This window comes from Streptomyces griseomycini, from assembly GCF_014203535.1.
In the GTDB taxonomy this organism is placed as follows: Bacteria; Actinomycetota; Actinomycetes; order Streptomycetales; family Streptomycetaceae; genus Streptomyces; species Streptomyces griseomycini.
Genome location: NZ_JACHJI010000004.1, coordinates 516,065 through 628,629 on the forward strand (window position 1 = coordinate 516,065; position 112,565 = coordinate 628,629).

At 74.6% G+C, this 112,565-nt stretch carries 103 protein-coding genes and 3 pseudogenes (1 of these 106 cut by a window edge); 63 read left to right on the forward strand and 43 right to left on the reverse strand.

All coding sequences use genetic code 11. The annotated features are described in order from the left end of the window. The first annotated feature begins 8 nt into the window (after positions 1–8). From FHS37_RS14060 to FHS37_RS14090, 7 genes are all read left to right on the forward strand, one after another. On the forward strand, positions 9–1,331 hold the full coding sequence (locus FHS37_RS14060) for a radical SAM protein (protein ID WP_184820878.1): 1,323 nt from the start codon (positions 9–11) through the stop codon (positions 1,329–1,331). A gap of 231 nt (positions 1,332–1,562) precedes the next feature. Then, on the forward strand, positions 1,563–3,056 hold the full coding sequence (locus FHS37_RS14065; protein WP_184820880.1) for a cellulose-binding domain-containing protein: 1,494 nt from the start codon (positions 1,563–1,565) through the stop codon (positions 3,054–3,056). Positions 3,057–3,332: 276 nt separating this feature from the next. After that, positions 3,333–4,436, forward strand: a complete 1,104-nt coding sequence (gene rsgA, locus FHS37_RS14070; protein ID WP_184820888.1) for a ribosome small subunit-dependent GTPase A — start codon at positions 3,333–3,335, stop codon at positions 4,434–4,436. 64 nt (positions 4,437–4,500) lie between these two features. Next, positions 4,501–5,892, forward strand: coding sequence for a DNA-3-methyladenine glycosylase 2 family protein (locus FHS37_RS14075; RefSeq protein WP_221499825.1), 1,392 nt, complete (start codon positions 4,501–4,503; stop codon positions 5,890–5,892). Further along, positions 5,889–6,401, forward strand: a complete 513-nt coding sequence (locus FHS37_RS14080) for a methylated-DNA--[protein]-cysteine S-methyltransferase (RefSeq protein ID WP_184820890.1) — start codon at positions 5,889–5,891, stop codon at positions 6,399–6,401. Before FHS37_RS14075 ends, FHS37_RS14080 begins: the two co-directional genes overlap by 4 nt. Positions 6,402–6,529: 128 nt before the next feature. Then, positions 6,530–8,056 carry a protein phosphatase 2C domain-containing protein gene (locus FHS37_RS14085; protein WP_184820892.1) on the forward strand — a complete coding sequence of 509 codons (1,527 nt, stop codon included), beginning with the start codon at positions 6,530–6,532 and terminating at the stop codon, positions 8,054–8,056. Positions 8,057–8,122: 66 nt separating this feature from the next. Continuing rightward, positions 8,123–9,868, forward strand: a complete 1,746-nt coding sequence (locus FHS37_RS14090; RefSeq protein ID WP_184820894.1) for a pyruvate dehydrogenase — start codon at positions 8,123–8,125, stop codon at positions 9,866–9,868. Between the two features lie 8 nt (positions 9,869–9,876). On the opposite strand, the gene FHS37_RS14095 is transcribed toward FHS37_RS14090, so the two are convergent. Further along, positions 9,877–11,661 (reverse strand): helix-turn-helix domain-containing protein, encoded by a 1,785-nt coding sequence (locus FHS37_RS14095; protein WP_375372302.1) that lies wholly within the window; start codon positions 11,659–11,661, stop codon positions 9,877–9,879. Positions 11,662–11,930: 269 nt separating this feature from the next. Between FHS37_RS14095 and FHS37_RS14100 the strand changes: the two genes are divergently transcribed. Together FHS37_RS14100 and FHS37_RS14105 are read left to right on the forward strand one after the other, a co-directional pair. Beyond that, the gene (locus tag FHS37_RS14100) at positions 11,931–12,548 is read left to right on the forward strand and encodes a hypothetical protein (RefSeq protein ID WP_184820896.1); all 618 of its coding nucleotides are present in this window, start codon (positions 11,931–11,933) and stop codon (positions 12,546–12,548) included. A gap of 223 nt (positions 12,549–12,771) precedes the next feature. After that, positions 12,772–13,269 carry an ATP-binding protein gene (locus FHS37_RS14105; RefSeq protein WP_373304239.1) on the forward strand — a complete coding sequence of 166 codons (498 nt, stop codon included), beginning with the start codon at positions 12,772–12,774 and terminating at the stop codon, positions 13,267–13,269. Positions 13,270–13,347: 78 nt separating this feature from the next. Here FHS37_RS14105 and FHS37_RS14110 read toward each other — a convergent pair whose 3' ends face one another. Further along, positions 13,348–14,397 carry a DUF2637 domain-containing protein gene (locus FHS37_RS14110; RefSeq protein WP_184820898.1) on the reverse strand — a complete coding sequence of 350 codons (1,050 nt, stop codon included), beginning with the start codon at positions 14,395–14,397 and terminating at the stop codon, positions 13,348–13,350. Positions 14,398–14,582: 185 nt separating this feature from the next. Further along, positions 14,583–15,428, reverse strand: a complete 846-nt coding sequence (locus tag FHS37_RS14115; RefSeq protein ID WP_184820900.1) for a (2Fe-2S)-binding protein — start codon at positions 15,426–15,428, stop codon at positions 14,583–14,585. 190 nt (positions 15,429–15,618) lie between these two features. On the opposite strand from FHS37_RS14115, the gene FHS37_RS14120 reads away from it, so the two are divergent. After that, positions 15,619–16,443 (forward strand): GntR family transcriptional regulator, encoded by an 825-nt coding sequence (locus FHS37_RS14120; RefSeq protein ID WP_184820902.1) that lies wholly within the window; start codon positions 15,619–15,621, stop codon positions 16,441–16,443. 70 nt (positions 16,444–16,513) lie between these two features. Here FHS37_RS14120 and FHS37_RS14125 read toward each other — a convergent pair whose 3' ends face one another. Together FHS37_RS14125 and FHS37_RS14130 are read right to left on the reverse strand one after the other, a co-directional pair. Continuing rightward, entirely contained in the window at positions 16,514–17,281 is a 768-nt protein-coding gene (locus FHS37_RS14125) for a hypothetical protein (RefSeq protein WP_184820904.1), read from the reverse strand. A 246-nt stretch (positions 17,282–17,527) separates the two neighbouring features. Next, positions 17,528–19,231 (reverse strand): PucR family transcriptional regulator, encoded by a 1,704-nt coding sequence (locus FHS37_RS14130; protein ID WP_184820905.1) that lies wholly within the window; start codon positions 19,229–19,231, stop codon positions 17,528–17,530. A 343-nt stretch (positions 19,232–19,574) separates the two neighbouring features. Between FHS37_RS14130 and FHS37_RS14135 the strand changes: the two genes are divergently transcribed. The 4 genes and pseudogenes from FHS37_RS14135 (at position 19,575) to FHS37_RS41285 (ending at position 23,108) form a co-directional block, all read left to right on the forward strand. Next, positions 19,575–20,858 (forward strand): FAD binding domain-containing protein, encoded by a 1,284-nt coding sequence (locus tag FHS37_RS14135; RefSeq protein ID WP_184820907.1) that lies wholly within the window; start codon positions 19,575–19,577, stop codon positions 20,856–20,858. Between the two features lie 269 nt (positions 20,859–21,127). Next, on the forward strand, positions 21,128–22,594 hold the full coding sequence (locus FHS37_RS14140) for an NCS2 family permease (RefSeq protein ID WP_184820909.1): 1,467 nt from the start codon (positions 21,128–21,130) through the stop codon (positions 22,592–22,594). 27 nt (positions 22,595–22,621) lie between these two features. Beyond that, a pseudogene (locus tag FHS37_RS41280) lies at positions 22,622–22,883 on the forward strand (XdhC/CoxI family protein); the annotation flags it as partial. A 24-nt stretch (positions 22,884–22,907) separates the two neighbouring features. Then, positions 22,908–23,108, forward strand: coding sequence for an XdhC family protein (locus tag FHS37_RS41285; protein ID WP_446001695.1), 201 nt, complete (start codon positions 22,908–22,910; stop codon positions 23,106–23,108). Between the two features lie 13 nt (positions 23,109–23,121). Here FHS37_RS41285 and FHS37_RS14150 read toward each other — a convergent pair whose 3' ends face one another. Both FHS37_RS14150 and FHS37_RS14155 read right to left on the reverse strand, forming a co-directional pair. Continuing rightward, on the reverse strand, positions 23,122–23,562 hold the full coding sequence (locus FHS37_RS14150; protein ID WP_184820911.1) for an SRPBCC family protein: 441 nt from the start codon (positions 23,560–23,562) through the stop codon (positions 23,122–23,124). Positions 23,563–23,647: 85 nt separating this feature from the next. Further along, positions 23,648–24,424, reverse strand: coding sequence for a polysaccharide deacetylase family protein (locus tag FHS37_RS14155; RefSeq protein WP_184820912.1), 777 nt, complete (start codon positions 24,422–24,424; stop codon positions 23,648–23,650). Between the two features lie 175 nt (positions 24,425–24,599). Between FHS37_RS14155 and FHS37_RS14160 the strand changes: the two genes are divergently transcribed. The 12 genes from FHS37_RS14160 to FHS37_RS14215 all read left to right on the forward strand — a co-directional run bounded on the left by FHS37_RS14160 (position 24,600) and on the right by FHS37_RS14215 (position 37,469). Then, positions 24,600–25,562, forward strand: coding sequence for an NAD-dependent epimerase/dehydratase family protein (locus FHS37_RS14160; RefSeq protein WP_229889835.1), 963 nt, complete (start codon positions 24,600–24,602; stop codon positions 25,560–25,562). A gap of 170 nt (positions 25,563–25,732) precedes the next feature. Next, on the forward strand, positions 25,733–27,370 hold the full coding sequence (locus FHS37_RS14165; protein ID WP_184820916.1) for a carbamoyltransferase family protein: 1,638 nt from the start codon (positions 25,733–25,735) through the stop codon (positions 27,368–27,370). After that, on the forward strand, positions 27,367–28,392 hold the full coding sequence (locus FHS37_RS14170; protein WP_184820918.1) for a glycosyltransferase family 2 protein: 1,026 nt from the start codon (positions 27,367–27,369) through the stop codon (positions 28,390–28,392). The genes FHS37_RS14165 and FHS37_RS14170 overlap by 4 nt, the downstream gene beginning before the upstream one ends. Continuing rightward, positions 28,389–29,138, forward strand: coding sequence for a D-glycero-alpha-D-manno-heptose-1,7-bisphosphate 7-phosphatase (locus tag FHS37_RS14175; protein WP_229889834.1), 750 nt, complete (start codon positions 28,389–28,391; stop codon positions 29,136–29,138). Before FHS37_RS14170 ends, FHS37_RS14175 begins: the two co-directional genes overlap by 4 nt. Then, entirely contained in the window at positions 29,135–30,133 is a 999-nt protein-coding gene (locus FHS37_RS14180; protein WP_184820920.1) for a glycosyltransferase family 9 protein, read from the forward strand. The genes FHS37_RS14175 and FHS37_RS14180 overlap by 4 nt, the downstream gene beginning before the upstream one ends. Next, positions 30,130–31,080 (forward strand): glycosyltransferase, encoded by a 951-nt coding sequence (locus FHS37_RS14185; RefSeq protein WP_184820922.1) that lies wholly within the window; start codon positions 30,130–30,132, stop codon positions 31,078–31,080. Before FHS37_RS14180 ends, FHS37_RS14185 begins: the two co-directional genes overlap by 4 nt. After that, complete coding sequence (locus FHS37_RS14190) at positions 31,077–32,294, forward strand: glycosyltransferase (protein WP_184820924.1); 1,218 nt, start codon at positions 31,077–31,079, stop codon at positions 32,292–32,294. The genes FHS37_RS14185 and FHS37_RS14190 overlap by 4 nt, the downstream gene beginning before the upstream one ends. Beyond that, a complete protein-coding gene (locus FHS37_RS14195; RefSeq protein ID WP_184820926.1) occupies positions 32,294–32,920 on the forward strand; it encodes a D-sedoheptulose-7-phosphate isomerase in 627 nt (208 codons plus the stop codon). Before FHS37_RS14190 ends, FHS37_RS14195 begins: the two co-directional genes overlap by 1 nt. A gap of 1 nt (position 32,921) precedes the next feature. After that, positions 32,922–34,283, forward strand: a complete 1,362-nt coding sequence (gene rfaE2 / locus FHS37_RS14200; RefSeq protein WP_184820928.1) for a D-glycero-beta-D-manno-heptose 1-phosphate adenylyltransferase — start codon at positions 32,922–32,924, stop codon at positions 34,281–34,283. 413 nt (positions 34,284–34,696) lie between these two features. Continuing rightward, a complete protein-coding gene (locus FHS37_RS14205; protein WP_184820930.1) occupies positions 34,697–35,701 on the forward strand; it encodes a glycosyltransferase family 9 protein in 1,005 nt (334 codons plus the stop codon). Beyond that, the gene (locus FHS37_RS14210; protein ID WP_184820932.1) at positions 35,698–36,576 is read left to right on the forward strand and encodes a glycosyltransferase family 2 protein; all 879 of its coding nucleotides are present in this window, start codon (positions 35,698–35,700) and stop codon (positions 36,574–36,576) included. The genes FHS37_RS14205 and FHS37_RS14210 overlap by 4 nt, the downstream gene beginning before the upstream one ends. Next, positions 36,573–37,469, forward strand: a complete 897-nt coding sequence (locus FHS37_RS14215) for a glycosyltransferase family 2 protein (protein WP_184820934.1) — start codon at positions 36,573–36,575, stop codon at positions 37,467–37,469. The genes FHS37_RS14210 and FHS37_RS14215 overlap by 4 nt, the downstream gene beginning before the upstream one ends. 100 nt (positions 37,470–37,569) lie before the next feature. Here FHS37_RS14215 and FHS37_RS14220 read toward each other — a convergent pair whose 3' ends face one another. Genes FHS37_RS14220 through FHS37_RS14230 form a run of 3 tightly spaced genes read right to left on the reverse strand, consistent with a single transcriptional unit; the run spans position 37,570 to position 39,103 of the window. Then, positions 37,570–37,770 (reverse strand): hypothetical protein, encoded by a 201-nt coding sequence (locus FHS37_RS14220; protein WP_229889833.1) that lies wholly within the window; start codon positions 37,768–37,770, stop codon positions 37,570–37,572. A gap of 52 nt (positions 37,771–37,822) precedes the next feature. After that, positions 37,823–38,143, reverse strand: a complete 321-nt coding sequence (locus FHS37_RS14225; protein WP_184820937.1) for a DUF3040 domain-containing protein — start codon at positions 38,141–38,143, stop codon at positions 37,823–37,825. Between the two features lie 54 nt (positions 38,144–38,197). Further along, positions 38,198–39,103: a polysaccharide pyruvyl transferase family protein gene (locus tag FHS37_RS14230; RefSeq protein WP_184820939.1), complete on the reverse strand. Its 906-nt coding sequence runs from the start codon at positions 39,101–39,103 to the stop codon at positions 38,198–38,200. 309 nt (positions 39,104–39,412) lie between these two features. Here FHS37_RS14230 and FHS37_RS14235 point away from each other — a divergent pair, with 309 nt between their 5' ends. Continuing rightward, a complete protein-coding gene (locus FHS37_RS14235) occupies positions 39,413–40,531 on the forward strand; it encodes a winged helix DNA-binding domain-containing protein (RefSeq protein ID WP_184820941.1) in 1,119 nt (372 codons plus the stop codon). Between the two features lie 92 nt (positions 40,532–40,623). On the opposite strand, the gene FHS37_RS14240 is transcribed toward FHS37_RS14235, so the two are convergent. From FHS37_RS14240 to FHS37_RS14250, 3 genes are all read right to left on the reverse strand, one after another. Further along, the gene (locus tag FHS37_RS14240; protein WP_184820943.1) at positions 40,624–41,409 is read right to left on the reverse strand and encodes a S1 family peptidase; all 786 of its coding nucleotides are present in this window, start codon (positions 41,407–41,409) and stop codon (positions 40,624–40,626) included. 208 nt (positions 41,410–41,617) lie between these two features. Continuing rightward, positions 41,618–44,428 carry an AAA family ATPase gene (locus FHS37_RS14245; protein ID WP_184820945.1) on the reverse strand — a complete coding sequence of 937 codons (2,811 nt, stop codon included), beginning with the start codon at positions 44,426–44,428 and terminating at the stop codon, positions 41,618–41,620. Positions 44,429–44,582: 154 nt separating this feature from the next. Then, positions 44,583–45,422, reverse strand: coding sequence for a helix-turn-helix transcriptional regulator (locus FHS37_RS14250; RefSeq protein ID WP_229889855.1), 840 nt, complete (start codon positions 45,420–45,422; stop codon positions 44,583–44,585). Positions 45,423–45,566: 144 nt separating this feature from the next. On the opposite strand from FHS37_RS14250, the gene FHS37_RS14255 reads away from it, so the two are divergent. Beyond that, positions 45,567–47,240 (forward strand): AMP-binding protein, encoded by a 1,674-nt coding sequence (locus FHS37_RS14255; RefSeq protein ID WP_184820947.1) that lies wholly within the window; start codon positions 45,567–45,569, stop codon positions 47,238–47,240. After that, a complete protein-coding gene (locus tag FHS37_RS14260) occupies positions 47,237–48,847 on the forward strand; it encodes an AMP-binding protein (RefSeq protein WP_184820949.1) in 1,611 nt (536 codons plus the stop codon). Before FHS37_RS14255 ends, FHS37_RS14260 begins: the two co-directional genes overlap by 4 nt. 70 nt (positions 48,848–48,917) lie before the next feature. Here the strand turns inward: FHS37_RS14260 and FHS37_RS14265 are convergent, their stop codons facing one another. The 3 genes from FHS37_RS14265 to FHS37_RS14275 all read right to left on the reverse strand — a co-directional run bounded on the left by FHS37_RS14265 (position 48,918) and on the right by FHS37_RS14275 (position 50,708). Next, the gene (locus FHS37_RS14265) at positions 48,918–49,382 is read right to left on the reverse strand and encodes a GNAT family N-acetyltransferase (protein ID WP_184820951.1); all 465 of its coding nucleotides are present in this window, start codon (positions 49,380–49,382) and stop codon (positions 48,918–48,920) included. Further along, entirely contained in the window at positions 49,379–49,921 is a 543-nt protein-coding gene (locus FHS37_RS14270) for a GNAT family N-acetyltransferase (protein ID WP_184820953.1), read from the reverse strand. The genes FHS37_RS14265 and FHS37_RS14270 overlap by 4 nt, the downstream gene beginning before the upstream one ends. Before the next feature lie 94 nt (positions 49,922–50,015). After that, positions 50,016–50,708: a hypothetical protein gene (locus FHS37_RS14275; protein ID WP_184820955.1), complete on the reverse strand. Its 693-nt coding sequence runs from the start codon at positions 50,706–50,708 to the stop codon at positions 50,016–50,018. Between the two features lie 211 nt (positions 50,709–50,919). On the opposite strand from FHS37_RS14275, the gene gcl reads away from it, so the two are divergent. Next, a complete protein-coding gene (gene gcl / locus FHS37_RS14280; RefSeq protein WP_184820957.1) occupies positions 50,920–52,704 on the forward strand; it encodes a glyoxylate carboligase in 1,785 nt (594 codons plus the stop codon). A 285-nt stretch (positions 52,705–52,989) separates the two neighbouring features. On the opposite strand, the gene FHS37_RS14285 is transcribed toward gcl, so the two are convergent. The 4 genes from FHS37_RS14285 to FHS37_RS14300 all read right to left on the reverse strand — a co-directional run bounded on the left by FHS37_RS14285 (position 52,990) and on the right by FHS37_RS14300 (position 57,035). Then, positions 52,990–53,226, reverse strand: a complete 237-nt coding sequence (locus FHS37_RS14285; RefSeq protein ID WP_184820959.1) for a hypothetical protein — start codon at positions 53,224–53,226, stop codon at positions 52,990–52,992. Positions 53,227–53,618: 392 nt separating this feature from the next. After that, complete coding sequence (locus tag FHS37_RS14290) at positions 53,619–55,082, reverse strand: catalase (RefSeq protein WP_184820961.1); 1,464 nt, start codon at positions 55,080–55,082, stop codon at positions 53,619–53,621. Between the two features lie 187 nt (positions 55,083–55,269). Then, the gene (locus FHS37_RS14295) at positions 55,270–56,163 is read right to left on the reverse strand and encodes a 2-hydroxy-3-oxopropionate reductase (protein WP_184820963.1); all 894 of its coding nucleotides are present in this window, start codon (positions 56,161–56,163) and stop codon (positions 55,270–55,272) included. A 32-nt stretch (positions 56,164–56,195) separates the two neighbouring features. Beyond that, positions 56,196–57,035, reverse strand: coding sequence for a TIM barrel protein (locus tag FHS37_RS14300; protein ID WP_184820965.1), 840 nt, complete (start codon positions 57,033–57,035; stop codon positions 56,196–56,198). A gap of 173 nt (positions 57,036–57,208) precedes the next feature. Here FHS37_RS14300 and FHS37_RS14305 point away from each other — a divergent pair, with 173 nt between their 5' ends. The 8 genes from FHS37_RS14305 to FHS37_RS14340 all read left to right on the forward strand — a co-directional run bounded on the left by FHS37_RS14305 (position 57,209) and on the right by FHS37_RS14340 (position 64,423). Further along, positions 57,209–57,460 (forward strand): YkoF family thiamine-binding protein, encoded by a 252-nt coding sequence (locus FHS37_RS14305; RefSeq protein WP_184820967.1) that lies wholly within the window; start codon positions 57,209–57,211, stop codon positions 57,458–57,460. Continuing rightward, positions 57,457–57,825, forward strand: a complete 369-nt coding sequence (locus FHS37_RS14310) for a helix-turn-helix domain-containing protein (RefSeq protein ID WP_184820969.1) — start codon at positions 57,457–57,459, stop codon at positions 57,823–57,825. Before FHS37_RS14305 ends, FHS37_RS14310 begins: the two co-directional genes overlap by 4 nt. A 208-nt stretch (positions 57,826–58,033) precedes the next feature. After that, positions 58,034–58,543: a 2-oxo-4-hydroxy-4-carboxy-5-ureidoimidazoline decarboxylase gene (uraD, locus tag FHS37_RS14315; protein WP_184820971.1), complete on the forward strand. Its 510-nt coding sequence runs from the start codon at positions 58,034–58,036 to the stop codon at positions 58,541–58,543. A 2-nt stretch (positions 58,544–58,545) separates the two neighbouring features. Continuing rightward, positions 58,546–58,947, forward strand: coding sequence for a hydroxyisourate hydrolase (uraH, locus tag FHS37_RS14320; protein WP_184820973.1), 402 nt, complete (start codon positions 58,546–58,548; stop codon positions 58,945–58,947). 7 nt (positions 58,948–58,954) lie between these two features. Continuing rightward, positions 58,955–59,890, forward strand: coding sequence for a factor-independent urate hydroxylase (gene pucL, locus FHS37_RS14325; RefSeq protein ID WP_184820975.1), 936 nt, complete (start codon positions 58,955–58,957; stop codon positions 59,888–59,890). A gap of 63 nt (positions 59,891–59,953) precedes the next feature. Next, positions 59,954–61,366 carry a nucleobase:cation symporter-2 family protein gene (locus FHS37_RS14330; RefSeq protein WP_184820976.1) on the forward strand — a complete coding sequence of 471 codons (1,413 nt, stop codon included), beginning with the start codon at positions 59,954–59,956 and terminating at the stop codon, positions 61,364–61,366. A 69-nt stretch (positions 61,367–61,435) separates the two neighbouring features. Further along, on the forward strand, positions 61,436–62,821 hold the full coding sequence (locus FHS37_RS14335; protein ID WP_184820978.1) for an 8-oxoguanine deaminase: 1,386 nt from the start codon (positions 61,436–61,438) through the stop codon (positions 62,819–62,821). 219 nt (positions 62,822–63,040) lie between these two features. After that, positions 63,041–64,423 carry a nucleobase:cation symporter-2 family protein gene (locus FHS37_RS14340; protein WP_184820980.1) on the forward strand — a complete coding sequence of 461 codons (1,383 nt, stop codon included), beginning with the start codon at positions 63,041–63,043 and terminating at the stop codon, positions 64,421–64,423. On the opposite strand, the gene FHS37_RS14345 is transcribed toward FHS37_RS14340, so the two are convergent. The 7 genes from FHS37_RS14345 to FHS37_RS14375 all read right to left on the reverse strand — a co-directional run bounded on the left by FHS37_RS14345 (position 64,392) and on the right by FHS37_RS14375 (position 69,120). Then, the gene (locus FHS37_RS14345) at positions 64,392–64,997 is read right to left on the reverse strand and encodes a 3'-5' exonuclease (RefSeq protein WP_184820982.1); all 606 of its coding nucleotides are present in this window, start codon (positions 64,995–64,997) and stop codon (positions 64,392–64,394) included. The two genes, FHS37_RS14340 and FHS37_RS14345, sit on opposite strands and share 32 nt — an antisense overlap. A 90-nt stretch (positions 64,998–65,087) precedes the next feature. Next, positions 65,088–65,747: a peptidoglycan recognition protein family protein gene (locus FHS37_RS14350; protein WP_184820984.1), complete on the reverse strand. Its 660-nt coding sequence runs from the start codon at positions 65,745–65,747 to the stop codon at positions 65,088–65,090. Positions 65,748–65,851: 104 nt separating this feature from the next. Next, a complete protein-coding gene (locus FHS37_RS14355; protein WP_184820986.1) occupies positions 65,852–66,727 on the reverse strand; it encodes a lysozyme in 876 nt (291 codons plus the stop codon). Between the two features lie 243 nt (positions 66,728–66,970). Then, the gene (locus FHS37_RS14360; RefSeq protein WP_184820988.1) at positions 66,971–67,393 is read right to left on the reverse strand and encodes an acyl-CoA thioesterase; all 423 of its coding nucleotides are present in this window, start codon (positions 67,391–67,393) and stop codon (positions 66,971–66,973) included. A 58-nt stretch (positions 67,394–67,451) separates the two neighbouring features. Continuing rightward, a complete protein-coding gene (locus FHS37_RS14365) occupies positions 67,452–68,087 on the reverse strand; it encodes a hypothetical protein (protein WP_184820990.1) in 636 nt (211 codons plus the stop codon). Then, a complete protein-coding gene (locus tag FHS37_RS14370; protein ID WP_184820992.1) occupies positions 68,084–68,293 on the reverse strand; it encodes a DUF397 domain-containing protein in 210 nt (69 codons plus the stop codon). Before FHS37_RS14370 ends, FHS37_RS14365 begins: the two co-directional genes overlap by 4 nt. Beyond that, on the reverse strand, positions 68,290–69,120 hold the full coding sequence (locus FHS37_RS14375) for a helix-turn-helix domain-containing protein (protein WP_184820994.1): 831 nt from the start codon (positions 69,118–69,120) through the stop codon (positions 68,290–68,292). Before FHS37_RS14375 ends, FHS37_RS14370 begins: the two co-directional genes overlap by 4 nt. Positions 69,121–69,278: 158 nt before the next feature. Here FHS37_RS14375 and FHS37_RS14380 point away from each other — a divergent pair, with 158 nt between their 5' ends. Then, a complete protein-coding gene (locus tag FHS37_RS14380; protein ID WP_184820996.1) occupies positions 69,279–69,734 on the forward strand; it encodes an ATP-binding protein in 456 nt (151 codons plus the stop codon). 477 nt (positions 69,735–70,211) lie between these two features. On the opposite strand, the gene FHS37_RS14385 is transcribed toward FHS37_RS14380, so the two are convergent. Next, the gene (locus tag FHS37_RS14385) at positions 70,212–71,117 is read right to left on the reverse strand and encodes an MBL fold metallo-hydrolase (RefSeq protein ID WP_184820998.1); all 906 of its coding nucleotides are present in this window, start codon (positions 71,115–71,117) and stop codon (positions 70,212–70,214) included. Between the two features lie 153 nt (positions 71,118–71,270). On the opposite strand from FHS37_RS14385, the gene FHS37_RS14390 reads away from it, so the two are divergent. The 3 genes from FHS37_RS14390 (at position 71,271) to FHS37_RS14400 (ending at position 74,416) form a co-directional block, all read left to right on the forward strand. Continuing rightward, complete coding sequence (locus FHS37_RS14390; protein ID WP_184821000.1) at positions 71,271–72,209, forward strand: helix-turn-helix domain-containing protein; 939 nt, start codon at positions 71,271–71,273, stop codon at positions 72,207–72,209. A 362-nt stretch (positions 72,210–72,571) separates the two neighbouring features. Continuing rightward, complete coding sequence (locus tag FHS37_RS14395) at positions 72,572–73,471, forward strand: GNAT family N-acetyltransferase (RefSeq protein ID WP_184821002.1); 900 nt, start codon at positions 72,572–72,574, stop codon at positions 73,469–73,471. 144 nt (positions 73,472–73,615) lie between these two features. Further along, the gene (locus FHS37_RS14400; RefSeq protein ID WP_184821004.1) at positions 73,616–74,416 is read left to right on the forward strand and encodes a GNAT family N-acetyltransferase; all 801 of its coding nucleotides are present in this window, start codon (positions 73,616–73,618) and stop codon (positions 74,414–74,416) included. Positions 74,417–74,438: 22 nt separating this feature from the next. On the opposite strand, the gene FHS37_RS14405 is transcribed toward FHS37_RS14400, so the two are convergent. Further along, the gene (locus FHS37_RS14405; protein WP_184821006.1) at positions 74,439–74,588 is read right to left on the reverse strand and encodes a hypothetical protein; all 150 of its coding nucleotides are present in this window, start codon (positions 74,586–74,588) and stop codon (positions 74,439–74,441) included. Positions 74,589–74,629: 41 nt separating this feature from the next. Beyond that, positions 74,630–75,838, reverse strand: coding sequence for a pyridoxal phosphate-dependent aminotransferase (locus tag FHS37_RS14410; protein ID WP_184821008.1), 1,209 nt, complete (start codon positions 75,836–75,838; stop codon positions 74,630–74,632). A gap of 81 nt (positions 75,839–75,919) precedes the next feature. On the opposite strand from FHS37_RS14410, the gene FHS37_RS14415 reads away from it, so the two are divergent. Next, positions 75,920–76,546 carry a winged helix-turn-helix transcriptional regulator gene (locus FHS37_RS14415; protein WP_184821010.1) on the forward strand — a complete coding sequence of 209 codons (627 nt, stop codon included), beginning with the start codon at positions 75,920–75,922 and terminating at the stop codon, positions 76,544–76,546. Positions 76,547–76,591: 45 nt separating this feature from the next. Here FHS37_RS14415 and FHS37_RS14420 read toward each other — a convergent pair whose 3' ends face one another. The 3 genes from FHS37_RS14420 to FHS37_RS14430 are packed head-to-tail and all read right to left on the reverse strand — an operon-like array spanning position 76,592 to position 80,238. Then, the gene (locus tag FHS37_RS14420; protein WP_184821012.1) at positions 76,592–77,404 is read right to left on the reverse strand and encodes a hypothetical protein; all 813 of its coding nucleotides are present in this window, start codon (positions 77,402–77,404) and stop codon (positions 76,592–76,594) included. Next, positions 77,404–78,681: a VWA domain-containing protein gene (locus FHS37_RS14425; RefSeq protein WP_184821014.1), complete on the reverse strand. Its 1,278-nt coding sequence runs from the start codon at positions 78,679–78,681 to the stop codon at positions 77,404–77,406. The genes FHS37_RS14420 and FHS37_RS14425 overlap by 1 nt, the downstream gene beginning before the upstream one ends. 45 nt (positions 78,682–78,726) lie before the next feature. After that, positions 78,727–80,238: an IucA/IucC family protein gene (locus FHS37_RS14430; RefSeq protein WP_184821016.1), complete on the reverse strand. Its 1,512-nt coding sequence runs from the start codon at positions 80,236–80,238 to the stop codon at positions 78,727–78,729. A 112-nt stretch (positions 80,239–80,350) separates the two neighbouring features. Here FHS37_RS14430 and FHS37_RS14435 point away from each other — a divergent pair, with 112 nt between their 5' ends. Further along, complete coding sequence (locus tag FHS37_RS14435) at positions 80,351–81,982, forward strand: IucA/IucC family protein (RefSeq protein WP_184821152.1); 1,632 nt, start codon at positions 80,351–80,353, stop codon at positions 81,980–81,982. Here the strand turns inward: FHS37_RS14435 and FHS37_RS39320 are convergent. Next, positions 81,963–82,151, reverse strand: a pseudogene (locus tag FHS37_RS39320) (hypothetical protein); the annotation flags it as partial. The gene FHS37_RS14435 and the pseudogene FHS37_RS39320 sit on opposite strands and share 20 nt — an antisense overlap. Before the next feature lie 176 nt (positions 82,152–82,327). Here FHS37_RS39320 and FHS37_RS14445 point away from each other — a divergent pair. Together FHS37_RS14445 and FHS37_RS14450 are read left to right on the forward strand one after the other, a co-directional pair. After that, the gene (locus FHS37_RS14445; protein WP_184821020.1) at positions 82,328–83,353 is read left to right on the forward strand and encodes a DNA topoisomerase IB; all 1,026 of its coding nucleotides are present in this window, start codon (positions 82,328–82,330) and stop codon (positions 83,351–83,353) included. Between the two features lie 116 nt (positions 83,354–83,469). After that, positions 83,470–84,186 carry a type 1 glutamine amidotransferase gene (locus FHS37_RS14450; protein ID WP_184821022.1) on the forward strand — a complete coding sequence of 239 codons (717 nt, stop codon included), beginning with the start codon at positions 83,470–83,472 and terminating at the stop codon, positions 84,184–84,186. Positions 84,187–84,220: 34 nt separating this feature from the next. Here FHS37_RS14450 and FHS37_RS14455 read toward each other — a convergent pair whose 3' ends face one another. After that, positions 84,221–84,667: a nuclear transport factor 2 family protein gene (locus tag FHS37_RS14455; RefSeq protein WP_184821024.1), complete on the reverse strand. Its 447-nt coding sequence runs from the start codon at positions 84,665–84,667 to the stop codon at positions 84,221–84,223. A gap of 453 nt (positions 84,668–85,120) precedes the next feature. Between FHS37_RS14455 and FHS37_RS14460 the strand changes: the two genes are divergently transcribed. Further along, positions 85,121–85,957: an endonuclease/exonuclease/phosphatase family protein gene (locus tag FHS37_RS14460; protein ID WP_184821154.1), complete on the forward strand. Its 837-nt coding sequence runs from the start codon at positions 85,121–85,123 to the stop codon at positions 85,955–85,957. 286 nt (positions 85,958–86,243) lie between these two features. On the opposite strand, the gene FHS37_RS14465 is transcribed toward FHS37_RS14460, so the two are convergent. Continuing rightward, entirely contained in the window at positions 86,244–86,672 is a 429-nt protein-coding gene (locus FHS37_RS14465; RefSeq protein WP_184821026.1) for a VOC family protein, read from the reverse strand. A gap of 592 nt (positions 86,673–87,264) precedes the next feature. Here FHS37_RS14465 and FHS37_RS14470 point away from each other — a divergent pair. Continuing rightward, the gene (locus FHS37_RS14470; protein ID WP_184821028.1) at positions 87,265–88,179 is read left to right on the forward strand and encodes a HipA family kinase; all 915 of its coding nucleotides are present in this window, start codon (positions 87,265–87,267) and stop codon (positions 88,177–88,179) included. A gap of 91 nt (positions 88,180–88,270) precedes the next feature. Here FHS37_RS14470 and aceB read toward each other — a convergent pair whose 3' ends face one another. Together aceB and FHS37_RS14480 are read right to left on the reverse strand one after the other, a co-directional pair. Then, a complete protein-coding gene (aceB, locus tag FHS37_RS14475) occupies positions 88,271–89,896 on the reverse strand; it encodes a malate synthase A (protein ID WP_184821029.1) in 1,626 nt (541 codons plus the stop codon). A 202-nt stretch (positions 89,897–90,098) separates the two neighbouring features. Next, entirely contained in the window at positions 90,099–90,734 is a 636-nt protein-coding gene (locus FHS37_RS14480) for a nucleotidyltransferase family protein (protein ID WP_184821031.1), read from the reverse strand. A gap of 233 nt (positions 90,735–90,967) precedes the next feature. Between FHS37_RS14480 and FHS37_RS14485 the strand changes: the two genes are divergently transcribed. Further along, entirely contained in the window at positions 90,968–91,255 is a 288-nt protein-coding gene (locus tag FHS37_RS14485; RefSeq protein WP_184821033.1) for a DUF5955 family protein, read from the forward strand. A 165-nt stretch (positions 91,256–91,420) separates the two neighbouring features. Here FHS37_RS14485 and FHS37_RS14490 read toward each other — a convergent pair whose 3' ends face one another. Beyond that, positions 91,421–92,227, reverse strand: coding sequence for an IclR family transcriptional regulator (locus tag FHS37_RS14490; protein ID WP_184821035.1), 807 nt, complete (start codon positions 92,225–92,227; stop codon positions 91,421–91,423). A gap of 262 nt (positions 92,228–92,489) precedes the next feature. Here FHS37_RS14490 and allB point away from each other — a divergent pair, with 262 nt between their 5' ends. Both allB and alc read left to right on the forward strand, forming a co-directional pair. Further along, positions 92,490–93,830, forward strand: coding sequence for an allantoinase AllB (gene allB, locus FHS37_RS14495; protein WP_184821037.1), 1,341 nt, complete (start codon positions 92,490–92,492; stop codon positions 93,828–93,830). 38 nt (positions 93,831–93,868) lie between these two features. Next, positions 93,869–95,008: an allantoicase gene (gene alc / locus FHS37_RS14500; protein ID WP_184821040.1), complete on the forward strand. Its 1,140-nt coding sequence runs from the start codon at positions 93,869–93,871 to the stop codon at positions 95,006–95,008. Between the two features lie 316 nt (positions 95,009–95,324). Here the strand turns inward: alc and FHS37_RS14505 are convergent, their stop codons facing one another. Further along, entirely contained in the window at positions 95,325–96,086 is a 762-nt protein-coding gene (locus tag FHS37_RS14505) for an SDR family NAD(P)-dependent oxidoreductase (protein WP_184821042.1), read from the reverse strand. A 141-nt stretch (positions 96,087–96,227) separates the two neighbouring features. On the opposite strand from FHS37_RS14505, the pseudogene FHS37_RS14510 reads away from it, so the two are divergent. After that, positions 96,228–96,706, forward strand: a pseudogene (locus FHS37_RS14510) (dihydrofolate reductase family protein). Between the two features lie 17 nt (positions 96,707–96,723). Here FHS37_RS14510 and FHS37_RS14515 read toward each other — a convergent pair. Beyond that, positions 96,724–96,924 (reverse strand): hypothetical protein, encoded by a 201-nt coding sequence (locus FHS37_RS14515; RefSeq protein ID WP_184821044.1) that lies wholly within the window; start codon positions 96,922–96,924, stop codon positions 96,724–96,726. Positions 96,925–97,103: 179 nt separating this feature from the next. Here FHS37_RS14515 and FHS37_RS14520 point away from each other — a divergent pair, with 179 nt between their 5' ends. Beyond that, entirely contained in the window at positions 97,104–98,390 is a 1,287-nt protein-coding gene (locus tag FHS37_RS14520) for a sensor histidine kinase (protein WP_184821046.1), read from the forward strand. Positions 98,391–98,525: 135 nt separating this feature from the next. Beyond that, a complete protein-coding gene (locus FHS37_RS14525; protein ID WP_184821048.1) occupies positions 98,526–99,200 on the forward strand; it encodes a response regulator in 675 nt (224 codons plus the stop codon). A 310-nt stretch (positions 99,201–99,510) separates the two neighbouring features. Here the strand turns inward: FHS37_RS14525 and FHS37_RS14530 are convergent, their stop codons facing one another. Then, on the reverse strand, positions 99,511–100,533 hold the full coding sequence (locus tag FHS37_RS14530; protein ID WP_184821050.1) for a Gfo/Idh/MocA family protein: 1,023 nt from the start codon (positions 100,531–100,533) through the stop codon (positions 99,511–99,513). A gap of 128 nt (positions 100,534–100,661) precedes the next feature. On the opposite strand from FHS37_RS14530, the gene FHS37_RS14535 reads away from it, so the two are divergent. From FHS37_RS14535 to FHS37_RS14570, 8 genes are all read left to right on the forward strand, one after another. Further along, complete coding sequence (locus tag FHS37_RS14535) at positions 100,662–101,399, forward strand: GntR family transcriptional regulator (protein ID WP_184821156.1); 738 nt, start codon at positions 100,662–100,664, stop codon at positions 101,397–101,399. 181 nt (positions 101,400–101,580) lie between these two features. Beyond that, positions 101,581–102,585 (forward strand): sugar ABC transporter substrate-binding protein, encoded by a 1,005-nt coding sequence (locus tag FHS37_RS14540; RefSeq protein WP_184821052.1) that lies wholly within the window; start codon positions 101,581–101,583, stop codon positions 102,583–102,585. Beyond that, positions 102,582–103,613 (forward strand): ABC transporter permease, encoded by a 1,032-nt coding sequence (locus FHS37_RS14545; RefSeq protein ID WP_184821054.1) that lies wholly within the window; start codon positions 102,582–102,584, stop codon positions 103,611–103,613. The genes FHS37_RS14540 and FHS37_RS14545 overlap by 4 nt, the downstream gene beginning before the upstream one ends. After that, a complete protein-coding gene (locus FHS37_RS14550; protein WP_184821056.1) occupies positions 103,610–104,401 on the forward strand; it encodes an ATP-binding cassette domain-containing protein in 792 nt (263 codons plus the stop codon). The genes FHS37_RS14545 and FHS37_RS14550 overlap by 4 nt, the downstream gene beginning before the upstream one ends. Before the next feature lie 203 nt (positions 104,402–104,604). Next, complete coding sequence (locus FHS37_RS14555) at positions 104,605–105,753, forward strand: ROK family glucokinase (protein WP_184821065.1); 1,149 nt, start codon at positions 104,605–104,607, stop codon at positions 105,751–105,753. Further along, positions 105,750–106,328, forward strand: coding sequence for a sugar kinase (locus tag FHS37_RS14560; protein ID WP_184821067.1), 579 nt, complete (start codon positions 105,750–105,752; stop codon positions 106,326–106,328). The genes FHS37_RS14555 and FHS37_RS14560 overlap by 4 nt, the downstream gene beginning before the upstream one ends. 474 nt (positions 106,329–106,802) lie before the next feature. After that, positions 106,803–109,715, forward strand: coding sequence for an SCO1167/SCO6262 family helicase (locus tag FHS37_RS14565; RefSeq protein WP_184821069.1), 2,913 nt, complete (start codon positions 106,803–106,805; stop codon positions 109,713–109,715). Then, a complete protein-coding gene (locus FHS37_RS14570) occupies positions 109,712–111,766 on the forward strand; it encodes an SWIM zinc finger family protein (protein ID WP_184821071.1) in 2,055 nt (684 codons plus the stop codon). The genes FHS37_RS14565 and FHS37_RS14570 overlap by 4 nt, the downstream gene beginning before the upstream one ends. 60 nt (positions 111,767–111,826) lie before the next feature. Here the strand turns inward: FHS37_RS14570 and FHS37_RS14575 are convergent, their stop codons facing one another. Beyond that, on the reverse strand, positions 111,827–112,288 hold the full coding sequence (locus FHS37_RS14575; protein ID WP_184821073.1) for a hypothetical protein: 462 nt from the start codon (positions 112,286–112,288) through the stop codon (positions 111,827–111,829). 108 nt (positions 112,289–112,396) lie between these two features. Between FHS37_RS14575 and FHS37_RS14580 the strand changes: the two genes are divergently transcribed. Then, positions 112,397–112,565, forward strand: the 5' end (the start) of a protein-coding gene (locus tag FHS37_RS14580; protein ID WP_184821075.1) for an alpha/beta fold hydrolase. It continues 725 nt past the right edge of the window; the window shows 169 of its 894 coding nt (coding positions 1–169); the start codon lies at positions 112,397–112,399; its stop codon lies beyond the right edge, outside the window.

The following is a 112,565-nucleotide window of genomic DNA, read 5'->3' on the forward strand; positions in this document are numbered from 1 at the left end:
GACAGCAGATGGGCAGCCGTACCGCGCTGGTCGAGGATCTGATGGAGCGGTTCCCGCACGTGCCGCGGGAAGCCGTCTTCAAGGAGGACCTGCTCCGGGGCGGCGTGGCCTTCGACCCGTCCGCCCTCAGCGACAACGAGAGCGGCGAGGTCAAGCCGAAGTCGTACTTCATCTTCTCCTTCGACCACGGCACCCTGCCCGAGCTGGGCGAGGCCGCGCTGAGGCGCCCGCCGGAGGAGATCATCCTCACCGGCGGCCCCTACGACCTGCGCCGCACCGTGGTCTCGGTGCGGGTGAACCCCTCCTCGCCGTACCGCGTCGCCGCGAACGAGGAGGGCGTGCTCGGGCTCTACCTCGACGGCAGGCGCATCGCCGACGTCGGGGTGCCGCCGATGCCGGAGTACTACCGGCACACCCTCTCCAACGGGAAGTCGGTCATGGAGGTGGCCCCCACCATCCAGTGGGGCTACCTGATCTACCTGACCGTCTTCCGGGTCTGCCAGTACTTCGGCGCCAAGGAGGAGTGCCAGTACTGCGACATCAACCACAACTGGCGCCAGCACAAGGCGGCCGGCCGCCCCTACACCGGGGTGAAGGACGTCGAGGAGGTCCTCGAGGCCCTGGAGATCATCGACCGCTACGACACGGCGAAGGCCTCCACCGCCTACACCCTCACCGGCGGCGCCATCACCAAGACCGTCTCCGGACGCGACGAGGCCGACTTCTACGGCCACTACGCCAAGGCCATCGAGGAGCGCTTCCCCGGCCGCTGGATCGGCAAGGTCGTCGCCCAGGCGCTGCCCAAGGACGACGTGCAGCGCTTCAAGGACTACGGCGTGCAGATCTACCACCCCAACTACGAGGTGTGGGACGAGTACCTGTTCAAGATGTACTGCCCCGGCAAGGAGCGCTACGTCGGCCGCGACGAGTGGCACCGGCGCATCCTGGACTCCGCCGAGGTCTTCGGCGCGCGCAACGTGATCCCCAACTTCGTGGCCGGCGTGGAGATGGCCGAGCCCTTCGGCTTCAAGACGGTCGACGAGGCCATCGCCTCCACCACCGAGGGCCTGCGCTTCTTCATGTCGCACGGCATCACGCCCCGGTTCACCACCTGGTGCCCGGAGCCGACCACCCCGCTCGGCAAGGCCAACCCGCAGGGCGCGCCGCTGGAGTACCACATCCGGCTGCTCCAGGCGTACCGGCAGACCATGGAGGACTTCGGCCTGTCCTCGCCCCCCGGCTACGGCCCGCCCGGACCCGGCCGCGCCGTGTTCTCCGTCAGCTCCTTCATGGACAGCCTTCCGGCGCAGGAGCCGGTCGAGGCGGTCTGAGGCCCCGGGGGGAGAAGAGAAGGAAGAGAAGACCGGGAAGGCCGGAACCGAGACGTTCCGGCCTTCCTTGCGTATGGTCCACGCGAGGGGTCGCGACGCCGCGACGGAACGTGAGGGCGGCGCTTGTCAGTTGTGGCGAGAACGTGAAAGGCTCGCCCGACTGCCGCGAGGTTTTCCCCAACTCCACCAGTGGTACGGCGAGTTGACCTCGCTCGTGGATGCAGGAGACTCATGCCCGACCTGCCGAGCCCCCAGGACGCCACCGAGGCGGCGCTGTTCTCCGAGTGCTGGGACGCGGTGCTCTCCTACGCCGACCTGTGCACGTCCGGATCCGCCGCCGCCGCACACCTGGCCCGCGAGGCGTTCGCCCGGGGCGTACGGGAGATCCGCGCCGCCGAGGCGGGCACCGTCCGCGGCACCGGCCGCCGCTCGTCCCGGCTGCCCCGGATGCCCCTGCTGCTGACCGCCGTTCGCAGCACGGCGGCGGCCTGGGAGGACGCGGGACAGGGACACCGCCTCGACCCCGACCTGCGGCTGTGGCTCCACTCCGACCAGGCCGCCCGCCACACGGGTCCGCCCCTGGAGCGTCCGGTCGCCCTGCGCGGACTGCGCGATCTGCACCGGACGGACGCCGAACTGCTGTGGCTGGCCGAGGTGGAGGCACTGCCGCTGCCGCTGGTGGCCCGCCGGCTCGGCCTCGACCCCGCCACCGCGGCCGACGAGCTCGCCCGGGTGAGCAGGACGTTCCGGGACCGCTGCCACCGCAACCACCTCGACTCCCCGATGGACGCCGAGTGCCGCAGCTACGCCCGGCTGCTCGACGCGGTCACCCGCTCGCCCGCCGCCGACACCCCCGGCGACCTCTCCCGGCACCTCGCCGCCTGCGTGCCGTGCGCCGAGGCCGCCGCCTGCCTGCGGCCGCACGGCGGGGGACTGCCCGGGGCGCTGGCCGGCGGGGTGATCGGCTGGGGCGGCCTCGCCTACCTGGAACGCCGCCGCCGGGCCGCCGAGGCACGGCTCGGGGCCGGACGCCCGGACGGGGCCGACACGGAGCCCGGCGACCCGGCGGACGGTGCGGCCACGGCACGCGTCGCCCGCACCGGCCTGCTGGTGACCGCCGCCCTGGTCTCCGCGCTCGCGCTCGCGGTCTCGCTGATGCCGTTCGGCGACACCGACGCCGAGAGCGCCGCGCGCCCCGACACCGGCCGGCCGTCGGTGGCCGACCCCGACCTGCCCCCGCCGCCCGCCCCGTCCGAGGCGCCCTCCGCCTCCGCCGACCCGCCCGGACCCCCCTCCGCCTCCCGGACGCCGTCCGCCGGGCGCACACCGGACCGGGACGAGCCCGCACCCGAACCCCAGGGCACCTCCTCCGCCACCGCCACGACCGGGACCACCGGCCCGGGCGGGCCGCCCCCCTGCCGGGTCGTCTACGACCTGGTCAACCAGTGGCCCGACGGCTTCCAGGCCACCGTCACCGTCACCACCCGGGACCCCCTCGACTCCTGGCGGGTCGGGTTCTCCTTCCCGGGCGGCCAGCGGATCCGCCAGACGTGGGACGCCACCGCGAGCCAGGACGGCCCCCGCGTCACCGCCACCGCCGCCGACTACAACGAGGAGGTCGCGGCCGGCGGGAAGCTCGCCTTCGGCTTCCTCGCCTCCTGGCGCGGCACCAACTCCCCGCCCTCCGGCTTCACCCTCAACGGCCGCCCGTGCGCCAGGGCGTGACGCGGGCCCCGGGGAAAACCGGTTGACGGGCCGGGGGCGGGACGGGCTACTGTGCTCGCAGATCACGCGGTGGCCGTGCGCCACCGCGCCGGAGCGTCGTTCCGACGACGCGTGAGGGGAACGAGGAGGTGTCGACCGATGGCTGTCACTGCGCTGGGCGCTGCCCGCATCCGGGAATCCATCAAGTCCACCTCCGTGGCCACCGGCTGACCTCACCTCTTTCCGTTCCGCGTGCGTACGCGGCTGCCGGGGCCACCCTCGTGAAGGGCCATCCCCTTGAGTTCCACCGGTTCCACCGGTTCCACCTCCTCCGCGCTCGCCCCCTACGGCTGGGACGACGCCTGGGCGGACGCCTTCGCCCCGTACGACGCGGAAGGGCTGCTGCCCGGGCGCGTGGTCCGGGTCGACCGCGGCCAGTGCGACGTCGTCACCGCCGACGGGACCCTGCGCGCCGACACCGCCTTCGTCACCCCGCACGATCCCCTGCGGGTCGTGTGCACGGGCGACTGGGTCGCCGTCGAGCCGTCGGGCAACCCGCGCTACGTACGGACGTACCTGCCGCGCCGTACCGCCTTCGTGCGCTCCACCTCCTCCAAGCGGTCCGAGGGGCAGATCCTCGCCGCCAACGTCGACCACGCCGTCGTCGCCGTCTCCCTCGCCGTCGAACTCGACCTGGCCCGGATCGAACGGTTCCTGGCGCTCGCCTGGGAGTCCGGGGCGCAGCCGGTGGTCGTGCTCACCAAGGCCGACCTGGTGCCGGACGCGGTGACCAGGGCGTACCTCGTCCAGGACGTGGAGACCAGCGCGCCGGGCGTGCCGGTGCTCACCGTCAGCGCACAGGACGGGGAGGGGCTCGACGTCCTCGCCGCGATCGTCTCCGGCGGGACGTCGGTGCTGCTCGGCCAGTCCGGGGCGGGCAAGTCCACCCTGGCCAACGCGCTGCTCGGCGAGGACGTGATGGAGGTCCGGGCCACCCGGGACGTCGACGGCAAGGGCCGCCACACCACGACCACCCGCAACCTGCTGGCGCTGCCCGGCGGGGGCGTCCTCATCGACACGCCCGGCCTGCGGGGCGTCGGCCTGTGGGACGCCGGCACCGGCGTCGGCCAGGTGTTCTCCGAGATCGAGGAGCTCGCCGAGGGCTGCCGCTTCCACGACTGCGCCCACGAGAGCGAGCCGGGCTGCGCGGTCCTCGAAGCCATCGAGGCCGGCGCCCTCCCGCAGCGCCGCCTGGACAGCTACCGCAAGCTGCTCCGCGAGAACCAGCGCATCGTCGCCAAGACCGACGCCCGGCTCCGCGCGGAGATCCGCAAGGACTGGAAGCGCAAGGGCGCGATCGGCAAGGCGGCGATGGAGGCCAAGCGGGGCCGTCTGCGGTAGCACCACCTCCATGTCCGATTTCCGCCAGCCGGGACCCCCCGGCCGGCGGAGACTGGACGGCGTGATGGACGAGGACAGCAGGTACGAGGCGGTGCGCAGCCGGGACGCCCGGTTCGACGGGGCGTTCTTCTTCGCCGTGCGGACGACCGGGATCTACTGCCGGCCCAGCTGCCCCGCGGTCACGCCGAACCGGCGCAACGTGCGGTTCTTCGCGACCGCCGCCGCCGCGCAGGGCGCCGGCTTCCGGGCCTGCCGGCGGTGCCGCCCGGACGCCGTCCCCGGCTCCGCCGAGTGGAACGTGCGGGCCGACGTCGTGGGCCGCGCCATGCGGCTGATCGCCGACGGCGTGGTCGACCGCGAGGGCGTCGCCGGACTCGCCGCACGGCTCGGCTACAGCGCCCGCCAGGTGCAGCGGCAGCTCACCGGCGAGCTCGGCGCCGGGCCCGTCGCGCTCGCCCGGGCGCAGCGGGCGCACGCCGCGCGCGTGCTGCTCCAGACCACCGGGCTCCCGGTCACCGAGATCGCCTTCGCCGCCGGATTCGCCAGCGTGCGGCAGTTCAACGACACCGTCCGGGCCGTGTACGCCGCCACGCCCAGCGAACTGCGCGCCGCCGCGCCCCGCGACCGCCGCGCCGGCGCCCCCACCGCCGGGATCCCGCTGCGGCTCGCCCACCGCGGCCCCTACCCGTCCGGCCCCGTCTTCGACCTGCTGGAACGCGAGGCCGTCCCGGGCGTCGAGGACGTGCGCGGCACACCCGGCGCCCGTACCTACCGGCGGACGCTGCGGCTCCCCTACGGCACCGGCATCGCCGCCGTCGACGAGCGCCCCGGCACCGCGCGCACCGGGTCGGGCGCCCATCCCGGCGGCTGGCTCGACGCCCGCGTCCACCTCACCGACCCGCGCGACCTGACCACCGCCGTCCAGCGGCTGCGGCGGCTGTTCGACCTGGACGCCGACCCGTACGCCGTCGACGAACGGCTCGGCGCCGACCCCCGGCTCGCCCCGCTGGTCGCCGCCCGGCCCGGACTGCGCTCGCCGGGGGCCGCCGATCCGGAGGAGCTGGCGGTGCGCGCCCTGGTGGGCCGCGACGAGGCCGCACGGCTGGTGCAGCGGTACGGCAAGCGGCTGGATGCCCCCTGCGCCGGCCTCACCCACCTGTTCCCCGAACCGGGCGTCCTCGCCGAGGCCGAGCCCGGCGGTGCCCTGGGCGCGCTCACCGCCGCCCTCGCCGACGGTGCCGTACGCCTCGGCCCCGGCGCCGACCGGGACGACGCCCAGGACGCCCTGGCCGCCGTCCCCGGCCTGGACGCCCGTACGATCGCCGAGATCCGCACCCGTGCCCTCGGCGACCCGGACGTGGCCCCGCCCGGCCCGGACGTCCCCGACAGCTGGCGCCCCTGGCGCTCGTACGCCCTGAACCACCTGCGCACGGCAGGGGAGTTGGAGTACCGATGACCACCACGACGACCACGACCGCCACCACGACGTACTGGACGAGTGTGGACAGCCCCGTCGGGCCGCTCCTGCTCACCGCCACCCCGGCCGGCGAGCTGACCTCGCTCTCCGTGCCCGGGCAGAAGGGCGGGCGCACGGCGCAGGACGGCCGGCGGGACCCGGGGCCGTTCCGCGCGGCCGAGGAGCAGCTCGCCGCGTACTTCGCCGGCGAGCTGGAGGAGTTCCGGCTGGCCGTGCGCACCGCCGGCACCCCCTTCCGGGAGAAGGTCTGGGCCGCGCTCGACGACGTCCCCTACGGGACCACCGTGTCCTACGGCGAGATCGCGGCGCGGATCGGCGCGCCCCGGGCCGCCGTACGGGCCGTCGGCGGGGCGATCGGCGCGAACCCCCTGCTGATCGTCCGCCCCTGCCACCGGGTGATCGGCGCCGACGGGTCGCTGACCGGGTACGCGGGCGGGCTGGAGCGGAAGGTGCGGCTGCTCGCGCACGAGGGCGCGCTGCGGCCGTGAGCGCGGTGCGGCTCGTGCCGCACAGTCGTCCCACCGTTCACCCGGCAGGTCGTCCCGGACGCGGTGCGGGGCACGGATTTTCCGGTTGCCCCGTTCTCATCCGGCCGGAGCGGTGGACAATTGGGGGCATGAGCCAGCAGGGGGGAAGGCCCGCCGGTCACGAGGACGACTGGTGGGAGGAGTTGTACGGCGACGCCGCCGTCGGTGACACGGGCGCCGCGACCGCGCCCGATTCCCTGGACGACCGCTTCGCCTCGGCGTCCGGAGCGCTGCACGAGGACCCGCCCCCGGCGGACCCGCTCCCGCCGGGACCGCCTCCGGCCGACACGCTCCCGCCGGTCCCGCCCCCGAGGGACGCCGCGCCGCCGGTCCCGCCCTCGCCGGACGCGTCCCCGCCGGGCGTGTCCCCCGTCCCCAGGGTCCCGGCGCCCCGGCCGTTCCCCGACGGGACGGCGGCGGCCCCTCCGCGCCGGCCGGCCTTACCCCCGCAGCGCGCCCCGTGGGAACCACCGTCCGCCGTCCCGGAGGGCCCCGTGACCTTCGCGACGGACGCCGGCCGGCCGGACGGGGCCGCGCCGGACGGCGCCCCGGCCGCACCCCCGCCCCCGCGGGAACCCCCGCCGGCCGTTCCCGCCCCCACCACCGCCGACCCCCGCGCCCCGCGCTTCGAACCGCCCCCGGACCCGCCCCCCTCCCGCGCGCACGTCGGCTCCCGGCCGCCCACCTACGACGCCGAACCCACCGCCCTCCCGGCGGCCGACCCCGACGAGCTGGACGGCCTGGTCCCGGACACCGTGCTGGACGGCGCCCGCTACGGGGCCTGCACCCTGCGGGCCGCCTCCGTGCGCGGGGACTCCGCGCGGTACCGGGGGGAACCGCGCCGCGACGCCCTGCTGGCGGCGCGGTTCGGGACGGGGGAGCGGGCGCTGGTCCTCGTGGCGGTCGCGACCGGGAGCCGGGCCGCGCCCGGGGCGCACCGCGCCGCGGCCGAGGCCTGCCGGTGGATCGGCCGGGCGGTGGGCCGCAGCCACGCCCGCCTCGTCGAGGACATCAGGGCCGCCCGGCGCGGCGACCTCAAGTCCGGTCTGCACCGCCTCACCGACCGCAGCCTCGGCAGGCTCCGCGCCGGCGCGGCCGAGCAGGGCCTCGAACCCGACGCCTACGCGGCCACCCTGCGCTGCCTCCTGCTGCCCGCCGACCCCGACTGCCGCACCCGCGTCTTCTTCGGGGTCGGCCCCGGCGGGCTGTTCCGGCTGCGGGACGGCGCGTGGCAGGACATCGAACCGCAGGCCGCCGAGGTCAAGGGGGAGCCCGTCGTCGGTTTCGGCTCGCCGCCCTCCGAGACCCCCGAGGGCGACCGCCTCACCATGGACCTGGGCATCCCCACGCCCCCGAGCCCGTACGAGCCGGCCCCCGAACCGCCCCGCGAACCCTTCCGCTTCCGCACCTCCGTAGCCCGCCCGGGTGACGTCCTGCTGATGTGCGGCGCCGGGTTCGCCGACCCGCTGCGCGGCGAACCCGGACTCCGCGCCCACCTGGCCGACCGGTGGTCGGATCCCGAACCCCCGGGCCTGGCCGCGTACCTGGCGGACACCCAGGTCCGGGTGAAGGGGTACGCCGACGACCGTACGGCCGTCGGCGTCTGGGAGGCGTGAGCGCGTCCGGTGTGAATTCATGGAATCCGTCAGGCATCTCCGGCACCCGAGGGGCAGACGGAAACCATGGCCAAACAGAACATCGCGGAGCAGTTCGTCGACATCCTCGTCCGCGCGGGAGTCAAACGCCTGTACGGCGTGGTCGGGGACAGCCTCAACCCCGTCGTGGACGCCGTGCGCCGCAACTCCGCCATCGACTGGATCCACGTCCGGCACGAGGAGACCGCCGCCTTCGCGGCCGGTGCCGAGGCCCAGGTCACCGGTCGGCTGGCCGCCTGCGCCGGCTCCTGCGGCCCCGGCAACCTCCACCTCATCAACGGCCTCTACGACGCCCACCGCTCCATGGCCCCGGTCCTCGCCCTCGCCTCCCACATCCCGTCCAGCGAGATCGGTCTCGGCTACTTCCAGGAGACCCACCCCGACCAGCTGTTCCGGGAGTGCAGCCACTACTGCGAGCTGATCTCCAGCCCCCGGCAGATGCCCCGGCTGCTGGACACCGCCATCCAGCACGCGGTCGGCCGCTCCGGCGTCAGCGTCGTCTCCCTGCCCGGTGACCTCGCCGACGAGCCCGCCCCGGACCAGGCCCCCGAGACCGCCCTGGTCACCTCCCGGCCCACGGTCCGCCCCGGCGACGAGGAGATCGACCGCCTCGTCGACATGATCGACCGGGCCGAGAAGGTCACCCTGTTCTGCGGTGCCGGCACCAAGGGCGCGCACACCGAGGTCATGGAGTTCGCCGGGAAGATCAAGTCCCCGGTCGGGCACGCCCTGCGCGGCAAGGAGTGGATCCAGTACGACAATCCCTACGACGTCGGCATGAGCGGACTGCTCGGCTACGGCGCGGCCTACGAGGCCACCCACGAGTGCGACCTGCTGATCCTGCTCGGCACCGACTTCCCGTACAACGCCTTCCTCCCCGGCGACGACGTGAAGATCGTCCAGGTCGACGTGCGGCCCGAGATCCTCGGCCGGCGCTCCAAGCTGGACCTCGCGGTGTGGGGCGACGTGAAGGAGACGCTGCGCTGTCTGACGCCCCGGGTCCGCACCAAGGACAACCGGAAGTTCCTCGACCGAATGCTGAAGAAGCACGCGGACGCGCTGGAGGGGGTGGTGAAGGCGTACACCCGGAAGGTGGAGAAGCACGTGCCGATCCACCCCGAGTACGTGGCGTCCGTGCTGGACGACATGGCGGACGACGACGCCGTCTTCACCGTCGACACGGGCATGTGCAACGTCTGGGCGGCCCGCTACATCTCGCCCAACGGCCGCCGCAGGATCATCGGTTCCTTCTCCCACGGCTCGATGGCCAACGCGCTGCCGATGGCGATCGGGGCACAGTTCACCGACCGGGGCCGGCAGGTCGTGTCGATGTCCGGCGACGGCGGATTCACCATGCTGATGGGGGACTTCCTCACCCTCGTCCAGTACGACCTGCCGGTGAAGGTGATCCTGTTCAACAACTCCTCGCTGAGCATGGTGGAGCTGGAGATGCTGGTCGCGGGCCTGCCCTCGCACGGCACCGCGATGAAGAACCCCGACTTCGCCGCCGTGGCCCGCGCCTGCGGCGCCTACGGGGCGCGGGTGGAGAAGCCGAAGGACCTCGCGGGGGCACTGAAGGCCGCGTTCAAGCACAAGGGTCCGGCCCTCGTCGACGTCGTCACCGATCCCAACGCGCTGTCCATCCCGCCGAAGATCAGCAAGGAGATGGTGACCGGCTTCGCCCTGTCCGCCTCCAAGATCGTGCTGGACGGAGGGGTCGGCCGGATGGTGCAGATGGCCCGGTCGAACCTGCGCAACGTGCCCCGGCCGTAGCGGCGCGGTCACGCCGCGCGGGGTGCCCAGCGCCGGGTGGAGGTGTCGTACGCGTAGCGGGGCAGACCCCCGGTGCCGCTGGTGCGGAACGGGCGGCCGTGGTCGTCGACGCGGACGGTGCCGGTGCGGCCCCGGGAGGACCAGTCCAGCTCCAGGTGCCAGCGGCAGTCGCAGCTGCCGGTCCGGGCGGTGACCAGCAGCACCTCCGGGTCGGTCGCCGACACCCGGTAGGGCAGGCGCACCGCCGGGACCGGCGTCCCGGCGTCGTTCCCGGCGACCGCGCGGGCGAGCGGCCGGTCCTTGTCCAGGTCCACGGCGAAGTGCCGCGGGGTGAGCGCGCCGCCGCAGCCCTGGTCCATGGCGTACGCGTTCCCCGGGGCGGGGGCACCGCGGCCGACCACGCGGACGCGCAGCGCCGTGAGGACGACGGCCGTGTCGGACGTCCCCTGCACCGACAGCGCGACGGTCGTCTCGCCCCCGTGCACGGCCGACTGCGTCGCCGCCCAGGTCCCGGCGTCCTGCGGGGCGGGCGGCGGGGGGACCTGCTCCGGAGGCCTGGCGATGACGTAGTCATGACCGCAGCCGTGCTCCCACACCTGGGAGTCGGCCGTCCAGGTGAGGGGAGGCCCGGCGGGGGCGGAGTCCGCCGGGGCGGCCGGGCCGGCGGCCGGGGCGGAGGGCCTGCGCGGCGCACCGGTGACGGCGGGGCCCTCGTCCGGCGCCGCGGAGGCGGAGGCGGACGGGGCGGGCGACGGGGCGTGGGGGCGGGGCGCCGCGGGGTCCGTCGCCGGGGCGGCGCCCGGGGCGGCGGGGGGGGGGTCCCCCGCCGACGGGGAACGCCGGCCGTCGTCGGGCAGGGCGGAGAGGCTTCCCACGGTGGCGAGCAGCGCGCAGGCGGCCGCCAGCGCGACGGCGACGCGCTCGCGGCGGCGGTACCAGGGCCGGCCGCGCCCGCCGGCGGCCGGGGGACCGCTCACGACGTCCTCCTCGACCACCGGGTCGTCCACGCGCCCGGCTTCCCCGGCCCCGCCGCCGACCCCTCCGGCCGCGCCCGCCGGGACACCCGGTCCGCCCGGGGCCTTCGGTGCGGTGGACTCCCCGTCCGTGCGGCCTGATCCGGTGGCCGTCCGGTTTCCGGCGTCGGGGCGGGGGGCGGGCCTGCCGTCGGTGCGGGGGGCGGGGGCCGTTCCGCCCGGTGTGCCCGGTGCGGTGGCCGGTCGGTTCTCGGCGTCCGGCGCGGTGGCCGGTCCGTTCGGGGCGTCCGCCGGCGCGGCCGTCCCGTCCGGACGGTTCGGGCCGACGGCGGTGGCTCCGAGGAGCCGGGCGTCAGCCGGGTGCGGGCCGTCGGGGACCCCGCACCCGGCGACCGGCTCCTCGACGGTGGCGTGCTCGGCCGCCGGGTCGTGCGCACCGTCCGCCGTTCCGGGCGTTCCACCGCCCGCCCGTCCCCGCGTCGCGGCATCCTGCTCGCCCGAGCCCGAGCCCGAGCCCGGCCCCGCGTCCTCGTCGCCGGCCCCCACCGCCGGGCGCGGCCGCTGCCGCGCCGCCGCCGCGAGGAGCCAGCGGCGGTGGAGCTCCAGGCGTTCCCCACCCGACGCACCGCACAGGGCGGCGAAGCGCTCGACGGGCGCGAAGTCGACGGGGACCGCCTCGCCGGCGCAGTAGCGGTGCAGCGTGGAGGTGTTCATGCTCAGGCGGCGGGCCAACGAACCGTAACTGCGGTCCGTGCGCTCCTTCAGCTCCCGCAGCAGCGCCGCGAACCGCGCCACGTCGTCCTGTGCCGACACCGTCACCCCGCACTCGTCCGGCCCGATCCGGCCCGGGGACCCTGTCCCGCAGGCGTCCCGGGCATCCCAGGCACCTCATGTACCTGCACGTCAAAGGGGCTGGGACGGTTCCACGCCGGTGAATCCGGCGGCGGCGCTTGCGTCCGCCTCCTGAGACGGCCGATGCTCCCGGTACCGCCCCGGAGGCCGCCGGACGGACCGTCCCGGCCGCCTCCCGGCGCACCGTTCCGCGTCTCACCACGCATTCCGCTTCGCACTCCTCACGGGGGACACCCATGCCCAAGCGCACCCGAGCCGCCGCCCTGGCCGCCCTCACCGTCGCAGTCCTCACCGCCGGGACGGCACTGACGGCGCCCGCCGGAGCCGCGCCGAAGGAGGCCGCGCCCAGGTTCCTCGCGGCGTCCGAACTGCCGCCGCACCCGTCGTCCGGCTGGACCGCGGGCCCGGTCACCGACGGCTTCCCGGCGGAGCTCGCCCACTGCCTGGGCGAGGGCGTGCCGGCCTACGACTACCGGCACCGGGTCTTCCGCACCGACCTGGACACCGGCGCCGTGCAGACCACCGTCGTCACGGGCTCCGCCGCCAAGGGCAAGGCGCTGGCCGCCCTGCTGAACGAGGAGATCCGCTCCTGCGCGGACCGGATCGAGCAGTCCGATCCGGAGATCGAGGCCGAGGGCCGGTCCTACGGTTCGCTGCCGGTCGAGGAGGGCGCGCGGGTGCACGGCCTGCACACCACCACGTCCTGGGGCGCCACGGACGTCCACCTGCTGTCCGTGGGACGGGACGGCAGGACGGTGACCGTCGTGGGCTGGGGGCAGATGGGCGACTTCGGCGACGCCCCGGTGGCCGCCTTCAAGAAGACGACGACGAAGGCCGTCGACAAGCTGTACTGACCACCGCAGCCACCGCAGCCACCGCAGCCACCGCGGAAGCCGGGGTCGTCCTCTCGCCACGGGGGTCGGGAGGGCGGCCCCGCGCGGTTGCGTGGCCATCGCACTTCGGCCAACAACCGGTCGTCGACGGTTCGGCACGACTGCCGCGCGGGTGACGGGGCAGGCATTCCCGTGAACGTGTTCGAGCAGCAGGGAACCGACATCGGCACGCGGGCGGGGGACCATGGAGAGGCGGATACGAGGAGGCGGTTCCGTCACGGTCGGAGCCTCCTCGGTGAGGACCGTGGAGGCGGCGGCCGACGACACGACGGCCGACGGCGCGGCGGCGCGGGCGCCGGCGGCCCGGTTGATGCGCCGGCTGGGCCGGGCGGACCTGCGGGCGGTGCCCGAGTCCCGCAGGGCGCTGCGCGAACTGCTCAGACCGTGGGGGAGGCCGGAGCAGTCCGAGATCGCGGAACTGCTCACCAGTGAGCTCGTCACCAACGCGCTCGTCCACACCGACCGGGAGGCGGTCCTGACGGCCACCGTCGGACCCCGGGGACTGCGGGTCGAGGTGCGGGACTTCGTGGCCCGCGAGCCCCGTCCGTGCGTGCCGGACGCCGACGACGGCACGCACGGACGGGGCCTGGTGCTGGTCGAGTCGCTCGCCGACGCGTGGGGGGTCAGGGCGCACGGGGTGGGCAAGGCGGTCTGGTTCGCGCTCGGGGCGGACGCCGCCTGAGGCCCGCCCGGCACACGAACGGGGCGGGGCGCGGCCCGCGCGGATCGCGTCCCGCCCCGTCGTACGCCTTCCGTGCCGTCAGCCGAACTGCTGCTCCAGGTCCTTGAGCTTGCGCTCCAGGGAGTCCAGGCGCGGCAGCGCCTGGGTGTCGTCCTCGGCGGTGAGGTCGACGGTCACCGCGTCAGAGCCGCCGCGCACCGGCTGCAGGGAGGGACGCGCGCGCACGGGCAGGGCCTCCGTCGCCGGTATGGCAGGCTCCGCGGAGACCACGTCGAGGTCGGAGCCGCGCTCCACCGCCGGCGCCTCCAGCCGGCGTCCGCCGCCCCGGCCCGCGAGACCGCGGTGGCCGCGGCTGATCGCCTTCAGCCGCGCCCGCTCCATCCGTTGCTGGTCGCGCCGGCGCTGCCGGGCCTCGTCCTTGCGGACCTTGTCCTCGCGCACCTCCTCGACCGCCTCGTCGAGGCTGCGCACGCCCTCCAGCAGCATCAGCGACCAGGCCCGGTAGGTCTCCCGGGGGGCGCGCAGCCAGCGGACGATGCGGATCTGCGGCAGCGGGCGCGGCACCAGGCCCTGTTCGCGCAGCGCGGCCCGGCGGGTCTGCTTCAGGGCGCGGTCGAACAGCACCGCCGCCGACAGGGACATGCCCGCGAAGAAGTGGGGGGCGCCGTCGTGGCCGACGCCCCGGGGAGCGTGCACCCAGTTGAACCAGGCCGCGGCGAAGGCGAACGTCCACACGAGTATCCGCGAGCCGAGGGCCGCGTCACCGTGGCTGGCCTCGCGCACGGCGAGCACCGAGCAGAACATCGCCGCGCCGTCCAGACCGAACGGGACGAGGTACTGCCAGCCGTCGGACAGGCCGAGGTTCTGTTCGCCGAAGCCGACCAGCCCGTGGAAGGAGAGCGCGGCGGCCACCGCCGCACAGCAGAACAGCAGGAGGTAGGAGACGGTGCCGTAGACGGCCTCCTTGCGCCTGCGGCGCTCCTCGCTGCGCTCCCACGAGTCGTCCGCGCTCGCGTCCTTGACCGAGGAGCGCTTGCCGCGCGCCAGCACCGCCACCGCCGCCAGCATGCCCAGGAGCAGCACGGCGCCCGGAAGCAGCCAGTTCAGCGATATGTCGGTCAGTCTCATCTAGGGGTCCCTCGCATTGGGATGGGGCGTAACGCCCGTCATAGTGGCCCAATCCCACCGGCTCTCAGGGGGATTCGGGGCAAGAGACCGCCAAGGAAGTGTGAGGGTATGCCCAGGGCGGCGTTCCGCTCGAACTGCCGCTTGAATGAAGGGAATCGAGTTCGAATAAATCGACCGGCGCGGGGTCAGCCGGCCTGGGCGACCAGCCGGCCGGACCGCTCCGCGGCGCACGTGCGCGGGCAGGTGGCGCAGACGTCGTCGGGGCGCAGGGTGTAGAACATGCAGCAGCTGACCCGGTCCCGGGTGCGCACCGGCTCCCCGCCGGGCCCGGTCAGCCGGCGGAAGGCCGCCGCGCCGACGTACGGCCTGGTCGCGCCCGGCAGCAGCAGCTCCAGCTCGCGCATGGCCCGCTCCTCCTCGCCGAGCAGCTGGGCGGCGTACCACAGGCTCTCGACGATCTCGTCGGTCGCCATGCCCCACAGGGCCCGGCCGCGCCGCCGCATGCGCGGGCCGAAGCCGGCCAGGACGGGTTCGAGGTGGCCGGCGACCGCGGACCGCACCTCCGCCCGCAGCGCCTCCTCGTCGGGCACCACCCGGGCGCCGGGCAGCGCGGCCGCGGGGTCGCCGGGCAGGCAGGCGAAGCCGTCCGGGCGTACGGCCATCCGGCCCACGGCGAGACCGGGAGCGGCACGGTCGAACGAGACGTGCGTCACGGGGTAGCGGGGCACGCGGCGGTGCAGGAACCACGGCACGGTGATCAGCAGGCAGGCGGGCCAGGCGTACCGGTGCAGGCCGAAGCTCGCGATCACGTCCGGGCGGGCCCGCTGTCCGTAGTCCCGCAGCACCTGGGTGTCGTCCCAGGTCAGGAACGCCTCCAGGCCGGCCCCGCCCTCGGCGAGCGCGGACGCGGCGACCCAGCCGCCGCCCCGGGGGAGCTCCTCGTCGGCGCCGATCTCGGTGACGGCCAGTGCGGGGAAGACCTCCGCCAGGCGGGCGTACGCGTCCGCGACGGCCGAACCGGGCACAGGCATGCGCTTCCCCTTCACGACGGGTGGGGCCACGTCTCGGAGAGCCGGGCCGATAAAGGTAAGGCTCACCTTACCGAAGATTGCCGATATGGGAACTGACGGCCGGTGCGCTTATGGTGCTTGACGGACGAGTACCGACCCGCCCGCATGACCCCACGTACCGACACGTACCGATACGTCCGCAGGAGGACCCGTGAAGCAGGACACGCAGGGCTCCACCGGTGCGGGGGGCGCGGGCGCCGGCCCGGCCGGCGCGGGCCGCTTCCGGGTGCCCGCCCAGCCCCGGACGGGGGGCGCGGACCGGGGGCGCGAGCGTCTGCGGGGCGCCGAGGGCGGGGCCGCGCGCGGCGAGCACACGCACGGCGAACCGGCCCTTCCGGCTCCCCGGCCCGTCGTCCAGCGGTCGTCCGTGCGCGGGCAGGTCCTCGCCGCCCTGCGCACCGCGCTGGTCACGGGCGACCTGCGGCCCGGCGAGGTGTACTCGGCGCCCGTGCTCGCCGAGCGGTTCGGCGTCTCCGCGACGCCCGTGCGGGAGGCCATGCAGCAGCTCACCCTCGAGGGCGCCGTCGAGGTGGTGCCGAACCGGGGGTTCCGGGTCGTCGAGCGGGGCGCGCGGGAGCTGGCCGAGCTCGCCGAGGTCCGGGCGCTGATCGAGGTCCCGGTGATGCTGCGGCTGGCCCGCACCGTGCCCGCCGAGCGCTGGGCCGAGCTGCGCCCCCTCGCCGAGGCCACGGTCCGCGCCGCCTCCTCCGGCTGCCGGGCCACGTACGCCGAGTCCGACCGCGCCTTCCACGGCGCGGTGCTCGCCCTCGCCGGGAACGAGCAGCTGGTCCGGATCGCCGAGGACCTCCACCGCCGCGCCCAGTGGCCCCTGGTCGGCTCCGTTCCCGGGGTCCGCGGCCGGGCGGAACTGGTGGCCGACGCCCACGAACACACGGCCCTGCTGGACGCGTTGATCGCGGGGGACCTCGAGGTGGTGCGTTCCCTGGTGGGGGAGCACTTCACCGGAGCGGCCTGACCGAGGCGGCTCGGGAGGGGCGGTCGTGCGGGTCGGCCGCGCGGGGCGACGGGGCCGTGGCCGTGCGCGGCTACGCCGTCGCCGCTCCCGTGGCCGGCGGGGCCAGGCGGTGGGCCAGCCAGGTGGGGACGCCGCCCAGGAGGCGGAACAGACGGCGGGCCTCCTCGCGCAGGCGGGACGCCTCCGGCTCGGCCTCCGTGTCGGCGAGCGAGACCAGGGCCGGGGCCGTGCCCACGAGGTAACCCAACTCCTCGCGGATCCGCAGGGATTCGGCGAAGCCGTGCCGTGCCTCCGTCAACTCCCCCTCACGCAGCGCGAGTCCGGCGAGGTGACGCCAAGTGCCGGACAGCAGCAGCGGGTCGGCGTGGGAGGTGGCGCCCGCGTGCGCCCGCCGGTACGCCGCACGCGCCGCCTGCGGCGACCGGGTGAGGTTCTCGGCGATCAGCCCGCGCCGGAAGTCCAGCAGCGCCCGCCCCGCCGCCCCCGGAGGGATCAGCGCCGCCGCCCGGCCGAGCGCGGCCCGCGCCTCGTCGGACCGGTCGCGCACACCGAACAGCGTGGCGGCGTAGGCCACGTACCCGCGTTCACAAGCGGCGGCCCCCCGCTCCTCGTCGGTGTGGGCCAGCGCCTCGGCCGTCCGCAGCGCGTCCTCGGCCTCCTCCCACCCCGCCTCGGTGTACAGGCACCGCTCCACCAGCAGCGACGCCCGCTGCAGGGCCGCGGCCGGGGTGTCGGGCACGAGCAGGGCGGCGGCGTCGGCCCAGCAGGCACGGGAGCGCAGCCGCCATACCGCGGTCTGGAGGGGATCGTCACCGGCGGTCGTTCCGTTACCAGACATGGCGGTATGCGCCACGTTGCCCTCCCCGAGCACGCCGTCGAGCTGTTGAGTGGTGGCCGCATCTCAGCACGAACGAGGGGGCCGGGCCAAGAGGACGGGTGAAAGATTTCACAAAGTTGTGGGGTGGCGGGCGCGAACGCCGGACCGGCCGACGGCGCCCGCGCACCACTCCACGGCGCCCGCCGTCACGACGCGCCGTCCACCGGGCGTCCCGCGCCGCGCGGCGCGCCGTGCGCGCCGGGCGCCTCAGCTCATCCGCAGGGCCAGGAAGAAGTCCAGCTTGTCCTCCAGGCGGGACAGGTCACGGCCCGTCAGCTGCTCGATGCGGCCCACCCGGTACCGCAGCGTGTTGACGTGCAGGTGCAGCCGGGAGGCGCACCGGGTCCAGGAGCCGTCGCAGTCGAGGAACGCCTCCAGGGTGGGGATCAGTTCGGCACGGTGGCGCCGGTCGTAGTCGCGCAGGGGGTCCAGGAGGCGGGCGGTGAAGGCGCGGCGCACGTCGTCGGGGACGAAGGGGAGCAGCAGGACGTGCGAGGCCAGCTCCTGGTGGCCGGCCGCGCAGACCCGGCCCTGCCGGGCCGCGGCCACGCGCCGCGCGTGCCGTGCCTCCTCCAGGGCCCCGCGCAGGCCCTCCGCCGAGTGCACGGCCGCGCTGACCCCGAGCGTGACCCGGCCGTCGTCCTCCAGCCCCGCCGTGAGCGGGTCCCGCACGGACTCCAGGAGCGCGTCGGCGAGGATCCCCGTCCCGGAGCCGTCGTGCTCGCCCGTCACCGAGGGCAGCGGGACGAGCGCGATCGCCTCCTCCCCGGTGTGGGCGACCGCGATGCGGTCCGAGTGCTCGGGGCCGGTCGACGCCGGGTCCACCAGGATCTCCTCCAGCAGCGCCTGGGCCACCGGACCGCCGGCCACCTCGCCGCCGTCCCAGTCGACGCGGGCCACGACCACCTGCCAGTGCGGCGCGGTCCCGAGCCCGGGCAGCAGCACCGGGGCCGCCACCCGCAGCCGTGCCGCGATCTCGGCGGGCGCGGCGCCCGTCTGCACCAGCTCCAGCACCTCCTGCGCGAGCCGGCGCCGGACCGTGCGCGCCGCTTCCCGGCGGTCCCGCTCGACCGCGATCAGCTGGGTGACCCCGTGCAGCAGGTCCAGCCGCTCCTCGGCCCAGTCCGCGGCGTCCGCCTCGACGGCCAGCAGCCAGTCCGACAGCACCGTCTCGCGCACGTCCCGCGCGCCCCGGGGGGACGACCCGGGCGGCGGGCCCTGCGGGGCGCGCCCGCCGGCGCGCACCGGGAAGAGGCTGTACGTCGTCTGTCCCACCGTCACCCGGTGCGGTCCGCGCCGTCCGGTGCGGGTGGCCGCCAGGTGCTCCGCCGCGAGCCGCGCGCACACGTCGGCGGGCAGCGCCGGTCCCCCCGCCCCCTTCGGCCCGGCGATCAGCCGGCCCGCGGGCGACAGCACCCAGGCCCGCAGGTCCAGGTCCGAGCCCAGCAGGTCGAGCACCACGTCCGGGCCGCCGCCCGCCGGGCCCGAGGTCATCATCCGACGGTGCCGGTCCACCACGGCCGCGAGGTCCCCGGCGCGCTCGCCGGACACCTGCCGCACGACGTGCTCGGTGACGGTCGCGAAGGCCACCGACTCGTGCACCGCGAACAGCGGCAGCCGGTGCCGCGCACAGGCCGCGACCAGGTCGTCCGGGACCTCGCCCAGTTCCGCCGTACCGGCCGCGACGGCGGCCACCTGGGCCTGCGCCAGGATCCGCACGAACGGCTCCGAGTCCGCGGCGTCCCGGCGCCAGGCCAGGCCCGTGAGCACCAGCTCCCCGCCCGAGAGGTAGCGGCTCGGGTCCCTCAGGTCGGTGGTCATCACCCCGCGCACCGTACGGTCCAGCTCGTCCTCGCCGCCGAGCAGCTTCAGGCCCAGCGCGTCGGTGTCCAGCAGTGCGCGCAGCCGCATTCTCGTCGCCGCCGTTCTTTCGTCTCGATACCTACGATGGAGCGTGGGGAACCTTCCGGTGAGGACCCGTGGGTGGCCGGTCAGCGGTGTCGGCCGGCTCCTGGGCCGTGTCCCCCGTTGCCGGAGGAAGGCGGGGAGGTTCCCGGTGGCCTCCATTCATACGAATCTACAAGATGTCCGCGTTGGCCAGCCAACTCCTTCATGGTTTCGGTGACTGACCCCGGTGGAACACCCGGCGGTGTACTGAGCCCACTCCGAGTGAACCGCACATGAACGAGCCGGGCCCGCAGCACACGGATTGGCTCGATCCGCACGCTCCACGAGACGCAGAAGAGAGTCGGCCATGGACTTCCTTCGCCCCGCCAGCTGGGAGGAGGCGCTCGCCGCGAAGGCCGAGCACCCCACCGCCGTGCCGATCGCGGGCGGCACCGACGTGATGGTCGAGATCAACTTCGACCACCACCGGCCCGAGTACCTCATGGACCTGAACCGCATCGGTGACCTCCACCACTGGGAGGTCGGCGGGGAGAGCGTGCGGCTCGGCGCCTCCGTCCCGTACTCCGGGATCATGGAGCACCTGCGCGCCGAGCTGCCGGGTCTCGCCCTCGCCTCCCGCACGGTCGCCTCCCCGCAGATCCGCAACCGCGGCGGCGTCGGCGGCAATCTCGGCACCGCCTCCCCGGCCGGCGACGCCCACCCGGCGCTGCTCGCCGCGGACGGCCGGCTGACCCACGTCAAGGCGCGCATCGTCCTCGACGGCGGCGCGTACGCCTCCGCCTCCCCGGCCGTGGTCGGCAACGCCTCCTCGCTGGGCGTCGGACCGTACGCCGTGGACGACGTCGAGATCGAGGCGATCGCCCTCTGCACCAACAACCCGCCCTGCGGCGCGATGCGCGGCTTCGGCGCGGTCCAGGCGTGCTTCGCCTACGAGGCGCAGATGGACAAGCCGGCGGCGAGGCTCGGCATGGACCCGGTGGAGCTGAGGCAGCTCAACGCCATGGAGCAGGGCACGGTCACGCCCACCGGGCAGCCGGTCGACTCCCCGGCGCCGGTCGCCGAACTGCTGCGCCGCGTCAAGGCGATGCCCATGCCGCCGGAGCGCCAGTGGGAGTCCAGCGAGGGCGCCGACGTGCGCCTGCTGCCCGGCGGCCTGTCCAACACCACGCACGGCGAGGGCGTCGTCCGCGGCGTCGGCTACGCCGTCGGCATCAGGAACGTCGGCTTCTCCGAGGGCTTCGACGACTACTCCACCGCCCGCGTCCGCGTGGAGGCGGTCGGCGGGGAGCCGGTCGCCACCGTGCACACCGCGATGGCGGAGGTCGGCCAGGGCGGCGTCACCGTCCACGCCCAGATCGCCCGCACCGGGCTCGGCGTCGCCCGGGTGACGATCCACCCCGCCGACACGCAGGTGGGCTCGGCGGGTTCGACCTCGGCGTCCCGGCAGACGTACGTCCCCGTCGACGTGCTCGAACTCGCCGACGACCACGCGCCGTACGGGCTGCGCGGCGTCGGCGAGGCGCCCACCCTGTCATCGACCCCGGCCGTCCTCGCGGCGATCCGCGACACGACGGGCCTGGAGCTGAACAGGACACCGGTCCGCCCGGAACACCTCACGGGCACGGTGTGAGGCACGGGCCCGCCGCGACGGGCGGGCCCGCGCCGGCACCGCCTGCCGTCGCGGTCGGTCGTGCCTCCCCCCGGGGCGGCACGGGTGGGCGCAGCGGCACCCCGACGCCGGGTGACCGTGCAACCGCACGGTCACCCGGGCGCCGGTCCCCACACACAGGTGCAGTACCGGGCCGTCCCCCGGGTCTGGCACCTCCCAAACCCCGGCTCGCGCCGGCACAGCGCCGGCGCAGCGACCGGGTGCCCCTATGAACCTTGGGAGATGGCACCATGACCCAGCAGTCAGTGGAGCCGGCGGCCACCGCCGAGGACGCGGGCGCGGGAACCCGCGTCCCGGCCGGACGGTCCTGGCTCGACCGGTACTTCCACATATCCCGCAGGGGATCCACGGTCGCGCGTGAAGTGCGCGGCGGCGTCACCACCTTCATGGCGATGGCGTACATCCTCCTGCTCAACCCCCTGATCCTGTCCGGCGAGGACGCGGCCGGGAACACCCTCGGCCGCACCGCCCTGATCACCGCGACGGCGTTCGCCGCCGCCCTCACCACGCTGCTGATGGGCTTCGTCGGCAAGGTGCCGCTCGCCCTCGCCGCCGGCCTGTCCGTGTCCGGGGTGCTCGCCTCGCAGGTCGCGCCCGTGATGACCTGGCCGCAGGCCATGGGCATGTGCGTGATGTACGGCGTGGTCATCATGCTGCTGGTCGTCACCGGCCTGCGCGAGATGATCATGAACGCGATCCCGCTCGCGCTGAAGCACGCGATCACCATGGGGATCGGCCTGTTCGTCGCCCTGATCGGCCTGGTGAAGGCCGGCTTCGTGCACGAGAACGCGGCGCCCGGCGGCGGCCCGGTGATCCTCGGACCGGGGGGCGAACTGGCCGGCTGGCCGGTGCTGCTGTTCGCCGTGACCCTCCTGGCGATCTTCATGCTCCAGGCGCGGGGCGTGCCCGGCGCGATCCTGATCGGCATCATCGGCGGCACCGTACTGGCCGTCGCGCTCAACGCGTTCGGGGTCATCGACCCCGAGCAGTGGGCGAGCGGCGCTCCCGAGCTGCACGGCAGCGCGGTCTCCGTGCCCGACTTCTCGGTCTTCGGCGAGGTCGAGTTCGGCGGCTGGGGCGAGGTCGGCGCCATGACGGTCGGCATGATCGTCTTCACCCTGGTGCTGGCCGGCTTCTTCGACGCGATGGCGACCATCATCGGCGTCGGCACGGAGGCGAAGCTCGCCGACGACAAGGGCCGGATGCCGGGCCTGTCCAAGGCGCTGTTCATCGACGGCGCCGGCGGCGCGATCGGCGGCGTCTCCGGGGCCTCCGGCCAGACGGTGTTCGTCGAGTCGGCGACGGGCGTGGGCGAGGGTGCGCGGACGGGGCTGTCCTCCGTCGTCACCGGACTCTTCTTCGCCGCCTGCCTGTTCTTCACCCCGCTGACGGCGATCGTGCCGGGCGAGGTCGCCGCGGCGGCCCTGGTGGTGATCGGCGCCATGATGATGACGAACGCCCGGCACGTGGACTGGGCCGACCGCGCCACCGCGATCCCGGTCTTCCTGACCGTCGTCATCATGCCGTTCACGTACTCCATCACCGCGGGCGTCGCCGCCGGGGTCATCGCCTACGTCGCCATCAGGACCGGCCAGGGCAAGGCCCGGGAGATCGGCGCCTTCATGTGGGGCCTGACGCTGATCTTCCTCGTCCACTTCGCCCTCGCCCCGATCGAGAGCTGGCTGGGCGTGCACTGACCCGGTGCCGCCGCACGTACCCTCCACGCAACCGTCGTCGAGGAGACCGGGAGGTGCCGGACGTCACCCGGCACGGTGGTCGGCCCGGTCTCCGGCGGCTGCGTGGAGGGCGCGGGGTACGGACTCGTGCGAGCAGGCGCCGCGGGACGGCGAAACCGTCCTGGAGCGCTTCGGCCACAGCGGCGGGGACGCCTTCGCCGCCGGTCCGACCTGCGGCGGCGTCATCGACGTCCTGGTCGCCCCGGTGCGGGCGACGGACCCCGCCCGCACCGTGCTCGCCGCCGCGCTGCTGGAGCTCGCCCCGTGCCTCCCGGTGGCGCACGTCGGCGCGTCGGGGGCCCGCCGCGCCCGCCCGGACCGCGACGCGCGCCTGCGCGAAGTCGGCGTGACCGGCCCGGAGCCGGCCCGCCTCGGGCCGCCCCTCGGCCGCGCCCCGGGCGCCCGCACGCCGGAGGGGGCGGCCCTGTCCGTCGCGGCGGAGACCGTCGCGGACCGGGCCGGCCCGGCGGCCTGAGCGCGCGGTGGACTCAGGGCTGCCTCAGGAGCCGGTTCAGCGCCCGTCCGAAGACGAGGCGGCCCGCCCGGCCCACCAGGCCGTCGAACAGGGCGGGCACGGCACGGACGCGGATCTCCTCCCGCCACAGCACGCGCGCCCGGCCGCCCGGCCCCGGCCGCACCTCGATCTCGGCCCACCCCGTGACGACGCGGCCGCGTTTCTCCAGGCGGCACAGGCCGGGGGAGCCGTCCAGCGGGGGCCGCCACACCGTCACCTCCATCGGGTCGGCGAAGGAGAGCGGGCCGAGGCCCGTGCGGGCGACGACCGTCGTGCCCTCGCCGGTCGGCGGGGGAGTGGCCACGGTGATCCGGGTGAGGGGGACCGCATCCCCGTGCCGGGGCCACCGGGTGAGCCGGCGCCATGCCTCGTCGGGGGAGAGGGGTGCCGTGCGCTGGACATGGAAGGTGGCCACGAGGGGATCCTAAGGAATCCCGTCCGCTCGTCGGCCGACCCGGCGGCGTGTCACCCGGTCGGGCCGGTCCCCGGTCCCGCCGCGCTCACCGGTACACCTTCCCCGGCTCCGCCCTGCCCGGCGCGAGGAGCTGAGGGACCGTCACGAAGACGTACCCCCGCTTCTTCAGCGCGTCGATGATGCCGGGCACGGCGGGGACCGTCCCGTCGTAGATGTCGTGGAGCAGGATGATGCCGTCGCGGGAGGACTGGGCGAGGACGCGGCGGGTGATGAGGCCGGAGTCGGTCGTCCTGTAGTCCTTCGCCGTCACGCTCCACAGGACCTCCGCGAGGCCCAGTTCGCGGGAGATCCCGTTCACGGTGCCGTCGGTGCGGCCCTGCGGCGGGCGCATCAGGGTGGGGCGGCGGCCGGTGAGGCGTTCTATCTCCTCGTTGGGGCGCTCCAGTTCCTCGCGTATCTCCTCGGGCTCCAGGTCCGTCAGGATCCGGTGGGTCCAGGTGTGGTTCGCCACCTCGTGACCCTCGTCGGCCATGCGCTCGACGAGCTCGGGGTACGTGTCGATGTGCCGCCTGCCCAGCAGGAAGAACGTCGCCGGGACCTGTTTCTCCTTCAGGATGTCCAGCAGCCGCGCGGAGTGCTCGCTCGGCCCCGCGTCGAAGGTGAGCGCGATGCACTTGACCTCGCGGCAGTCGACGGTGCCGAACCGGGCCTGGACGTCCGCGGACCGGACGGCGCTGGGGGCGGTCGTCTCCACCTGCGTGCAGCCGCTCAGCGCCAGCGTCGCGGCCGTGGCCGCCAGCACGCTCGCCAGGGCCCGGAACGCGGTCCCCGGTCTTTTCATCTTCCTGGTCAGAGAAGGCATGCCGGGACTATACATAGCGTCTATACATGCAATGTATAGTCCGTTTCGCGTGCCCTCGGACGGGGGGCGGGGGGCATGTGAGAGTCGTCACCGGGTCACCCGCGCCGACGTGTGCGGCGTCGATGCGTGCGACGTCTGCGCGTACGGCGTGAACGCGGGGCCGAGGAGGAACCCCGTGAGCGAACACCCCTGGCGCAGGGTCCTGGTGACCGGCGGGGCGGGATTCGTCGGATCCCGCCTGCGCGCGCGGCTGGCCGAGGGCGGCGCCGAAGTCGTGTGCCCGGACGGCCTGTCCACCGGATCCCGGGCCGACGTCGCCGAGCCGGAACGGTATCGCGGCTTCCGTTTCGTTCGCGCCGACGCCACCGACCCCGCAGCCCTCACCGCCCTGCCCGGCCGGTTCGACCTGGTGCTGCACTTCGCCTGCCCCGCCTCGCCCGTCGACTGCCTGCGACTGCCCCTGGAGACCCTCGAGGCCGGCGGCGCCGGTACCCGCAACGCCCTGGAGCGGGCCCGCGCCGACGGCGCGCGTTTCGTCCTCGCCTCCACCTCCGAGGTGTGCGGGGACCCGCTGGAGCACCCACAGCGCGAGACGTACTGGGGCGACGTCAATCCGATCGGTCCGCGCAGCGCCTACGACGAGTCCAAGCGCTTCGCCGAGGCGCTGGTCGCCGCCCACCGCCGGGTGCACGGCACCGACACCGCCATCGTGCGCATCTTCAGCACCCACGGCCCCCGCATGCGCACCGGCGACGGCCGCGCCGTGCCCACCTTCGTCGCGCAGGCCCTGGACGGCGTGCCGCTCACGGTCGCCGGCGACGGCAGCCGGACCCGCTCCCTGTGCCACGTGGACGACACCGTCGCCGGCGTCCTCGCCCTGGCCGGCTCCCGCGAGACCGGGCCGGTGAACATCGGCGGCGGCGAGGAGGTCACCGTGCTGGAGCCGGCCCGCCGCATCGTCGAGCTCACCGGCTCCGCCTCCCGGATCCGGTTCGTGGACCGTCCCGTGGACGACCCCGCCCGGCGCCGCCCCGGCACCCGGCTGGCCCGCGAACGCCTGGGCTGGCGGCCCCGGACCGGCTGGAGCGAGGGCCTGGAGCGCACCGTTGGCTGGTTCTCGCGGTCGACCGCCGTCTGAGTGCGCCGCCCGGTCCGATATGTGCCGTTGTTCCGAGGTGGCAGAGTTCTCATAACTGTGCAAAAAAGGACATATTGATGCGAGTTGTCTCCAAGTGTTTGAGACAACTGCGGTGCGGCACTCGCGTCCCGAGAGCACCACCCGTACCGCAGGGACGGAGTACACGCCTCATGCGCATCCTTGGTATCAACGCCCTGTTCCACGATCCCGCCGCCGCCCTGGTCGTCGACGGCCGGACCGTGGCCGCGGCCGAGGAGGAGCGCTTCAGCCGGCGCAAGCACGGCAAACGGCCCCTGCCGTTCTCCGCCTGGGAGCTGCCCGAGCAGTCCGCGCGCTGGTGTCTGGAGCAGGCGGGCCTCGGCCCCGCCGACCTGGACGCCGTCACCTACTCCTTCGACCCGGCGCTGGCCCGGCCCGCCCGCGACATGGGCCTGGACGACCCCTGGGACCCGCTGCGCCTGGAGTACGCGCGCCGCGCCCCCGAGTTCCTCGCCGAGGCCCTGCCCGGCCTCGACCCCGCCCGGGTCGTCTTCGTCCCCCACCACGTCGCCCACGCGGCCTCCGCCGGACCGGCCTCCCCGCACCCCGACAGCGCCGTCCTCGTCCTGGACGGCCGCGGCGAGGCCGCCTCCCACCTGGCCGGCCGCTACCGCGACGGCAAGCTCGACATCCTCGCCGCCCAGGCGCTGCCCGACTCCCTCGGCCTGGTCTACGAGGAGCTCACCGCCCACCTGGGCTTCCTGCGCAGCAGCGACGAGTACAAGGTGATGGCCCTCGCCTCCTACGGGACCCCGCACCACCTGGCCCGCCTGCGGGAGGACATCCGTCCGACCGGCCACGGCGGCTTCCGCGCCCACGGCGTCGACTGGGCCGCCCTCGCCCCGTCCCGCGCCGAGGACGAGCCCTGGACCCGGGACCACGCCGACCTCGCCGCGAGCGCCCAGGCCGTCCTGGAGGAGGTGCTGCTGGAGCTCGTGCACTGGCTGCACCGCGAGGCCGGCGGCGACGCCCTCACCATGGCCGGCGGCGTCGCCCTGAACTGCGTCGCCAACTCGGTGATCGCCGCGCGCGGCCCGTACCGGCACGTGTGGGTGCAGCCGGCCGCCGGCGACGCCGGCACCGCGCTCGGCGGCGCCCTCCACCTGGCCGCGCAGGAGAGCACCCCGGAGCCCGTGCCCGGCGCCGACCTCGGCCGCGGCTGGAGCGACGACGAACTGCGCGCCTGGCTCGAGCGGGCCGCGATCCCCCACGAGAAGCCCGACGACATCGCCGAGACCGTCGCCGAGGAGCTGGCCCGGGACGGCGTCGTCGCCTGGTTCCAGGGCCGCAGCGAGTACGGGCCGCGCGCCCTCGGGCACCGCTCCCTGCTCGCCCACCCGGGCCGCGCCGGGAACCTGGAACGGCTCAACCACGTCAAGGGCCGCGAGGAGTTCCGGCCCGTCGCCCCCATGGTCCTCGCCGACCGCGCCGCCGAGCTGTTCTCCCGCGGCCCGATCCCCAGCCCGTACATGCTCTTCGTCCACGACGTCGCCCCCGAGTGGCGCGAGCGGATCCCGGCCGTCGTCCACGTCGACGGCACCGCCCGCATCCAGACCGTCGACGAGCGCCGAGAGCCCCTGGTCGCGCGGATGCTGCGCGGCTTCGAACGGCGCACCGGACTGCCCGTGGTCGTCAACACCAGCCTCAACACCGCCGGCCGGCCCATGGTCGACGACCCGCGCGACGCCCTGGAGTGCTTCGGCTCCGCCCCGGTGGACCTGCTGGCGATCGGCCCGTACGCGGTGCGCAGGAGGAGGGTGTTCGGATGACGTCGTACGCCGTCGTGGTCCCCACCCTGGTGCGGGACACCCTCGCCGACTGCCTCGGCGCGCTGGCCGCCGCGCACGGGCCGCGCCCCGACGCGATCGTCCTCGTCGACGACCGGCGGTCCGGGCCCGGTCCCGGCTCCGGACCCGGCCCCGTGGACGAACCGCTGGACCACGCGTTGCGCGTCCTCGGCGACCTGCGCGAGCGCACCACCGTCCTCACCGGCGGGGGCCGCGGCCCCGCCGCCGCCCGCAACGCCGGGCTGCGCACCGTCACCACGCCCTGGGTGGTCTTCCTGGACGACGACGTCCAGGTCGGCCCGCACTGGTGCGCCCAGCTCGTCGAGGACCTCAAGGAGGCGTCCCCCGACACCGCCGGCGTCCAGGGCGTCATCACCGTGCCCCTGCCCGGCGGGCGCCGCCCCACGGACTGGGAACGCGGCACCGCCGGACTCGCCCGGGCCCACTGGATCACCGCCGACATGGCCTACCGCACCGAGGCCCTCGGGCAGGTCGGCGGCTTCGACGAGCGCTTCCCGCGCGCCTTCCGCGAGGACGCCGACCTCGCGCTGCGCCTCCTCGACGCCGGCTGGCGCATCCGCCAGGGCCGGCGCACCACCCTGCACCCCGTGCGCCCCGCCTCCCGCTGGGCGTCGGTGCGGCAGCAGCGCGGCAACGCCGACGACGCCCTGATGCGGCATCTGCACGGACCCGACTGGTGGGACAAGGCGGTCGCGCCGCGCGGCCGGATCCGCCGCCACGCCGCGATCACCGCCGCCGGTGCGGCCGCCTGCGCCCTCGCCGCCACCGGACACCGCCGGGCGGCCGCCGCCTGCGCCCTCGGCTGGGCCGCCGGGACCGCCGAGTTCGCCCGCGCCCGCATCGTCCCCGGGCCGCGCACCCGCGACGAGGTGACGAACATGCTGGCCACCAGCGTGCTCATCCCGCCCGCCGCGACCTGGCACCGGCTGGCCGGGGCCTGGCGCCACCGGCACGCCCCCGCCTGGCAGGAGGCGGTCCGATGAATCCGACGCACCAGGTGAGGGCGGTGCTGTTCGACCGTGACGGCACCCTGGTCCACGACGTCCCCTACAACGCCGACCCCGAGCGGGTGCGCCCCGTCGAGGGCGCCCGCGAGGCGCTCGACGCGCTGCGCGCCCGCGGCGTCCGCACCGGCGTCGTCACCAACCAGTCCGGCGTCGCCCGCGGACTGCTCACCGACGCCGACGTCCGCCGCGTCAACCACCGCGTCGACGAGCTCCTCGGCCCCTTCGACGTGTGGGCGGTCTGCCCGCACGGGCCCGACGACGGCTGCCACTGCCGCAAACCCCGGCCGGGCATGATCCTGTGGGCGGCCGGGCGGATCTGCACGGATCCGGCCGACTGCGTCGTCATCGGCGACATCGGCGCCGACCTCGAGGCCGCGCGCCGGGCCGGCGCCCACGGCATCCTCGTCCCCACTCCGCAGACCCGCCCCGAGGAGACGGCCGCCGCCGCCCACGTGGCACCGGACCTCGCGACCGCCGTGCGAGCGGTGCTGGACGGACTGCCGGACGACCGGGACCCGGGCGCCCCGCCGCCCCCCGCGGACCGCGCGGGGGAGGCGCCGCCGCGGGACGGACGCGCGGGCGTCTCCGCGTCCCGTCCGGGCACGCCGGAGGACGTGCCGCCGTGGGGCGGGGGCGCGGGCGTTCCCACGTCCGACGTGGGGCGTCCCGCGGCGGATCCCGCGTCCGGCGTGGAGGGCCCCGTACCGGGGAGGCGCGCGTGAAGGCACTCGTCACCCGCCTCGACAACTTCGGCGACGTCCTGCTCGCCGGGCCCGCCGTGCGCGCCGTCGCCGCCCGGGCCGACACCGTCACGCTGCTGTGCGGACCGCACGGAGCGCCCGCCGCCCGGCTGCTGCCCGGCGTGGACGAGGTCCTGGTCTGGGACGCCCCCTGGGCCGGGTTCCAGCCGCCCGAGGTCCGCCGCGAGGAGATCGACGCACTCGTCGCCGCCGTCGCCGCCACGGACGCCGACACCGCGCTGGTCCTCACCTCCTTCCACCAGTCCCCGCTGCCCGCCGCCCTGCTGCTGCGCCTGGCCGGGGTCCGCCGCATCGCCGCCGACAGCGAGGACTACCCCGGCTCCCTCCTCGACGTACGCCACCACCGCGCCCCGCACGCCCACGAGGCCGAGGCCGCGCTCGACCTGGCCGAGGCCGCCGGTTTCCCCCGGGTCGACGACGGACGGCTGCGGGTGCTCCCGCCGCCCCCGGTCGACGAACTGACCGGCCCGGCCGGGTACGTCGTCGTCCACCCGGGCGCCAGCGTGCCCGCCCGCGCCTGGAGCCCCGAGCGGTGCGCTCAGGCGGTGCGCGAACTCGCCGCCGCCGGACGCCGGGTCGTGGTCACCGGCGGCGCGAGGGAGCGGGACCTCACCGCGTACGTCGCCGGCGACCGGGGCCTCGACCTCGGCGGCCGCACCGACGCCGCCGAACTCGCCGGAGTGCTCGCCGGGGCCGCCTGCGCCGTCACCGGCAACACCGGGCCCGCGCACCTCGCCGCCGCCGTCGGCACCCCGGTGGTGTCCCTCTTCGCACCGGTCGTCCCGGCCGAACGGTGGCGGCCGTACGGCGTGCCGTACGTGCTGCTCGGCGACCAGCGGGCGCCGTGCGCCGGCACCCGGGCCCGGCAGTGCCCCGTGCCCGGCCACCCGTGCCTGGACGACGTGACCGCGCTCGACGTCGTCGCCGCCGTCGACAAGCTCGTGGAGGTGGCATGAGGATCCTGCTCTGGCACGTGCACGGGTCGTGGACCACGGCCTTCGTGCAGGGCCCGCACACCTACGTCGTCCCCGTCACCCCGGACCGCGGACCCGACGGACTGGGCCGCGCCCGCACCTTCGACTGGCCCGACTCGGTCGTCGAGGTGCCCCCGGAGCGCCTGCGCGAGACGGACATCGACGTCGTCGTCCTGCAACGGCCGCACGAACTCGTCCTCGTCGACCGGTGGCTGGGCCGCCGCCCGCCCCTGGTCTACCTGGAGCACAACGCCCCGCACGGGGACGTGCCCGACACCCGTCACCCGGCCGCGGACATCCCCGGCGTCACCCTCGTCCACGTCACCCACTTCAACCGTCTGATGTGGGACTCCGGTTCCGCCCCGGCCACCGTCGTCGAACACGGCATCGTCGACCCCGGCCCGCTGTGGACCGGCGAACTGCCGCACGCCGCCGTCGTCGTCAACGAGCCGGTGCGGCGCGGCCGCACCACCGGCACCGACCTGCTGCCGCTCTTCGCCGAGGCGGCGCCCCTCGACGTCTTCGGCATGCGGACCGAAGGCCTGGCCGACCACCTCGGCCTCCCGCCCGACCGCTGCCGCGCGCACGAACTGACGCAGGCCGACCTGCACACGGCGATGGCCCGCCGGCGCGTCTACGTCCACCCCGTGCGCTGGACCTCGCTCGGCCTGTCCCTGCTGGAGGCGATGCACCTGGGCATGCCCGTGGTCGCGCTCGCCACCACCGAGGTCACCGAGGCCGTACCGCCCGGCGCCGGGGTGGTCTCCAACCGGATCGACGTACTGACCGAAGCCGTACGCGACTTCGTCGCCGACCCGCTGCGCGCCCGCCTGGCCGGCGAGGGCGCACGGGCGGCGGCGCTGTCCCGCTACGGGCTGTCCCGCTTCCTGGACGACTGGGAGCGGCTGCTCAAGGAGGTGACCCGATGAGGATCGCCATGGTGTCCGAGCACGCGAGTCCGCTCGCCGCGCTCGGCGGCGTCGACGCCGGAGGCCAGAACGTGTACGTGGCGCGGCTCAGCGAGGAGCTGGCCCGGCGCGGCCACCGCGTCACGGTGTACACCCGCCGTGACGCGGCCGACCTGCCCGACCGGGTGGAGCTGCCCGGCGGCGCGGTCGTCGAACACGTGCCCGCCGGCCCGCCCGAGGCCGTCCCCAAGGACGAACTGCTGCCCCACATGCCCGCGTTCGGCGCGTACCTCGACCGGGCCTGGCGGCGGGAGAGGCCGGACGTCGTGCACGCCCACTTCTGGATGTCGGGCCTGGCCGCCCTGACCGGAGCCCGCCCGCACGGCGTCCCGGTGGTGCAGACGTTCCACGCCCTCGGCACCGTCAAGCGCCGCCACCAGGGATGGCGGGACACCAGCCCGCCCGAACGCATCGCCGTCGAGCGGCAGATCGGACGCGACTGCGCACGCGTCCTCGCCACCTGCAGCGACGAGGTGCGCGAACTGGCCGCGATGGGCGTGGACCTGGAGCGGGTGTCGGTGGTGCCCTGCGGCGTCGACGCCGGCCACTTCCACCCCGGCGCCGAGGGCGCGGCCGTACCGCCGCGCCGCGAGCGGCACCGGCTGCTCGCCTGCGGCCGGCTGGTCCGCCGCAAGGGCTACGACCGGGCCATCCGCGCGCTGAGGGCGGTCCCGGACACGGAACTCGTCGTCGCCGGGGGCCCCGCCGCCGGCCGGCTGGGCCGCGACCCCGAGGCCCGGCGGCTGTGGCACCTGGCGCACCGCATCGGGGTGGCCGACCGGGTACGGCTGCTCGGCGCGGTCGCCCCGGCCGACATGCCGGCCCTCATCGGCAGCGCCGACCTGGTGCTGTGCACCCCCGTCTACGAGCCGTTCGGCATCGTGCCGCTGGAGGCGATGGCGTGCGCCGTGCCGGTCGTCGCCACCGACGTCGGCGGCCACCGCGACAGCGTCGCCGACCGCGCCACCGGGCGGCTGGTCCCGCCCGAGGACCCCCTGGCGGTCGCCGCCGCCGTACGCGAACTCCTCGCCGCGGACGGACTGCGCCGCCGCTACGGCGCCGCCGGGCGCGAACGCGTCCTGGCCCGCTACACCTGGAGCCGCGTCGCCGACGGCGTCGAGGACGTCCACCGCCAGGTCCTGGCCGCACGCGCGATCCCGAAGGAGGTGGCCTGATGACCGTGCACCCTCCCGTCACCGGTCACTGCGACGAACTCGAGGACGCCCTGGGGGCGTTCCGCGCCTCCGCCCCCATCACCGCACGGTGGGGCGAGCGGCTCGCCGAGGTGCTCGGCTCCGGGGGCCGGCTGCTGGCCGCGGGCAACGGCGGCAGCGCGGCCCAGGCGCAGCACCTGACCGCGGAACTCGTCGGCCGCTACCGCGACGACCGGCCCGCGTTCTCCGCGATCGCCCTGCACGCCGACACCTCCAGCACCACCGCCATCGCCAACGACTACGGCGTCGACGCGGTGTTCGCCCGCCAGGTCCGCGCCCACGGCCGCCCCGGCGACGTGCTGATGCTGCTGTCCACGTCCGGCGCCAGCGCCAACCTGCTGTCCGCCGCCGACGCGGCGCGCGCGGCCGGCCTGCGGGTGTGGGCCCTGACCGGGCCCGCCCCCAACCCGCTGATGGCGGGCAGCGACGAGTCGCTGTGCGTGGAGGCGCCCACGGCGGCCACCGTCCAGGAACTCCACCTGGTCGCGGTGCACATGGTGTGCGCGGCGTTCGACGCGGCGCTGGAGAACGGGGGGTGGCGCGGCACGGACCCGGGACCCACGGGCGGCCGGAACGGCGGGAGGTGACATGAACGGCAAGGCACCCCTCGTCGTGGTCGGCGACGCCCTGCTGGACCGCGACCTGACCGGCCGCGCCGATCGGCTCGCGCCCGACGCGCCCGTCCCGGTGGTCGACGACTACGGGGAACGGACCCGCCCCGGCGGCGCCGCGCTCACCGCGTACCTCGCCGCACGCGACGGCCGCGAGGTCACCCTCGTCGCCGGCGTGGGCGACGACTCCGCGAGCCGGGAACTGCGGCGGCTCCTGACGCCCTGGGTCACCCTGGTCCCGCTGCCGCTGACCGGGCCGCTCCCGGAGAAGAGCCGCGTCCTGGCCGCGGACCGGCCGGTGGCCCGTCTGGACCGCGGCAGCGGCCGCGCCTGCGAGGCCACCGACCGGGCCCGCGAGGTCGTCCGCGCCGCGCCCGCCGTCCTCGTCTCCGACTACGGCCGGGGCACCGCCGACGTCCTCCGGGACGTCCTGGCCGCCCGCCCGCCGCTGCTCTGGGACCCCCACCCGCGCGGCGGCCCGCCGGTGCCCGGCACCCGGCTGGTCACCCCGGCCGAGAAGGAGGCGCTCGCCCTCGCACCGGACGGCGCGACCCCGCGCCGGGACCTCGCCGCCGCCGCCCGCAGCGCCGCCGCGCTGGTACGGCACTGGAAGGCCGCCGCCGTCGCGGTCACCCTCGGCGCGCGCGGCGCCCTCCTCTCGTACGGCGAGCATCCCCTGCTCGTCCCCGCCTCCGCCGTGCACCACGGCGACAGCTGCGGCGCCGGCGACCGGTTCGCCGCGACGGCGGCCGGGCTGCTCGCCGACGGCGCGCTGGTGGGCGAGGCCGTCGAGGCCGCCGTCGCCGCCGCGACCGACTTCGTCGGCGCGGGCGGCGCGGGCGCCCTGCCCCGGCCGGACGCCGTGCCCCCGCCGGCGGACGGCGACGACCCGTTCGCCCTCGCGGACCGGATCCGCACCGCCCACGGCACCGTCGTCGCGGCGGGCGGCTGCTTCGACCTCCTGCACGCCGGGCACGTCGGCCTGCTCCAGGCCGCCCGGGGGCTCGGCGACTGCCTGGTCGTCTGCGTCAACTCCGACGCCTCGGTGCGCCGCCGCAAGGGCGCGGGCCGCCCGGTCAACCCGCTCGCCGACCGGGTCCGCGTGCTGCGCGCCCTGGCCTGCGTCGACGCCGTGGCCGTCTTCGACGAGGACACCCCCGAACGCCTCCTGGCCGACCTGCGCCCCGACGTGTGGGTCAAGGGCGGCGACTACGCCGCCGCCGACCTCCCCGAGGCGGCGCTGCTGGAGGAGTGGGGCGGCCAGGCGGTCCTCCTGCCGTACCTGGACGGCCGCTCGTCGACGAGGATGCTGGAACGCGCGGCGGAGGGGACGCGATGACCGCACCGCGCGCCCGCGGCGGGAATCCCACGGCCGACGAGCCGAAGCCCTTCCGACGGCAGGAGGCCGCCCCCCACCGGCCCCCCGGGCCGACACCGACCACGCGGGACGAGGCGGCCGCGCCGTCCGACGGCCCCGCGCCGGACGGCGGCCCCGCGCCGGACGGCGGCCCCGCGCCGGACGGCGGTCCCGTGCCGGGCGGTGGTCCCGTGCCGGGTGGAGGCTTCGCGTCGGGCCGTGGGCCGGTGGCTCCCGTGGTGCCGGGCCGGAGTCCGGTCGGTGGTCCGGTGCCGGGGGGCGGGCTGTCGGGCGGCGGTCCCGTGCCGGGGCGGGAGCCGGCGCCGGGCGGGTACGGCGCCGCACCGTCCGGGCGGCACGGCGCAGCCGTTTCACCGCGGACGCACGCCGCCCCGGTGGCGGAGTCCGCCGCCCCGTCCCCCCGCCTCCTGGTCCTGCGCGCCCTCGGCCTCGGTGACCTGCTCGCCGGCGTCCCCGCACTGCGTGCGCTGCGACGGGCGTTCCCGGGGCACGAACTCGTGCTCGCCGCGCCCGCCGGGCTCGCTCCGGTCGCCGGGGCCACGGGGGCCGTGGACCGCGTACTGCCCGCCTCCGCACCCGGGCGCGCGGTCCCCCGCTCGCTCGACTGGACCGGACCGCCCCCGGACGTCGCCGTCGACCTGCATGGCAACGGCCCGCCCAGCCACCGCCTGCTGAGCGACCTCGCCCCCCTGCGGCTGCTCGCGTTCGCGCACCCGGAGACCCCTGAGCTCGAGGGCCCGGCCTGGTACGCGGAGGAGCACGAGCGCGACCGCTGGTGCCGGCTGCTCCGCTGGTACGGCATCGACGCCGACCCCGCCGACCTGCTGCTGCCCCCGCCGCGCACCGCGTCCCCCGCCCCCGGCGCCGTCGTCCTGCACCCCGGCGCGGGCGCCCCCGCCCGCTGCTGGCCCGTCGAGCGGTACGCGGCCGTCGCGACCGCGCTGCGCGCACGCGGGCTGCGGGTCGTGGTCACCGGGGGAGCGGACGAGTCGGACCTGGTGGCGCGGCTCGCCAAGCAGGCCCGCCTGCCCGACACCGACGTCTTCGGCGGCGGCCTCCCCTTCGACCGGCTCTCCGCCCTGGTCGCCGGCGCCCGTGCCGTCGTCAGCGGCGACACCGGCGTCGCCCACCTCGCCGTCGCCCACGCCGCCCCCACCGTGACCCTCTTCGGCCCGGTCCCGCCCCGCCGCTGGGGCCCGCCCGCGCACCCGCGCCACGTCGCCCTGTGGTACGGCCCGGAAGGCGACCCCCACGGCCGCCGACCCGACCCGGCGCTGTCGCGCATCACCCCCGAGGACGTCCTGAACGCCCTCGACCGACTCGACCGATCCGACCGACCGCCCGCCCCCCGACGCCCGGGAGGGGAGAACGCGCCATGACCACCCCGTCCACGAACGGCCGCCTCGGCATCGTCATCGCCACCCGCGACCGCGCCGACCGACTGGCCGTCACCCTGCGCCACCTGCACGCCCTGCCCGAACGGCCGGAGATCCTCGTCGTCGACAACGCCTCCACCGACGACACCCGCACCATGCTCGCCCGCGACTTCCCCGAGGTCCGCGTGCTGGCCCTCCCGGCCAACCACGGCGCCCTCGCCCGCAACCACGGCGTCCGCGTCCTCGACACCCCCTACGTGGCGTTCAGCGACGACGACTCCTGGTGGGCGCCCGGCTCCCTCGCCCGGGCGGTCGAACTGTTCGACGCCCACCCGCGGCTCGGTCTGATCGCCGCCCGCACCCTCGTCGGCCCGGCCGCCGACCCCGACCCGCTCAACGACGTCCTCGCCGACTCCCCGCTCGGCCCGGCCACCGACCTCCCCGGCACCCAGGTGCTCGGCTTCCTCGCCTGCGGCGCCGTCGTCCGCCGCCACGCCCTCCTCGACGCGGGCGGCTTCCACCGGCTGCTGTTCTTCGGCGGTGAGGAGACCCTGCTCGCCTACGACCTGGCCGCCCGCGGCTGGGGCGTCACCCACTGCCCCGAGGTCGTCGCCCACCACCACCCGGCTCCCGTGTCCCGCACCGGCCGCCCCGCGCTCCAGCGCCGCAACGAGCTCCTCACCGCCTGGCTGCGCCGTCCCGTCCCGTACGCCCTCGCCCGCACCGGAGCCCTCGCGGCCGAGGCCCGCGGCGACGACCACGCCCGGAGCGCGCTGCGCGGGGCCCTCGCCCGGCTGCCGGCCGCCCTGCGCGAGCGCAGGCCCCTGCCCCCGCACGTGGAGCGGGCCGCCCGGATCCTGGAGGGGAGGAGCGCGTGACGGACCCCCGCACGACCGTCGTCGTCATCACCCACAACCGGTGCGGCGAACTCCTGCGCACCCTCGACCGCCTCGCCGGACTCCCGGAGAAGCCACCGGTGATCGTCACCGACAACGGCTCCACGGACGGCACCGCCCGGGCCGTCGCCCGCCACCACCCCCGGGTGCGGTTGCTGCGCCCCGGCCGCAACCTCGGCGCCGTCGGCCGCAACCTCGCGGTGCGCGAGGTCCGCACGCCCTACGTCGCCTTCTGCGACGACGATTCCTGGTGGTCGCCCGGCTCCCTGACCGGCGCCGCCGACCTGCTCGACCGGCACCCGGCGCTCGGCTCGGTCACGGCACGGATCATCGTCGAGCCGGACGGCACCGACGACCCGATCGTCCGCGAACTGCGCGACTCGCCCGTGCCCGGTCCGCCCTGGCTGCCCGGACCGGCCCTCGGCTCGTTCCTGGCCGCCGCCACCGTCCTGCGCACCGACGCCTTCCGGACCGCGGGCGGCTTCCACCCGAGGCTGTGGCTCGGCGGCGAGGAGGAACTGCTCGCCGCCGACCTGGCGTCCGACGGCTGGTGGCTGGTCTACGCCGATCACCTGACGATCCACCACCAGGCCTCTCCGGCGCGGGACTCCACGCTGCGCCGGATGCACGGCATCCGCAACACCCTGTGGTTCACCTGGCTGCGCCGTCCGGCCGGACCCGCGCTGCGCCGCACCCTGGACCTCGCCCGCACGGTCCCGCGCGACACCACCTCCCTGCGGGCCTTCGCCGAGGCGGCGGCCGCCCTGCCCTGGGTCCTGCGCGAACGCCGCGTCCTGCCCCACGAGGTCGAGTCCCGGCTGCGCCTGCTGGAACCGGCCCAGCGCACCTCCACGGCCCGCCGTTACACGGGCTGACCCACCACGCGGTGACGGGGCCCGCCCGCCGGCATCGGCGGGCGGGCCCCGTCACCGCGTGCGCGGCACAGCACGGCCGCGGCCCGGTCGTGGCACGGGCTCAGCCGGTGCTCTCCGGGCGCTCGCCCTTGGGGCCGCGTCCCCGCTCGGTGCGCGGGCCGCGGCCGCGCCACCCCTCGCCCTCCTGCAGCTCGTCGTTCGCGGCCGCGTTGGCGTCCTGGTCGGAGACACCGGACCGTTCGGCGTCCTTGCGGTACCTGGCCCGTCGGGTGTCGTACTTCTTGCTTCCGGGTTCGGGCACGACGATCACCTCCTGCCGGGCCGGGTCCCCGCCGCCCCCGGAGGACAAACGCTCAGCCGCCCGACCACCGGCACAGCAGCCGGAAGGCCGCGAACAGCGTCAGCGGCCACACCGCCGCGAACGCCCCGATCACGCCGGGAGCCGAGGTGACCATCCCGGCCACCATCAGCGCGACCGACACCGCGAGGAGCGCGGCCACGGTCCGGCCGCGCGGACGGTACGACGCCGCCCGCCGCAGCAGGCGCGGCACGTCGGGCCCCCGGCGCAACCGCAGCGTGCGCAGCCGCCGGTCGAGCCGGCGGTCACGGCGCAGGGCCCGTTCGATCTCGTCGAGGACGTGCTGTTCGTGATCGGGGAGCCGACCGGTGGACACCGTCCCTCCTCCAGGGCGAGCGGGAGGATCCCGGGTGCCCGGGAGGGCCCCGCGCTAACCGGCGCGGGACGCCAGCGCCTCCACCAGCCGGTCCGCGCCGTCCGGCACCCGGCCCTCCCGGAACGCGTCGCGGACCTGCCGGGCGGCCACCCGGCCCGAGGTGAGGCACCAGTCCCACCACCGCTCCAGCCGGCGCGCGTCCAGCTGCTCGGCGGTCAGCAGCGCGGGCCAGCCGCAGGCGCGGGCCTGCGCGGTCACCTTCGCCCCGCCCGCGACCGGGTCCACGGCCAGCACCGGCGTGCCGACCCGCAGCGCGAGCACCAGGCCGTGCAGCCGGTCGGTGACGACGAGGTCGAGGCGGGCCAGCACCGACTGCACCTGCGCGGGCGTCGCGCTCAGGTGCCAGTCGTGCGTGTCCAGCCGGGTCTCCAGCTCCAGCCGGGCGCAGTCCTTGCCGGCCAGCCAGTGCGTCACCCGGTCCGCGACCTGTCCGTGCCTCCGCTGCTGCCCGTACTCCTGCTGTCCGTGGGTGAGGATCACCCCGACCACGGGCCGGGCGGGCACCGCCGGCGCGCGGGCCGACAGGTCCTCGGACGGCTCGCTGCCGGGGGCGTCCCGCGCCAGCACCCGGTGGAACCCGGTCACGGCCGCGCCGTCGGGGTCGATCACGGAGGTCCCCACGGCGATCCGCACGCAGTGCGCGAAACGCCGGTGCAGTTCCTCGACCTGCGGCCCGTGCAGCGGGCCGCACACGAACACCAGATGGGAGTAGTCGCGGGGCCGTACGTCGTCCAGGTGCCGGGCGTCCGGCAGGAAGCCGGGGCTCCAGACGACGTCGTAGGGGATCCGCGCCCGGCGCAGCACCTCCTCCACCCGGTGCAGCGCCAGCACGTCCCCGGCGGTCGCCTCCCCGTCGCGGAAGCTGAACCACCCGGTCAGCAGGACTCTCTCCGGTCGCATGAGTTCTGTTCCGTGCACAGTGCCACCGAGTGCCCCGCTCCGGGGGAAGGCAATCAGCCCTCCGGGCCGGCCGGACGGCGAGGAGCCGACGGGGAAACGACGGGGAACCGGCGAGGAGCCACCGGGGCGAGGGCCCGGGGCGGGGCGCCGGATGCCCGGCCAGTGCCCGCAGTGCCTCGTGCCGCGTCCGTTCGGTCACCTCGCGTTCCGCCACGACGTCGCCGCGTTCGCGCACCAGGCCCTCGCGGACCGGCAGGTGATCGTCCCTCGCGGACAGGAACTGACCGCGAGCACCGTTAGCGTGGCGGCATGACGAAGACGAAGCGGAGCGCCACTCCGCCGGTCGCCGGTGTGCTCGGCGTCCGGGCCCTGAACCGCGCCACCCTCGCACGGCAGCTCCTGCTGCGCCGCTCGCCGATGTCCGCCGAGGCCGCGGTCGCGCACCTGGTCGGGCTCCAGGCGCAGAACGTCAAGCCGCCCTACTACGCGCTCGCCGCCCGCCTCGACGGCTTCACCCCCGAGGCGCTGTCCCGGCCGATGGCCGACCGCGCGGTGGTCCGCATCGTCACCCTGCGCTCGACCCTCCACACCCACACCGCCCACGACTGCCTCACCCTGCGGCCGCTGGTGCAGCCCGCCCGCGACCGCGAGCTCAACGGCTTCCGCGAGGGCCTCGCCGGCGTCGACCCGGACCGGCTCGCGGCCCTCGCCCGCGAGCTCGTGGAGGAGGAGCCGCGCACCATGGGGCAGCTGCGCGAGGCCCTGCTGAAGGAGTGGCCCGACGCCGACCCGCAGGCCCTCTCCGTCGCCGCCCGCTGCAGGCTCCCCCTCGTCCAGACCACCCCGCGCGGACTGTGGGGCCGCAGCGGTCAGGTCACGCTCACCACCGCCGAGCACTGGCTGGGCCGTCCCGCCGAGCCGGCGCCCGCGCCCGACGCGACCGTGCTGCGCTACCTCGCCGCCTTCGGCCCGGCCTCCGTGAAGGACATGCAGACCTGGGCCGGACTGACCCGGCTGCGCGACGCCTTCGAGCGCCTCCGGCCGCGCCTCGTCACCTTCCGCGACGAGAGCGGCGTCGAGCTCTTCGACCTCCCGGACGCCCCCCGCCCCGACCCGGACACCCCGGCGCCGCCGCGCTTCCTGCCCGAGTTCGACAACCTGCTGCTCTCCCACGCCGACCGCACGCGCGTCGTGCCGCCCGAGTTCCGGGGCCGCGCCTGGCAGGGCAACACCGCCCACCGCACCCTCCTCGTCGACGGATTCCTGGCGGGCCTGTGGCGGCTGGCGGAGGACGCCCTCGTCGTCGAGCCGTTCGGCCGGCTCACCGAGTCGCAGCGGGCGGAGGTCACCGCGGAGGGGGAGCGGATGCTCCGCACCCTGCACCCGGGCACGGCGTACGACATCCGTTTCGGGACGGTGCGGGCGTAGCGGCATGGAGAGGGGGCGTTGCGGGCTGCTCGTGGAAGCCCGCAACGCCCCCTGGCTCGCTCCCTGAGGGGTACTCAGGAAACCTTGCGGATCTATGAGTCGACCTGGGCTGCGACCTGTCCGGAGAACGTGGTCAGCCGGGTGTACACGCCCGGGTAGCCGGCCGCCGCGCAGCCGTCGCCCCAGGAGGTGATCCCCGCGAGGCGGCCCCCGATGAGCAGCGGCCCGCCGCTGTCGCCCTGGCAGGTGTCCACGCCGCCGGCGGAGTACCCGGCGCACACCATGTCGCTCTGCACGAACCGGGAGCCGTACGAGCCGCGGCAGCTCGCGTCGGAGACGGTCGGCACGGTCGCGGTGCGCAGCTGGTCGGAGGAGCTGCCGCCCGAGGAGGTGGTGCCCCAGCCGAGGACGCGGGCGGTGGTGCCGGCCGCGTACACCGAGGTGTCCGAGGACGACACGTACCCCACGGGGGTGTACGGCATCGGCGTCGACAGCGTCAGCACCGCCACGTCGTCACCCCGGGTGACGCGTCTGTAGTCCGGGTGGATCCATATCCCGCTGACCCTGGCGACCGTGCCGTTCGTGCCGCTGAGGTAGGTGCGCCCGCCGACCACGCGCACGCTGCTCGTGGTCTCGCCGACCATGCAGTGCGCGGCCGTGACCACCTTGGTGGGCGACACCAGGGTGCCGCCGCAGAACTGGTCCTGCGAGGCGTCGGTGATCTGCATCATGAACGGGTACGCGGACGTCGTGGTCGTCGTACCGCCGACGACCGGCTGCGGGGCGGCGGCGGCGGAGGGGGCGGCGAGCAGCGCGGCCGCGGCGGCGGCGGTGGCCGCGGCGGCGGCGGCCTTCCTGGCACGGGTGAGCCCGGGCATGGGTCTCCTCACGGGGTTGCCGGTGGGGGATCGCGCGGGGTGGGGGTGGAGCACGAGGGCCTCGGGAACGGCCCCGTGTGCCCGGCGAGCGGCACGGATTCACGCTACGAGCCGGAGCGTGATCCTCCCAATGAGGGACTCCCCTAAGGGAGTTGGGCAGGGAAAACCCTCGGTCGCCCTCACCCGGACCGTGCGGACCGCGGTCCGGTCACGGCGTGCGGCGCCCCGCCGCCAGTCGGACGATGTCGACCCGCGAACGGATCCCCAGCTTGCGGTACACCCGGGTGAGGGTCGCCTCGACGGTCTTCACGCTGATGAACAGCCGGCCGGCGATCTCCCGGTTGGTGGCGCCCTCCATCACCAGCGCGGCCACCTGCCGCTCCATCGCGGCGAGCCCGTCCAGGGCGGCCGGGGTGGCGGCGGGCGCCGTCTCCGCCCGGGCGGGACCGGCGGCCGCGGTCTCGTCCACCCGGCGCAGCCAGGGCAGCGCGCGGCAGCGCCGGAACAGCCGGGCGGCCTCGTCGTACGCGGCCGGCCCCGGACCCCGGGCGCGCAGCCGGGCCAGCGCGAACGCCGCCCGCGCCTCCTCCAGGCCGTGGCCCAGCTTGCCGAGCCGGTCCTGCGCAGACGCCAACTGCGCCTGAGCGGCCTGGTGTTCACCGCGCGCGGCGCGCACCAGTGCCTCGGCGCGGTCCAGCACGGCCAGCACGCTCGCCCGGTCCAGGCGCAGCGCGTGCACCCGGGTGACGTTGATGAGTTCCTGTGCCTCGCCGACCTCGCCGACGCACACCAGCGCCTCGGCGAGGTCGCCGTGCCAGCGGCCCCGCGCCGGGTCGCTGATGCCCATGGCGTGCTCCAGCTCCCGCACCCGGCGCAGCGAGCGGACCGCGGCGGCCGCGTCCCCGGCGACCAACTGGGCGTAGCCGAGGGCGGCCAGGGCGAGGGAGAGGTACAACTGGTCGCCGTCCACCTCCGCGTGGTCCGCGGCCTCCCGGGCCAGGGCCAGCGCCCGGTCCACGTCCCCGCCCGAGGCCTCCGCGAAGGAGGCGAGCATGGCCGAGGCACTCTCGCCGATCCCGGAGTCCCGGGCCAGCCGCAGGCTCTCGCGGGTCAGGTCCAGGGCCCGGCCGCAGTGGCCGGAGCGCAGTTCGGTGTCGGCGAGCATGCGCAGGAAGTGCACCTCGCTCTCGACCATGCCGCGCCGCCGGGCCTCGCGCAGCAGCGCGGTGACGGCCGTACGGGCCTCGGGCAGCCGGTCGCTCATGAGCAGCCAGCGGAACCTGGCCATGGCGGCGCCGTTGTGGTGGCAGGCCACGTCGGGGTCCTGGGGTTCCTGCAGGGCGCGCCTGATGGTGGCGGGAGCGTCCGGATGGCCCATCAGGGTCTCGGTGGAGGCCTGGAAGGCGAGCGCCATCAGCTCGGTGCGCCGGTCCGCGCCGCGTGCGGCGAGGTCCGCCGCGTGCGCGGCCTCCTGGCGGGCCTCGGCGAAGTCGCCGTCCACCACCACTTCGCGCCACGCCAGCTGGTAGTGGACCAGGGCGAGCAGCCGGGGGTCGTCACCGGCGTCGGCCAGCACCTGCGGGAAGACGGCGTCGACCTCGCCGAGCGCCTGCCCGGCGGCCTCGATGACCACCATCCAGGCCCGCACCCGCTCCGTCGGCACCGTGGCCCGGGTCAGCACCTCCCGCGCGATGTCCCGGGCGAGATCGGCCTCTCCGGCGGTGATCGCGTCCTCGGCGGCCCGCAGCCGCCGCTCGTCCGGCCCCGGCACGCTGTCGGCCGGGGTGTGCCGGGCGGCGAGCAGCCCGAGCGAGGCGGCGACCGAGGGCGCCCCGCGGTCCCGGGCCAGTGCGGCGGCCTCGGCGAGCCGGGCCGCCACCTCCGGGTCGGTGCCGGTGGTCGCCAGGGCCAGGTGCCGGGCCCGCTCGATGGGGTCGGAGGCGGCCGTGGACAGCGCGGTGTGCACCGCCCGCCGCTCGTGCGCCGGGGCCTCCGCGTACAGGGCCGCCGAGATCAGCGGGTGCGCGAAGCGCAGCGCCGGCTCCTCCGGGTCCGTCGCCAGCAGCCCCAGGGCGGCGGCCTGCGCGGTCTCCGCCTCGGCGTCGTCCCGGCCGGCCGCGTGCAGCAGCGCCAGGGTGGGACGGGCGCCCGCGCTGGCCACCAGCAGGGTGCGGCGCGCCTCGTCCGACAGCATCTCCAGGCGGCTGAGCACCAGGGCCCGCAGCGAGGTCGGCACCGGCAGCGGCTCGCCCGGGCGGGGACGGGCGGGGCTCTCGGCGAGGGCCCGGCCCAGTTCGAGCGCGAAGAGCGGGTTGCCGCCGCTGGTGCGGTGGATGTCACGGACCGTGGAGCGGGACAGACCGGTGTAGCCGCGGTGGTCCAGCAGCGCCGACACCTGCGTACGGGAGAACGGGCCCAGCCGCACGGCGAGCGTGTCCGGCGGACAGGCGCGCAGGTGGCGGTCGTACTCCTGGCCCTCCGTGCGCACCGCGCACACCAGCTGCACCGGGGTGTCGCCGAGCCGCCGGGCCGCGAAGCCGAGGAGCTCGGCGCTGGCCGAGTCCAGCCACTGCAGATCGTCGGCGACGACGAGGACCGGTCCCTCGGCGGCCAGCGCGCGCAGCGTGGACAGCACCGCCAGGCGCAGCGCGAGCCCGTCCCGCTGGAGGGTGGACTCGCCGCGTCCGGTGAGCGCCGACTCCAGGGCGGTGCGCTGGGCGGCGGGCAGCCGGGGGGAGACCCTGTCGAGGACCAGGCCGAACAGATCGGCCAGCGCCAGGAACGGCAGGTGGGATTCGGACTCCGTGGCCGAGCAGCGCAACACCGTCCGCGGCGCACCGGAGTTTTCCGCCGCAAGTGCCCGCAGCACGGTCGACTTTCCTATTCCGGCGGGCCCGTGGAGCAGCACGCTCCCACCGCGGGCGAGCTGCTCGCGCGCGTCGGAGACCAGCTCCTCCCGGCCGATGACCAGGTCGGGGCGGCACCTGGCAGGCTCCTTGAAGTCCCGTCGCACGGTCACCGCTCCCTCCGTGTGGCGTGTCCCGGCCAATATTAGGCAACGGGCTCTTTAAATTCGGACGGACGGTGTGGTGAGGGAAATAACAGCGGACCGGGCAACGATAAATCCAAAGCCGTACCTGTGGTAATGGCCCGCCAGGGAAAACACCGCAAACCTACGGCAACCACCCCGCCCGGCGGGCCGCGACCACGGCCTGGCCACGGGTCCGCGCCCCCAGCTTCCGCATCGCCGAGCGCAGGTATCCCTTGACGGTCTCGGCCGTCACCCCGAGCCGCTCGGCGGCCACCGCGTTGGTCGCCCCCGCCGCCACACAGACGAGCACGTCCACCTCACGGGGCGCGAGCCGCACCGCCGCCGAAGGCTCTCCGCCGGCCGTGAGCAGGGCACACGCCTCGAGCAGCTCGGCCCGCAGGGCGGGGTCCGCGATGCGCGGGGCGAGCGCCCGCAGGGCCGCGTGCGCCTCCCGCACCTGCTCCCGGACGGCCCTGGACGCCGGGTCCGGACCCGGTTCCGGCCGCGGCGGACGGGCCGCCGCCAGCAGCTCGCCCACCTCCTCGCGCACCACCAGCGCCTGCTCCACGTCCCGCGCCGCCTGCACCGCCACGTCCAGCGTGCGGTCGCCGAGCGGCCGGGCCGAGCGCAGGGCGCCGTAGAGCACACCGCGCACCCGCCGCCGCACCACCACCGGCACGGCGAGCACGGCGCGCAGGCCCTCGGCGGCCACGGGGGCGTCGTACTCGTGGCTGATCTGCCGCGAGACCGAGTAGTCCGTCACCGCGCACGGCCGGGCGAGCGCCACCGCCCTGCCGCCGAGGCCGTTGCCGGAGGTCACCGCGAGCGCGCTCAGCGCGGGCGTCGCGGTGCCGCTCAGCTCGCTGATGCGCACCTGCCGCCGCCCGGGCTCGACCAGGCCGCCGAAGGCGACCGGCAGCCCGGTCGCGCGCCGCAGCCGGGCCAGCGCCCCGCGGATCTCCACCGCGTCGGCCGCCCTCATCGGGTCAGCTGTCACCTGTTCGCCCCTCCGCCGCGACTCCTGTACGGGCGCACCACCCCCGTTCGGGGGTAGTGAGACCTGCATCACGGATTACACGATGGCGGGGAGCCGCCCGGCAATGGTCCGGGAGAGCGAGGAGGACAGATGACGACGGCGACGGACGCGTTCCGCAGGGCCCGGGACTTCCTGCTGGAGCACCGTGAGGACTACGCCACCGCCTACCGGGGCTTCGCCTGGCCCCGGCCCGAGCGGTTCAACTGGGCGCTCGACTGGTTCGACGTGATCGCGGACGGCAACGACCGCACCGCCCTGCACCTCGTCGAGGAGGACGGCGGCGAGACCCGGCTGTCCTTCGCCGCGCTGGCCCGCCGCTCCGACCAGGTCGCCAACTGGCTGCGGCAGCGGGGCGTGGTCGCCGAGGACCGGGTGCTGGTGATGCTGGGCAACCAGGCCGAGCTGTGGGAGACCGCCCTGGCCGCGATGAAGCTGCGCGCCGTGGTCATCCCGGCCACCCCGCTGCTCGGCCCGGCCGACCTGCGCGACCGCGTCGACCGCGGCCGGGTCCGGCACGTGATCGTGCGCGCCGCGGACGCCGCCAAGTTCGACGAGGTGCCCGGCGACTACACCCGCATCGCGGTCGGGGAGGGGGCCGGCGAGAGCTGGCTGCCCTACGCGGACGCGTACGGCGCCGCCGAGCACTTCGCGCCCGACGGCCCCACCCTCGCCGACGACCCGCTGATGCTGTACTTCACCTCGGGCACCACCGCCCGGCCCAAGCTGGTCGAGCACACCCACACGTCGTACCCGATCGGGCACCTGGCCACCATGTACTGGATCGGCCTGAAACCCGGCGACGTGCACCTGAACATCTCCTCGCCCGGCTGGGCCAAGCACGCCTGGTCCAACCTCTTCGCCCCGTGGAACGCCGAGGCGACCGTCTTCCTGCACAACTACACCCGTTTCGACGCCGCCCGGCTGATGACCGAGATGGACCGGGCCGGCGTCACCACCTTCTGCGCCCCGCCGACCGTGTGGCGCATGCTCATCCAGGCCGACCTGACCCAGCTGCGCACCCCGCCCCGCGAGGTCGTCGCCGCCGGCGAGCCCCTCAACCCCGAGGTCATCGAGCAGGTCCGGCGCGCCTGGAACGTGACCATCCGGGACGGCTTCGGACAGACGGAGACCGCCGTGCAGGTCTCCAACAGCCCCGGCCAGGTCCTCAAGACCGGCTCCATGGGCCGCCCCAGCCCCGGCTACCGCGTCGAACTGCTCGACCCCGTCTCCGGCGCGCCCGGCGCCGCCGAGGGCGAGATCGCGCTCGACCTCTCCGACCGCCCGGTCGGCCTGATGACCGGCTACCACGGCGACCCCGACCGCACCGCCGAGGCGATGGCCGGCGGCTACTACCGCACCGGTGACATCGGCTCCCGGGACGAGGACGGATACATCACGTACGTCGGGCGCGCGGACGACGTCTTCAAGGCGAGCGACTACAAGATCAGTCCGTTCGAGCTGGAGAGCGCCCTGCTGGAGCACGAGGCCGTCGCCGAGGCGGCCGTCGTGCCCGCCCCGGACGAGCTGCGCCTGGCCGTGCCCAAGGCGTACGTCGTGCTCGCGGAGGGCTGGGAGCCCGGCCCCGACACCGCGAAGGTGCTCTTCGAGCACTCCCGCGAGGCGCTCGCCCCGTACAAGCGGATCCGCCGCCTGGAGTTCGGCGAACTCCCCAAGACCGTCTCCGGCAAGATCCGCCGCATCGAACTGCGGGAGGCCACGGCCGCCGGCTCCACCGCCGAGTACCGCGAGGAGGACTTCCGGTGACCGAGCTCTCCTACGCGCACGGGACCAGCGGGACCCCGCTGCTCGGCGACACCATCGGTGCCAACCTGGACCGGGCGATCGCCGCGTGGCCCGACCGCGAGGCCCTGGTCGACGTCCCCTCCGGACGGCGCTGGACCTACGCCGAGTTCGGCGCCGCCGTCGACGAGGTGGCCCGCGGACTGCTGGCGAAGGGCGTCGCGAAGGGCGACCGGGTCGGCATCTGGGCGGTCAACTGCCCCGAGTGGGTCCTCGTGCAGTACGCCACGGCCCGCATCGGCGTCGTCATGGTCAACATCAACCCGGCCTACCGCGCGCACGAGTTGGAGTACGTGCTCAGGCAGGCCGGGATCTCCGTGCTGATCTCCTCGCTCGCCCACAAGGGTAGCGACTACCGCGCGCTGGTCGACCAAGTGCGCGGGAAGTGCCCCGAGCTGCGGGACACCGTCTACATCGGCGACCCGTCCTGGGACGCGCTGACCGAGGGCGCGTCCGCCGTACCACCGGAGCGGCTCGACGAGGTCGCCGCCGGGCTGAGCTGCGACGACCCGGTCAACATCCAGTACACCTCGGGCACCACCGGCTTCCCCAAGGGCGCCACGCTCTCCCACCACAACATCCTCAACAACGGCTACTGGGTGGGCCGCACCATCGGCTACACCGAACAGGACCGGGTCTGCCTGCCGGTGCCCTTCTACCACTGCTTCGGCATGGTGATGGGGAACCTGGGCGCCACCTCCCACGGCGCCTGCATCGTCATCCCGGCCCCCTCCTTCGAGCCGGAGGCCACCCTGGAGGCCGTCCAGCGGGAGCGCTGCACCTCGCTCTACGGCGTGCCCACCATGTTCATCGCCGAGCTGAACCTCCCCGGCTTCGCGGACTACGACCTCACCTCCCTGCGCACCGGCATCATGGCGGGCTCGCCCTGTCCGGTGGAGGTGATGAAGCGGGTCGTCACCGAGATGCACATGGAACAGGTCTCCATCTGCTACGGCATGACCGAGACGTCCCCCGTGTCGCTGCAGACGCGGATGGACGACGACCTGGAGCACCGCACCGGCACCGTCGGCCGGGTCCTGCCGCACATCGAGGTCAAGGTCGTCGACCCGGCCACCGGCGTGACCCGGCCGCGCGGCACCGCCGGGGAGTTGTGCACCCGCGGCTACAGCGTGATGCTCGGCTACTGGAACGAGCCCGGGAAGACCGCCGAGGCGATCGACCCGGGCCGCTGGATGCACACCGGGGACCTCGCGGTGATGCGCGAGGACGGGTACGTGGAGATCGTCGGCCGCATCAAGGACATGATCATCCGGGGCGGGGAGAACATCTACCCGCGCGAGATCGAGGAGTTCCTCTACGCCCACCCCAAGATCGCGGACGTCCAGGTCGTCGGCGTCCCGCACGAGCGCTACGGCGAGGAGGTCCTCGCCTGCGTCGTCCCGCGCGACCCGGCCGATCCGCCCACACTGGAGGACCTGCGGGCCTTCTGCCGGGACCGGCTGGCCCACTACAAGGTCCCGAGCAGGCTCCAGCTCCTGGACGCCTTCCCGATGACGGTGTCCGGAAAGGTGCGCAAGGTGGAACTGCGGGAGCGGTACGCGGCCGGCTGATCCCGCTCCAGGGGCCGCCGGCCTGCCCGCCCCGGGGCCGCCGGCTCCCGCCGGGCCGGCGCCGTACGGGTCAGGCGACGGCCCGGCGGAAGACCTGCCGGGAGCCGCCCTCCGGGCCCGGGCCGGCGGCCTCCGCCGGAGTGAAGCCGAGCCGCTCGTAGAAGACGCGGGCGCCGCTGTCCACGGCGCCGGGGTGGTCGGCCCCGAAGGTGACGACCTCGATGTGCCCCGGACCCCGCACCCACCTGCGCACCGCGTCCGCCACCAACGCCCTGCCGACGCCCGTGCCCCGCGCCTCGCGCGAGACGACGAGCCAGTGCACGCGGTACACCGGCGCCTCGCCCCCGAACAGCAGTCCGCCGAGGGGGTCCGGTCCCGGCGAGGCGGCGACGAGCGCCGTGGAGCGGGAGACGTGCTCGCGCACGGCGTCGTGGAAGCCGGCCTCCTCGACCATGGGGCCGAACCACTGCTCGACCTGGGCCGCCAGGGAGAGGAAGCCGGGGAGGTCCTGCTCGTGCGCGAGTCTGATCGTCATCCGGGCAGTCTGGCAGACGCCGCCCCGCTCCACGGGAGGTCGATGCGCATGCACACCCGCGGCCACCGGTCGAGGCCGTGCCCGGACTCCTCGGCGCGGATCCGGCGCAGGCCGGGCGTGAGGTCGGGGCCGGCCAGCGTCCGGAAGCCGAGGCGGGCGTAGTACGGGGCGTTCCACGGGACCTCGGCGAAGGTGGTCAGCGTCAGCGCGGTCAGTCCCTCCTCGCGGGCGCACCGGGCCGCGTGGGCGAGCAGGGCCCGGCCCACGCCCCGGCGGGCGGCGCGCGGGTGGACCGACACCTGCTCGACGTGGAGCGCGCCGTCCACCGGCTCGGCGATCAGGTACCCGGCGGGCCGGTCCCGCTCGTCGGCCGCGACCCAGCAGCGGCCGGCCCGCCGGTGGCGTTCCAGGATGTCGAGCGCGGGCGGTTCGTCGTCGGCGATCTCCGGCATGCCGAGGTCGCGGAACGGGGCGCCGGCGGCCCGTTCGACGTCCTGGAGGGCGGGCAGTTCGCCGGGGGCGGCGGGACGGATGCGCATCCGCCGAGTATCGGACGGCCGCGGCGGGCGCGTCGCCGGGTTTTTCGGACCCGTCCTCGGGTCCCGTCCCCAGGCTCCGTCCTCGGGCCCGCCTTCAGGCCCCGCCGTCGGGCCCGAGGGCGTCCAGCGCGTCGGCGGGGCCGTTCACCGGCTGCGGGACGCCGGCGAGGTCGAGCAGGAACAGGGGGACGCCCAGGGCGTCGGCGCGGGCCCGTGCGTCCTCGGCGTATCCGGCGAGGGAGAAGTACAGGCACCGGGCGGACTCCGTCATCGCCGTCAGCCACAGGCACTCCACGTCCCGCAGCGTCGCCGGGCGCGCCGACGGGTCGACCTGGGCGAGCACGCCCCGGCCGGCCAGCCCGATGCCGGCCGGAGGGTGCCGGTCGGCGCGGTGGATGTCCTCGTGACCGAGCCGGCGCAGGTACAGCACGGCGGCCGTGACCGCGTCCCGCACGGTGCGGATCGGCACGGAGCGGAAGGCGGGGCGCCCCGGCGGCGCGGCGGGGGCGGCCGGGGCGGAGGTCCGCGGACCGGTCACCGGGATCCGCAGCACCGTCCCGCACGGGCATCCCAGCTCCGGCCGCGGCCACTCGCCGTCGCACCCGCAGCGACCGCACCGCACGGTGACCCACTCCTCCCGCCAGGCGCGGTGGCCGACGGGGACGGGCACCGCGTCCGGGTCCAGCGGCGGGGTGACCGGCGCGCCGCACGCGCAGGGGTACGACGGTGCCGTGTAGCGGTGCGCGCGGCGACAGGCCGGGCAGCGCACCGGGACGCTCTCGGGCATGGCCCACTCCCGGACGGCGGCATCTCTGGGCAGCGCCCCCATCGTCCTCCACGAGCCCCCCGCGTGTCCGGCACTTGCCCGCTCTCTTGACGGCTCCGGTCACCCGGCATAGATTCCTTTCAGATCGTAGAAAACATTTTCCACATTACGGAAGAGCTCACCGCGGGGCGCGACGGGAGCGCGAATCCGACAGTCGAAGCAGGAGTACTCGATGGCTCGCATGACCGCTGCCCGCGCGGCAGTCGAAATCCTCAAGCGCGAGGGCGTCACCGACGCGTTCGGTGTCCCGGGCGCGGCGATCAACCCCTTCTACGCGGCGCTCAAGGCCTCCGGCGGGATCACCCACACCCTCGCCCGCCATGTGGAGGGCGCCTCGCACATGGCCGAGGGCTACACCCGGACCCGCCCCGGCAACATCGGCGTCTGCATCGGCACCTCCGGTCCGGCCGGCACCGACATGATCACCGGCCTGTACTCCGCGACCGGCGACTCCGTCCCGATCCTGTGCATCACCGGCCAGGCCCCGACCGCGGTGATCCACAAGGAGGACTTCCAGGCCGTCGACATCGCCTCCATCGCCAAGCCGGTCACCAAGATGGCGGTGACCGTCCTGGAGGCCGCGCAGGTCCCAGGCGTCTTCCAGCAGGCCTTCCACCTGATGCGCTCCGGCCGGCCCGGTCCGGTCCTGGTCGACCTGCCGATCGACGTGCAGATGACGGAGATCGAGTTCGACCCGGACACCTACGAGCCGCTCCCGGTCTACAAGCCCGCCGCCTCCCGCGCCCAGATCGAGAAGGCGATCGGCATGCTGAACGCCGCCGAGCGCCCCCTGATCGTCGCCGGCGGAGGCGTCATCAACGCCGACGCGGCCGAACTGCTCGTTCAGTTCGCCGAGTTGACCGGCACACCGGTCGTGCCGACCCTGATGGGCTGGGGCGTCATCCCCGACGACCACGAGCTCAACGCCGGCATGGTGGGCCTGCAGACCTCGCACCGCTACGGCAACGCGACCTTCCTGGAGTCCGACTTCGTCCTCGGCATCGGCAACCGCTGGGCCAACCGCCACACCGGCAGGCTCGACGTCTACACGGCCGGGCGGACCTTCGTCCACGTCGACGTCGAACCCACCCAGATCGGCAAGATCTTCGCCCCCGACTACGGCATCGCCTCCGACGCGCGCGCCGCGCTGGAGCTGTTCGTCGAGGTGGCGCGGGAGCTGAAGGCCGAGGGCGGGCTGCCCGACCGCTCCGCGTGGGCCGCCACCGCGCAGGAGAGGAAGGCGACCCTGCTGCGCCGTACCCACTTCGACAACGTTCCGATCAAGCCGCAGCGGGTCTACGAGGAGATGAACAAGGCCTTCGGCCCCGAGACCCGGTACGTCTCCACCATCGGCCTCTCCCAGATCGCCGGCGCCCAGATGCTGCACGTCTACAAGCCGCGCCACTGGATCAACTGCGGCCAGGCCGGCCCCCTCGGCTGGACCGTCCCCGCCGCGCTCGGCGTGGCCAAGGCCGACCCGGACGCGCAGGTCGTCGCCCTGTCCGGCGACTACGACTTCCAGTTCATGATCGAGGAACTGGCCGTCGGCGCGCAGCACAAGATCCCCTACGTCCACGTCCTGGTCAACAACTCCTACCTGGGCCTGATCCGCCAGGCGCAGCGGGCGTTCGACATCGACTTCCAGGTCAAGCTGGAGTTCGAGAACATCAACTCGCCGGAGCTGGGCGTCTACGGCGTCGACCACGTCAAGGTGGCCGAGGGCCTGGGCTGCAAGGCGATCCGGGTGACCGACCCGAACGAGCTGGGCGCGGCCCTCGAGCAGGCGAAGAAGCTCGCGGCCGAGTTCCGGGTGCCGGTCGTCGTCGAGGCGATCCTGGAGCGCGTCACCAACATCTCCATGTCGACGACCAACGACATCGGCAACGTCGTCGAGTTCGAGGAGCTCGCGACCGAGCCGGGGCACGCCCCGACGTCGATCAGGACGCTGAAGGCCTGACGCGCACGGACGTGCGAGAGGGCGGTCCCGGAACGGGACCGCCCTTTCCCGTGCGCCCGGTTCCCGCCGCCTCCGCCGCCGTGCTGGAAGGAGGAGCCGCCACCGCCGCGGGTGCTCCCGCACGCGGGGCCCGTCGCCCCCGTGCCGGCGGGCCCCGCGTGCGGGAAGTGTGCCCGTCGGCCGGGGCGGTCGAAGCCCCTGGGGCCCGGTTCAGAGCTTGATCCGAGGGTGCCGCAGCCGCCCTGCGGCCGACGCCGTGGACGTGCCCGGGCGCCGTGGACGCGTTCAGGCGTCGTGGTGCTCCGACAGGCCCGGCCAGTCGTCGGGACCACCGCCCTGCCACTCGATGACGTCGGTCCCCTCGACGTCCGTGACGTACAGGTCGGCCAGCCGCAGGATCTCGCCCACGTCGTCGACGTGCGTGGCGATGCCCAGCGTCTCGTCGCCGGAGGTGACCCGCCGCGAGCCGTCCAGGGCCGGGGCGTGCACCACGATGTGCGGATGTTCCGTGGGATGTGCCATGCCCCCAGGCTGCTGCGCACCGGGCCGATCCGCACCCCGGGCACCGGAAAGCGCCCGGATGCGGGACCGTCCGCATCCGGGCGCGGCCCGGAGGGTGGGGTGTTCGGCTGTGGCCGTCCGGCGGGGCGAGACCGGGCGCGACAGGACGTTCGCGCCGCCGGACGGGGTTCCGGGGGACCGGGACCGCGGCGGGTGCGACGGCGCCGGGGACTCCTCCCCTCAGGTCGAAGGAAGAGACCCCGTGCCTTCACCACCGCACTGGCTCGCACGCCGCCGCGGTCCTCGCCCTGCCCGCCGTGCCGGTCGACCACCCCTCATCCGGGTCGCCGGTACGGCGGGTCCGCGCGTCCGGTGCCCGACCTCCCCGCCGGGCCCCGGACGCAGTCCGTGGGTCAGTCCTCGCGCAGGGCGCGGACCGCCTCCTCCACACGCTTGCCGTACTCGGGGTCGGCGGCGTGGAAGTGCGCGAGGTTCTTCTCGATCACGTCGTTGCGGGAGACCTGGGACAGGCCGCCGGCGATGTTGGCGACCAGCCGGGACCTCTCCTCCCCGGACATCAGCCGGTACAGCTCGCCCGCCTGGAAGAAGTCGTCGTCCTTGGTGTGCAGCGGCGCCTCGTGGGTGCCGGTGTGGCCGCTCACCGCGAGCGGCGCCGACAGCGGGCGGCCGGTCTCGACCGGGCCGTCGTAGGAGTTCGGCTCGTAGTTCTTGGCGGCGCGGCCCTGGGCGTTGGACGCCATGAAGCCGTCCCGGCCGTAGTTGGCCGCGCCGCCGGGCACGGCCTTGGGGGCGTTCACCGCGAGCTGGGTGTGGTTGACGCCCAGGCGGTAGCGGTGCGCGTCGGCGTAGGCGAACAGACGGCCCTGGAGCATCTTGTCGGGGGAGGGGCCGATGCCGGGCACGAAGTTGTTCGGGGAGAACGCGGCCTGCTCGACCTCGGCGAAGACGTTGTCCGGGTTGCGGTCCAGCACCAGGCGGCCGACCCGCCGCAGCGGGTAGTCCCTGTGCGGCCACACCTTGGTGAGGTCGAAGGGGTTGAAGCGGTAGTCGGCGGCCTCGGCGGCCGGCATCAGCTGGACGTAGAGGGTCCAGGAGGGGTGCACCCCGCGCTCGATGGCCTGCAGCAGGTCCGTCTGGTGGGAGTTGGGGTCCTGGCCCGCGATCTCCTGCGCCTGCTCGGTGGACAGGCAGCGGATGCCCTGGTCCGTCTTGAAGTGGTACTTGACGAAGAAGGCCTCGCCCTCGCCGTTCGTCCACTGGTAGGTGTGCGAGCCGTAGCCGTTCATGTGCCGGTACGACGCCGGGATGCCGCGGTCGCCCATCAGCCAGGTCACCTGGTGCGTGGCCTCGGGGGAGTGCGCCCAGAAGTCCCAGACGTTGTCCGGCTCCTGACGGCCCGTGAACGGGTCGCGCTTCTGCGAGTGGATGAAGTCCGGGAACTTGATCGGGTCCTTGATGAAGAACACCGGGGTGTTGTTCCCGACGAGGTCGTAGTTGCCCTCGCGGGTGTAGAACTTGACCGCGAAACCGCGCGGGTCGCGGACCGCGTCCGCACCGCCGAGCGAGTCGGCCACGGTGGAGAAGCGCACGAACACCTCGGTGCGCTTGCCGACGGTGTCCAGGAACTCGGCGCAGGTGTGGCCGGTGACGTCGTCGGTCACCTCGAAGCGGCCGTAGGCGCCGGAGCCACGGGCGTGCACCACGCGCTCCGGGATGCGCTCGCGGTTGAAGCGCGCGAGCTTCTCCAGCAGGTGCTGGTCCTGGAGCAGGAGCGGGCCGCCCACGCCGACGGTGGCGGAGTTCTGGTTGTCGGCGACCGGGGCGCCGGACTCGGTGGTGAGCACGCGCTTCGACATCGTGGACCTTCCATGCGAGGAGCGGCGGAAAGTTGTTTCCGCTTCGTGGAGCCTAGGTTCGTGGAGATCTGGCCGTCAACAGTTTGTTGAACCAGTGGGCAGGGTCGGTTCCGGGCGGCGCCGGCGCCTTGGGCGCGACAGGACAGGTGTCGGCGCGGGCGCCGCCCGGAGATCGGGGGTGCGGTCGTCAGACCCGGGCGCCGGAGAGGCGCTCGACCGCGCGCAGCAGCGCGGAGTGGTCCAGGCCGCCGTCGCCCTGCGCGCGCAGGGCGGCGACCAGCTGGGCCACCACGGCGCCGACGGGCAGGGCCGCGCCGACGGTGCGGGCGGCGTCGGTGACGATGCCCATGTCCTTGTGGTGCAGGTCGATGCGGAAACCGGGCTTGAAGTCGCGCCGCAGGAAGTTGTCCTTCTTGCGGGTCAGCACGGTCGAGCCGGCCAGGCCGCCGTTGAGGACGTCCAGTGCGGCCTTCAGGTCCACGCCGGACTTCTCCAGGAAGACCACGGCCTCGGCGCACGCCTGGATGTTGACGGCGACGATCAGCTGGTTGGCGGCCTTCACGGTCTGGCCGGAGCCGTGCGGGCCGCACAGCACGATGGTCTTGCCCAGCGCCTCCAGCAGCGGCCTGGCCTCGTCGAAGTCGGCCTGCTCGCCGCCGACCATGATGGACAGCACGGCCTCGACGGCGCCGGCCTCGCCGCCGGACACCGGGGCGTCCAGGACCCGGATGCCCTTGTCCCTGGCGGCCTCGGCCAGGTCGATCGAGGTCTGCGGGGTGATCGAGGACATGTCGATCAGAAGCGCCCCGGACCTCGCGTTCTCCAGGATGCCGTCGGGGCCGTAGGCGATGGCCTCGACCTGCGGGGAGGCGGGCACCATCGTGATGATCACGTCCGCGTCCCGCACGGCCTCGGCGACGGAGGGGGCGGCGGTGCCGCCGGCGGCGGCCAGCCGGTCCAGCTTCTCCTGCTCCAGCGTGTAGCCGGTGACCCGGTAACCCGCCTTGATCAGGTTCTCGGACATCGGGGAGCCCATGATGCCCAGGCCGATCCAGGCGATCTTCGGGAGGTTGTTGCTCATGGTGAGGGTGCCTCTCGGTACGGGGGTGTTGATCAGCGGGCGGCGCGGGCCTCGCGGGGCAGCCAGTCGAAGGCCTGGGCGCTCGGGCGGTCGCCGGGCTTGTACTCCAGCCCGACCCAGCCCTCGTAACCGGCCTTCCTCAGCCGGTCGAGGAGGTCCTCCAGCGGGAGCGAGCCGGTGCCCGGGGCGCCGCGGCCGGGGTCGTCGGCGATCTGGACGTGGCCGGTCCTCGCGGCGTACCGATCGATGACCTGCGGCAGGTCCTCGCCGTTCATGGACAGGTGGTAGAGGTCCATGAGGAACTTGGCGTTGCCCAGGCCGGTCGCCTCGTTGACCCTGTCGACGACGTCCACGGCGGCCGGCGCCGACACCAGGGGGTACAGCGGCGACTCGGGTTTGTTGAGCGCCTCGATCAGGAGGATCGCGCCGATCCGGTCGGCCGCGCGGGCCGCGAGGGCCAGGTTCTCCAGCGCGAGCGCGTCCTGCTCGGCCGGGTCCACGCCGTCGACCCGGTTGCCGTACAGCGCGTTGAGGGCCCTGCAGCCGAGGGACTGCGCGAAGCCGGCGGCCACCTCGACGTTGGCGCGGAACCGCTCCGACTCCTCACCCGGGACCGACAGGGCGCCGCGGTCGGGGCCGGGCAGCTGTCCGGCGTAGAAGTTCAGGCCCGTGAGCTGGACGCCCGCGTCCTCGATCGCCTTCTTCAGGGCGTCGAGCTCGGGCTGCCCGGGGGTGGGCGAGTCGGTCCAGGGCCACCACAGCTCGACCGCGGTGAAGCCGGCCGCGGCGGCTGCCGCCGGGCGCTCCGGGAGCGGGAGTTCCGTGAAGAGGATCGACAGGTTGACGTTGAAGCGCTGGTCTGCGAATCCCATCGGGGCCGCGCTCCCTTCCGTGTCACTGGAATTTCCGTATTGCGGAAATTCATTTCTGCTTACTGGAAGATTGCCGTCGGTCCTCCGGGGTTGTCAAGGGGGGTGGGGCTGCCGGAGGGTGCGGCGGGCGTCCCGGCGGTCCCGGAACCCGTGGCGCGCGTTAGGTTGTGCGCGTGCGATTGAGAGTGGAGTTCACGACCGAGCCCTTCGACCTGGACGAGGCGCCCGCGCACGCGGTGGTGGCCCGTGAGGTCGTCGAGGGGGCCGACCTGGACGCCGTGGACGTCGGGCCCTTCGGCAACACCGCGGAGGGGGCCGCCGACGCGGTGCTCACCGCCGTGGACGCGCTGCTGCGCCGGTCGCTGGCGGCGGGCGCGACCAGGGTCTCGCTCCAGGTCAACGTGATCGGGGAGGGCGAAGGATGAGCGATGCGCTCGACGGCCCGTTCGTCGCGGCCGTCAAGCCGCTGGTCGACGCCATGGGCGGGGAGATGATCCCGCCGGACGAGGCCGGCCCCGACGACGTCGTCCTCGCCTGGGAGGGTGCCGACGTCCTCGCCGTGCGGCTGCCCCAGCTCGCGGACTCCCTGGACCACATCCTCGCCGCCCTGGAGCGCAGGAAGGGCAGGCCGCTCGCCGATCTGGACCGCAAGGCGAAGCAGGAGATCGTGCGCAGTCTGGAGGCGCGCGGCGCCTTCGCCGTGCGGCACGGGGTGGAGACCGTGGCGAGCGCGCTCGGCGTCAGCCGGTTCACCGTGTACAACTACCTCAACCGCGAGAAGGGCTCCTGAGCGGGGAGCCGACCAGGTGGCCGCGGGCCGCCGCCCGGCACCGGGCGGCGGCCCGCGGGGGTTTCCGGGCGCTCCGGGGGCGGGCCGGGGGGAGTGCCGTGGCGGACTCGTATTTGTTCCCCCGAATTTTCAACAAACTGTTGACGTGTTGTTCGGCACGGCGTTAGCTATCGGCACGCCCGTTCAGCACAAGGCCACGGAGGCTCCCGTGACGTCCACTTCCGCGTCGGGCCTGGCCCGTTTCAACGCCCTCGAGGAGACCGCGGCACTCGCGGAACTCCACGAGGCGTGTGCCTCCACGGCGTGGGCCCGGCACCTGCTCGCCGCCCGCCCCTACGCCACCGCCGAGGACCTGTACGCCGCCAGCGACGCCGCCATGGCGGAGCTGACGGCGGACGACCTCGCCGAGGCGATGGCCGGGCACCCGCCCATCGGCCGCCCGAAGCCGGGCGACCCGACCTCCTCCCGGGAGCAGGCCGGCATGGCCGGCGCCCCGGAAGGACTCAAGGCGGAGATGCTCGAACTGAACCTGGCCTACCAGGAGAAGTTCGGCCACGTCTTCCTCATCTGCGCCACCGGCCGGACCGGCGAGCAGATGCGGGACGCGGCCCTGGAGCGGATCGGCAACTCGCCCGAGCAGGAGCGGGAGATCGTCCGCACCGAACTGGGGAAGATCAACCGCATCCGCCTGACCCGACTCGTCGAACAGGACGCCTGACCATGAGCACCAGCACCACCGCCTCCGTGTCCACGCACATCCTGGACACCAGCGTCGGCCGCCCCGCCGAGGGCGTCGCCGTCCGGCTCGCCGCCCGGACGGGCGGCGACGCGGACTGGCAGGCGCTCGGCGGCTCCGCGACCGATGCCGACGGCCGGTGCAAGGACCTCCCGGCACTGCCGGAGGGCACCACCCACGTACGGCTCGACTTCGACACCGAGACGTACTTCGCCAGGAAACAAGCCGCGGCCCAGCAGGACGCCCCCGCGCTCCGGGACAGCGAGAACGGCCGGCCGGTGTTCTTCCCCGAGGTCACCGTCACCTTCGCGGTGGTACCCGGGGAGCACTACCACGTTCCGCTGCTGCTCAACCCGTTCGGCTACTCCGTTTACCGAGGGAGCTGACCGACACATGACCCGTTTCGTCCTGGGACAGAACCAGTACGGCAAGGCGGAGAACCGCGTTGTCAAGATCACGCGTGACGGCGACACGCACCACATCAAGGACCTGAACGTCTCCGTCGCCCTCTCCGGCGACATGGAGGAGGTCCACCGCAGCGGCTCCAACGCGAACGTCCTGCCGACCGACACCACCAAGAACACGGTGTTCGCCTTCGCCAAGGAGCACGGGATCGAGAGCGCCGAGGACCTCGGCATCAAGCTCGCCCGCCACTTCGTGGACAACAACGAGCCCATCCACCGGGCCCGCATCCGCATCGAGGAGTACGCCTGGGAGCGGATCGAGACCTCGAAGGGCGGCGCCCGCTTCGTCGGCGCGGAGGAGATCGCCCACTCCTTCGTCCGCAAGGGCCAGGAGACCCGCGTCGCGCAGATCACCTATGACGGCCACGGCATCCAGGTGCTCTCCGGCTTCAAGGACCTCACCGTCCTGAACTCGACCAACTCCGAGTTCTTCGGCTTCCTGAAGGACAAGTACACCACCCTCCAGGAGGACCACGACCGCATCCTCGCCACCACCGTCTCCACCTGGTGGCGGCACAACTGGGACGGCATCGACTCGCACGCCCCGGACTGGGACCGCTCGTACGCCGGAGTGCGCAAGCACGCGCTGCAGGCGTTCGCCGAGACCTACTCGTACTCGCTCCAGCAGACCCTCTTCGAGATGGGCGTGCGGGTGCTGAACTCCCGCGACGAGGTCGACGAGATCCGCTTCTCGATGCCCAACAAGCACCACTTCCGCTCGGACCTGTCGCCCTTCGGGATCGACAACGAGGCCAAGGACGGCGCCGTCTACTACGCCGCCGACCGCCCCTACGGCCTGATCGAGGCCACCATCCTGCGCGACGGCGCCGAGCAACTCATCCCGGTCGACATGACCAACCTCTGACGCGGGACGCGCGCCCCCGGCCCGGCCACCGCGGCCGGGGCGCGCCACACCGGAGGGAACACCATGGCACTGCCTGCAAAGGGGCCGGCTGAAGGCCCATGTTCCACCCCGCCGGTGCACGCCGAGGACGCCGTCACGTCCGTGCACCCGGTGGACGAGAAGCTCCACCCCTCGCGGCTCGTCCCCGCCGCGCTCCAGCACATCGCCGCGATGTACGCAGGCGTGGTCACTCCTCCGCTCATCATCGGCCAGGCCTGCGGACTCGACCTCGCGGCCCGCACCCGGCTGATCGCCGCGAGCCTGCTCATCGCGGGCGTCGCGACCCTGGTCCAGACCCTCGGCGTCAAGGGCTTCGTCGGCAACCGCCTGCCCTTCGTCAACGCCGCCTCCTCGGCCGGCATCGCCCCGATCCTCGCCATCGCCGAGACCAACGACACCGGGCGGCAACTCCCCGCCGTCTACGGCGCGGTGATGGTCGCCGGCGTCTTCTGCCTCGCGGTCGGCCCGTTCTTCGGGCGACTGCTGCGCTTCTTCCCGCCGCTGGTCACCGGCGTGGTCATCACGCTCATCGGCGTCACGCTGATGCCGGTCCCCGTCACCTGGGCACAGGGCGGCGACGAGACCGCCGCCGACTTCGGCGCCCTGCGCAACCTCGCGCTCGCCGGATTCACCCTCACCGTGATCCTGCTCGTCCAGCGCTTCGGCAAGGGCTTCGTCAAGCAGGTCGCCCTGCTGCTCGGCCTGCTGGTCGGCACCCTGGCCGCCGTCCCCCTCGGCATGGCCGACTTCGGCGCCCTGTCCTCCGCGCCGGTCGCCGCGCTGCCCGCGCCGTTCGCCTTCGGCGCCCCCGTCTTCCAGCCCGCGGCCGTCCTGTCGCTGTGCATCGTGATGCTGGTGCTGATGACGGAGTCATCCGCCGGGATGCTCGCCCTCGGCGAGATCTGCGACCGCAAGGCCGACGGGAGGACCATCACCCGGGGACTGCGCACCGACGGCATCGCCACCCTGGTCGGCCCCGTCTTCGGCGGCTTCCCCACCTCCGCCTTCGCGCAGAACGTCGGCGTCGTCTCCCTCACCCGGGTGCGCAGCCGCTACGTCGTCGCCGTCGCCGGCGCCACCCTGCTGGTCCTCGGCGCCTTCCCGGTCCTCGGCGCGGTCGTCTCCCTGGTCCCCATGCCGGTCCTCGGCGGCGCGGGCATCGTGCTGTTCGGCTCCATCGCCGTCAGCGGCATCCGCACGCTCTCCGAGGCGGGACTGGACGACGGCTCCAACATCATCCTGGTGGCCGTGGCGCTCGGCGCGGGCATCATCCCGCTGGCCGCGCCGACCTTCTACCAGGAGTTCCCGGCCTGGGCGCAGACCGTGCTCGGTTCCGGCATCAGCGCCGGAGCGCTCGTCGCGGTCACGCTCAACCTGTTCTTCCACCATCTCGGCACCCGGAGCCGCACCACGGCTCCGGCACTCAAATCCTCCTAGGGTCCTGCCGTGCCCTCCCCGTGGGCACTCCCCGCCCGCGGGGCCGCCACCGAAGACAAGGAAAGCGCCATGGCACCATCGGCAGCCCAGCGCACCGTGATCGAGAACTGCGCGATCGCGACCGTGGACGCGGGCGACACCGAGCACGCCTCGGGCCACGTCGTCATCGCCGGGAACAGGATCGAGTCCGTCGGCGCCGGCCGGGCGCCCGAGGGCCTGGAGAACGTCGTACGCCGCATCGACGCCACCGGGCATCTGGTGACCCCCGGCCTGGTCAACACCCACCACCACTTCTACCAGTGGATCACCCGGGGCCTGGCCACCGACCACAACCTGTTCGACTGGCTCGTCGCGCTCTACCCCACCTGGGCGCGCATCGACGAGCCGATGGTGCGCGCGGCGGCCCGGGGCTCGCTCGCGATGATGGCCCGCGGCGGCGTCACCACCGCCGCGGACCACCACTACGTCTTCCCCCGGGGCTCCGGCGACCTGTCCGGCGCGATCATCGGCGCCGCCCGCGAGACGGGTGTCCGCTTCACCCTCGCCCGCGGCTCCATGGACCGCGGCGAGTCGGACGGCGGGCTGCCGCCGGACTTCGCCGTGGAGAGCCTGGAGGGCGCCCTCGCCGCCACCGAGGCCACCGTCGTGGAACACCACGACGCCTCCTTCGACGCGATGACCCAGGTCGCCGTCGCCCCCTGCTCCCCCTTCTCCGTCTCCACCGAACTGCTGCGCCAGGGCGCGGAGCTGGCCCGTCGGCTGGGCGTGCGGCTGCACACCCACGGCTCGGAGACCGTGGAGGAGGAGAAGTTCTGCCGCGAACTGTTCGGCATGGGCCCGACCGACTACTTCGAGTCCACCGGCTGGCTCGGCGAGGACGTGTGGATGGCGCACTGCGTCCACATGAACGACTCCGACATCGCCGCCTTCGCCCGCACGCGGACCGGCGTCGCCCACTGCCCGTCCTCCAACGCCCGCCTCGCGGCCGGCATCGCCCGCGTCCCCGACATGCTCGCCGCCGGCGTCCCGGTCGGCCTCGGCGTCGACGGCACCGCCTCCAACGAGTCCGGCGAGCTCCACACCGAACTGCGCAACGCCCTCCTCGTCAACCGCCTCGGCGCCCACCGCGAGGCCGCCCTGAACGCCCGGCAGGCACTGCGCCTCGGCACCCACGGCGGCGCGCGGGTCCTGGGCCGGGAGGACGAGATCGGCTCCCTGGAGCCGGGCAAGCTCGCCGACCTCGTGCTGTGGAAGCTGGACACGCTCGCCCACGCCTCCATCGCCGACCCGGTGACCGCCCTCGTCCTCGGCGCCGCCGCCCCGGTGACGGCGTCGTTCGTGAACGGCCGTCAGATCGTCGAGGACGGCCGACTGCTCACGGTCGACGAGGACGCCGTCGCCCGCTCCACCAGGGACGAGGCCCGGCGTCTCGCCCGGATCGCCGCGCAGGGCTGATCCACCCCGAAAGGACTCCGGCCGGGAGGGACGGCTCCCGGCCGGCGACCGTGGACCCGAGCAGGGCCCACGGGGGCCGTCTCCGGGGCGTGCGCGCACGCCCCGGAGAGGGCCCGTTCCCCCACGAACGATCCGTCCCGGTCCCGCACGACCACCCCCGCACCACCTCCTTGACACCCACGTCAGAGCCGACGTGCAACCGACCGGAGGAACGCCGCCGTGGCCGACCACCCTGTTGACGAGAAACTCCCCGCCCTGAAGATGGCGACCACCGGCCTGCAGCACGTCGCTGCCATGTACGCCGGAGTCGTCGCCCCGCCCCTGATCGTCGGCGCGGCCATAGGCCTGTCCGCCGGCGAACTCACCTTCCTCACCGGCGCCTGCCTGTTCACCGCGGGCCTCGCCACCTTCCTGCAGACCCTCGGCATCTGGAACATCGGTGCCCGGCTGCCCTTCGTCAACGGCGTCACCTTCGCCGGTGTCGCCCCCATGACCGCGATCGTCGCCTCCACCGAGGACAAGTCCGACGCGCTGCCGATCATCTTCGGCGCGGTCATCGTCGCCGGTCTGCTCGGCTTCGTCGCGGCGCCCTTCTTCAGCAAGGCGATCCGCTTCTTCCCGCCGGTCGTCACCGGCACGGTCATCACCCTCATCGGCGTCTCCCTGCTGCCCGTCGCCTTCGGCTGGGCACAGGGTCCCAGCCCCACCGCCGACGACTTCGGGTCGCCGACCAACCTGGGCCTGGCGGCGATCACCCTCGTCGTCGTCCTGCTGCTGCGCCGCTTCACCCGCGGCTTCGTCAAGCAGATCGCCGTGCTGCTCGGCCTGGTCGCGGGCACGGTCATCGCGATCCCGTTCGGCGTCACGGACTTCGGCCCGGTCGCGGACGCGGACATCGTGGGCTTCCCGACCCCGTTCCACTTCGGCGCCCCGCAGTTCCAGCTCGCCGCGATCCTCTCCATGTGCGTCGTGATGGTCGTCTCGATGACCGAGTCCACCGCCGACATGCTAGCCCTGGGCGAGATCGTGGACCGCAAGGCCGACGAGAAGACCATCGCGGCCGGCCTGCGCGCCGACACCCTGGGCTCGGCGGTCAGCCCCCTCTTCAACGGCTTCATGTGCAGCGCCTTCGCCCAGAACATCGGCCTGGTCGCGATGACGAGGATCCGCAGCCGCTACGTCGTCGCCACCGGCGGAGGCTTCCTCCTCCTGATGGGCCTGTGCCCCGTGGCCGCCTCCCTGATCGCCGTCGTGCCGCGTCCCGTGCTCGGCGGCGCGGGCGTGGTCCTGTTCGGCTCGGTCGCCGCCAGCGGCATCCAGACCCTGGTACGGGCCGGTCTGGAGAAGGACAACAACGTCCTGATCGTCGCGGTCTCCCTGGCCGTCGGCCTCATCCCGATCGCGGCGCCGGAGTTCTACCACTCGTTCCCGGAGAACGCGAAGATCATCCTGGACTCGGGCATCTCCACGGGCTGCGTCGCCGCCGTCCTGCTCAACCTGGTCTTCAACCACATCGGCAAGGGCCGGGACGCGGAGGACGTGACCCATCCGATGGAGGCGGCCGAGGACATCAGCACCGCGAAGGCCCCGGCCACGTCATGAGGTTGGCGAACAGCTCGGCCTGCTCGATCGCGTCGTCGAGTGCATGGTGGGTGTGCCGGCGTCGGGAGAGCAGCTCGCGGGGCATGGTGCCCTTGGCCACCGCCCGCAGCGGAAGCCCCGCCCTGGCGGCGTAGAGGGTCTTCATGTCCAGGCACCCCGAGTGCCCGAAGGGGCTCTCCCCGGTGAACCGGATCAGGTACCAGTACAGGAACGTCCAGTCGTACGACGCCGGGTAACCGCACATCACCGGCTGGGCGCCGGCCTCCGTCCCGGCCACGCGCACCCAGTCGGCGAACTCGCGCATCGCCCGGCCCGGCTCGGCACCCTCGGTGCCGAGCCGGGCCCGGTCCAGCCCGCTCACGGCCAGCGCCTCGGGCACGAACTCCTCGCTGATCGGCTTGAGTTCCCGGTAGAACGTCCGCTCCTCGGGGTCGGCCGCGGTGAACCCCTCCCCGTCCTGCACCCCGGCGACGGCGGCACCGAGACTCAGCATCGAGTAGGGCCCGGGAATCGGTCCGTCGGCCTCGACGTCGACGGAGACGTACAGGCTGGGTTTGACACGTCGTGGGGCCATGGCACGGAAGGATTCCAGTCCGGGGGCCGTCCCGGCATCCGAATTCCCCGCCCGCCGCCCGTGCTTACCGCACCCGGCCGGCGACGGCCCTCACGCCAGCAGGGCGGCCACCTCGTCGCGCAGCCGGGGCAGCGTGTCGTGGACGACCCCCGGACAGAGCGTGTCGCCGAAGTCCTTGTGGCCGTATATCTGCCCGGACGGGATGCGGTACCGGGAGCACGTGTACGCGCACAGGGCCACCAGGACCTCCCACTGGGCCCGCGGCGGCGTCGCGCCCGCGTGGTAGGCGCCCTCGCTCGCGATCCCGATGGCCCGGTCGTTCTGCCCCGAGGTGTGGGAACCGAGGACGAAGCCCGTCCCGCCGGCCAGGGCCCGCAGGCTGCCGTGCCGGCCCTCGGTTGTCCAGCCGCCCCGGCTGACCAGGAAGTGGTAGCCGGTGTCGATCCATCCGTTCCCGTCCATGTGCAGGTCCTGGACCCAGTGGGCGTGGGCGTGCGCCCGGGCGCGGGAGAAGTCGGAGGTGTTGTCGCTCACCGTGTGGTGGACGACGATCCGGCCCGGCCGGTGGTCGAGGGTGCGGATGCTCCCCCGGGGGGAACGGGCGCCCCAGGCCCGGGTGGAGTCGACGTCCGGCTCGACGACGTCGGCGTCCCGTGCGTGGGCGGTGCCCGGCAGGGCGGTGGCGGCGACCAGGCCGGCCGCCGCACCGGTGAGCAGCAGACGGCGGCGGAGTGCGTTCTCGGCGTTCACGATCACTCCTTGCGAGGAGGGTGGGGGGAGGAGGTGGAGCCGACGGGAGGGACGGTCGTCGGCTCCACCGTGTGACCGCGTGCGGGGCGTGCGCGCCGCCGCCGTTACGTGTTGTTGGCGAGGGCCAGGAGCCGGTCGCGGGAGCCGTTGAACTTGTTGCGGTCCACGTTGCCGGAGACGCCGCTGACCGAGCCGGTGCTCGTGTACTGCCACACCGTCCAGGTGGGGAAGCCGCTCGGGATGGTGGGGGAGGCGGCGGAGGTCCAGTGCGCCACCCACAGCGGGCTCTTGCCGTACATGCCGGTCCAGTTGCCGGTGCAGGTGTTCCACCAGCTCGCCGTCGTGTAGATCACCACGTCGCGGCCGGTGCGGGACTTGTAGGTGGTGTAGAAGTCGTTGATCCAGCTGCGCATCTGCGTGGTGGACAGGCCGTAGCACATCGCCCCGTAGGGGTTGTGCTCGATGTCGAGGACGCCGGGCAGGGTCAGGTTGTCGCGCGACCAGCCACCGCCGTTGTTGACGAAGTAGGCGGCCTGGGTCGCGCCGTTGGAGGCGTTGGGGAGGGCGAAGTGGTACGCGCCGCGGATCACGCCCGCGTGGTACGCGGCCGGGTAGTTGGTGTTGAAGCGCGGGTCCTTGTAACCGGTGCCCTCGGTCGCCTTCATCCAGGCGAACTGGATGCCGGCGTTCCGCACCGAGGTCCAGTTGATGGCGCCCTGCCAGTGCGAGACGTCGATGCCCTGGACGCCGTCGGTCGGGGCCAGGGTGCCCATCGACGGCTGTCCGGCCGGAATGCCCTGGTGGATCCGCGCGCCCACGCCCATGTAGGCCTGGCCGGGCTCGATCTTGACGGGGGGTTCGGGCGCGGCGGTCGCGCCGCCCGCCGTGGTCGCGGTCAGGGCGAGGGCCGCGCCCAGGACACCGAGGGCCGTGGCCGCCCGTCTGGGGAAGCGGGCCGTGCGGCGACGTGAGGAGAACATGCTGCCTCCGGTCAGAGGTGGGGTGAGGAAGGAGATGGTCCCGGCCGGATCGACGCGGGTAGATCCGGCACTGTTTGACGTGCACGCGTCACCAATTACGCACGTGGATCCCGTGCGTGTAAAGAGTCTCCAATGTCCTCTGGTGGTCTGGTCCACCACCCGGGCCGACAAGCAGGAAAGTTGCCCCTCGAATGGCGGAAACTTTCACCGGGTGAAAGCGGAACCGCCCCGTCGCGCCGCGCCCTACAGCCCGAAGAGGCCCGGGTCCTTCGCCAGCTCCCGGAAGACGTCCTGCGGGTTCGGCACGAGCCTGCGCCGCTTGAGGTCCAGGACGCCGCCGACCGCGGTGATCTCGGCCGCCACCGTGCCGTCGGACCTGGTGATCGTCTGCTCGATGGTGAAGGTCTTGCCGCCGCCCCAGGCGAAGGCGCAGCTCACGTCGACCTCGTCGCCGGCGAGGAGTTCCCGCCGGTAGCGGATGGTGGTCTCCAGCGCGACCGGTCCCACACCCCGCGCCAGGAGACCGGACTGGGTGATCCCCGCCTCCTGGAGCAGCGACCAGCGCGCGTGCTCGGCGTAGTTGAGGTACACGGCCTGGTTGAGGTGGCCCTGTACGTCGGTCTCGTATCCGCGCACGGTCACACGGACGGAAAACGGCTCGCTCACCGCGTCCCCTTCACATCGGCTCGGCTCGTCGCCCTGCCCACCGATCCTGGCACGCCCGTCACACCCGGCGCGGAGAGGCCAGCAGATAGCGCGCCCGCGTCCTCGGCTCCGTGTACTCCCCGGCCTGCCAGCCGGCCCGCTCCAGCGTGGCCGCGCAGGCCCGCAGCGCCCCGCCGTCCGGCTCGTACACGGCGACCGCCTCCGGCTGCGGGGTCGCCCGCACCCGGTAGCCGCCCTCGGTGCCCGGTCCGGCCGGGGTGTGCCCGGCCGCCTCCAGGGCGAGCGCGGCGGCCTGCACGAGGTGCGAGCGCTCCCAGCCGCAGGGCCGGTCCGTGGCACCGTCGGGATTGGTCATCCGGCGCAGCTCCAGCATGCCCTGCCAGGCACTGCGGACCTCCCGGAGCCGGGCGGGACCCGCTGCGGGGGGTGCGGCCTCACCACCCACCCGGGCGGCGAACACCCCGGTGCCGCTCGGCGCCTGCGGCTCGGCCGGCTCGGCCGGCTCGGGCTCCGCCTCCCGCACCCGGCGTCCGGCGGACGTCAGGAAGTGGTCGTGCGGAGGCCGCGGGTGACGGAAGGCGAGCCCACGCTGCACCAGCGCCGCGAGCTGCGCGGGCGTCCCCTTCACCCGCCCGGTGACGGGGTCGGCCGCCTCGATCAGACGGCGCTGCGCGGCGGTGGGGGGTCGGGTCATCGGCGTCCGGAGGCGTAGGGGAGGAAGGCGGACCACTGGGCGGGGGTGAAGGTGAGGCGGGGGCCTTCTATGTGCTTGGAGTCGCGTACGTGGACGGTGTGCGGGGTGGTGGCGACCTCGACGCAGGCGGCGCCGTCTGGGTTGCTGTGGCTGCTCTTGCGCCACACCATCGCGGTGCCGTCACCGGTCAAGGGCTTCAGGCTCATGTCTCTCCCAGCAGTGTCTCGATGTAGGTCAGTGACTTCCGAGGCGTGAGGGCCTGTGCCCGGATGATCCCATAGCGCAGTTCGAGGATCTGGATCTCTCTGCGGTCCGAGGTCAACCGGCTGACGAGCTGAATGTCGCTGTGCCCCACGGTGGCACCGTCCTTGAGTCGCAGCAGATGGAAGGGACCGTCGAGTCCGCCGTTGTCCTCGGAGTCCAGCGGCAGTACTTGGAACTCGACGTTCCGCATCTGACCGACCTCCAGCAGCCGTTCGAGCTGGCGTCGCAGGACCATCTTGCCCCCGACGGGCCGTCGTAGCGCAGCCTCGTCGTGCACGAAGTTGAAAGCCGTGCCGACCTGCCGGTCGCCGATGATCTCCTGTCGGGCCAGCCTGGCGTTGACCAGTTGGTCAACCTCTTCCTCGGTGAAGGCCGGCCGCCGCGACCGGAACACCGCCCGCTGGTACTCCTCGGTCTGCAGCAAGCCGTTGACCACGGAGTTGTCATAGGCGCAGATCTCGACGGCCTCCGCCTCCAACTTCGCGAGATCCCGCACCTTCTTCGGGAACCGGGCCTTCTCCACGTCCTTCTTCAGCCCCGCGACGAGGCCGCCGGCCTCGAGGACGCGATCGGCCGCGTCGAGGAACTCCTCCGCCGGCGCCCGGCGTCCGCGCTCGACGGACGAGACCTGCTCCTCGCTGTACCCGATGTGCGTGCCGAGGGCGGCCTGGGTCAGCCCCGTCCGCTCCCGGCACATCTTGATGACCCGCCCGACGGTCCGCAGGACGGCCGCCGACTCCTCGTCCGCCCCGTAGGGTTCCACGCTCATGCCCCCACACCTCCGTGCTCCGCCCGGTGTCCAACACACCGCGGGTGCGGGACGTCACGCGGCACGACCCGGACAGGCCCGGACACCTTCCGTACGGCGCTCCCGGGTACGGCCGCCGGTACTGTTCACGGCGGATCCGGGTGACCACGCTGAGTGACATGAACGTCGAGACCGCCCCGGTGGACGGACACACCGGCCCCGCCCGCCACTTCCGCATCCGCCTCTCGGCCACGGCCCGGGGCGCCCGGCTCGCCCGTCGCCTGACGGTCGCGCAACTCGTCGCGTGGGGCTGGCCGTACGACTGCGAGGGCAACCGCACGGCGTCGCTGCTCGTGGCCGAGCTCGCCGCGAACGCCGTACGGCACGGGCGGGTGCGGGGCCGGGACTTCGGCCTGCGCCTGACCGTGTACGCGGAGGACGCCACGCTGCGCATCGAAGTCACGGACGCCCGCCCGGACCGCCGCCCCCCGGCCCCCGGCACGCTCACCCCCGCCCCATTCGACACGGAGTCCGGCCGCGGCCTCCTCCTCGTCGAGGCGCTGTCGTCCCGCTGGGGCACCACCTGCGGGGACCCGTACACCAAGACGGTGTGGTGCGAAGTCCCGCTGGGGTGACGGATGCCGACGAGCGGGCCGAGGGGGGCAGTGGGCGATGGGTGCCGGGGAGAGCCGGTCCCGCCTGATGCGCCTCCTCCGGCAGCACGCCCCGGCCGGTCACGCGGATCCGCCCGGGCCCGCGACGGAGGAGAAGTCCTGCGTGAACCGCGCCACGCCTTGGGGATTCCGACCCTCCGGACCAGCCGGAGAATCCGTTCCGGCGCGATGATGCGGATCCCGTTCCTGTCGGACCGGGACGGCCGGCCCGGAAGGTCCATCGAGGTGGGGGACGGGCGTGTCGGCAGTTGGACCGTGGGCGGGATCACGATCACGGACGAGTACGGCACCCGGCTGACTACTTCGATGCCGTGGCGGAGACGCCGACGAGGATCGCCGACGGAAACCATCCGGTCCGCGAGGTCGCCGAGGGCCGACTCCTCCGGTCGTGACCCCGGTTCGGGTCTCGACGCCGATGATGCGCGGCCTGCCGTCGTCCTAGGAACGGGAGAAGGGCGCCCAGCGGGAGAGGGCGAAGCCGCTGCCCTCGCGGCGGATCTCGAAGGCGCCGTGGCCGGGCAGGTGGGCGGGGAGCACGAGGGCGTTGTGGTCGGCCGCGTAGGCGTACATCCGTGCCCGGCTGGCGCGGGCGCCGTCCTCGTCCTCCTCGAAGCAGCTGTTGAGGTGGGGCTCGTGGATCTGGATCGCGCCGTGCAGCAGGTCACCGGCGAAGACCGCGCGGTCGCCCCCGGACTCGAGGTGGACGACCGAGGAGCCCGGGGTGTGCCCGGGTGCCGGTTCGAGCCGGAGGTTGGCGTCGATGACGTAGGAGTCGTGCCAGGTCGTGACGAGCCCGGCGTCGATCACCGGCTGGACGCTGTCCTCGTAGACGTTCTGGTTGCCCCGGCCGAACCGGGTGCGGTGCAGGTGGTCGGGGTGCCAGTACGTCACGTCGGGCCGCGGCATGAGGTAGGTCGCGTTCGGGAAGGTGGGCACCCAGTCGCGTCCGTCCAGCCGGGTGTTCCAGCCGACGTGGTCGTCGTGCAGGTGGGTGTTGACGACGAGGTCGACGTCCTCCGGCCGGACGCCGGCCGCGGCGAGGTTGTCCAGGTAGTTCGTGTCCAGGTACGACCAGATCGGCTGCAGCGGACGGTACTTGCCGTTGCCCGCGCCGGTGTCGATCACGATGACCCTGCCTTCGCTGCGCAGCACCCAGGACTGCGTGGCGACGCGCGTCAGGCCGGTGCGGGCGTCCCAGTGGTCCGGGTCCAGCAGTGCGGCGTGCCGCTGCCATTCCTCCGGCTTGCTGCCGGGGAAGAACACGTCGGTCGTCATCGGCGAGATGTCGGAGAACTCGATGACGCGGGTGATCTCGACGTCTCCCAGTCTCAGGGTGGTGGGCATGTGTCTCCCTCGTTCGGAGCGGGGCTGTGGAGCGGCCTCCGCCGCGGGTCGTGCGATCGACTCTCCGGACCCCAGGCCGGGGTGACCAGTCCCGCTCCTGCCTACCCCTGACAGGTGCAGGCTGCGGGCGTCGCCGCCGCGCATACTGGGCCCATGGACCGCAGATCACCGCTCGGCGAGTTCCTGAGGGTGCGGCGCGCGCAGTTGAGCCCGGACGACGTCGGCCTGCCCCGGTACGGGGACCGGCGCCGGGTGCCCGGCCTGCGCCGGGAGGAAGTCGCGATGCTCGCGGGGGTCAGCGCCGGCTACTACACACGGCTCGAACAGGGACAGCCGGTCAACGCCTCGGCCGAAGTCCTCGACGCGATCGCGGCCGCCCTGCACCTGACCACGGCCGAGCGGGAGCACCTGCACGTCCTGTCGACGACGGGTCACCGGACCCGGCCGGCGACGCCCCGCGCGGAGCGCGTCTCCGCCGATCTGCGCATGCTGCTGGCCACCATGGACCACGTGCCCGCTCTCGTCGTGGGCCGCCGCAACGACGTGCTGGCCTGGAACAGGACCGGGCACGCCCTGCTCGCCGGGCACCTGGACCCCGCAGCGCCCGACGACCCCGACACCCGCCCCAACCTGTCCCGGCTGGTCTTCCTGGACGCGCCCACCCGCGCCCTCTACCGTGACTGGCCCGCCAAGGCCCGCGCCGTGGTCGGCAACCTGCGCACCCTGACGGCCCGCAACCCGGGAGACACCCGCCTCGCCGCGTTGATCGGCGAACTGACTGACCACAGCCCCGAGTTCGTCGCCCTGTGGGCCGAACACACCGTTGATCCCTGCAGCCGCGACGTTCACGACCTGGCCCATCCGGTCGTCGGGGAACTCACCGTCACACAACAGGCGTTCCACGTCCCGCAGGAACCGCACCAGTCCCTCGTCACCCTCACCGCGGAGCCCGGGTCCCCCTCCGCCGCGGCACTGACGGCGCTGCGGCAGGCGTGCGGCACCGGCGAGGGCGGTCGCGGCCCGGCGGGCCGGCGCGGCGTCCCCACGGCCGCCGGCACCTCACCGGCCCGTGACCGCGGCAGGGGTGCCTGACACTCCCGTCCGGCTCCGCGCTCTTGCCGGCCGTCGCCTGCTCGACGCGGGTGAGGACCGACCGCGGCCGCACACCGGCAGCCGCCGGCACCTGCGCGTCCGGCTCGACAAGCCCACCGGCGAACTCGCCTTCCACCCGTGCCGGTCACCGGGCGACAGTCCGACGCAGCCACTACCGGCAAAGAACTGTGGACGGAGCAGGGGGAGTTCACGTACCGTGTCGCTCGACGCCCTGAGACGGACGGAAGGAGGCGAGTGCCGTGCGGTTCACACCTCTCCAGCGCTCCCCTTTCCGCTGTCCCGGCGTGCTTCACGAGTTCTGACCGGGAGCGCTCCAAGCAGCCCGTATCCCGGAGGAACCCATGACCGACCCGGTCATCCACCCGCTCTCCGCGAGCGACGCCCACCTCTTCGACGCTCTCCCCGACCCGCTGGGCGCCCGTGAAGCCCATCGGCGTACCCGGTTCCGCCCCGACTGGAAGCGCGTCGCCCTGCGCGACGGCGAGGTCGTGGCACGCGGCGCGTGGTGGGGCGGCCCCGACGACTCGGAGCCCGTCAACATCAACTGGTTCGACGTGGCCGAGGGCGAGGAGGAGGCGGGGGCCGAACTCCTGCGCTCCGCCCCCTGGCAGGTCGAACTCGAGATCAACCTGCCCGGCGGCTGGCGGGACGAGCCCGGCCTGCGCCCGGCCGCCGAGGCACGCTTCTCCGCCGCACGCGCCGCCGGGTACGAACTCCTGGTGGAACGCTTCCTGTACCGCTGGACCCCGGAGCGAGGCCTGCCCGAGCGGCCCGGACGCCTGTGCTTCGGCGCCGAACCCGACGACACCGTGTTCTTCGACGCGTTGCGCCGCATCCACTCCGTGACCCTGGACGCCCACGCGCTCAAGGCCGTCGAGGAGGGCGGCCTCGACCAGGCCGCCCAGGAGGAACTCGACTTCTTCCGCTGGTGCCCCTCCCCGCGGGAGTGGTGGCGGACCGCGCACACGCCGGGGGGTGACCTGGTCGGCATCCACATCCCGGTCCACAACCCCTCCGGACCGGCCATCGGCTTCATCGGAGTCGTCCCGGAACAGCGCGGTCACGGCTACGCCTACGACCTGCTCGCGGAGTGCACCCGTTTCCTCGTCGCACAAGGCGCGGAGTTCGTCAGCGGAGCGACGGACCGGGGCAACTTCCCCATGGCCGCCAACTTCGCCGAGGCCGGCTTCCCCGTCGTCAGCGAACGCGTCAACTTCCACCCGGCGGGTCGAGCGGCCTAGGGCCTCTCGTTCGGATCATGCCGGGCTCGCGGGGGCGACACGGCACGCCGGAGCGGGACGAGCGGGCCCCGCGGAGGGCGCGGGGCGTGTACTACTCGTACTGCTCGGAGGACTTCCGCACACCCGGCGACTGGAGGGGGATCCGTGCACGATCTCGCGGACTCGATCGAATCGATGGAACAACTCGCCGCCGTCTGGCGGATCATGGTGCTCGACCGGGACCCGGACGCGGACGTCCGTGACCTTCCGGGCATCGCCGTCCGGTGGGCCGACTGCCGCTTCGCCTTCTGGAACTGCGTCACGCTGACCGGTGTCGGCACGGGCGCCGGACTCGTGGGGCGGCGCCTGGAGGAGGCGGCGGAGATCATGCGCTCGAAGAGCCGTCCGGGTTTCCTGTGGGTCTTCGAGGACCTCCTCGACGACGAGGCGCGCGCAGGGCTGGGGGCGGCCGCCGAGCGGGTCGGCCTCGCGTACGCCTTCCCCGGCACGGGCATGGCGGGAGACCTGCTGCCCCTCCCCGAACCGGACCACCCCGACCTGGCGTTCGTACGCGTGACCGGCGAGGAGCACCTGCGGGCCTTCGCGGACATCAACTCGCGTGCCTACGGGTTCCCGCCGGAGGACGGCCGTGACGGCCTCGTCCGCTCCGCGCTGTGGAAGGACAGGGTGCACGCTTACCTGGGCGTACGGGACGGCACCCCCGTGGCCTGCGCCGCCACGGTGGAGGCGCAGGGCCGCCTCTTCGTCCTGCTCGTCGCCACCGACCCGGAGTGGCAGCGCCGGGGCTACGGGGAGGCGGTGACGCGCAAGGCACTGCACGAGGGCGCCCGGGCCACGGGAGCGACCCGGGCCACCCTGCACGCGACCGCCGCCGGGGCGCCCGTGTACCCCCGCATCGGCTTCCGGCCGAACTCCCCGATGCGCTTCTACACCCTGAAGTCCTGATCCGGCGGACCCGCCACGGCCGCTAGTGCACGACCTCCGGCCGCTGGCAGGGCGTCCACCAGCTGAGCAGACCCCAGATCCCGAGCGCGAGCACGCCCGCCGCGAGCGCCGCCACGACGGCGCCAGCGGCCGGAGGGAGGGCGCCCGCGCAGCCCACTCTCTCTTCTCGCATGCCGTGATCGACGCGACCGTCCGGCCGGCGGTTCCCGGTCCCTACTGCCGGTAGCCGCTCAGGAAGCGGCCGATGCGGCCGATCGCGGCCTCCAGGTCCTCCGCGTGGGGGAGGGTGAGGATGCGGAAGTGGTCGGGCCTCGGCCAGTTGAACCCGGTGCCCTGGACCACCTGGATCTTCTCCTGCAGCAGCAGGTCGAGGACGAACCTCTCGTCGTCGTGGATCTTGTGCACCTCGGGGTCCAGGCGCGGGAAGGCGTACAGCGCGCCCTTCGGCTTCACGCAGCTCACGCCGGGGATCTCGTTCAGCTTCTCCCACGCCACGTCCCGCTGCTCGCGCAGCCGCCCGCCGGGTGCGGTCAGCTCGCGGATGGACTGCCGGCCGCCGAGCGCGGCCTGGACGGCGTACTGGGCGGGGGCGTTGGCGCACAGGCGCATGGAGGCCAGCATGGTCAGGCCCTCGAGGTAGTCCTTCGCGTGCTGCTTCGGGCCGGTGACCACCAGCCAGCCGGAGCGGAAGCCCGCCACCCGGTACGTCTTGGACAGGCCGCAGAAGGTGAGGACCACCAGGTCGGGGGCGAGCGCGGCGGCCGAGTGGTGCACGGCGTCGTCGTAGAGGATCTGGTCGTAGATCTCGTCGGCGAGGACCATCAGGCCGTGCCGGCGGGCCAGGTCGAGGACGCCCTCGACGACCTCCTTCGGATAGACCGCGCCGGTGGGGTTGTTGGGGTTGATGAGGACCACGGCCTTGGTGCGGCCGGTGATCTTCGCGGCCATGTCGTCCAGGTCCGGGTACCAGTCGGCCTGCTCGTCGCACAGGTAGTGGACCGCCTTGCCGCCGGCGAGGGTCGTCACCGCCGTCCACAGGGGGAAGTCCGGTGCCGGGATGAGGATCTCGTCGCCGTCCTCCAGCAGGGCCTGCACGGCCATCGACACCAGCTCGGAGACGCCGTTGCCGAGGAAGACGTCGTCCACGTCCACCTCCAGGCCCAGGGTCTGGTAGCGCTGGGCCACCGCGCGGCGGGCGGAGAGGATCCCGCGCGAGTCCGTGTAGCCGTGCGCCTGGGGGAGCATCCGGATCATGTCCTGGAGGATCTCCTCCGGCGCCTCGAAGCCGAACAGCGCCGGGTTGCCGGTGTTCAGGCGCAGCACGCTGTGCCCCGCCTCCTCCAGCGCGTTGGCGTGCTCGATGACCGGGCCGCGGATCTCGTAACAGACCTCGCTGAGCTTGCTCGACTGCCGGAACTCCATGCGCCCCTCCGGTTTCTGGTGTTGCTTGGTTTTACCAAGTGGACGCTTGGAAAGTCCAACGACATGTCTAGACTGCGAGGCATGCCACCTCGCCGAAGCTACGACCAGTACTGCTCCGCCGCCCGCGCGCTCGACGCCGTCGGCGACCGCTGGACCCTGCTGATCGTCCGCGAACTCCTCGCCGGCCCGCGGCGCTACACCGACCTGCACGCGGACCTGCCCGGCGTCAGCACGGACGTACTGGCCTCGCGGCTGAAGGACATGGAGCGCGACGGGCTGACGACCCGGCGGCGGCTGCCCCCGCCCGGCGCGGCGTACGTGTACGAACTCACCGCACGGGGGCGCGCGTTGCTGCCGGTGCTGCAGGCGCTGGGTGAGTGGGGGCAGGCCGGGCTGGGGGAGCGGCGGCCCACGGACGCGGTGCGGGCGCACTGGTTCGCGCTGCCCCTGCTGCGGGCGCTGCCGGGCGAGGGGCTGGTCGAGGTCCGGCTGGAGGAAGGGACGTTCCACCTGCACGTCGGCGCCGGGGACGGTCCCGCGTACGGCGACGGTCCCGCCCCCCGGGAGCCCGACGCCCGGCTGGTCCTGGACGCCGCGACCCGTACGGCGATCAGCCGGGGCGAGCTGACCGTCGCCGACGCGGTGCGCGCCGGGCGGGTCGAGGTGACCGGCGACGGCACGCTCGCCAAGGCCCTGCGGGAGGGGTGAGGGAACGGCGGAAGGCCCGCACCGGGCGGGCCTTCCGACACTGCGTCACGTGCTCGGCGGCACCCGGGGCGGACGGCCGGACCCGCGGGTCAGCCGGTACCCGGCGACACCCGCCAGCGCGGCCAGCGCACCGCCCGCCGCCGTCCACACCCAGCGGTCGGACCACCAGCCGGAGGACCAGCCGTCCTCGGGCTCCAGACCGGCCAGCACGGGGGAGCCGGAGTCGTCGTCCTTCTCCTCCTCCCCGGCCCCGGACGTCATCGCGATGCCCGGCACCAGGGGTTCCGACAGCGAGCCGTCCACCGCCGCCGCGCCGCCGACGTCCTTGGAGCCGACCCGGAGTTCGGCCTCCACCGCCTGGCCCAGGTCGGCCGTCGGCAGCCGCAGCGCCGTGAGCCGGACGTAGTACGTGCCCGGCAGCGGGTCGTCGGCCCACGGCTCCGACCAGGCGCGGACCGTGCGCAGCACGCACTCCAGCTCCACGGAGGCCTTGTCCGTCCCGGCGGTGCGGGTCTGCGCGCCGTACTGGCAGGCCTGGCGGCGGCGCAGGCCGTCGTACACGTCGATCTGCCAGGTCTGTGCCGCGTGGCTCTCGGGCAGCTTCACCGTCGCGTGGACGGTGGGGCGTTGTCCGGCGTCCGCCGGGAACGACCAGTACAGGTAGTCCCCCGTGGAGGCACGCGCCGTGGCGGTCTGCCCCTGCTCGACCTCCGTCGCGGTACGGAACGAGGTGCCCGCGCGGGTGGGCGCCCCGCCGTCCTCAGGCGCCTTCGGGGACGGCGAGGAGTCGGCCGCGGCGGGGGCGGCGGCCAGTCCGAGCGTCAGCAGGGCGGCGCCCAGCACACGTGTGACGCGCATCAGCTGGTCCTCCAGACGGCGATCCGCCAGCGTGACAGCCAGCCCCAGACGAGACCGGCGAGGAACCCGGTGAGGACCAGCGCGCCGAGCAGCCACCAGCCCCGGCCCAGGCCGAAGGAGGCCACGTCGCTCGAGCCGTCCGGGCCGTCCACGACGTCGACGGTCAGCTCCAGCGGCAGACCGGGCGTGGTCTTCACCCCGGAGTCCGCGGAGAAGGAGTTGGTCACCGCCAGACACACGACCTCGGCGGCCGGCTTGCCGCCGTCGTCGTCCTCCCGCTCGGGCCTCGGGTAGCGCAGCCCGGTGGACAGCACGTCCGTGCGGCCGTTGCCCGTGGCCTCGCCGCGCACGATCTCACGGCCGTGCACCGTGACCGCCCGCAGCAGCACGCCGTAGTCCGGGCGCACGGCCCGGTCCGCCGCCACGCTCACCGAGGCGCGCAGCTCCTGTCCCGCCGGCAGCTCCACGCGGTACCAGCGCTGCTGCCCGAACTCCTCACGGTCGGTGTACAGGCCGGACCCCAGCGTCGGCGCCCTCGTGCACGAGGCGGCGCCCTCCGTGGCGACCGGCGTCACCACCGGTTCGGCCGCACGGTCCACCAACTCGTTCACCCGGTCGGTGAGTTCGTCCTGGTGCTCGACCGAGGTGTAGGTCCCGCCGGTCGCCTCGGCGATGCAGCTGAGCTGCCGGCTCATCTTGACGTTCGGCACCAGGCCCAGGGTGTCGACGGTCAGGCCGATGCCCTTCGCGGCGATCTCCCGGGCCACCTCGCACGGGTCGAGCGGGGCACAGGTGTCCTCGCCGTCGCTGATCAGCACGATGCGCTTGGAGCCGTCGCCGCCCTCGAGGTCGTCGGCGGCCTTCAGCAGGGCCGGCCCGATCGGGGTCCAGCCCGTCGGGGTCAGCGTGGCCACCGCCGTCTTGGCCTCGGTGCGGTCCAGCGGGCCGACCGGGTAGAGCTGCGCGGTGTCCTCGCAGCCCTCCTCGCGGTCGTCGCCGGCGTAGTTCGCCCCGAGGGTGCGGATGCCCAGCTCGACCTCCTCCGGCGTCGCGTCCAGCACCTCGTTGAACGCCTGCTTCGCCGCCGCCATCCGGGACCGGCCGTCGATGTCCCGGGCCCGCATCGAGCCGCTCACATCGAGGACGAGGTTCACCTTGGGCGCGTCCCGGCCCGTGGGTTCGTCGGCGGCCGCCGCGGCCGGGAAGGCGACGAGCCCGGCCGTCAGTGCGGCGAGCAGGGCGCAGACGCCTGCCACCGGCCGTTTTCTTGTGATCATCGGCGGATCCTAATGATCGGATGCGCCGCCCTCCAAAACGGGTGATCACATCCGCTCGGGCTGAAGGGGATTGGGAAGTTCCGCCCATTGGTCCCCTGCGGTCCCCGGCGACAGCCGCATCAGCGTCAGCGCCTTCGCGGGCAGCGGCTCACCGAGCAGCGCGGCCAGGTCAGGGGTGCGCGGCAGGTCCCCCGCGGCGGTCTCCAGGGCCGCCCGCAGCGCCGGTCCCGACCCCGCCGCCCCCGCCAGCGCGCCCGCCACCAGCGAGCCGAACAGCTTGCGCCGCAGGGCGCGTTCGTCGTCCGTGACCATGCGCGCGGGCAGCCCGGGAAGGGGGACGCCGTGCCGAGCCAGCCGGGCCGGGCCCACCCGGATGTCGGCCAGGTCCCGGTAGACCAGCCGCAGCGGGTCCCCGGCCGGCGACAGCACCACCAGGAGGTTCTGGCCGTGCGCCTCCAGGGCCACCCCCAGCTCCAGCAGCCGCAGCCCGACCGTCAGGGCGAGCCGGGCGAGCGCGGCCAGCCAGGCCCCCGAGCGGGCCGGCCCGGCGGTCGCCAGGGCCGCCACCGGCACCACCCGCTCCCCGTCCGCCGCGTACACCCGGGGCGACTCGCGCAGGACGGCCGCGAGATCGGGGGACCCGGCCGCCACGGCGCCCAGGGTGCGGGTGACGTGCAGCAGTCCGTCCGTCCGCGCCGCCACCGCCTCCCCGAAGTCCGACAGCACCGCCGACGCGGCGACCGAGCCGAGCGAGATGTCCCGCACCGAGGACGTCAGACGGGCGCTCAGCGCGGTCTTGACGTGCGGCCCGTCCGGCAGCGCGAGGGTGCGCAGCGCCATCAGCGGATGCGCCGCGAGCCGCTCCTCGCCCTCCCCCTTCCGCTTCAGCACGTGCGCCGCCTGCCAGGGGTGCACCGGCACCACCACCCGCCCGCCGTCCCGCAGCCGGTCCGGCCAGGCCCCGGTCACCAGGCACTCCTCCGCCGGGACCGGCAGCAGACCCAGTTCCACCAGCGGCCGGTGCTCCGGCGCGTAGGCGAGCTGCTCGGCCACCGAGAAGCCGGGCCGGGACCGGCAGTTGGGGTGGAACGGGTGCCCGTCGACCACCCGCTGCTCCCACTCCCAGTCGGTGCGCGGCCACTCCTTCGGGTGATCCGTCCGCCCGGCCCGCGAGAGCGCCAACGAGGCGGCACTGTGCCCGAGCTCGGCCGCGAAGGCCGCCGAGTGCGGTACGGCGAGGTCCGCCATCAGCCGTGCCGGATCGTCGTACACCGCCGCGTCGAGCCGTACGGCGGTGACGTACGCGCCGGTCGCGTACGGGTCCGCCCGCGGGCCGTGCAGCCGCCGCCCGTCCGCCAGGCACAGGGTGAGTCCGTCACGGCCCGGTTCGCGGCGGACGATCCACGGCAGCGGCTCGTGCGCGAGGCCGCGCCACAGCCGGGTCAGCACGGCCGCGCGGGCACCGGGCAGCGCGTCCGCGTACCGGGGCACGAGGCCGGGCCGTACGGCGGCCAGCTCGTCGGCGACCTCGGTCTCGGCGGTGGGGGGACGGTGCACGGGCGGGCTCCTCGGGTACGCACACGCTGGAACGGACGGGCGGACGACGACAGACATACTGATCGTCCCCGCCCGGACAGACCGTAGGGAAACAGTGGAACGCGTGGACCTCATGCCCCCGCCCGCAGACGACGACGCGCCGCGCCGCGCCGACCTCGCCGGGCGCGCCGACGCGTACGCGGCCGTGCCGCTGCTGAACTGCCTGCTGCGCGAGGTGGCCCAGCCCGTGCCGGACGACCTGACCGGACCGGGCGCGCGGCGCGGCCACGGACCCGGTGGGCTCCGGACGTACCGCCTGCCCGGCACGGACCGCCTGCTGCGGGTGCGCGGCACCCGGCGCCCCGCCGCGCCCGAGGTCCGCACGGCGGGCGCCTGGCACCGGATCGACCACACCGAGCTGGTGAAACTCGTCGCCGAGGAGCTGCGCCGGCACACCGGCCTGACCAACCACGAACTGCCCGCCGAGATGATCGACAGCCGGGACGCGGTGGCCGCGCTGCTCGCCGCGCGGGCCCGGGCCACCCCGCCCGACGACCCGTACCTGCGCTCCGAGCAGTCCCTGCTCACCGGCCACACCCACCATCCCGCCCCCAAGGCGCGCGGCGGCGGCCCCGCGCCCTGCTGGCTGCCGTACGCGCCCGAGGCGCACGCCCGCTTCCCGCTGACGCTGCTCGGACTGCGCGAGGACACGGTCGTCGAGGAGGGCGACACCCGCGCCCTCGACCGCCTGGGCACGGCCCCGCCCGGCTACCGCCTGCTGCCCGCCCACCCCTGGCAGCTGGACCTCGCCGCCCGGGACCTCGCCCCCGCGTTCGCCGACGGCCGCCTGGTGCGGCTGGGCGAGACCGCGTTCCCGGTGTGGCCCACGGCCGCCGTCCGCACCCTGTACGCGCCCGGCCGCGACCTGTTCCTGAAGTTCAGCCTGGACGTGCGCATCACCAACGACATCCGCCGGCTGTGGCGCCACGACCTGCTGAAGCTGCGCGGGACCGACACGGCCGTGCGTTCCGCCTTCGCCGCCCTCGACGGTACGGCGGCCTGGCTGAGCGACCGCGGCCACCGCACCGCGGACTTCGCCCACGAACAGCTGGCCGTCGTCGTGCGCGACGGCCTGCGCGCGCACCTGCTGCCCGGCGCGACCCCGTACCTCGCGGCGGCGCTGGTCGAGGGCTTCGCGGGCAACCCGCTCGCCGCCGCCGCCGACCCGGCCGCCTGGTGGGAGGCGTACCTGGCCCGGGTCGTGCCGCCGGTCCTGACGGCCTTCGCCGGACACGGCGTCGTCCTCGAGGCGCACCTGCAGAACACCCTGGTCGCCGTGGACGCCGGCGGCACCCCCGTACAGGCGCTGTTCCGGGACGCCGAGGGGGTGAAGCTCCTGCCGGAGGCGGCCGGGGCGGCGGCCGGCGCGACCCCGCTGCCCGCGGTGTCCCGGGAGGCCGGCTGGGAGCGGCTGGTGTACTGCCTGGTCGTCAACCACCTCATCGAGATCGCCGCCGCCCTGGCCGAACACCACCCCGGCCTCGATCCGTGGCCCGCCGTCCACCGCGAGCTGGCCCGCCACGACCTCCCCGAGGCCGCCGCCCTGCGCACCGCCCCCACCCTCCCCGGCAAGACCAACCTGCTGCTGCGCTGGACCGGCGCGGACGGCGCCGACGCCCGCTACCGGCCGCTGCCCAACCCGCTGCTGGCCGGCGGGGTGCCGCGCGGCCGTCCGGACACAGGGGGGCGTCGGGGACGGACTTGACCCCGCCGTGCGCGGTCAGCCCGCCGTCGACCGGGATCTCGGCGCCGGTGATGAAGGAGGCGTCGTCGGCCGGCAGGAAGGCGACCAGCGGGGCCAGCAGGAAGACGACCGGCGGGGCGACCTCGCCGACCGTCCCGGTGCGGCCCGGCGGCGTCTCGCGGACGCCGGCGCCGTACGAGGCGGTCCCGCCGCAGGAGGCCGTGCGGTGGCACCCGGTGCACACGCACGACGCGGCCCACACCTGGCTGCGCGAGACGGCCGCCCGGGGCCCCGCGATCCGGTTGGCCGGGCGGGATCGGGGAACCAGATGACCTGCCGGGCACCGGGCGAGGAGAGGAGGCCGGGATGCGTCTCCGCCACAGCCGTCCCACCGACCCCGGGTACCACCGCCTGCGGCACGGGCGCGGCTTCCGGTACCTCGACGCCCGGGGGGAACCGCTGCGCGATCCCGCGGAGCTGGCCCGGATCCGCGAGCTGGTCGTACCGCCGGCCTGGCGCGACGTGTGGATCTGCACCCGGGCCGACGGACACCTGCAGGCCGTGGGGACCGACGCCGCCGGACGCCGCCAGTACCTGTACCACCCGCGGTTCCGCGCCGAGCAGGAGCGGGCCAAGCACGAGCACGTGCTCGACGTCGCCGAGGTCCTGCCCGCGGTGCGGGAGGCCGTCGAAGGCCATCTGGGCGACCGGGGGCTGACCCGGCAGCGGGTGCTGGCCACGGCCGTGCGCCTGCTCGACCTCAGTTTCTTCCGCATCGGCAGCGACCGCTACACCGAGCTGAACAACAGCTACGGCCTCACCACGCTGCTGCGCGAACACTCCCGCCGCCGGGCCGGTGCGGTCCTGTTCACCTACACCGGCAAGCACGGCAGGGAGATCGTCCGGACGGTGGCGGACCCCGCCGCCTGCCGCAGCCTCACCGCCCTGATGCGGCGCCGGGGCGGCGGCGACCGGCTCCTGGCCTACTGGGAACGGCGCTCCTGGCACGAGGTGAGCGGCGAGGACGTCAACGTGTACCTCAAGGAACTGGCCGGCCTGGAGATCACCGCGAAGGACTTCCGCACCTGGCACGCCACCGTCATGGCGGCCGTGGCGCTGGCCGTCTCGCAGCCCGTCGCGCGCACCGGGACCGCCCGGCGGCGGGCCATCGCGCGGGCCGCGCGCGAGGTGGCCGGGTACCTCGGCAACACCCCCGCGGTCTGCCGTGCCTCCTACATCAACCCGCGGGTGATCGAGCTGTACGAGGAAGGCGAGACGGTCGCCTCCGTGCTGCCCCACCTCGGGAACGAGGGCGCGCACGGCATCCCCGCCACCCAGGGACCCGCGGAGCGGGCCGTGCTGCGCATGCTCCGCAACGGGCGGCCCGGCTAGGGCCTCTCGTCCGGATCGTCCCGGGCCCCGCTGCGCCGGCACCGTACCGCGCCCCGGACCGGGAGAATGCGCCTTGCCGACTCCTTCCACCCACCGAGCCGGGAGGCGAGATCCCGATGAAGGCCACCTCGGGGCAGAGCGTGCTCGTCGTCCAGAACACGCCGAACGGCGGTCCCGGCCGTGTCGGCGCATGGCTGCGGGAGTCCGGGCTGCGCCCGGAGGTGGTGCGCGCCTACGCCGGTGAACCGCTCCCCGGACTCCTGGACCACCGGGCGCTGGTCGTCCTCGGCGGCGGTTTCCTCCCGGACGAGGACGACCGTGCCCCCTGGCTCCCCGCCCTGCGCCGCCTCACCGGCCAGGCACTCCGGGAAGCCACCCCCATGCTGGGGATCTGCCTGGGCGGTCAGCTCCTCGCCCATGTCGCGGGCGGCACCGTGAAGGGCCGGCACGGTGAGCCGGAGTACGGCAGCACGCCGGTCCGGCTGCGTCCCGATGCCCGCGAGGACGCGCTCTTCGGCGGACTGCCCGCCGTGACGCCCGCCATCGAGCGCCATGTCGACGCCATCACCGAACTCCCGCCGGGAGCCGTATGGCTGGCGGACAGCGAACGGTGCCCCCACCAGGCCTTCCGTCTGGGCGAGTGCGCCTGGGGCCTGCAGTTCCACCCCGAGGCGGCCGCCGAGGGGATCCGCGACTGGGACGCGGAACTGCTGCGCGCGCAGGGCTTCGACCGGGACCTGCTGTACGAGCGGGCGCGGGCCGACGAACCCGCGTCGTCGGCCGCCTGGCGGGAACTCACCCACCGCTTCGCCCGGGTGGCCGCGCGCCCCTGAGGCCGGTCCGCTCCGGTGCCGGTGAGGCCGGCACTCAGGGCGAAGGGGTGCACGCCTCGGCGACCGACAGGCTGTTCTCGTAGAGGTGGTGCCGGGTGATCCGGCCGTCCTCGACGGTGAGGCGCAGTGCGAAGGGGCCCGCGAAGGACTTGCCCGTCGCGCGCACGGTGCCCGAGAGGTGCCCCGTCAGGACGGCGTCGGTGCCGTCCACGAGGAAGGCGTCGACGGAGGCCCGCGCGTCCTCGGCCACCGTGTGCTCGGCCAGCTCCGCGGACTGGGCGGCGCATTCGGCACCGGTGGAGCGCGGCCGGATCCACGGGACGGCCGGGTTCTCGGCGAGCAGCCAGTCGACCTCGTCCGCGAAGATCTCGACGAGCCGCCCGGTGTCCCCGGCCAGCCGGGCGACGAGGAACTCCTGAACGACGCGGCGGGTGGTGTCGGCGACGGAACTCGTGGACGTTCCGGGGGACTTGACGGTCATGATGCGCTCCTCGGGCTTGGGTGCCGAGACCCTCGTCAGTGGTCTCGTCGACGTGCACCACAGTGCCGCATCCGGGGAGCGCGGTCGATGACCTCAGAGGTCATGCCGGCCGGCGGCGGCCCGGGCGGTGCTGCGGACCGTGCCGCCGAGGACGACGGCGTGGAACGGGGAGACGGACCACCGGTGGGCGTGGCCCAGGGGGCCGCGCGGGGGGAACGGGGCGCGCCGCCGGTGACGGGCGCGGCCCCCGGTGTCCGTGACGTCCCCGCGCACCGTCCCGCCCCACCCGCCCGGGGGCGGTCACGGAGCTCGCCCGGGGAGGAACGCCGATCCGGGACGTCCGCTCGTCCGGGCGTGACGGGATCCGGCACTCCATACGCTGCGCTGACACCCCGTCCCATAACCTCGTACGTGCAGACGTCAGAGGCCGTGGGGATCCACTTCGGGGAGGCGATGTTGCTCGGCAGGAGCACGCGTGTGCTGGCGGGCGCCCTGATCGTGGCCTGCATGGTGCTCGTCGGCCCCGGCGCGCCGAACGGCGCCCCCTCCAGACCACTGTCCGCCGAAGCCGTCAGGGACGTCGTGCCGAACCGGGTCATGACGTGGAACCTCTGCAACCCCTGCGAGGAGAGCGACGTCGACCGGGCGGCGGAGATCGCCGCGTACGCTCCCCAGGTCGTCGGCCTGCAGGAAGCGTGCGTGCGTGACGTCGAGAGGATCCGGGACTACCTGGAGGACCTCCACGGGCTGGTCTACCACGTCGAGTACGGGACGGTCCTGCGGAACTGGGGCCGCTGTGGCGGCATGCCCTGGAATCCGGGGGCCTACGGCCAGGCGGTCCTCTCGGCGGCACCGATGACGGACCACGTCAGCGTGGAGTACCCCGACGGCGGATCCGAGGACCGTGGGTACATGGCGGTCACCACCACGGTGGACGGCCGGCGCGTCCGGGTCTTCAACACGCACCTCGCCCAACGACGCCAGGAGGCGGTCCGAGCGGACCAGGCCGGCGTGCTCGCCGCAGCCGTCGCCCGGCACGACCGCGCGATCGTCCTCGGCGACTTCAACGCCGTGCCGGACGCCCCCGAACTCACCGGGATGTGGGAACTGGCCGAGGACACGGACCCCCGGTGCCGTCCCACGCCCACCGGCACCTGCAAGCCGACCACCGACTGGCAGAGCAAGTTCGACTACGTCTTCCTGCGGGGCGTCGTCCCGCTCGAGCACCGGGTGCATCCCACCCCGTACTCGGACCACCACCTGCTGCACACCGACCTGGACGTCACCTGAAGCGGGCGCCCGGAGACCGGCACGACCGGTCCGCCGGGCTGCCGGCGGGCGGTCCGGGCCGGGGCGCGGTGGTCCTTCCGGGAAAGGCCCCGCGCCCGTCGGGCCGGGCGTCCGGGAGATCATCCGCGTCGATGATCGCCGCACGAGACGCGTTCCCCACCACGCGACCGTGACCGGCGATCGGGGGCTCGACGTCGCCCTGCCCGCCGCGCACGAGCCCGTCAGGGGACCGGAGAGGTCGGGGGAAGGCGACGGCCCACCTCCCACCTCGCCGGCGGGAGGACGCTCAGTCGAGACAGAACTCGTTGCCCTCGATGTCCTGCATCACGATGCACGCGTCATTGCCGTCGTACAGGAGTCGCACGCGTACCGCGCCGAGCGGGACCAGCCGTGCGCATTCGGCCTCGAGCGCGGCCAGGCGCTCTTCCCCCACGAGTCCGGTACCGACCCTCACGTCGAGGTGCACCCGGTTCTTGACGACCTTGCCTTCGGGGACGCGCTGGAAGTACAGGCGGGGGCCCACGCCCGAGGGATCAGTGCAGGCGAACCAGGAACCCCGCTCCTCGGGAGCCTGGGAGCGGTTGAAATCGTCCCACGTGGCGAACCCCGCCGGTGGCGGCGGTACGGCGTACCCCAACACCTCGCACCAGAAGCGGGCGAGACGCTCGGGCTCCGCACAGTCGAAGGTGACCTGGAACTGCTTGATCGACGACATCGGCGTACCATAACAGGGGACCGTGTCGCTCATCTCCCGTCAGGAACCCGCACGTTGGCGGGAGGACCACTCCTGTGAGGGCTGCCCCGCAGCTGCCGGTCACGGGGCTGGTCGAGCCGGGGTTCCCGAGCCGGTGTCCCGTCCGGCAGGCGGGTGGGCGGACGGTCCTCGAGCTTCGGGTCCCGGCCGGGGAACCGGATGACTCCGACGCCCGCACGGTCGGCGAGATCCAGGGGGTCCACGGGTTCCGCCGAGGCGGGAGAGCCCGCCGACAGGGCACATCGGCCCGGTGCGGTGCACACGTCGGGCACCTACGCCTCGACCACGCCGGAGGCGGGGGAGTCCGTGGTGACGCCGGCGCGACGGCTCGGGCGCTCTTCCCCGGCTGTCACGCGGGGTTACTATGCTCGCTTTGTGCCGGAGGCCGGAAGCGGGGCGCACCGTCATCGACGGACTGCCGGGGGAGGGGGCGAGCATGCCGGTCGAGACTCCCCCGATTCTCCCCAGGGCTGATCGGGGAGGTTTCCCCGGGCCGCCTCGTGTCGGAGGCGGCCGTGGAACATAAGGCAAACGACCTGTGGGGCCTTGGAGAATGCTGAGATACGTCACCGCGACTCGTTACATCACGCCCCTGCACTCCGGCGGGTCCGTGCCCGGCGTCTTCGAGGCCGACGACCTGGGCACCTACGTCGTGAAGTTCACCGGCTCCGCGCAGGGCCACAAGGCCCTGGTCGCGGAGGTGATCGTCGGCGAGCTGGCCCGCGCCCTGGGCCTGCGCTTCCCCGAGCTGGTCCTGGTGCACTTCGACCCGGCGGTCGCCGAGGGCGAGCCGCACCAGGAGGTGCGGGAGCTGCACGCCTCCAGCGCCGGCGTCAACCTCGGCATGGACTACCTGCCGGGCGCGCGCGACTTCACGCCCGAGGTCGCGCAGGCGTTCCCGGTCGATCCGCTGGAGGCGGGGAGGATCGTCTGGCTCGACGCGCTGACCGTCAACGTCGACCGCACCGTCCACAGCTCCAACCTGATGGTCTGGCCGACGTTCGGCACCGCGCCCCCACGCCTGTGGCTGATCGACCACGGGGCCGCACTGATCTTCCACCACCGCTGGGACGGCACCGACCCGCGCAAGGCGTACGACTTCCGCCACCACGCCCTCGGTCACTACGGCCCCGACGTCCGCGCCGCCGACGCCGAGCTGGCCCCCCGGGTGACCGGGGAACTGCTGCGTTCGATCCTCGCGGAGGTGCCCGACGCCTGGCTGGCCGACGAGCCGGGCTTCGCCACGCCCGACGAGGCCCGTGAGGCGTACGTGGCCTACCTCCACGCGCGGGCGCGCGCCTCCGAGGCCTGGCTGCCCACCGACTTCCCCAGTGCCCGGGAGCTCGCGGAGGAGAACGCCCGGCGGGCGGCGCGGACCGAGCAGGGCCGTCCGGACTGGCTCAAGCGGGTCCCGAACCTGCACGGCAGGCCGGCCGCGGAACAGGACTGGTCGGTGCACCTGGAGTGACATCCCTGGAGTGAGCCCCCGGAACGCCTCCGCCGCACAGGGGCGAGCGGCCCCGGGAGGAACTCCCGGGGCCGCTCGGACCCGGCGGGGCTCAGCCCTTGAGCTGCTCGTACGCCGGCAGGGTCAGGAAGTCGGCGTAGTCCTCGTCGAGGGAGACCTTCAGCAGCAGGTCGTGCGCCTGCTGCCAGTTGCCGGCCGCGAACGCCTCCTCGCCGATCTCGGCGCGGACGTTCGCCAGCTCCTCGGCGGCGACCTTGCGGGCCAGCTCGGCGGTGACCCGCTCGCCGTTGTCGAGGACGACGCCGGCGTTGATCCACTGCCAGATCTGGGAGCGGGAGATCTCGGCGGTGGCCGCGTCCTCCATCAGGTTGAAGATGGCCACCGCACCGAGCCCGCGCAGCCAGGCCTCGATGTAGCGGATGCCGACCTGGACGGCGTTCACCAGGCCCGCGTACGTCGGCCTGGCGTCCAGCGAGTCGATCGCGATCAGGTCCTCCGCCTTGACGTCGACGTCCTCGCGGAGGCGGTCCTTCTGGTTCGGCTTGTCGCCGAGGACCCTGTCGAAGGACTCCATGGCGATCGGGACCAGGTCGGGGTGGGCGACCCAGGAGCCGTCGAAGCCGTCGCCGGCCTCGCGGTCCTTGTCGGCGCGGACCTTCTCGAAGGCGACCTTGTTGACCTCGGGGTCCTTGCGGGACGGGATGAAGGCCGCCATGCCGCCGATCGCGTGCGCACCGCGCTTGTGGCAGGTGCGGACCAGGAGTTCGGTGTACGCGCGCATGAACGGGGCGGTCATGGTGACCGCGTTGCGGTCCGGGAGGACGAACTTCGCCCCGCCGTCACGGAAGTTCTTGACGATGGAGAACAGGTAGTCCCAGCGGCCGGCGTTCAGCCCGGAGGCGTGGTCGCGCAGTTCGTAGAGGATCTCCTCCATCTCGTACGCGGCCGTGATCGTCTCGATCAGGACGGTGGCGCGGACGGTGCCCCGGGGGATGCCCAGGTAGTCCTGCGCGAAGACGAACACCTCGTTCCACAGGCGGGCCTCGAGGTGCGACTCCGTCTTGGGGAGGTAGAAGTACGGGCCCTTGCCGAGGTCGAGCAGCCGCTTGGCGTTGTGGAAGAAGTACAGGCCGAAGTCGACCAGCGCGCCGGGCACCGGGGTGCCGTCCGGGTCGGTGAGGTGGCGCTCGTCCAGGTGCCAGCCGCGCGGGCGCATGACGACCGTCGCCAGCTCCTCGTTCGGGCGCAGGGCGTAGGACTTGCCGGACCTCGGGTCGGTGAAGTCGATGTTCCGCGTGTAGGCGTCGATCAGGTTCAGCTGGCCGAGGACCACGTTCTCCCAGGTGGGGGCCGAGGCGTCCTCGAAGTCCGCGAGCCAGACCCTCGCACCGGAGTTGAGGGCGTTGATCGTCATCTTGCGGTCGGTGGGACCGGTGATCTCGACGCGGCGGTCCTCCAGGGCGGGCGGGGCCGGGGCCACCCGCCAGGAGTCGTCCGCGCGGACGGCGGCCGTCTCCGGGAGGAAGTCGAGGGCGGAGGTGCGGGCGATCTCGGCGCGGCGCTCGGCGCGGCGGGCGAGGAGCTCGTCACGCCGGGGCGTGAACCGACGGTGCAGCTCGGCCACGAAGGCGAGTGCCGTGTCGGTGAGGACCTCGTCCTGCCGGGGCAGGGGCTCGGCGTCGACGATGGCCAGCGGGGACGGCGCTGGTGCGGACATCAGCTGTCACTTCCTTAGGCGTGCATGGCATGGCATGGCACCGGGTGCCGGTCGGCCCGGGTACGGCTGGGGAACGCCCGGAGAGAGGCCGGGCCCTTCTGAGCAGTGGATAGTAGTTTCCTCATGGTGGAAGTTCAATGGTTTGTTGATGTCGAGATTCTCTGAGTCGAGGGAACGTGGCGCCGGGTGCCTCCCCCATCGCTCACCCGCTGCCGCGGGGCGCCCGTTCGAGGTGCGCCAGATCGGCCTCGGTGTCGATGTCGTACGCCTCGGCCACGTCCCCGCACTCGACGAGCACGACGCGGTCCGCGTGCTCCCTCAGGTAGGTGCGTGCCCCCCGGTCGCCGGTCGCAGTCGCGGCGATCCGGGTCCAGTGCGCGGCGCCGAACAGGACGGGGTGGCCGCGTACGCCGTCGTAGGCGGCCGAGACGAGCGACTCCGGCGAGACGTACGCGCCGAGCACCCGGGCGACGGCCGCCGGCCCGATCCCGGGCTGGTCGACCAGGGAGACCAGCACGGCGCGCGCGCCGGTTCCGGCCAGCGAGTCCAGCCCGGCCCGCAGGGAGGTGCCCATGCCCCGTTCCCAGTCCGGGTTGTCGACGAGCACGCAGTCCGGCAGCGCGGCGCGGGCGCGCACCTCGTCCGCCCGCGCGCCGAGGACCACGTGCACGCGCGCGCAGCCGCCCGCGCGCAGCGCCCGCACCGCGTGCTCCACGAGCGGCCGCCCCCGGTGGGTGAGCAGCGCCTTCGGCCGGCCGCCGAGACGCCGCCCGCCGCCCGCGGCCAGCAGCAGCCCGGCCACCGACGGGGTGCCCGGGGCCGTGTGATGTGTCGTCATGCGTCCTGCATACCGCACCGGCCGCAGGGCGGTGGGGCGCCGCGAGGGGACGGGTGCCCCGGGCGGCGGCGTCACGCTGTGGAGCAAGTCGATGACGCAGCGGACTGGCGCGAGGGCGGCGGGGTGGCGTTTACTGGCGCGCACCGACCGGCGGGGTGTGCTGGGGCCGGGCGGGAGGCGCACAACGACGTGCCAGGGGGAGGACTGTGGTGCGGAGCGTGGAGCAGAGGCGGATGCCCGGCAGTCACGTGGACCCGCGGGTGACGGAGCTGCGCTCCGCCGTGTCCCGGCTGCGCCGGCAACTCGCCGCGTACCCCGCGGAGTTCCCGGACCGGGGCATCGCGGAGGAGGAACTGGCCGTGCTGGACTCCCTGGCCGCCGACGGCAGCCCCGAGGTGCCCCGGCTGCGCCGTTCGCTGCTGCTGATCGCCGGCGCGATCGGCTCGGTGAGCGCGCTGGGGCGCGGCGTGCGGGAGGTGCGGGACGCGGTCGAGCTGTTCGGCGGGTCGCCGCGGAGTTGACGCACGGCTGTGCGTGCGCGCCGGGCCGGCCGGCCCGGCGCCCGTCACCGGCCGCGGCCCGTGGCACTTTTCAGGAAGGCGTCACGGTCCGCGGCTCCACGACCCCGGTCCGCCGGGTGTGCCGACGGCGCCGGCCGGGACCGGGGCCGTCGCCGGTGCGGGCGGTCAGGCGGCCGGTCCGTTGCCCGACGCGGTGAGCACCTCGGAGAGCTCCGCCGCGATCTGCCGGAGCAGCGGCACGATCTTCTCCGTCGCCGCCTCCGTGACCCGCCCCGCGGGGCCGGAGATGGAGATCGCCGCCGCCGTGGGGGAGTCCGGCACGGGCACCGCGAGGCAACGGACGCCGATCTCCTGCTCGTTGTCGTCGACGGCGTAACCCCGGCGGCGGACGTCCTCCAGCGCCGCGAGGAACCCCTCCGGGGTGGTGATGGTCTTGTCCGTCGCGGCGGGCATGCCGGTACGGGCCAGCAGCGCCCGGACCTCCTCCGGCGGGAAGCCGGCCAGCAGGGCCTTGCCCACGCCGGTGGAGTGCGGCAGGACGCGCCGGCCGACCTCGGTGAACATCCGCATGGAGTGCTTGGACGGCACCTGCGCCACGTAGACGACCTCGTCCCCGTCGAGCAGCGCCATGTTCGCCGTCTCGCCGGTCTCCTCCACCAGGCGGGCCAGGTGCGGACGTGCCCAGGTGCCCAGCAGCCGGGAGGCGGACTCGCCGAGCCGGATCAGACGCGGACCGAGCGCGTACCGGCGGTTGGCCTGCTGGCGCACGTAGCCGCAGGCCACGAGCGTGCGCATCAGGCGGTGGATGGTCGGCAGGGGCAGTCCGCTGCTCGCGGACAGCTCGCTCAGACCGACCTCGCCGCCCGCGTCCGCCATCCGTTCGAGCAGGTCGAAGGCGCGCTCGAGTGACTGCACGCCGCCACTGGCGGCGGACCGGGCGGAGTCGGTGGTGCTGGCGCTGGACGTCGGCACGGCGCGTTCCTTTCGGGGCTGGCGGGAAGGGCAGAAGCCTACCCGGCAGCCGGTTGACTGCCCGCTTGTACGTAGCTACATTCTGCTTGACGAAATTATATTTCCGCTTCGTGGAATCATCCAGGGTGTGGCCGCCGGTGCGGCCGTAGGGAAAGTGTGCCCTTGACGGAGCGGGACCGGGAGTGAAGACTCCTTCAACAGAACGTTGAATTTCGCAGGTGGACGTCAAGTCCAGGCCGGGTGGAAGGTCAGGAGGAACCGGGTGTCCGACGCCGAACTGGTGCTGCGCTCGACGCGCGTCATCACTCCCGAGGGGACGCGCGCCGCGTCCGTCGCGGTCGCCGACGGCACGATCACGGCCGTCCTGCCGTACGACGCGCCCGTCCCCGCGGGGGCCCGCCTGGAGGACCTCGGCGACGACGTCCTGCTGCCCGGCCTGGTCGACACCCACGTGCACGTCAACGACCCCGGCCGCACGGAGTGGGAGGGCTTCTGGACCGCCACGCGCGCCGCGGCGGCCGGCGGCATCACCACGCTCGTCGACATGCCGCTCAACTCCCTCCCGCCGACCACCACGGTCGACCACCTGCGCACCAAGCAGCGGGTCGCCGCCGACAAGGCGCACGTCGACGTCGGCTTCTGGGGCGGCGCCCTGCCGGACAACGTCAAGGACCTGCGCCCGCTGCACGAGGCCGGCGTCTTCGGCTTCAAGGCCTTCCTGTCGCCCTCCGGCGTGGACGAGTTCCCGCACCTGGACCAGGAGCAACTGGCCCGTTCCCTCGCCGAGATCGCCGCCTTCGACGGGCTGCTGATCGTGCACGCCGAGGACCCGCACCACCTCGCCGCCGCCCCGCAGCCCGCCGGCCCGAAGTACGCCGACTTCCTCGCCTCCCGCCCGCGCGACGCCGAGGACACCGCCATCGCCCACCTCGTCGACCAGGCGAAACGTCTGGGCGCCCGGGTGCACGTGCTGCACCTCTCCTCCGGCGACGCGCTGCCCCTGATCGCCGCGGCCAAGGCGGACGGCGTGCGCGTCACGGTCGAGACCTGCCCGCACTACCTGACCCTCACCGCGGAGGAGGTCCCGGACGGCGCCAGCGAGTTCAAGTGCTGCCCGCCCATCCGCGAGGCCGCCAACCAGGACCTGCTCTGGCAGGCGCTGGCGGACGGCACCATCGACTGCGTCGTCACCGACCACTCCCCGTCCACCGCCGACCTCAAGACGGACGACTTCTCGACCGCCTGGGGCGGCATATCCGGCCTCCAGCTGAGCCTGCCGGCCGTCTGGACCGAGGCCCGCAGGCGCGGCCACGGCCTGGAGGACGTCGTGCGCTGGATGTCGACGCGCACGGCCGAGCTCGCCGGACTCGACGCCCGCAAGGGCGCCATCGCGCCCGGCCGCGACGCCGACTTCGCCGTCCTCGCCCCCGACGAGACCTTCACCGTCGACCCGGCGGCCCTCCAGCACCGCAACCCCGTGACGGCGTACGCGGGCAGGACCCTGTACGGCGTCGTGAGGTCCACCTGGCTGCGCGGCCGGCGCATCGTCGCCGGCGGCGAGTTCACCGAACCGAAGGGCCGTCTGCTCACCCGCTCCCACTGACCCGAACCCCGAACCCCGAAAGGCAGGACCGGATCACCGTGACGGCGCAGCACTCATCCCCGTCGGCGCGCTTCACCGGCGACGCGAACCCCTACGGAGGCGGCGACCCGTACGCCGACTACCGCACCGCCGACTTCCCCTTCACCCACCTCGCCGACCTCGCCGACCGCCGGCTCGGCGCCGGTGTCGTCGCCGCCAACGACGAGTTCTTCGCCCAGCGCGAGAACCTGCTGCTGCCGGAACGCGCCGAGTTCGACCCCGAGCACTTCGGGCACAAGGGCAAGGTCATGGACGGCTGGGAGACCCGGCGCCGGCGCGGCACCTCCGCCGAGCACCCCTGGCCGGCCGACGAGGACCACGACTGGGCGCTGATCCGGCTCGGCGCCCCCGGAGTCGTCCGCGGCGTCGTCGTGGACACCGCCCACTTCCGCGGCAACTACCCGCAGGCCGTGTCCGTCGAGGGCACCTCGGTACCGGGATCGCCGTCCCCGGAGGAGCTCCTCTCGGGCGACGTGAAGTGGACGACGCTCGTCCCGCGCACCCCGGTGGGCGGCCACGCCGCCAACGGCTTCGCCGTGTCGGTCGAACAGCGCTTCACCCACCTGCGCCTCAACCAGCACCCCGACGGCGGCATCGCCCGCCTGCGCGTGCACGGCGAGGTCGTCCCGGACCCGGCGTGGCTGGCGGCCCTGGGCACCTTCGACGTCGTCGCCCTGGAGAACGGCGGTCAGGTCGAGGACGCGTCGAACCTCTTCTACTCACCGGCCACGAACACCATCCAGCCCGGCCGCTCCCGCAAGATGGACGACGGCTGGGAGACCCGGCGCCGCCGCGACCGGGGGCACGACTGGATCCGCTACCGGCTGGTGGCCCAGGCGCAGATCCGCGCCCTGGAGATCGACACGGCGTACCTGAAGGGCAACAGCGCCGGCTGGGCCTCGGTGTCGGTGCGGGACGCCGCCGCCGACGGGACCGGCGAGTGGCGGGAGGTCCTGCCCCGCACCCGCCTCCAGCCCGACACCGACCACCGCTTCGTCCTCCCCGAACCGGCGGTCGGCACCCACGCGCGCGTGGACATCTTCCCCGACGGCGGCATCTCCCGCCTGCGCCTGTTCGGCACCCTGACCGAACAGGGCGCGACCGCCCTGGCCGCCCGCCACCGGGAACTGGGCGGCTGACGCCGGGAGAGCCCGCACGACGCACGGTCCACCCGTGCGTCGTGCGGCGGACCCGCGGGACGCATCGCCGCCCCGCGGGAGCGCACACCGCGCGCGGCGCACCGGCGTCCCGAGGGGCGCCGTCACCCCGCGCGGCGCACCGGTGGGGCACGGAAGTGCGACGGCGGCCCGCCCTGCGCACCGTCGTGCCGGTGGACCGGCGCGGCGCGACGGCGCCACCGGGTCCGGCGGGCGGCGGGACCCCGGGGCGCACCGGCCGGCCTGACGGCACCGGTACGCCCCGCACGCGCGCGTGGCCCTCCGCGCCGCGTAGGTCTCACGCCGCGTGTCCGCCGTCCACGGCGAACTCCGCGCCGGTGACGTACGCCGCCCCCGCCAGGTGGGCGATGGTGTCCGCCACCTCGTCGGCCGTACCGAAGCGGCCCAGCGCGGTCATGGCCGCCTGGCCGGGGGCGTAGGGGCCGTCCGCCGGGTTCAGGTCGGTGTCGATCGGGCCCGGGTGGACGATGTTCGCGGTGATCCCGCGCCCGCCCAACTCCCGGGCCAGGGCCTTGGTCAGCCCCACCAGGGCCGACTTGCTCATCGCGTAGAGCGTCCCGCCGGGACCGGGCACGCGCTGGGTCATGCAGGTGCCGACGGTGATGATGCGCCCCCCTTCCGGCAGGTGGGCGGCGGCCGCCTGCGAGGCCAGGAAGACCCCGCGCACGTTCACCGCGAGGACCCGGTCGACGTCGGCGACGGACAGGGTCTCCACCGGACCGAGCAGCCCGACGCCCGCGTTGTTCACCAGGACGTCCAGCCGGCCCAGCGCACGTACCGCGGCCGTCACCGCCCCGGCGGCCTCCTCCGCGTCCGCCGCGTCCGCGCGCAGGGCCACCGCGCGGCGCCCCAGCGCCTCGACGGCCCGCACGACGTCCGCGGCCGCCTCCTTGCCGTTCACGTAGGTCACGGCCACGTCCGCGCCCTCCCGCGCGAGCCGCAGCGCCGTCGCCGCGCCGATCCCGCGGCTGCCGCCGGTCACCAGGGCCGCCTTGCCGTACAGGGTTCCCGAAGGGTTCATCGGTGAGTTCGAGTTCATGCGTCCATCCCAGCGCCCCGGACCCCGGGGCGCTGGCGGCGAACGGACGTCGACCTGACGCACGCCGATGAGCCGCGGGCGCCGCCGGAGCCCGAGCCGATGACCGCACACGCCCCGGGCACCCGAAGGCAGGAACCCGCCGTGGGCAGGCTCGTCGTCACCACCTCCGTCCCCCTCGACGGCGTCCACCAGGCACCCGGCGGCCCCGGGAGGAGACCCGGGACGGCTTCGCGCAGGGAGGCGGGAGCGTCCCGTACGGCGACGAGGGCTTCGGCCGCCTCGTCGACGGGGTGTCCTCCCGCGTGGGCGCCTTCCTCCTCGGCCGCCGCACGTACGACGTCTTCGCCGCGTACCGGCCGAAGGCGACCGACCCGGCCGACCCGGCCGCCGGCAGGCTGAACGCCCTGCCGAAGCACGTCGTCTCCGGCACCCTCACCGACCCGGAGCGGGCCGGCACCACCGTGCTCGGCGCCGGACGCCGCCTGTTCCCGGAGGGCCCGGTACCGACCGCGTTCCGGCACACCGGCGGGGAGATCACGGGCGCGGGCGTCTCCATCCGGTCCCACGACCCGGCGGCCCGCCCCGGGTGCGGCACGCACGGGCTGCCGGAGACCCCCTGACGGCGGCCGGCCGGCGGTCAGCCGGACTTCCGGCTCTCCGCGGCGGCGAACAGGGCGCCGCCCAGCACGAGCAGGGCGACGCTCGCGTAGACCTCGTAGCCGTCGAGGAGACCGATCCGCTGCACGAGGCCCCAGCGCCAGTCGGAGAACGCGTTCACCAGACCCGCCGCACCCTGCACCACCGCGATGAAACCCAGGAACTCCAGCAGTTGCTTCATGCCACCGACTGTCGCCCCGCGGACCCCCTGCCGGTATCGGCCGCGGGGCGCGTCCGGCCCGACCGAAGACCACGATCCGCGCCGTCCGGTGCGCCGAAAGTCCGCGGCGGTGCGACTTTGGTGGACGATCCCGTCCGCGACGCGGTGGCACGGGCGCCGCGTGCGTAGATTTGTCGACCGTGACTGGTGACAAGGCGGCGCAGGCCGTCCCGGTGTTCACGGGGCGCAGGTGGTTCTTCCCGTCCGCCCTGATCCACGAACTCGACCCCGACGCAGCCGGCTCCGGGCGCCGGCCACGGCGCACCGCGCGCGACTGGGCCGTCGACTTCTCCTGCTTCCTGCTGGCCGTCCTGGTGGGCCTGGCGGCCGCCGAGGCGCTCGCCGCCAACGCGTCCGTCCCCGAGCCCCTGCTCTTCGCCGACCAGGTGATCGGCGCGCTGTCCTGCGCCGCGGTCTGGCTGCGCCGGCGCCGGCCGCTCGGGCTGGCCGTGGCGATGGTCCCGGTCAGCTTCGTCTCGGAGACCTCCGGCGGCGCCGCCGTCATCGCCCTGTTCACGCTCGCCGTGCACCGCCCCTTCCGGTACGTGGCGTGGGTGGCCGGCGTCCACCTGGCGCTCGTCCCGCTCTACTTCTGGTGGCGCCCCGACCCCGACCTGCCGTATCCCGCCTCGGTCGCCCTCCTCACGGTGGTGCTGGTCGCGGTCGTCGGCTGGGGCATGTTCGTACGGTCCAAGCGGCAGCTCATGCTGAGCCTCAGGGACCGGGCCCGGCGCGCCGAGAGGGAGGCGCGGCTGCGGGCCGAGGGGGCGCAGCGGCTCGCGCGCGAGGCCATCGCCCGGGAGATGCACGACGTGCTCGCGCACCGGCTGACGCTGCTGAGCGTGCACGCGGGCGCCCTGGAGTTCCGGCCCGACGCGCCCCGGGAGGAGGTCGCGCGGGCGGCGGGCGTCATCCGGGAGAGCGCGCACGAGGCGCTGCAGGACCTGCGGGAGATCATCGGCGTGCTGCGGGCCGGCGAGTCCGACGACGCGGGCCGGCCGCAGCCGACGCTCGCGGCGCTCGACACGCTGGTCGCCGAGTCCCGGCAGGCCGGCATGGAGGTCGCCCTGGAGCAGCGGGTCACCGACCCGGCCGCCGTCCCCGCCTCCGTCGGCCGCACCGCCTACCGGATCGTCCAGGAGTGCCTGACGAACGCCCGCAAGCACGCCCCCGGTACGGAGGTCACCGTGGCGGTCGCCGGCGGGCCGGGGGAGGGCCTCACCGTGGCCGTGCGCAACCCCCCGCCCGAGGGGCGCGTACCGCCCGTGCCCGGTGCCGGGCAGGGACTGATCGGCCTCACCGAACGGGCCACCCTGGCGGGCGGCGCCCTGGACCACGGGCCCACGCCCGACGGCGGGTTCGAGGTGCGGGCCCGGCTGCCCTGGGGCCGGGCGGGGACCGGCACCGGGGCCGGGGAGCGGCGGTGAGCCGTGCGCCGGACGCGCCGGACGTGTCGGACGCGCCGGACGTGTCGACGGGGGACCTCCTCGCGGGGGCGGCGGCCCGGCGGATCGGCCGCTCGGCGTGTCCACGCCCCGCCCCGTCGTGATGACATACACCCCATGACCGCGATCAGACTGCTCCTCGTCGACGACGACCCCCTGGTGCGGGCCGGGCTGTCCTTCATGATGGGCGGCGCCGACGACGTCGAGATCGTCGGCGAGGCCGCCGACGGCGGCGAGGTCGAGGCGCTCGTCGACCGCACCCGCCCGGACGTCGTCCTCATGGACATCCGGATGCCGACGGTGGACGGGCTCGCCGCCACCGAGACGCTGCGCCGGCGCGAGGACGCCCCGCAGGTGGTGGTGCTCACCACCTTCCACGCCGACGAGCAGGTGCTGCGGGCGCTGCGCGCGGGCGCCGCCGGCTTCGTCCTCAAGGACACGCCGCCCGCCGAGATCCTCGCCGCGGTGCGCCGGGTCGCGGCCGGTGACCCCGTCCTGTCGCCCGCCGTCACCCGCCGGCTGATGGAGCACGTGGCCGGCACCGCCGCCGACACGCGGCGCACACGCGCGCGTGAGCGGATCGCCGCCCTCAACGACCGTGAGCGCGAGGTCGCCGTCGCGGTCGGCCGGGGTCTGGCCAACGCCGAGATCGCCGCGCGGCTCTTCATGAGCGTGGCCACGGTCAAGACCCACGTCTCCCGGATCCTGGCCAAGCTCGACCTCAACAACCGCGTGCAGATCGCCCTGCTCGCCCACGACGCGGGGCTCCTGGAGGACACGGAGGGTGGCTGACGCCGCGGGCTCGTCCCGCGTCCCGCGGTCCTGCGCCCCGTGCGTCGCCCGTCCGCCGACCGCGGGAGCCCCGGTCCCCGCGGCCGCGTCCCCCGGACCCGGCCTCGCCACGGCTCGGGCGGTCCGGACAGCCGGCCCCTCAGCAGGCTGCCCGGAGCCCGGGCGGCCTCCCCCTCGCTCGGCCACGCCCGCACGTGCTCGCCCTCCCCGGGGACGGCACTCAGGTGCTGTGCGCGGTCGCCCGGGGGACGGTCCCGCCGGTCCGGGCGTCCTGACCCCAGGTCCGGCCCCGGAGCCGGTCCCGGCCCCGTCAGTCGAACACCGCGTCCGCCCCGCCCGCGGGCTCCGTCGGCCGGACCGGTCTGCGCTCCCGCCGGGACAGCTCGCACGCCTCCGCGATCCGCAGCGCCCTGAGGGCCTCGCGCCCGTCGCAGGGGTTGGCCCGCTCGCCCCGCACCACCTCGACGAACGCGTTCAGCTCCGCCTCGTACGCGGGCCCGAACCGCTCCAGGAACCCGGTCCACGGCTTGTCCGCGGGCGGCGGCCCGGTCGGTTCGGTGGACGCGATCGGCGTACGGTCGTCCAGGCCGACGGCGATCTGGTCGCGCTCCCCGGCGAGCTCCATGCGCACGTCGTAGCCGGCTCCGTTCAGGCGCGTCGCGGTGACCGTGGCGAGCGTGCCGTCGTCGAGGGTGAGGAGCGCCGCGCCGGTGTCGACGTCGCCCGCCTCCCGGAACATCGCGGGCCCCGCGTCGGACCCGGCGGCGTAGATGTCCACGACCTCCCGGCCGGTCACCCAGCGCAGGATGTCGAACTCCTGGATCAGGGTGTCCCGGTACAGTCCGCCGGACTGCGGCAGGTACCCGGCCGGCGGCGGCTCCGGGTCGCCGGACACCGCCCGTACGGTGTGCAGCCGCCCGAGCCGGCCCGAGCGAACCGCCTCGCGCGCGCCCGTGTAGCCGGCGTCGAAACGGCGCTGGAAGCCCATCTGCAGGACGGTCCCGGCGGCCTCGACCTCCGTGATCGCCTGTAACGTGCCCGCGAGGTCCGGGGCGATGGGCTTCTCGCAGAACACCGGCAGCCCCGCGCGTGCTGCCCGACCGATCAGTTCGGCGTGGGCGGACGTGGCCGTCGTGATCACCACGGCGTCCACTCCCCAGGTGAAGATCTCGTCCACCCCGGGCGCCGCCGTCTCACCGAGCCGGTGCGCGAGCGCCTGGGCCCGCGCGGGGTCCGCGTCCGTGAGGATCAGCGAGCCGACGTCGCGGTGCCTGCTGAGCGTGCGGGCGTGAAGGGTGCCGAGGCGGCCCGTACCGATGACCCCGATGCGCATGGAAACAAAGTGCGGTCCGCGCCCCCTCCTGTCAATGCGCATGTCCGGACAACCGAACTACACAACTTCCCGTCAACAGCGCACGGGGCTACGCTCGGGCCGTGCCGAAACCAGAAGTGGACCCGAGCGTGCGGCTGGGGCTGAGCGTGGACCGCAGTTCCCCCGTGCCGTTGTACTTCCAGCTGTCCCAGCAGCTGGAGGCCGCCATCGAGCAGGGCACGCTGACCCCCGGCAGCCTGCTGGGGAACGAGATCGAGCTCGCCGCGCGGCTCGGACTGTCCCGGCCGACCGTCCGCCAGGCCATCCAGTCCCTCGTCGACAAGGGCCTCCTCGTGCGCCGTCGCGGAGTCGGCACCCAGGTGGTGCACAGCCAGGTCAAACGCCCCCTGGAGCTCAGCAGCCTCTACGACGACCTGGAGTCGGCGGGCCAGCGTCCGGCCACGAAGGTCCTGGTCAACACCGTCGTCGCCGCGCCCGCCGAGGTCGCGGCCGCTCTCGGGGCGGCCGAGGGCGGCGAGGTGCACCGGATCGAGCGGCTGCGGCTGGCGCACGGGGAGCCGATGGCGTACCTGTGCAACTACCTGCCGCCCGGCCTGCTCGACCTGGAGACCGGACAGCTCGAGGCCACCGGCCTGTACCGGCTGATGCGGGCCGCCGGCATCACCCTGCACAGCGCGCGCCAGACCATCGGCGCCCGTGCCGCCACCGCCGTCGAGGCCGAGCGGCTCGACGAGGAGGCCGGCGCCCCGCTGCTCACCATGCAGCGCGTGACCTTCGACGACACCGGCCGTGCGGTGGAGTTCGGCACCCACACCTACCGGCCCTCCCGCTACTCCTTCGAGTTCCAGCTGCTCGTCCGGTCCTGACGGCCGGGGTGCGGCGCGCGGCGCTTCACCGGAGGCTTCGCCCGGATGTCCGGACAATGTGACCGGTACCCCGCTCCCCGGACGGGAACGCCCGATGCCCGTGTTCGAGAATGGGGCGTTTGGGGCCGGTGAGGTCATCGGCCCCACGCACGGCAGAACACAGCAAGAAGGGCACGGCCTCGTGGCACGGTTTTGGACCTGGGTGAGCGTCGCGGTGGCGGGGGCGCTGAGCCTCTCGCTCGCCGGATGCAGCAGTACCGGCGGCAAACGGGCGGAGGACGCCCGTGCGGCCGCGGCGGCCCAGGGGAGGGCGGCGGTGAACACCCCCCGCTGGACCTTCGCGATGATCACACACGCGGGGGACGGCGACACCTTCTGGGACATCGTCCAGAGCGGAGCGGAGCAGGCCGCCGTGAAGGACAACGTCCGCTTCCTGTACTCCCACGACGACGAGGCCCAGCAGCAGGCACAGCTCGTGAACGCCGCGATCGACAAGGGGGTGGACGGGATCATCGTCACCCTCGCCAAGCCGGACGCGATGAAGGCGGCCCTCGCCCGCGCCCGCGAGGCCGGCATCCCGGTGGTCACCGTGAACTCCGGTTCGGCCGAGTCCGAGGAGTTCGGCGCGCTCACCCACATCGGGCAGGACGAGACGATCGCCGGCGAGGCCGTCGGCGAGGAGCTGAACGAGCGGGGCCGGAGGAAGGCCCTGTGCGTCCTGCACGAGCAGGGCAACGTCGGCCACGAGCAGCGCTGCGACGGCGTGGCGAAGACCTTCGACGGCACGCTGCTCCGGCTCCACGTCAACGGCACGAGCATGCCCGACGTCCAGTCGGCGATCGAGGCCCGGCTCCAGTCCGACGCCGACGTGGACGCCGTCGTCACGCTGGGCGCGCCCTACGCCGACACCGCGGTGAAGGCCAGGGAGGGAGCGGGCAGCGACGCCGAGGTCGACACCTTCGACCTCAACGCCAAGGTCGCCGCCGGGCTGAAGGACGGCAGCATCGGCTTCGCCGTCGACCAGCAGCCCTACCTCCAGGGGTACGAGGCGGTCGACCTGCTGTGGCTGTACCGGTACAACGCCGACGTCCTGGGCGGCGGCCGCCCGGTGCTCACCGGCCCGCAGATCATCACCGAGGACGACGCGGCCGCGCTCGAGGCGTACACGGAGCGGGGCACCCGATGAGCGCGACCACTGATGAAAGGTTTCTGCGGACCGCTTCCCCGCTCCGGCGGCTGCTGAGCCGCCCCGAGCTCGGCTCCGTCGTCGGCGCGATCGCCGTCTTCTGCTGCTTCGCCCTCGTCGCCGACAGCTTCCTGCGCGCCTCCAGCCTCGGCACCGTGCTGTACGCGTCCTCCACGATCGGCATCATGGCCGTCCCGGTGGCGCTGCTGATGATCGGCGGCGAGTTCGACCTGTCGGCCGGTGTCCTGGTCACCTCGTCGGCGCTGGTGTCGTCGATGTTCAGCTACCAGATGACCGCCAACGTCTGGGTCGGCGTCGGGGTGTCCCTGCTGGTCACGCTCGCCGTCGGCGCCTTCAACGGCCTCGTGCTGGCCCGCACGAGGCTGCCGAGCTTCATCGTCACGCTCGGCACCTTCCTGATGCTGACCGGCATGAACCTCGGCTTCACCAAGCTGATCGGCGGCACCGTCTCCACCAGGACGATCGCCGACATGGAGGGCTTCTCCAGCGCGCGGGCCCTGTTCGCGTCGACCCTCACCGTCGGCGGCGTCCCCGTCAAGGCCACCGTCGTGTGGTGGCTCGCCCTGGTCGCCCTCGGCAGCTGGATCCTGCTGCGCACCCGCGCGGGCAACTGGATCTTCGCGGTCGGCGGCAACGAGCGGGCGGCCCGCGCGGTGGGCGTCCCCGTGGCCGGGACCAAGACCGGCCTCTACATGGGCGTGGCCTTCGGCGCCTGGGTCTGCGGCCAGCACCTGCTCTTCAGCTACGACGTCGTCCAGTCCGGCGAGGGCGTCGGCAACGAGCTGATCTACATCATCGCGGCCGTCATCGGCGGCTGTCTGATCACCGGCGGCCACGGCAGCGCCGTCGGCTCGGCGGTCGGCGCGCTGCTGTTCGGCATGACCAGCAAGGGCATCGTCTTCGCGGAGTGGAACCCGGACTGGTTCAAGTTCTTCCTCGGGGCGATGCTGCTCCTCGCCACCCTGCTCAACACCTGGGTGCGCCGCCGCGCGGAGGCCGTGAAATGACCCGGACCGCAGACCGTGCGCCCCTCGTGGAGCTGTCCGGCGTCGGCAAGCACTACGGCAACGTGCGCGCCCTCGAAGGGGTCTCCCTCCGGGTGCACGCCGGTGAGGTCACCTGCGTGCTGGGCGACAACGGCGCCGGCAAGTCCACCCTGATCAAGATCATCGCGGGGCTGCACCAGCACGACGGCGGCACGCTGGCCCTGGAGGGCGAGGCCACGCGCCTGTCCTCCCCGCGCGAGGCCCTGGACCGCGGCATCGCGACCGTCCACCAGGACCTGGCCGTCGTCCCGCTCATGCCGGTGTGGCGGAACTTCTTCCTCGGCTCCGAGCCGCGCAAGGGCACCGGCCCCTTCAAGCGGATGGACGTCGACCTCATGCGTCGCACCACCCGCGCCGAACTCCTCCGGATGGGCATCGACCTGCGCGACGTCGACCAGCCGATCGGCACCCTCTCCGGCGGCGAGCGGCAGTGCGTGGCGATCGCACGCGCGGTGTACTTCGGCGCCAAGGTGCTGGTGCTGGACGAGCCGACGGCGGCCCTGGGGGTGAAGCAGTCCGGTGTGGTCCTGAAGTACGTGGCGGCGGCACGGGACAGGGGACTGGGTGTCGTCCTCATCACCCACAACCCGCACCACGCGTACCTGGTGGGGGACCGGTTCGTCCTGCTGAAGCGGGGCGCGACGGTGGGGAACCACGAGCGGGACGGGATCACGCTGGACGAGCTGACGCGGCAGATGGCCGGCGGCAACGAGCTGGACGACCTGCGCCACGAACTGCAACGGGACTAGGGCCTCTCGTTTGGAACATGCCGGGCTCGCTCCCTGATCCGGCCTGATCCAAACGAAAGACCCCAGGGCGGGGACGGTGCCGGTGCGCGGCTCCCGGCGCGGGCGCGAGCGACCGCGACGCACCCGCACCCGGCGGCGGTCCGCACCGTCCCCCAGCCGTTCTGTTCGTTCTCCGGCGGGGCGGTGCGGCAGAATCGCACCCGATGAGCACCTACCGCGACTTCACCGCCCCCATCGGCTCCCGCCGGGCCCCGGTCCTCAGAACCGTCGGCACGCGGGAGCGCCGCTCCCACCTGACGGCGCCCCGTGTCCCGACGGTGGGCATCGACATCGGCGGCACCAAGGTCATGGCGGGCGTCGTGGACGCCGACGGCAACATCCTGGAGAAGCTCCGCGCGGAGACCCCGGACAAGTCCAAGAGCCCGAAGGTCGTCGAGGACACCATCGTCGAGCTGGTGCTGGACCTGTCCGACCGGCACGACGTGCACGCGGTCGGCATCGGCGCGGCCGGCTGGGTCGACGCCGACCGCAACCGCGTGCTGTTCGCCCCCCACCTGTCCTGGCGCAACGAGCCGCTGCGCGACCGCCTCTCCGAGCGGCTGTCCGTGCCCGTGCTGGTCGACAACGACGCCAACACCGCCGCCTGGGCCGAGTGGCGCTTCGGCGCCGGACGGGGCGAGGACCACCTCGTCATGATCACCCTGGGCACCGGCATCGGCGGCGCGATCCTGGAGGACGGCCAGGTCAAGCGCGGCAGGTACGGCGTCGCCGGTGAGTTCGGCCACATGCAGGTCGTCCCCGGCGGCCACCGCTGCCCCTGCGGCAACCGCGGCTGCTGGGAGCAGTACAGCTCCGGCAACGCCCTGGTCCGCGAGGCGCGCGAGCTGGCCGCCGCGGACTCGCCGGTCGCCTTCGGGATCATCGAGCACGTCAAGGGCAACATCGCCGACATCAGCGGCCCGATGATCACCGAGCTGGCCCGTGAGGGCGACGCGATGTGCATCGAGCTGCTCCAGGACATCGGGCAGTGGCTCGGCGTCGGCATCGCCAACCTCGCCGCCGCCCTCGACCCGTCCTGCTTCGTCATCGGCGGCGGGGTCTCGGCCGCCGACGACCTGCTGATCGGCCCCGCGCGGGACGCCTTCAAGCGCCACCTCACCGGTCGCGGCTACCGCCCCGAGGCCCGCATCGTCCGCGCCCAGCTCGGTCCCGAGGCCGGCATGGTCGGCGCCGCCGACCTCGCCCGCCTGGTCGCCCGCCGCTTCCGCCGGGCCAAGCGCCGCCGGGTCGAGCGGTACGAACGCTACGAGCGGTACGCACAGGCCCGCCGCACCGTCCGGGAGTCGCTGTGACGGGCGAGTTCCCCCAGCAGACGGTGCTCCCGGACGCGCCCCGCCCGGCCGAGGACCGCCGGCGCGTGATCCGCCGCAGGGCGCTCACCCTGCTGATCATCGTGCTGCTCATCGGCATCCCGGCCGGATACCTGGTGATCTCCGCGAACCAGAGCCGGGCCAGCGGCAAGGACAAGGAGGCGAAGTACTCCGCGACCGGCCTGACCGAGGGCTGGCCGTCGAAGCTGCAGCGCCGCATCTACCAGGTGCCCGTCCCGCACCCCGCCTGGTGGGTGGCGTACTACGAGACCAACAACTGGAAGACCAGCCGCCTCTACGTCGAGTTCGAGACCACCGACGCGGGCCTGGAGGCCTTCCTCATCAGCATGGGCGTGCGGCCGGACGACCTGAAGCGGGACGACATCACCATCGGCGGACGCGACCGGGACGTCACCGGCTGGACCTTCGACGGTCCCGGCACCTGGTCGGGCCTCGTCCACGAGCAGAAGGACCCGGCCCCCACCCACGAGGTCGTCGTCAACCACCACAAGCCGGGCTATCCCAGGGTGTACGTCGTCTCCCGCACGGTGCCCTGAGCGCACGGCCGGGCGGGGCGGACACGGCGCGGCGCGCTCCGCGCCCGGCTCCGGACGGTCCTCCTCCCGCCGGCGAGGAGGGGAGCCCGCCCGCCGCCACGGCGGCGATCCGGTGCGCGACGACCACGGCGCGGCCGCCGGGACGACCGGTGTCACCCGGTGGACGCCGGCCCTGACGCCGCGGCACCCGGAACGCGACGGGCCCGTCGGACGCACGGCCTCCGCCGGGTGCCGCCGCGGGCCGGGCACGGGCTCACCGCCCTGGGCCGCACGCCGATCGGCCCCGCCGTGGCGCCGGCCGGGCGGGCCGCCGAGCACCGTCCCGGGACCGGGCGCGACCCCCGGGCCCGCGACCCCCGGGCCCGCCCCCCCCCGCAAGGGCCGACCCGACCGGCCGCCGGGGCCGACTGTCAGACCCGGCCCGTAGAGTCGAGGACGTCCGATCGGACACACGGGCGGGAGGTGACGAGGCGCATGGGCGAGGGGACCGTGGTCGCCGGGCGACGGACGGCCGGGGCGGACACGGACGAGCCGGAGGTTCCCGTCCGCCTCGCCGCCGTCTTCCTGCCGGCGCCCCTCCCGCGCGACGGCCGGATCGCCTTCTGGGACCCCGAGGGCGGGGCCGTCGGCGCGGGGCACGAAGGGACGCGGGACACCGGGGCGGCGTCCGCGCGGCACACGGAGCTCACCGTCGTCCGCCCGCACGGCGCCGGAGTGCGGCGGCGGACGGTCCCGGCCCTCTCGCTCCCCCTCGATCAGGCCCTGCCGCTGCTCGTGCGCGCGCGGCACGACCCCGCGGCGCACCCCGCCACCGCCTGCTGGGGCGCCGCCGCCCTGCACGCGCTGCGGATCGCGGCACGCGGCCGGCTGCTGCCCGGCCTCACCGCCGGCGGCCACGACGCATGGCGCGCCGGTCCGCTCGACCCGGACGACGTGGCGCACCTGCGCGCCGTGGCCGCCGCCCTGCCGTCCGAGGGCCACGCCGTTCCGCTGCCCGGCCCCGGCCCCCTCCGGCTGCCGCAGCCGGAGGCGCTGGTGCGCGCCTTCCTGGACGCGGTCGCCGACACCCTGCCCCGCACCCCGGCCGCGCCCCACGCCTCGGGCCGGCCCTTCGCCGCCCGGGAGGCCCAGCGGCTGCCCGGCGCCCAGGACTGGGCCGCCGAGGTCGCCGCCGGGATGGACGCCGGCGTGCGGATCTCGCTGCGCCTCGACCTGTCCGCGTACGACCTCTTCGACGGCGGCGGCCCGGGCACCGGCGGGGACGGCGACGGTGCGGGGGCGCGTGGCGCGGGTGCGGCGATCGTCCAGGTGCACAGTCTCGCCGACCCCACGCTGGTGGCCGACGCGGCGGCCCTGTGGGCGGGCGAGGCGGACGGCGCCTTCGGCCCCCGCGCGCGGGTGGACGCCGCCCTCGCGGTCCGCCGCGCGGCCCGCGTCTGGCCGCCGCTGGACCGGCTCTGCGACCAGGACGTGCCCGACGTGCTGGCGCTGTCCGAGGACGAGCTGAACGACCTGCTCGGCACGGCGGCCGGCCGGCTCGCCGCGGCCGGGGTCGCGGTGCACTGGCCCCGGGACCTCGCCCAGGACCTGACCGCCACGGCGGTGGTCCACCCGGCCCCCGGCTCGGCCACCGACGGCACCGGCTTCTTCGAGAGCGGGGACCTGCTGCGGTTCGGCTGGCGGCTCGCGCTCGGCGGCGACCCGCTCACCGAGGCCGAGATGGACGCCCTGGCCGAGGCCCACCGCCCGGTCGTCCGGCTGCGCGACCGGTGGGTGCTGGTCGACCCCGCCCTCGTCCGCAAGGCCCGCAAACGGGACCTGGGGCTGCTCGACCCGGTCGACGCGCTGTCCGTCGCCCTCACCGGCCAGGCGGAGGTCGACGGCGAGACGGTCGAGGCGGTGCCGGCCGGCGCCCTGGCAGTCCTCCGCGACCGCCTGACCGCCGGGGTGCGGCCCGCCGCACCGCCGCCCGGCCTGGACGCCACCCTGCGCGACTACCAGCTGCGGGGCCTGGCCTGGCTGGACCTCATGACCTCCCTCGGCCTCGGCGGCTGCCTCGCCGACGACATGGGCCTCGGCAAGACGATCACCCTCATCGCCCTGCACCTGAAACGGGCCCGCACCGAACCGACCCTGGTCGTCTGCCCGGCCTCGCTGCTCGGCAACTGGCAGCGCGAGATCACCCGGTTCGCACCCGGCGTCCCCGTCCGCCGCTTCCACGGCCCCGACCGCACCCTGGACGACCTGGACGGCGGCTTCGTCCTCACCACCTACGGCACCATGCGCTCCGCCGCGCCGGCCCTGGCCGCCCGGACGTGGGGCATGGTCGTCGCCGACGAGGCCCAGCACGTCAAGAACCCCCACTCGGCCACGGCGAAGGCGCTGCGCACGATCCCGTCCCCCGCGCGCGTGGCGCTGACCGGCACCCCCGTCGAGAACAACCTCTCCGAACTGTGGGCCCTGCTCGACTGGACGACCCCGGGACTCCTCGGCCCCCTGAAGTCCTTCCGCGCCCGGCACGCGCGCGCGGTGGAGACCGGCGAGGACGAGGAGGCGGCCGAACGCCTCGCCCGCCTGGTGCGCCCCTTCCTCCTGCGGCGCAGGAAGTCCGACCCGGGCATCGTCCCCGAACTGCCGCCCAAGACCGAGACGGACCACCCCGTACCGCTCACCCGTGAACAGGCCGCGCTCTACGAGGCGGTGGTGCGCGAGTCGATGCAGGCCATCGAGACCGCGCAGGGCATGGGCCGCCGCGGCCTGGTGCTGAAACTGCTGACCTCGCTCAAGCAGATCTGCGACCACCCGGCGCTGTACCTGAAGGAGGAGCACGCGCGGGCCGGAGGCGACCGGCTCGCCGCACGCTCGGGCAAGCTCGCCCTGCTGGACGAGCTGCTGGACACCCTGCTCGCCGAGGACGGCTCGGCCCTCGTGTTCACGCAGTACGTCGGGATGGCCCGGCTGATCACCGCGCACCTGACCGGGCGCGCGGTCCCGGTCGACCTCCTCCACGGCGGTACGCCGGTGCCGGAGCGGGAGAGCATGGTGGACCGCTTCCAGAGCGGGGCGACCCCGGTCCTGGTGCTGTCGCTCAAGGCCGCCGGCACCGGCCTGAACCTCACCCGCGCGGGCCACGTCGTCCACTTCGACCGCTGGTGGAACCCGGCGGTCGAGGAGCAGGCCACCGACCGCGCCTACCGCATCGGCCAGACCCAGCCCGTCCAGGTCCACCGCCTCGTCACGGAGGGCACCGTCGAGGACCGCATCGCCGAGATGCTCCAGTCCAAGCGCGCCCTCGCCGACGCGGTCCTCGGCTCCGGCGAGTCGGCCCTCACGGAGCTGTCCGACCGCGAACTGTCCGACCTGGTGTCCCTGAGGAGGCCGGCATGACGCCCCGTCCGTCCGAGGAGGCCCGCGAGGCCCTGCGCGCGGCGCGGGAGCGGACGAGCGCGGACAGCGAGCCCGCGGCCGGCGCCACTCCCGACCGCCGGGCCGCCCCCGGCACGGCCGCCCGGCGGCCCGAGCGTCCGGCGGACCGGGAGCGCCGTCCGGCCGACGCGGCCCGCGAGGCGCTGCGCCGCGCGGTGCGGTCCCGGCGCGGCAGGGCGTCCGCGGCCGGTGACGTCGGTGACTCCGGTGCTCCCGTCGGGGAGAACGCCGGAGCGTCCGGGGAACGGGACCCGGCCGGCGCTCCGCCGGCCGTCTCCCCGGCGGTCGGCGACGCACCTCCCGACGAGCCGCCGGGCGACGCGGCGGCCGCCGCCCGACACGGAGGAGGGAACGCCGCGGACCGCCCCGCACAGCGCCCCGGGGACATCGCGCGCGAGGCGCTGCGTTCCGCCCGTGAGGAGGCACTGCGCGCACGCGCGGAGGCCGAGGTCCGGGAGAGGCGGGCCGAGCCCCGCCGGCAGCGCACGCCGGCCCCCGCCCCCCGCGTCCCGCGCACCACCCGCGGCGACCGGGCCGCCGGCGACCGGGCGCGCGAGGCGCGGGAGCCGCTCACCGAAGCCTTCCGCACGCCCTCCCCGGCGGACGGACCGGGGCAGGAGCCCGCGGCCGGCGGCTCCGGCGACCCCGGCACCCCCGGCTCGCCCGGAACCCCGCGGGACACCGCACCCGCCACCGCACCGCGGACGCCCGCCGCCCCCCTCACCGCGCCGCACGCCGTTCCCCGCTCCATGGCCGCCCCCGCGCGCGACGGCGACCTGCGCCGCACCTTCCCCGCCTTCCCGCCCCGCGCCTCGGACGGCGCGGGCTTCGCCGAGACCTGGTGGGGCAACGCGTGGGTCACCGCGCTCGAGGAGGGCGCGCTGGACGCCGCGCGGCTGGCGCGCGGGCGCGGGTACGCCGAGCAGGGCCACGTCGACGCCATCACCGTCACGCCGGGACTCGTCCTCGCCTACGTCCGGGGCAGCCGGCCGCGGCCGTACCGCGTACAGGTGCGGCTGCGGACGTTCCGGGACGCCGACTGGGAGCGGTTCCTGGACGCCGCCGCCGACCGGCCCGGCCACATCGCGGCGCTGCTGGACAAGGAGATGCCCCAGACCCTCGCCGACTGCGGGGCCCCGCTGCTGCCCGGCCCCGGTGACCTCGACCCGCGCTGCAGCTGCCCCGACTCCGGTCACCCCTGCAAGCACGCCGCCGCGCTCTGCTACCAGACCGCCCGGCTGCTCGACGCCGACCCGTTCGTGCTGCTCCTGCTGCGCGGGCGCGGCGAGCGCGAGGTGATCGACGCCCTGTCCCGGCTCAGTGCCGCCCGCGCGGCCCGCGCCGCCCAGGACAGGGAACCGGAGCTCCTGCCCGGCGTACGGGCCGCCGAGGCCCTCGCCCCGCGCGGCCTCCCGCCGCTCCCGTCTCCGCTGCCCCCGCCCGCGCATCCCGGGCAGCCCCCGGTGTACCCCGCGTCCCCCGGCGGCCCGGACCCGTTCGCGCTCGACCAGCTGGCCACCGACGCGGCCGCCCGCGCCCACGCCCTGCTCACCACCGGCCGTGACCCGGTCGGCGGGCTCACCCTGTGGCAGGACGCGGTGCGGCTCGCCGCCGCCCGCCCCGGATCCGGCCTGACCGCGGCGACGCGCGCGCTGTACTCCTCCCTCGCCACCGCCGCCGGGCGCACCCCCGCCGAGCTGGCGCGCGCGGTCGCCGCCTGGCGGCAGGGCGGCAGGGCGGGCCTCGCCGTCCTGGAGGAGCCGTGGGACCCGCCGGCCGGCCGCTTCGACCGCGCCCGCCCGCTCCTCCTCGCCGCCGACCTCCCCGCCTTCCGTCCCCGGCGCAACCGCCTCACCCACCCCCGGGGCCACGTCCAGCTCCGCCTCGGCCGCGACCACCTGTGGTACGCCTACGAGTCCGAACCGGGCCGCGACGACTGGTGGCCCCGCGGCACCCCCGACCCCGATCCCGTGGGCGCGCTGACCGGCCTCGACGCACCGGGAGGTGCGTGAGGGCCCGGCCGGCGCGGGAGCCCGGTGCGGCGTCGAGGCGGGGACGCCGCCCGCCCGGCCTCACCGACGGGGCCGCCGGGCCCCGTCCGGCCGCGGCCACGGCGTCCGTCCCGTGAGCAGCGCCCGGGCGGCTTCCTGGGCGGCGTCCGGGGCGAAGCGCTCCGTCCGCCACGTCGCCGACCGCGTGACCCCGCGACGGCGGTACGCGCGCATGATCCGCAGGTGATCGGGCCGCGTCACGAAGCCCGTCAGGTCCTTCTCGTCGCGCCACACGGAGACGGAGCCGGAGCGCGGGCGCGGCAGGTCCGGCGCCACCCACAGCCACAGGCCGACCGCACCGTCGACGTCCTGCCAGGTGCGGCGCAGGGCGAGCCCCGCGGCACTGACGCAGACCGCCGTCCAGGGCCGGTGGGGGGTGAACTCGGTGACGCTCACGAGGACCCCGCCGTCCACGTCGCCGCCGTCGGCGAGGTGTGCGGCCGGCCCGGGCTTCCAGGGCGCGAACCAGACGGTGGCCGGCATGCCGATCTCCTCGGGACGTCCCGGAGCGGCGCGGTCCCGGGAAAGAAAAACTGAACGGTCGTTCGTGCCAATATAGCGGTCCCTGGCGTCGATCGAGGAGCGGCCGGCATGCAGCCCACCGAGGCACTGGCGAGCATCACCCTCAACGGACTCTCGTACGCTCCGGGGCGGCTGGCGGGGGCGAGCGCGTTCGCCCTGTTCCACATGCCGCTCGCCCGCAGCCGGATGCGGACCGCCGAGCGCGCGCTGGCCGCGCGGGCGCGGACCGGGCGCATCC

What these genes read in the sequence shown, in the direction of transcription:
- FHS37_RS14060 (WP_184820878.1), top strand. Translation starts at nt 9, where the DNA reads ATGGGCAGCCGTACCGCGCTGGTCGAGGATCTGATGGAGCGGTTCCCG.
- FHS37_RS14065 (WP_184820880.1), top strand. Translation starts at nt 1,563, where the DNA reads ATGCCCGACCTGCCGAGCCCCCAGGACGCCACCGAGGCGGCGCTGTTC.
- FHS37_RS14075 (WP_221499825.1), top strand. Translation starts at nt 4,501, where the DNA reads ATGGACGAGGACAGCAGGTACGAGGCGGTGCGCAGCCGGGACGCCCGG.
- FHS37_RS14080 (WP_184820890.1), top strand. Translation starts at nt 5,889, where the DNA reads ATGACCACCACGACGACCACGACCGCCACCACGACGTACTGGACGAGT.
- FHS37_RS14085 (WP_184820892.1), top strand. Translation starts at nt 6,530, where the DNA reads ATGAGCCAGCAGGGGGGAAGGCCCGCCGGTCACGAGGACGACTGGTGG.
- FHS37_RS14090 (WP_184820894.1), top strand. Translation starts at nt 8,123, where the DNA reads ATGGCCAAACAGAACATCGCGGAGCAGTTCGTCGACATCCTCGTCCGC.
- FHS37_RS14100 (WP_184820896.1), top strand. Translation starts at nt 11,931, where the DNA reads ATGCCCAAGCGCACCCGAGCCGCCGCCCTGGCCGCCCTCACCGTCGCA.
- FHS37_RS14105 (WP_373304239.1), top strand. Translation starts at nt 12,772, where the DNA reads ATGGAGAGGCGGATACGAGGAGGCGGTTCCGTCACGGTCGGAGCCTCC.
- FHS37_RS14110 (WP_184820898.1), bottom strand. Translation starts at nt 14,397, where the DNA reads ATGAGACTGACCGACATATCGCTGAACTGGCTGCTTCCGGGCGCCGTG.
- FHS37_RS14115 (WP_184820900.1), bottom strand. Translation starts at nt 15,428, where the DNA reads ATGCCTGTGCCCGGTTCGGCCGTCGCGGACGCGTACGCCCGCCTGGCG.
- FHS37_RS14125 (WP_184820904.1), bottom strand. Translation starts at nt 17,281, where the DNA reads ATGTCTGGTAACGGAACGACCGCCGGTGACGATCCCCTCCAGACCGCG.
- FHS37_RS14130 (WP_184820905.1), bottom strand. Translation starts at nt 19,231, where the DNA reads ATGCGGCTGCGCGCACTGCTGGACACCGACGCGCTGGGCCTGAAGCTG.
- FHS37_RS14135 (WP_184820907.1), top strand. Translation starts at nt 19,575, where the DNA reads ATGGACTTCCTTCGCCCCGCCAGCTGGGAGGAGGCGCTCGCCGCGAAG.
- FHS37_RS14140 (WP_184820909.1), top strand. Translation starts at nt 21,128, where the DNA reads ATGACCCAGCAGTCAGTGGAGCCGGCGGCCACCGCCGAGGACGCGGGC.
- FHS37_RS14155 (WP_184820912.1), bottom strand. Translation starts at nt 24,424, where the DNA reads ATGCCTTCTCTGACCAGGAAGATGAAAAGACCGGGGACCGCGTTCCGG.
- FHS37_RS14165 (WP_184820916.1), top strand. Translation starts at nt 25,733, where the DNA reads ATGCGCATCCTTGGTATCAACGCCCTGTTCCACGATCCCGCCGCCGCC.
- FHS37_RS14170 (WP_184820918.1), top strand. Translation starts at nt 27,367, where the DNA reads ATGACGTCGTACGCCGTCGTGGTCCCCACCCTGGTGCGGGACACCCTC.
- FHS37_RS14175 (WP_229889834.1), top strand. Translation starts at nt 28,389, where the DNA reads ATGAATCCGACGCACCAGGTGAGGGCGGTGCTGTTCGACCGTGACGGC.
- FHS37_RS14185 (WP_184820922.1), top strand. Translation starts at nt 30,130, where the DNA reads ATGAGGATCCTGCTCTGGCACGTGCACGGGTCGTGGACCACGGCCTTC.
- FHS37_RS14190 (WP_184820924.1), top strand. Translation starts at nt 31,077, where the DNA reads ATGAGGATCGCCATGGTGTCCGAGCACGCGAGTCCGCTCGCCGCGCTC.
- FHS37_RS14195 (WP_184820926.1), top strand. Translation starts at nt 32,294, where the DNA reads ATGACCGTGCACCCTCCCGTCACCGGTCACTGCGACGAACTCGAGGAC.
- rfaE2 (WP_184820928.1), top strand. Translation starts at nt 32,922, where the DNA reads ATGAACGGCAAGGCACCCCTCGTCGTGGTCGGCGACGCCCTGCTGGAC.
- FHS37_RS14210 (WP_184820932.1), top strand. Translation starts at nt 35,698, where the DNA reads ATGACCACCCCGTCCACGAACGGCCGCCTCGGCATCGTCATCGCCACC.
- FHS37_RS14230 (WP_184820939.1), bottom strand. Translation starts at nt 39,103, where the DNA reads ATGCGACCGGAGAGAGTCCTGCTGACCGGGTGGTTCAGCTTCCGCGAC.
- FHS37_RS14235 (WP_184820941.1), top strand. Translation starts at nt 39,413, where the DNA reads ATGACGAAGACGAAGCGGAGCGCCACTCCGCCGGTCGCCGGTGTGCTC.
- FHS37_RS14240 (WP_184820943.1), bottom strand. Translation starts at nt 41,409, where the DNA reads ATGCCCGGGCTCACCCGTGCCAGGAAGGCCGCCGCCGCCGCGGCCACC.
- FHS37_RS14250 (WP_229889855.1), bottom strand. Translation starts at nt 45,422, where the DNA reads ATGAGGGCGGCCGACGCGGTGGAGATCCGCGGGGCGCTGGCCCGGCTG.
- FHS37_RS14255 (WP_184820947.1), top strand. Translation starts at nt 45,567, where the DNA reads ATGACGACGGCGACGGACGCGTTCCGCAGGGCCCGGGACTTCCTGCTG.
- FHS37_RS14265 (WP_184820951.1), bottom strand. Translation starts at nt 49,382, where the DNA reads ATGACGATCAGACTCGCGCACGAGCAGGACCTCCCCGGCTTCCTCTCC.
- FHS37_RS14270 (WP_184820953.1), bottom strand. Translation starts at nt 49,921, where the DNA reads ATGCGCATCCGTCCCGCCGCCCCCGGCGAACTGCCCGCCCTCCAGGAC.
- FHS37_RS14275 (WP_184820955.1), bottom strand. Translation starts at nt 50,708, where the DNA reads ATGCCCGAGAGCGTCCCGGTGCGCTGCCCGGCCTGTCGCCGCGCGCAC.
- gcl (WP_184820957.1), top strand. Translation starts at nt 50,920, where the DNA reads ATGGCTCGCATGACCGCTGCCCGCGCGGCAGTCGAAATCCTCAAGCGC.
- FHS37_RS14285 (WP_184820959.1), bottom strand. Translation starts at nt 53,226, where the DNA reads ATGGCACATCCCACGGAACATCCGCACATCGTGGTGCACGCCCCGGCC.
- FHS37_RS14290 (WP_184820961.1), bottom strand. Translation starts at nt 55,082, where the DNA reads ATGTCGAAGCGCGTGCTCACCACCGAGTCCGGCGCCCCGGTCGCCGAC.
- FHS37_RS14295 (WP_184820963.1), bottom strand. Translation starts at nt 56,163, where the DNA reads ATGAGCAACAACCTCCCGAAGATCGCCTGGATCGGCCTGGGCATCATG.
- FHS37_RS14300 (WP_184820965.1), bottom strand. Translation starts at nt 57,035, where the DNA reads ATGGGATTCGCAGACCAGCGCTTCAACGTCAACCTGTCGATCCTCTTC.
- FHS37_RS14310 (WP_184820969.1), top strand. Translation starts at nt 57,457, where the DNA reads ATGAGCGATGCGCTCGACGGCCCGTTCGTCGCGGCCGTCAAGCCGCTG.
- uraH (WP_184820973.1), top strand. Translation starts at nt 58,546, where the DNA reads ATGAGCACCAGCACCACCGCCTCCGTGTCCACGCACATCCTGGACACC.
- pucL (WP_184820975.1), top strand. Translation starts at nt 58,955, where the DNA reads ATGACCCGTTTCGTCCTGGGACAGAACCAGTACGGCAAGGCGGAGAAC.
- FHS37_RS14330 (WP_184820976.1), top strand. Translation starts at nt 59,954, where the DNA reads ATGGCACTGCCTGCAAAGGGGCCGGCTGAAGGCCCATGTTCCACCCCG.
- FHS37_RS14335 (WP_184820978.1), top strand. Translation starts at nt 61,436, where the DNA reads ATGGCACCATCGGCAGCCCAGCGCACCGTGATCGAGAACTGCGCGATC.
- FHS37_RS14345 (WP_184820982.1), bottom strand. Translation starts at nt 64,997, where the DNA reads ATGGCCCCACGACGTGTCAAACCCAGCCTGTACGTCTCCGTCGACGTC.
- FHS37_RS14355 (WP_184820986.1), bottom strand. Translation starts at nt 66,727, where the DNA reads ATGTTCTCCTCACGTCGCCGCACGGCCCGCTTCCCCAGACGGGCGGCC.
- FHS37_RS14365 (WP_184820990.1), bottom strand. Translation starts at nt 68,087, where the DNA reads ATGACCCGACCCCCCACCGCCGCGCAGCGCCGTCTGATCGAGGCGGCC.
- FHS37_RS14370 (WP_184820992.1), bottom strand. Translation starts at nt 68,293, where the DNA reads ATGAGCCTGAAGCCCTTGACCGGTGACGGCACCGCGATGGTGTGGCGC.
- FHS37_RS14375 (WP_184820994.1), bottom strand. Translation starts at nt 69,120, where the DNA reads ATGAGCGTGGAACCCTACGGGGCGGACGAGGAGTCGGCGGCCGTCCTG.
- FHS37_RS14380 (WP_184820996.1), top strand. Translation starts at nt 69,279, where the DNA reads ATGAACGTCGAGACCGCCCCGGTGGACGGACACACCGGCCCCGCCCGC.
- FHS37_RS14385 (WP_184820998.1), bottom strand. Translation starts at nt 71,117, where the DNA reads ATGCCCACCACCCTGAGACTGGGAGACGTCGAGATCACCCGCGTCATC.
- FHS37_RS14390 (WP_184821000.1), top strand. Translation starts at nt 71,271, where the DNA reads ATGGACCGCAGATCACCGCTCGGCGAGTTCCTGAGGGTGCGGCGCGCG.
- FHS37_RS14395 (WP_184821002.1), top strand. Translation starts at nt 72,572, where the DNA reads ATGACCGACCCGGTCATCCACCCGCTCTCCGCGAGCGACGCCCACCTC.
- FHS37_RS14405 (WP_184821006.1), bottom strand. Translation starts at nt 74,588, where the DNA reads ATGCGAGAAGAGAGAGTGGGCTGCGCGGGCGCCCTCCCTCCGGCCGCT.
- FHS37_RS14410 (WP_184821008.1), bottom strand. Translation starts at nt 75,838, where the DNA reads ATGGAGTTCCGGCAGTCGAGCAAGCTCAGCGAGGTCTGTTACGAGATC.
- FHS37_RS14415 (WP_184821010.1), top strand. Translation starts at nt 75,920, where the DNA reads ATGCCACCTCGCCGAAGCTACGACCAGTACTGCTCCGCCGCCCGCGCG.
- FHS37_RS14420 (WP_184821012.1), bottom strand. Translation starts at nt 77,404, where the DNA reads ATGCGCGTCACACGTGTGCTGGGCGCCGCCCTGCTGACGCTCGGACTG.
- FHS37_RS14425 (WP_184821014.1), bottom strand. Translation starts at nt 78,681, where the DNA reads ATGATCACAAGAAAACGGCCGGTGGCAGGCGTCTGCGCCCTGCTCGCC.
- FHS37_RS14435 (WP_184821152.1), top strand. Translation starts at nt 80,351, where the DNA reads ATGCCCCCGCCCGCAGACGACGACGCGCCGCGCCGCGCCGACCTCGCC.
- FHS37_RS14445 (WP_184821020.1), top strand. Translation starts at nt 82,328, where the DNA reads ATGCGTCTCCGCCACAGCCGTCCCACCGACCCCGGGTACCACCGCCTG.
- FHS37_RS14450 (WP_184821022.1), top strand. Translation starts at nt 83,470, where the DNA reads ATGAAGGCCACCTCGGGGCAGAGCGTGCTCGTCGTCCAGAACACGCCG.
- FHS37_RS14455 (WP_184821024.1), bottom strand. Translation starts at nt 84,667, where the DNA reads ATGACCGTCAAGTCCCCCGGAACGTCCACGAGTTCCGTCGCCGACACC.
- FHS37_RS14460 (WP_184821154.1), top strand. Translation starts at nt 85,121, where the DNA reads ATGTTGCTCGGCAGGAGCACGCGTGTGCTGGCGGGCGCCCTGATCGTG.
- FHS37_RS14465 (WP_184821026.1), bottom strand. Translation starts at nt 86,672, where the DNA reads ATGTCGTCGATCAAGCAGTTCCAGGTCACCTTCGACTGTGCGGAGCCC.
- FHS37_RS14470 (WP_184821028.1), top strand. Translation starts at nt 87,265, where the DNA reads ATGCTGAGATACGTCACCGCGACTCGTTACATCACGCCCCTGCACTCC.
- aceB (WP_184821029.1), bottom strand. Translation starts at nt 89,896, where the DNA reads ATGTCCGCACCAGCGCCGTCCCCGCTGGCCATCGTCGACGCCGAGCCC.
- FHS37_RS14480 (WP_184821031.1), bottom strand. Translation starts at nt 90,734, where the DNA reads ATGACGACACATCACACGGCCCCGGGCACCCCGTCGGTGGCCGGGCTG.
- FHS37_RS14485 (WP_184821033.1), top strand. Translation starts at nt 90,968, where the DNA reads ATGCCCGGCAGTCACGTGGACCCGCGGGTGACGGAGCTGCGCTCCGCC.
- FHS37_RS14505 (WP_184821042.1), bottom strand. Translation starts at nt 96,086, where the DNA reads ATGAACTCGAACTCACCGATGAACCCTTCGGGAACCCTGTACGGCAAG.
- FHS37_RS14515 (WP_184821044.1), bottom strand. Translation starts at nt 96,924, where the DNA reads ATGAAGCAACTGCTGGAGTTCCTGGGTTTCATCGCGGTGGTGCAGGGT.
- FHS37_RS14525 (WP_184821048.1), top strand. Translation starts at nt 98,526, where the DNA reads ATGACCGCGATCAGACTGCTCCTCGTCGACGACGACCCCCTGGTGCGG.
- FHS37_RS14530 (WP_184821050.1), bottom strand. Translation starts at nt 100,533, where the DNA reads ATGCGCATCGGGGTCATCGGTACGGGCCGCCTCGGCACCCTTCACGCC.
- FHS37_RS14545 (WP_184821054.1), top strand. Translation starts at nt 102,582, where the DNA reads ATGAGCGCGACCACTGATGAAAGGTTTCTGCGGACCGCTTCCCCGCTC.
- FHS37_RS14550 (WP_184821056.1), top strand. Translation starts at nt 103,610, where the DNA reads ATGACCCGGACCGCAGACCGTGCGCCCCTCGTGGAGCTGTCCGGCGTC.
- FHS37_RS14555 (WP_184821065.1), top strand. Translation starts at nt 104,605, where the DNA reads ATGAGCACCTACCGCGACTTCACCGCCCCCATCGGCTCCCGCCGGGCC.
- FHS37_RS14565 (WP_184821069.1), top strand. Translation starts at nt 106,803, where the DNA reads ATGGGCGAGGGGACCGTGGTCGCCGGGCGACGGACGGCCGGGGCGGAC.
- FHS37_RS14570 (WP_184821071.1), top strand. Translation starts at nt 109,712, where the DNA reads ATGACGCCCCGTCCGTCCGAGGAGGCCCGCGAGGCCCTGCGCGCGGCG.
- FHS37_RS14575 (WP_184821073.1), bottom strand. Translation starts at nt 112,288, where the DNA reads ATGCCGGCCACCGTCTGGTTCGCGCCCTGGAAGCCCGGGCCGGCCGCA.